Here is a 111780-nt window from a genome sequence, read left to right as displayed (position 1 = left end):
ACGCAGGCTCCGGCTCCGGCGCAGGGCAAGGCCTGCCCAACTGGACGCGGTCCTGACCTGTGCCACCGCATGGCAGTGGCCCGTGCTCCCCGGAGTGGGACTCGAGGCGGCCGGCGGCCGCGGTGGTCGTGACCGTGGCTGTGCCTGTCCCGATCCCGAGTGCGCCGTGCCCGGCGCACATCCCTTCGATCCCGGCCTCCTCGCGGCGACCACCGACGAGCGCATGGTGCGCTGGTGGTGGGCCAACCGGCCCACCGCCCCGATCGTGCTGGCCACCGGCGGCCGCGCCCCGTGCGCGCTGAGCTTGCCGGCCGTGGCCGCCGCCCGGGCGCTGGCCGAGCTGGACCGGATGGGCACGCGGCTCGGCCCCGTGGTGGCGACGCCGACCCGGTGGTCGCTGCTGGTCGCCCCCTACACCCTCGAACGGCTCGGCGAGCTGCTGCACGCCAAGGACTGGGTGCCCAGCTCGCTGCGTTTCCACGGCGAGGGCGGCTATCTCGTCCTTCCGCCGTCAGAGGTGGGGGCAGGGCAGGTGCGCTGGGAACGGGCTCCTTCCCCGAGCTCCCGGCTGCGCTCGGACAGGGGAGAGCCCGCCCCCGGATCCGCCGCGCCGTGGCTGCCGGATGTGGGGACGCTGCTCGACGCACTGGTCGAGGCGAGCAACAGCGCACCGGACGGCGGCAGTCGGCTCGCCTACTGACGAGTGGCCGGCGGGTGGTTACCGGTTGCACCGCTCCGCCCGGTTGCGAAATTCGTGGTCGGCTCACTCATTCGGACGTGAGCCGACCTGAGTTCCCGGAGTAAGAGGGCGTGCGGCACCGGGGTGTTCATATTCGGCCGACATCTTCAGCGAACCGTTACGAATTCGGGCGAAGCCGACGGGCATCGATGGACGCTGACAGGTGGGCTACTACATGCAGCGCCGGTCTCATGTCGGTCGATGCAAAGTCTGCCGCTGCAAAGTGCTTTGACGGAGGGATTTCTGATGGATCTTCAGGACTCTTGCGAGGCATTCTTCGAAGATCTATTCGAGCGGTTCCGTGGAAGGGTATCCGCAAGGGAGTGACAACTTCTGTCCGAGGTCGGTCGCTCCGGTGGAATCGGCGGTGCGTCGGCAAAGGAGGCTCCGCCGCCGATGGCGAATCGTCAATCCGGGCTCCGCAGCGCCGGGTTGGCGACGGCGCACGGGCGCCGATCTGCCAGGCCCTGACGCGGAAGCAAGGGTCGGGCCGCACCGGCGAGGGGATCGTGCGCGGGCTCGTGCGCCGCATCGCGCGCTGTGCGCCGTACCCGGGAAATGAAAACGCCCGATCGCTGGCGACGGGGGATGCACCAGCGACCGGGCTTCTAGAACGGTAACAAGAGATCTGCCATTCGCAAATTCGATCTCACGTATTAGGACAGTGATCTACCTGCGAGTACGGCGAGTTGTGACACGCGTCACCGAACGGCCCCGGGGGTCGTCACTGTCAGCTGAGCGTCACTTGGCGATTGGTGAGCCCGCCACGAGCCCGCCGCTCCTCGGCGGTGAGCGGCGCATCCGAGGCGAGCGCCGCCGCCAGCCGCTCCGCGAGCTCGGCCGCGGGCTTCTCGCACTCCGCGGCCCCCATCGCGCTCGGCAGATCCCAGACCGGGACCATCAGCCCGTGCGCCCGGAAGGAACCGACCAGCCGCGTCCCTTCGCCCAGCGAGGAGGTGCCGGCAGCGTGCAGTCGGGCGAGCGCGTCGAGAAGTTGCTCCTCGGGGTGCGGCATGACCCAGCGCAGGTGGTTCTTCTCCGGGGTCTCGCACCAGTACGCGGCGTCCACGCCGGAGAGCAGCACCGTCGGGATCGCCGCCTCGTTCGCGCGCTCCAGGGATGCGGACACCTCGGGCGTGGCGTTCTCCGCGTCCGGAACCCAGAACTCGAAACCGGAGTGGACAACCGGCTCGAACGCCGCCTCGGGGTCGAGTACGTCCTGCAGCCGCGGACCGTCGGCCGGTGCGCGCCGGGCGGCCACGGGCGAACCGGGCTCGGCGTCCAGCGCCCGCTGCAGCGTGTCCGCGAGGTCACGGCTGAGGTCACCGGACGGGGTGTCGTTCTGCAGGGCGAGCAGTACCGAGCCGTCGTCGCGGCGGAGCGCCGGCCAAGCCATCGGCAGGACCGTCGCGAGCGTCACGGAGGGCACGCCCTCGGGCAGCCCGTCCTTCAGTGTCAGCTCGACCGTGGCAGCGGGCACCAGCTCGCGCAGAGCCACCCAGTCGCACTCGCCGGCCAGGCCCTCGAAGGGGCGGTGGACGAGCTCGGTCACCGCCTGGGCGGCGGCGCGGCCGTGACACGCCTTGTAGCGGCGGCCCGAACCGCACGGGCAGGGCTCGCGAGCCCCTACCACCGGGATCTCACCGTCCTTGAGCTGCTGCTTCCCGGCCTTGGTCTGAGGGCGCTTCTTGGCCATGGTGGGCTTTCTCCCGGTTGCGACAGTGCGGTCTGGGCCGTGAGCCTAGCGGCCCGTGTCGCGTCCGGAACGCATCCGCCTGAGCGCCGGGCGGTACAGGAGTGCGAACCGCGCGCGTATGCCTCTCCGTCGACACGCGTGCGGGCGCTCGTACCGCCGCTGCCTGCGCAGGCATCCGTACCCGTACGGGAACGTCAGCCCGCGTCGTCGAAGGTGTCGGCGAAGCCCAGCCCGTCGAGCCCTGACACGCCAGGCACGCCTTGTGCTCCGGACGCCCGCCTGTGCCCCTCGCTGACGAGGACCCAGACGGTGACCTCGCCCGACGAGCTGTCGCGTACGCCCCACTCCTCGGCGAGCGCGCTGATGATGTTGAGCCCGCGGCCGCCGCGCGCCGTCACCGACGGTGTGGCCGGAATCGGTCGGGTCGGACCGCCTCCGTCCGTCACTTCGACGGTCAGGCCGCCCGTTCTGTCCACGCGCCATGCAGCGCGGACGTCGCCGTCACCCACATCTGTGTGCCGCCCCAGCGGCCTGCCGTGCCGACAGGCATTGCTGAGTAGTTCGGAAAGGATCAATTCAGCATCGTCGACGACCGAGTCCGGCACCCCGTAGCTGCGCAGTTGCTCGCGCATCCGGTGCCGCGCCTGCCCCACGCCCGCAGGACCATGGGGTACGGCCATGCTCGACGACGTCAGCACTTCCTGTGCCACCACCAACGCCACCCCCGAGACCTCCTTTGCCCCACGCCACGGAGTGGATGCCCTCCTGAACTGGACCGGAAACCGGACAATCGCCCGGCAATGACGCACTCGTAACGATCGAATACGGTTCGAATGCGCCGGTGCACTCCGTGTAACTGATGTTAAGAGCGTCCCAGTTGTGACAGAACCTGCTTCGGGCGGTTCGTGATGATTGCCTCGACGCCGAGATCGATGCAGAGCTCGACGTCCTCGGGTTCGTTGACCGTCCAGACGTGCGCGCGATGTCCCGCACGGTGCAGCCGCTCGATGTAGCCGGGGTGGCTGCGTACGATCCGCATCCCCGGACCGGCGATCCGAGCCCCGGCCGGCAGTCGCCCGTCACGCAGGCGCGGCGAGACGAACTGCATCAGGTAGACGGTGGGCAGGGTGGGGGACGCGGCCTGGATGCGGTACAGGGAGCGTGCCGAGAAGCTCATGATCCGTACCGGTGAAGGGCCGTCGGCCGGCGGGACGTCGAGTTCGAAGAGCTTCAGCAGATGCAGCAGCCGTTCTTCGACCTGGCCCGCCCAGCGGGTGGGGTGCTTGGTCTCGATGGCCAGTTGGAGCGGGCGCCCGGCGGCCCGTGTCTCGGCGACCAGTTCGAGCAGTCGCTCCAGAGTGAGTACGGAGGTGAGTTCTCCCGGCACCGGATCCCAGTCCGGGGACTCCGACTCCTCGCGGTCCTTCCAGGAGCCGAAGTCGAGGGCCGCGAGCTCGGAGAGCTCCAGCGTGGAGACGGCGCCTCGGCCGTTGGAGGTGCGATTCACCCGGCGGTCGTGTACACAGACGAGGTGGCCGTCAGCGGTGAGCCGTACATCGCACTCCAGTGCGTCGGCGCCGTCCTCGATCGCCTTCCGGTATGCCGCCAGGGTGTGCTCGGGGGCGTCGTCGGACGCGCCTCGGTGGGCGATGACCTGGATGGAATGGTGCATGGATTGCTGCCGTGCGTGGGTCACTGAGTCATGGTGTCACCGAGCGGCGTCCGCTGCGTACAGCTTGCGCCACGGGTATCCGCACCTTGCGTCGCGGCTGTGCACACCTCGGGCCGAGAGACCGTTTTGCCGGATGTAAAGATGGGAGGTGCGGATGCACAGGTCCTGTTTACAGTGGCCTGACGTGCCTTGGGAAAAGCTGTCCCTGACACGTACGCAGCGGATCTCTTGCCGAAAATGATGTGGAACCGAGGAGTTAAAGAGCTGTGAGCACAGAGAACGAGGGCAACGAGGGCACCGCGGCCAATGCCGTTCCGTCCGTACCTCCAGTGCCGGCCGATGCTCCTCAGGGGTCACCTGAGAGCACGCCCGCGTCCACGCCCGACGCCTCGGCGTACATGAAGACGCAGGACGCGGCAGCCGCACAGCAGTCGCCCCGGACGCAGCAGCCGTTCTCTCCGACGGAGGAACCGGCCGCCGCGACCACCCCCATGGCTTCCATGCCGGGTACGCCTCCCCCCGGGCTCCAGTCGGCCGCCGAAGCCAACTGGCCCCCGCCGCCCCCGCCCGCCGTCCCCGTGTACGCGCACCACGGCGCGGACGGCGGCGGTGCCGGTCCGGTCTGGGGCGCCTCGGCCCAGCTCCACTCCCCCGAAGGCCCGCGCAAGCGGCGCAGGGGCGGCTTGATGGCCGCAGTGGTAGTGGCGGCGCTGATCGCGGGCAGTGCCGGCGGCGCCCTCGGCTACTGGGCGGCCGACCGGAACGGCAACGGTTCGACCACGGTCGCGGCGTCGGACAACCCGCAGGACCTCAAGCGCGATCCCGACACGGTCGCGGGCGTGGCCGCAAAGGCGCTGCCGAGCGTGGTCACCATTGATGCGCAGGGCGGTGACGGCGAGGGCGGTACGGGCACCGGCTTCGTGTACGACAAGCAGGGCCACATTCTTACGAACAACCACGTGGTGGCCTCCGCTGCGGACAACGGCCAGCTCACGGCGACGTTCTCCAACGGCAAGAAGTACAACGCCGAGGTGGTCGGCCGGGCACAGGGCTACGACGTCGCCGTGCTGAAGCTGAAGAACCCGCCGTCGGGGCTCGCCCCCCTGCCCCTCGGCGACTCGGACCAGGTCGCGGTCGGTGATTCGACGATCGCGATCGGCGCCCCGTTCGGTCTGTCCAACACAGTGACCACGGGCATCATCAGCGCCAAGAACCGCCCGGTCGCCTCCGGCGACGGTTCCGGTGGCAGCAACTCGTACATGAGCGCCCTGCAGACCGACGCCTCGATCAACCCGGGCAACTCCGGTGGCCCGCTGCTCGATGCGCGCGGAGCGGTCATCGGCATCAACTCGGCCATCCAGTCGACCGGCAGCGGTATGGGTCAGACCCAGGCGGGCTCCATCGGCCTCGGCTTCGCAATCCCGATCAACCAGGCGACGAACGTTGCACAGCAACTGATCAAGACCGGTCAGCCGGTCTACCCGGTGATCGGTGCCACGGTCACGATGGACGAGAGGACCGGCGGCGCTGCCATTGCCGAGCAGGGCGCGGGTGGTACGGCGGCCGTGGCGAAGGGCGGTCCTGCGGACAAGGCCGGCCTCAAGCCGGGCGATGTCATCACGAAATTCGACGACACCGTGATCGACAGCGGCCCGACCCTGATCGGTGAGATCTGGACCCACAAGCCCGGCGACCGGGTGACACTGACCTACAAGCGCGACGGCAGGACGGCAACGGCCGAAGTCACCCTGGGGGAGCGCAAGGGCGACAGCTGACCGGCTAGGCTGTCCTCGCATCAACCTCGGTCCATCGACCGAGGCGCGGGGTGGGTTGCCCGAGCGGCCTAAGGGAACGGTCTTGAAAACCGTCGTGGCGCGAGTCACCGTGGGTTCAAATCCCACACCCACCGCCAGGTCAGAGAAGTAGCAGGTCAGAGGGCGGGTCTCCGGTCTGGAGGCCCGCCCTCTGCGTTCACCCTGTCTCACCCCGTACCGCATGTTTCCCGAGGCTGACCAGTGCGTGTGGCCAACCTGTGGCCAAGTTGGCCGCGGTGGTCAGGCGTCCCGGCGGGTCTCCAGGGCGGCATCGATCATGCGGTTCGACGCGTCCTGATGGCCTCGGAGCAGCTTTGCGTAGAACTTCCACAGGACGTCCGGACTGTGGCCGGCACGACGGGCGACCTCCACCGGGTCCACCCCGGCCTTGATCCAGAGCGACACGCAGGCGTGCCGCAGGGAGTACGGCACCTCCGCGAGGGGCGTTTCCACCTCCTCAGGGGACAGGCTTTTCGCTCGGGCCGCCTGCCACACCTCGGTGTATTCCGTGGACCGGACCCGCCTGCCCCTCACCGCGCGGAACAAGCGTCCGTCCGGGGCTGTCCCATGCGAGCGCGGAAGGGCTCCACCGTCTCGTTCCTGGCGCGGCGCCTCATGCGGATGATGACGGGGGCATAGCCTGCCCGAGTTGCCGGGCCAGCGTACGGCCCCCTGAACATGCCCGACCCCAACCCGAACAGGACACCGGCCAAAGCCGCTCCGGCCGGCCGCGTGGAAACCCGCGCCTGCATGAGCGAACGGCCAGAGCATGGGCGGTGGTTGGCGCGTGAAGACTCCGACACTCAGGGTGGGCGCCGGGAGCAGGGGGAGGGGTGCGTGCGGGAGCCCGGAACTATCCGCGGGGACCGGGGGAGCCACGCTGCCTTCCGGACGCTTCCGCGACCCACGTTCGCCAGACGTGGCGCGTGTTCGGTACATCGGGGCGATCGAGAAGCCAGAGGACGTAGCCGGCGTGAAGGCGTGCCCATGGGTTGTCCGAGGCGGCGGCCGTGCCGAGCCTGTGGCGGAGATCCTCGCCGTCGACTGCTCGTGCGACGCGAACGTACTCGCGGTCCTTGCAGCGATAGGCCCGCTGGACGACGATCTCGACGAGGTCGATGAGCTTCGCCCTGGTCGGTTGATCATGGTCGGCAACGGCCATGCGGCGGATAAGCGACTGTTTCGTGCCCCATGCCTTTGCATGCTCTGTCCACTCGCGGGGGAACCGCGCTTCCCACTCCAGGAAGAGAAGCGCGTAGGGCAGGCTCGGCCCGTGGGCGCCCTCGCCCACCCACAGTCCTTCGGGCACGGAATGGCTACACATGTCTGCGTACACCTCGCGCGCCCGCCTGAAGGTCGGCTCCTGATACTGCTCCTCCGGTCCCAGCGGCCTCGTGAGATGCCACAACTCGTTCCACCGGTCGAGAGCCGCCCAGGCATTCCTCCGGGCCCCATCCAGATGAGCGAGTGCCACCTCTCGCTCAGCGGGATCGTCGGCTATGAGGCCGAACGCCCAGCCCAATCGTGTGCGCCAGGCGTCGGCCTCGTCGCTATCCGAGCCTGCCCCGGCCGCCCCGTTCGTCATGCCGGAGATCATCTCTCAGGCCGCGACGACGTACATCACGCACGCCTACAACACACGCATCGATGGTGACGAGGCGCGGTGATTCGGCGGATCACCCAAGAGGCACTGGACAGGTTGCGACCTCGCAGCGTCCCAGATCCGGCGGTTACGCCGCTGTGGTGTGGATGAAGCCGAGGGAGGTCAGTCCATCGGCCTGGCACAGCCGGTCAGAGGGGCCGCCGACCTCGGTCTGGAGGAGTTGGTAGGCGGCGCCGTGGGACTGGCCCCAGTGCATCGCCGCCCGCCACAGGATGCGTCCCAGACCCTGGCCTCGGGCCTCGGGCAGGACGGCGAAGTACTGGGGCATGAGTTGGGGGCGTTCGATGGCATCGGGGAGCACCTCCATGGGGCCGATCGCGCCCACGACGCGGTCCTCGACGGCGGCGGCGAGGACCGGGCCGCACCGGCCGGCCTGCATCTGGGTGTGGAGGAAGGCCAGGCCATCGCCCGCCATGGCCTCGGCAAACGGGGCGAAGGTGTCCTGCACAGTGGCCGGCCAGTCGGTCACGGGGCGGACCGGACCGCTGGGATCGGGGCAGGGGCCGGCAGTGAAGTCCTTCAGCTGGATGCGGGTACCGCGCGGGTGTGCGGTCCCGGGGCCGAGGGGGCGTACGACCCGGGCGTTGACCACATCGTGCGCGGCGGCGAGCTTGGCGGCCAGCTCGGCGGCCTCATCCACGACGCTGTCGCGGAGCCCGTAGGCGAAGACCTTCACAGTGCCGCGTCCGCGCTGGGTCAGGGTGGGGATGAGGGTGTGCTCGGGCTGGTGCACCACGTCCTCGCGGAGGACTTTCTCGTCCTTCTCGCCGCCCCAGCGCCGGTCCTTGTCGTAGGGCAGGAAGTCCCCGGTGTCGGCTGCTCGCAGGATGTCCTCGAAGATGCCGACGGTCAGGGCGTCGGGGTGGACGGGACTAAGAGTCGGCACGATCGGTGCGGTCAGTACGGGCCGGAGCCAGTCCCAGCGGAAGAACATGAGCGGCACCCTAGCGGTGGGCCGGTCAGGGCTCAGGCCCCGACGCGAGTACGCCGGGGCCTGAACAGAGTTGACCGGATCGTGTCGATCAGTGGGGGTTGTCGTCACCGGCGTCGCAGGAGCACTCCGCGCTTTCCACGATCACGTCGAGGTCCTGGACGGCGGTGATCGACGCGGTCGCGACGGGCGGGGCCGCGCGGCGGGCCGAGATCGGCGGGCCGGGGAGGATGGTCACCGGTACGGGCGGGGTCATGAGGCGTTCTCCTTGTCTCCGTGTTGGCAGTAGCTGTGCAGCGGCGCCTTCGCCTCCTGGTAGTGCTTGGCCAGGGGGCGGCAGACCCGGCAGGTGCCGGACAGGGCGCAGCCTTCGCACCCACCGGTGCGAAGCATGAGGCGGTCGGCGATGGCGCCGAGCCGGGTGAGGCCGTCGATGCCTTCGGCCATGAGGTCGATCTGGTCGTCGCGGCCGACCTTGCAGATCGAGACCTTGGCGTGGGGGTCGGCGTGGAAGAAGGTGTGTCCCGCGTTGCAGCCGGCGAACGGCTTGCGCTGCCGCAGATGGGCGGCGGACTGGGCAAGCAGAGGCTCTCCGCCGCCGTAGATCGTGGGCGTCATGTTCGTGTATGCGTGGTTCTCGACGTTCCACTCGTCGGCGAGGGCGGCCATCTCGTCGGCCTCGGAGGCGTTGTCCTCGGTCACGACGACGTTGATGCGCAGCGGCAGGCACGCCTCGCGTGCGGCGTCGATGCCGCGCCGGAACGCCTTCCACGCCCCGCGGCGCTGGGTGAGCGTGTCGAAGGACTCTTCGCTCGCCCCGTACATGCTGACGACCAGCCGATAGGGCGGGCAGTCCCGGAAGAGCTTGAGGAGGTCCGGCCGCCAGAGCAGCGAGCCGTTGGTGGAGATGGTGAGCATCATCCCGGCCTGCCAGGCGTACCGGTAGGCGCCCTGGAAGTGGGGGTCCATGGTGGGTTCGCCGCCGGTGATCTGGAACCAGAGGACACCGGCCTCGCGCATGATGTCCAGCAGCCGCACCTTGTCGTCCCAGGCGAGGCCGGAGAAGGGGCGCTCGCCGAGGTAGCAGTGCTTGCAGCTGAAGTTGCAGCCGAGGTTGATCTCCCAGGAGGCCCGGCAGTAGGCGTACGGGGACGGCTCGCGCACCAGTACGGTGCCCTGCGCAGGTCGGCCGCCCAGGTCCAGGCCCCACACGTCGGAGGCGGTCTGCACCGTCCAGGTGGGAAGCGACTCACCGTCGGCAGCGGCCTGGCGCAGGTCCTCGAAGTGGTCGGCGGAGATGCGGGCGCCGGCCCGTGCTCCCGGCTTGAGGAGAAGGTGTCCGTCGAGGAACGGGGAGGCGATCAGAGCGTGGGCCATCGGTGGCCCTCCTTTCGGATCACGGAGCGGGACAGCACACGGGGCTCCTGGCGGCCGACGCAACAGTGGATCTCGCCCAGCCCGTTGCAGGTGCCGCAGGTTTTGCCGGACGAGTTGGCGCCGCTGCCACCGCAGTCCCCGCACTGTTCGTTGCGAGGCGAGTGAGGGCGCCGGGTCTTGTGCGGGCTCGCGATCAGTTGGGGCACGAGACCTCCTCCAGGGCGTCTTCCCAGGTGTGCTGCTTGGCGTGGTCGGCGAACAGACAGCAGCCCTCACCGTCAGGACCCGGGGCAGCCACCGGACAGTCCGGCAGTACGACAAGTTCCGCCTGGTCCGCCCCGTGCCAGCGGAGCCACAGCGCGGTCCCGTATGCGCCGGCGTCGGTGAGGAGACCGAAGTGCTCACCTTCGTCGTGCGCGGACAGCTGGCACTGCACTGCCCTGTCGACGTACTGGGCGGCTGACGTCTCCCGCGCTTCCCGTGCCAGGTCGAGGGGCACCCCGCGCCAGTGCACGCACCGCATCACGACACTCTCCGGAAGGATGAGACGGCCTTTCGGGCCTGCTGCGAGCACCGGGGGCAGACGCACGGCGGGTAGCGGCCCGGGTTCTCCGGGACCACCGGGTCCTCGCCCACGCGTACCTCCGTGAGAGGCCCCCACGTCTGGCCGGAGTCGCGGGAGACCCGCAACGTCATCCGTACGTCGTCCTGTCCGTTCGCCATGGCCAGGAGCATCGCGATCCGCAGGCCCGGCCAGAAAGGCCAAGCGGATTACCCAACTTGGGTAACATCACCCTCGGTTGACCAAGTGCAGCGATCCGTAGTCCTCATGCCGGAGCGTGCCCGATGCCCGAGCCATCTCGCTCGAAGGAACTCCCGGTCAGCCTGCTCACGGACCCAGTGATGATCGAGGCATGCCAGGCCAGAGACTTCGGCCGCATCTTTCAGCTGGTCAAGGCACGAGCAGGCATCTATCCGTCGATGATCGCGCGCCGCTGCGATCTGACCCCGAGCCGCGTGGGCGAAGTAATCTCCGGGCGGCGGCAGTTGCTGCACATGGACGTGATCGAACGGATCTCGGACGGACTACGCATCCCCGGACACATGCTCGGCCTTGCCCGACGCTCCTGGGAGACGCCACCCAGCCTGACGGTCACGCCCCGCGAACCGGCCGAGGTACCGGCCTCAGCCGTCGAGCCGCTTGTCGCCGGACTACCGGGGGCGGACGTCGACAGCATCCTCGCCCTGGCGGCCGAGCGGGACCTCAGCCCGTCGACGCTGGACGCGCTGCACTCGTCGATCGCGGACTACTGGCGCCGGGACGACGAGCACGGCGGCGAGACCTTACGGCCGGCGGTCGTCGGCCAGCTCCGCTACGTCGTCGATCTCCTCAAAGAGCAGAGGCCGGCTCCTCTGCGGGACGGCCTGCACAGCATCGCGGCCGAACTGTCCCGGCTCACCGGATGGACCTACTTCGACGCTCGCCAGTACAACCAGGCACGCGCCTACTTCACCGAATCCCTCGGCCTGGCCAAGGCCATCGACGACCGCCAGTTCATGGCCAACGTTCTCGCCTGCATGAGCCTCCAGGCCACCTACCAGGACAAGCCCGGCGACGCCCTCGCACTCGTTACGGCCGCCCAGGACCAGGCCCGAGCGGCCGCAGGGACGACACCGCGCGTGCTGGCCATGCTCGCGATGCGCGAAGCCTTCGCCCACGCCACCCTCGGCAACCACGGTGCGACCCACACCGCGATCTCGGAAGCCCACACCCACTTCGGACGGATCAGCACCGGTGATCCGGACCCGGCCTGGGTTGCCTACTTCGATGAGCCGAAGCTGATCGTGGACACCGGCATCGCGCACGGCCGTTTGGGCGAAGCAGCCCTCGCCGAGCCCCTCATCGCGGACGCCCTCCGCCGGGAACACGCATCGAACCACCGAGGCCGAGCCTTCCACGCCTTCTGGCTCGCCCGCACCCAGCTCCAGCGCGGCAAACTCGACGAGGCGTGCCACACCGCCATGGACGCCCTGGCCCCGGCGGCGGCCGTCAGCTCACAACGAGTCGCCGGCCACCTTCGGGAGTTCTACGAGCAGCTGGAGCCCTTCCGCCGGGAACCGGCCGCAGTGGCGTTCGAGTCCCGGCTCCGGGAAGTGCTGCCCCGTCAGGTCAGCGGATCGCCTCGTCCATGAGCACATAGAGCAGCCCGACCAGAGAGCCACTGCTGACGATCTCGCGCCGGTCGATCATGCCCCGCACGTCGGCCAGCGGGATCCACTCGATCCGGTCCGACTCGTTCTTCTCGGTCGGCGGACCCTCGTACGTTGCCCCGTCGGCCCGGAAGATGTGGTGCTGGGAGTCGGTGATGCCGTTGGCCGGCTCGGCGTAGATCAGCGGCTTGATCGGGCCGGGCCGCCAGCCGGTCTCCTCCAGTACCTCACGGGCTGCTGCGTCTGCAGGTGTCTCGCCCTCCTCGACCAGCCCCATGGGCAGCTCCCACGCCCACGCGTCCGTGATGAAGCGGTGCCGCCACATCATCAGCACCTCGCGGCGCTCGTTGACGACGGCGGCCACGGCCAGGTGCCGGAGCTTGACGACGTGGTGCTCCCAGCGGTTCCCGTCCGGCGTCTCGACGTCGGTGAGCCACAGGTTCACCCAGCTGTTCTCGTAGATCGGACGTTCCCCGTGGATCTTCCACTGCATCGCTGCGGCCCCTCTCGATCGACCTCCAGCATCGCAGAGGGGGAGGTGGCCAGGGCAGGGTTCGGCCAGGACTCGCGTCAGGCTGACGAATAGCGGGATGTCAGCCACCGCTGTGAGCGCCAGGCCGTTCCGGCAGAGCTGCGTGTGGCAGGGGCCGACCTACGGGCGTGTCGAAGTGGGACATCTCGGTCCCTGCCAGCGGGGCGTTCGATGCGCGACGGCGGAAGGGCTTTGAGGATCAGGGCTACTACTGGGATTTGAGCGCAGACAGGCAACCTGTGGAAGAACGCCCCTGGCCGGAGGCCGTCGAGGCACTGTCGGCTGACGAGGTCGTCCAGGAGGCCGGCAGCGCACTCGATCCTCGACACCTTCTTTCCCTCAGGCCACCGCCACACACACGCAGAAAAGGCACACGCCGTAGAGAGCGATGGCCAGGTGCAGCACCACCCAAAGGCGGTGCAGTCGGACTCGGTGCAGCCGAGGAAACCTGCGGTTGTGCTCCCCACGCGCTTGCTCGAGTCCTTCTTTGGACCCCAACACCCCTCGCGTCACCAGGTCTGCGGTCAATGCCCGCGCCTGAGAGAGGTGGTAGGAGGCACGTTCGTAGTACTTGGATACGGCAACAGCCCCGTACGCGCCCGTCAGCGCGACGAAGATGCAGAGGGGCACGACATTGATCGTGAACTTCTGCTGAACGATCAGAGCGCTCAGAGCCGCCGTAACGACGATGAGGAGGTTCGTCAGTATGGAGCGTTGGGTTTCGCACTGCCGCAGCTGCTCACGGTGCTCTTTCCAGTAAGCGCGTATTGCCTCGTCTGAAGCGTCGGACATGGGGCAACTCCTTCCCAGGGTCGGCACACTAGACACATGAGCCAACCGCTTCGTCGTGAAGGCGAACCCGGAGCAGTGGAGGCACCGCAGCGTGAAGATCTTCATCAGCAGCGCCCGCAAAGGTCTTGAGGAAGAGCGCGACGCCTTGAACGGGCTGATTCGCTCACTGGGTCACACGCCTGTGCGATTCGAGGACTTCTCCGCCCAGACCACCCCCAGCCGGGAGGCGTGCCTGAAGGCTCTGGAAACCGCCGATGTATGTCTCTTCCTCCTTGGCCCGTTCTACGGCCATGTCTTCTCCGAGACTGGGCAATCGGCCACGCATGACGAGTGGGTGGCTGCACAGGCAGCAGGCATGCCCAGGATCGTCTACCGCAAGCAAGGCGTTGTGTTCGAACCGGATCAACACGAGTTCGTACGCGTCGTGGAAGCCTGTGCCACTGGAGTGTTCCGCGACTCCTTCCATACTTCCGTGGAGTTGATGACTAAAGTCGTACAGAAGGTCAAGGAGCTGGAGTCAGCTGCGTCTCCTTTGGCCTTCGCCAAGCTTGTGCAGCAACCGACCATGCACTGGACCTCGGACGGTGCGGCTACCCAGCGTGTCAGCAACTACGATTCCGTGCTGGAACTGCACGTCGTGCCAATGGACTTCCCCGGCTACTCGGCCCGCGAGCTGGACCAGCTGAGTGCGTCGCTGATGGACCGAATCCGGGCTACTCGGATGATCGGGGGCGACGTCGCGCTGAACCCCATCACGGCTGATGAGTACGTAGCCGTCGGCATTCCCGCCAGTCGGCCACCGTCGTGGGGCACGCCTCAGCGGGGCAAGCTCGTGGAATGCCGTCTGTACAAGACCGGGCAGCTCTCCACGCTGGCTACGTTGCCCCGAGACGGCCTTGGCGCAATCTTGGATCCTGACGCTTTGCCTCAGCAGGTCGCCGACCTACTGAGGTTTTCCGGGGCGCTGAATATCGTCCAGACGGACCGCATCGTGGTGGCGGCCGGCGTGTCGACCGAGGCACTCATGAGTGTCGACACCTTTGACCCACGGCAGTCCCGACAGTCTGCGCACCCGATGGGCTTCGGGCGTGCGAGGCGCCCGCTGCGGACCGAACCTGATGAGTCCGTCACTCTTGCCGCCCTCGGGGCGGGCGCTGCGGAGGTTGCTCCCCACCTCGCTCAAGTGCTGATCTCGCAGGCCGGCAGGTAGCACCGAACCGACCCAGTGGACCAGGTGTGGACCGCCCGAGTCGGCGAAGGGCGCGAGGAGCGGGTAAGGACCAGGTCAGCCGCGGTGAAGGCGAGTCCTGCAGCGCTCTCTTGAAAACCGTCGTGGCAGCGATGTCACCGTGGGTTCAAATCCCACACCCACCGCCCAGCTGAATGGCCCCTGACCAGGCATGACGGTCGGGGGCCGTTGTGCTGTTCGCTGGCCGCCGGCCACCGCGTCTCCCCGTGGTTTCCCGCCCGATCGGGCACGGTCGGGCACGGGAGGGGCACGGCCTGAACATGGCTTGAGGAGATCCACGGGGCGGCGGACGCCTGCCAGTTACCGCGGTTACCGGTTGATCGGGGTCTCGTAGACGATCTCGCAGTGAGCGACGGGCACCACGATGTCGGCCGGCGCCACGGGCCACCTCTGGTCGCTGTAGTACGTCCGGCGGATGTGCGTGACGAAGGCGGCCTTCTGGATGCCCAGAAGCGATGCCTCCTCAGTCAGCATCTGCCCAGCGTCTCAGAGGGGGCGGCGCGTCTATGTCTGCTCGAATCACCGCCAACCGCGAGGGCGGCACGCTCATCCGCCGGCGCAAGGTTAACCCGGCCACGCCGACCACCAGGTCGTCCACGACCACATCGAGGGGTACGGCAAGCACTCGGCAGATCCGCCGCGGACGGCGGAGCCGGCCAGGGACTGCTGGTTCGACCGACGGGGCGGAGCGGGGTGTTGGCCGCCTCAAATCGATCTTCGCGAAGATTTCATCTTCGTGCACAACCTTTCACGTTCGCCCTAGGTCTGGCCTGTCGGGTCAGCAGACCCACAGACCAGACTTGGGGAACAAATGCGTATTCGTGCCACTGTTGCCGCTGTCTCCGGCGCCCTGACCCTGTCCGCCCTCGCCGTGCCGGTCTCTCAGGCGAGCAGCCCTTCGTTCGCGCTGACGCGGGCGGACGCCACCCCGGTGATCAGCAAGGTCGTTGTCAACAGTGGAAAGCCGATCGTGCTCGGTACCACTGCCACCAAGAAGGTGACGGTCTCCGTCACCGCGTCCCACTCCTCGGGCATCGAGGACGCTCTCTCTTACATCTGGAGGGGCCGCGACAGCAACCCGAACCTGTACGGCTTCGGGTTCCACCCGGACGGGGAAAGGGCGAAGTGCAAGGCGGCGAACGCCACAACTTCGACCTGCACCCTCACCATCACGGTCGATCCCGGATACCTGTGGAACACCAACGCCACGACCTGGCGGGTCTACGCCGGCGCATGGGGCAAGGACGGGAACTTCACCGAGAAGGACACGTTCTCCTCGGTCAGGTTCCAGCGGCTGTCGCGGCTGACGGTCAACGCCTCCCCGGAGCCGGTGAAGAAGGGCAGCACCATCACGGTCACGGGCAAGCTGGACCGGGCCAACTGGGACACCCGTAAGTACGCGGGCTACGCGTCCCAGTTGGTCAAACTCCAGTTCCGGAAGAAGAACAGCAGCGCATACACCACCGTCAAAACGGTGAAGGGCTCCAGCACCGGCACGCTGAAGACCACGGTCAAGGCGGTGGAGGACGGCTACTGGCGCTGGAGCTTCGCCGGTACGACCTCGACTCCCGCAGTCAACGCCGCCGGTGACTTCGTCGACGTGAAGTAGTCCCGCAGCGCGCGGCAGCGAGAGAACCGAAGGGCCTGGCAGGCCGGGACCTTCGTCGTTTCCGCGAGGGGGCGTTTCCGCCGAATAAGCGCCGGCGCGCTCGGGATCCTGGAGCACCAGTTTGGAAGACCAGGTACGTGCCAGGCGGTTGCGTCGGAGGTTCCGATGACCAGCGGGTTTCTTGGTCTTCCGCCGTGAGGCCCCGTGTTTCCCCTTGCTTCCCCTCTTGCCGGGCACTCAACGGGCACGGGGCTCTCGGTCCTAGACCTTGATCAGAATCACGGCGAGCAGGCTCGCCAGTGCCGTGATCACGGCAGCGATGGCCTGGATGAGGGAAGCTCGGGAATCTTCTCTGCTTGCGTTCGAGGCAAGCTCGGGGCTAACCTCCGTACCCGCTAACCTATTGCACGTGCAATAGGTTGTGGGGTGGTTCCGGTCCTTGGACATGGTTCCTCCTGTTTGACCGAAGGCGCTTGTCATCTCTTGGAGGGGAAGCAAGCGTCCTATCGGCATGTTCTTTTGTCGCGTGTAGCCGGTGACCGTGCACCGCGGTCCGACGTAACCGCCTTTGCCTGAAGGATGGTTGCCGTGTGAGGCGTACGCCTGCCTGGTTCGGTCGAACCGATTCGCTGCCACCTTCTTGCTGTCGGCGCGCGAACGCTCCAAGCCTGTTCGCCAACTCGGTGCGAACTGGGGCGGGTTGATTCTTGCCGACCGACCCCCTTGAGCGCAACTTCGTAGGTAGGTCTGGCTTTGAACCGAGGTTTTTAAAATCCTTAGGCGCGAATTGCTAGGGGAACCTTGGAAAGCAAGGGTGGCATCCTTCGTTTCTGCACCGGCCGCCCGGCCGCCCGGCCGGGCGTCTGTTGGTCACTGAACCGCAAACCTGCGCCGCTTCGGATCACTGGGCGCGGAGCCGGGGGCTCGATGCCGGAACGCTTCTTCCCTTGGGGGTGCGGGATGGTGCGGCTCGGAGAGGATGGAAGGGGTGTCGGAGGGCGTGAGCTGGGAGGCGTGGGGGCGCGAGAGGGTTTATCGGGTGATCCTCATACGTGCGGGGGAATTGGATCACATGGGTGATTCGCTGGGGATTCGGTGGGCAACTCTGGTCTCGCGACGTCGTGACCAACACCGGGGCGGTCGGCCAACTGCCTCGGGAAAAGCCGTACTTTCGGTTCCTGGAGGAATTGACATGGCAAGCATCCGTACCGCTCGTGCCCTCGCCGCCGTTGCGGCGCTGCCCCTCGCCGCCGTGCTCTTCAATGGCGTGGCCCAGGCCGACAACGGCTCGTTCGCGAGCGACGGATCGAACGCGGCCGTTGCGACGGTCGCCGGCAGCGGCGTCGGCGGCATCAACTCCGGTAATTCGTCCACGTCGCAGCAGCAGGCCGTCGGCTCCGGAGCGTCGAATCGGAGCAACTTGGCGCAGGTGAACGGATCGTCGTTCACGGCGATCGACCAGCACTGCGAGACCGTCGTGGTGAACTTCTCCAGTCTCTGGTGATCCAGGGTCGGCCATGGGCCCGGTCGGGGGGGTCGGGCCAGGGCTGGTTGAACAGCGGGCTGCGCAAGGGTACTTCGGTGACCTTGCGCAGCCCGCTTCTCTTGTCCGGCGGCCGCTCGGGAGCGTCGTCGACCTTGACAGCGAGTGCAGATCTGACGGACAGTCAGAAACCCTGATCCGTACGCCCGTGTCCGGGAGGCCGCCGCCGTGCACCTCGCCCAGACGGAGCGTCAGCGACAGCTGCGCGCCGAACTCCGTACGTATTTCCGCAAGGTCATGCCAGGGAGGGATGCGACGACGAGGCCCGGGAGCGAGGACCCGGCCGAGCAACGCCGACTGCTGCGCCGGATCGGCGCGGACGGCATGCTCGGACTCGGCTGGCCCGTCGAGTACGGCGGCCAGGGCCGCGGCTCCGACGAGCAGTTCGTCTTCTTCGACGAGGCCTACCGGGCAGGGGCGCCCGTTTCGATGGTCACCCTCAACACCGTCGGGCCGACGCTGATGAAATACGGGACCGAGGAGCAGAAGGCGTACTTCCTGCCCAGGATCCTCAGCGGCGACCTCGTCTTCGCCATCGGCTACAGCGAGCCGGAGGCCGGTACGGACCTCGCCGCGCTGCGCACCAGGGCTGTGCGGGACGGCGACTCCTGGGTGATCGACGGGCAGAAGATCTTCACCAGCAATGCGCAGAACGCCGACTGGATCTGGCTCGCCTGCCGCACGGACCCGGACGCGCCCAAGCACCAGGGCATCTCGATCATTCTGGTCCCGACGGACGCTCCTGGGTTCGCCTGGACTCCGATCGAGACCGTGGGCGGGCTGATCACGACGTCCACCTACTACGACGGGATACGGGTGCCCGCCACCCATCTGGTCGGGGAGGAGAACGGCGGCTGGGGGCTGATCACCAACCAGCTGAACCATGAACGCGTGGCTCTCGCCGCCATTGGAATGCAGGCCGAGGACTTCTACGAGGCGGCACTCGCCTTCGCTCGCGTTCCCGACCCGGTGACGGGCCGGCGTCCGGTGGACGAGCCATGGGTGCGGACCCGGCTGGCCGAGGCGTACGCCCGGCTGGCGGCGACGCGCCTGCTCAACTGGCGGCTGGTGGGGGATGTCGGCGCGGGTTCGCTGGCCCCGGGCGAGGCGAGCGGCGTGAAGTTCGTCGGAACCGAGAGCGCTGTCGAGGTGTATCGGATCTGCCAGGAAATCACGGGCGAGGCCGGGATGATCCGGGGCGGTTCTCCCGGCTCCTTCAGGGACGGGGAGCTGGAGCGGATGAACAGGGCGGCGCAGATCAACACCTTTGGGGGCGGAGTGAGCGAGGTGCAGCGGGAGATCGTCGCGACCATGCGGCTCGGCATGAAGAGGGGCAAGCGGTGACGGGCACGCGGGAAGAGCCGGAGGGGCGCGAGGAGCGGGACGAGTTGTACGGGCGGCTCAAGGAGTTCGAGGGGCGCGCCGCCGCGACCGCGGGCGTCGGCAAGGACCTCGTCAACGAGCCCATGATCAGGCACTGGTGCGAGGCGATGGGGGACACCAACCCCGCCTGCACGGGGCCGGAGGCGATCGCCCCGCCGACGATGCTGCAGGCGTGGACGATGGGCGGCCTGTCGGGTCACACCGACCGCTCCCGGGCGTACGAGGAGCTGTTCGGACTGCTCGACGGCGCGGGGTACACCTCGGTGGTCGCGACCGACTGCGAGCAGGAATATCTGCGGCCGCTGCGTCCCGGCGACCGGATCACGTTCGACGCGCTGATCGAGTCGGTCTCGGAGCGGAAGACGACCAAGCTGGGGACGGGCTACTTCGTGACGACGCGCATGGACGTCCGCGCGGAAGGGGAGCCCGCCGGGACGCACCGCTTCCGGATCCTCAAGTACACACCGGCACCGGTGAAGACACCGGCATCCGTGAAGACACCGGCATCGGTGAAGCGTGCGTCGTCCCGCGGCGGCCGGAGCCTGCGCCCGAGGCCGGTGATCAACCGGGACAATGCCGGCTTCTGGCAGGGCGTCGCCGAGCACAGGCTGCTGATCCAGAGGTGCGGCGAGTGCGCGACACTGCGTTTCCCCTGGCTGCCCGGCTGTAACGGGTGCGGCTGCCAGGAATGGGACACGGTCGAGGCGGGTGGCGAGGGCACCGTCTTCAGTCACGTCGTGATGCACCACCCGCCCTTCCCCGCCTTCAGCACCTCCGAGGAGGGCGGGCCGTACGCGGTGGCACTGATAGAGCTGGCGGAGGGGGTGCGGATGGTCGGCAATGTGGTCGGCGTGCCGTACGACAAGGTGCGGACGGGAATGCCGGTACGACTGGAATTCCTCCGTACCGACCCGGATTTGGAGATTCCGGTCTTCCGTGGAGGTGAGGGCTGACATGGACTTCGCACCCACCGAGGAGCAGACCGCGGCGCAGGGGCTGGCGGCGCAGATCTTCGGGGATCTGTCGACGCACGAGCGCCTGGCCGGGGCCGGCACGGGGACGGACGCCGAGCTGTGGAAGGAGCTCTGCGCGGCCGGACTGACCGCAGCCGTCGAGGAGCTCGGGCTGCTGGGCCTGGTGCTCCTGCTGGAGGAGCAGGGCCGGGCGACGGCGCAGGTGCCGTTCGCGGCGAGCTGTGTGTACGGGCTGCTCGCCGTCGCCGGGCACGGCACGGACGAACAGCGGGAGCGACTGCTGCCTCCGCTGCGGGACGGCACGGCTGTCGCCACCGGGGCGTTCCCGGCTCGCGGTGGGATACGGGCGGACGGCGAGGGACGGCTCAGCGGCAGCGTGCCGTACGTGCCGTGGTTGCGGGACGCGGACCTCGTCCTCGTCGCGGAATCGGACCGGGGGCTGTGGATCGTGCGGACCGCTGACCAGGGTGTGGTGACGGAGCAGGTGGAGACCACGGCGCCGTGGTCGGCGGCGCGGCTCGTCCTGGACCGGGCGCCCGGGGAGCGGCTCGGGGGCGCCGGGGCGTACGAGGCGGTGCTGGCCGCGAGCCGGACTGCGTTCGCCGGGTTGCAGGCCGGGGTATGCGCCGGGTCGCTGGCCCGGGCCGTCGCCCACACGAACACCCGGGAGCAGTTCGGGCGCCCGCTCTCCACCAAGCAGGCGGTGCTGCTGCGCGCCGCCGACGCCCATATGGACACCGAGGCGATACGGGTCACCGCGTACGAGGCTGCCTGGCGGCACGACACAGGACTGCCGTACGGACCGCAGGCGCTGACCGCCGCCTGGTGGGCGTCGGAGGCAGGAAAGCGGGTGGTGCACGCCGGACAGCATCTGCACGGCGGAACAGGCGCGGACCTCGACCATCCCGTACACCGCCATTTCCTGTGGGGCCGTCAGCTCGACGCCTATCTGGGATGCGGCAGCGAAGTACTGCAGGAGCTCGGCCAGTCGCTGGTGAAGGAGGGACCGGAGTGAAGGTCGGCGAGGAACTGGCGCCATTGGAGATCGCGGTGACCCGCACCCTGATCGTGGCAGGCGCCATCGCCTCCCGCGACTACCAGGACGTGCACCATGACGCGGAACTCGCCCGGGAGAAGGGCTCCCCGGACATCTTCATGAACATCCTGACGACCAACGGCCTGGTCGGCAGGTACGTCACCGACCGCTTCGGCCCGTCGGCAGTGCTCCGCAAGGTCGCCATCAGACTGGGCGTGCCCAACTATCCGGGGGACACCATGGTCCTGAGCGGCACGGTCACCGCCATCGGGGACGACGGGACGGCCGAGGTGTCGGTCGTCGGAACCAACGGTCTCGGCAGGCATGTCACCGGCACGGTGACCATCGGCGTTTCGGAGAGGGCGGCATGAGCGTGCGCAGGGCCGACTCGCTCGGCGGCAAGGCGGCGGTCGTGGGGATCGGTGCGACCGAGTTCTCCAAGGATTCCGGACGCAGCGAACTCAAACTGGCCGTCGAGGCGGTGCGGGCCGCCCTGGACGACGCCGGGCTGACCCCCGCCGATGTCGACGGCCTGGTCACCTTCACCATGGACACCAGCCCCGAGATCACCGTCGCTCACGCGGCCGGGATCGGTGAGCTGTCGTTCTTCTCCCGCATCCACTACGGAGGCGGCGCGGCCTGCGCCACCGTGCAGCAGGCGGCTCTGGCCGTGGCGAGCGGGGTGGCCGACGTCGTCGTCTGCTACCGCGCGTTCAACGAGCGCTCCGAGCGCAGGTTCGGCTCCGGGGTGCAGCAGCGGGAGCCCACCGCGGAGGGCACCGCACTCGGCTGGAACCTTCCCTTCGGACTGCTCACGCCGGCCTCCTGGGTCGCCATGGCCTCCCAGCGCTACCTGCACACCTACGGGCTGACGCCGGACGTGTTCGGCCATGTCGCGGTCACCGACCGGCGCCATGCCGCCCGGAACCCCGCGGCGTACTTCTACGGGAAGCCGATCACCCTGGCCGACCATGCCGCATCGCGGTGGATCGTCGAACCTCTGCGGCTGCTCGACTGCTGTCAGGAGACCGACGGTGGCCAGGCGATCGTCGTCACCAGTGCGGAGCGGGCCCGGGATCTGCCGCAGCCGCCCGCTGTGATCGTCGCCGCCGCTCAGGGGGCCGGGCGGGCGCAGGAGCAGATGACCAGCTTCTACCGCGACGATCTGACCGGCCTGCCGGAGATGGGGGTGGTCGCCCGGCAGCTCTGGCGGAATTCCGGTCTCTCACCCTCCGACATCGATGTGGGCATTCTCTACGACCACTTCACACCGTTCGTCCTGATGCAGCTGGAGGAGTTCGGCTTCTGCGCCCCTGGCGAGGCCGCCGACTTCGTCGCGGCCGACGCGCTGCCCCTGAACACGCATGGCGGCCAGCTGGGCGAGGCATATCTGCACGGGATGAACGGCATCGCGGAGGCGGTCCGGCAGATCCGGGGCTCGTCGGTGAACCAGCTGCCCGGGGCGGCCAGGGTCCTGGTCACGGCAGGCACCGGCGTGCCCACCTCGGGAATGATCCTGGGGGCGGACGACTGAGAGCCTGTCGGGTGACCTTCGATCGGAGAGCGAACGCGGCCTGGTGCGTGCGATTCCAAGGCGACGGGAATGGCCTTGTAGCGGAGCTACTAGGGCATTTCGGCAACGCCGGAAGCGTGCGTGCCAGGCCGTGGCCGCCCGATCAGAGGTCGCCCGGCAGGCTCTGTGAGCCCGCCGGGTGCGGTCTCCGTCCCGGCAGGGCATCGGGGGGCGACCCTGAGCCCCGATGACGACGGCTCCACCTACAGGAGGTGGGACAGGCCGCACCCGTACACCCTGAGGCGGACGCGGTTTCGGGACCTGGGGCCGATCCCCGGGACGGCGCCCGCTCCTAGCGTGGAGCCATGACCACGCCAGTCTGCACGGGCACCTCCGGGGGAGTTGCCACCATCGGACACGTCCCGCACGGCGCGTACGCCGCGCGCACTCCGTATGCCTCGCGGGCTCCGCACGCTCCGTATCCGTCGTTCTCCTCGTTCGTACGGGCGCGGGGGCCCGTACTGCTGCGTGCCGCGCGCTCGCTCACCGCGAACCCGAGCGATGCCGAGGATCTGCTGCAGACCGCGCTCACCAAGACGTATGTGGCCTGGGAGCGGATCGAGGACCACCGGGCGCTCGACGGCTATGTCCGCCGGGCACTGCTGAACACCCGGACCTCGCAGTGGCGCAAGCGCAAGGTCGACGAGTTCGCCTGCGACGAACTGCCCGAACAGGAGGCCCCCGGGGCTCCCGACCCGGCCGAGACCCAGACGTTGCACGACGCCATGTGGCGTGCCGTGCTGAAACTTCCGGACCGGCAACGGGCGATGGTGGTCCTGCGGTACTACGAGGATCTGAGCGAGGCCCAGACGGCCGAGGTGCTCGGGGTGTCCATCGGCACCGTGAAGAGCGCGGTGTCGCGGGCGCTCGGCAAGCTCAGGGAGGACCCGGAGCTGGCTCCGGTGCGGTGAACCCCGGGTGGCGGCAGCGCGCTGGGCAGGCCTTTTCGCCGAATGAGACGGATTCGTACTCGCGGAACCAGTGACATACCGCAAGGTGTCTGAGCAGAATCAGCGGAACTCTACTGCCGCGTAGCGCCCACCAGGAGGACGCCGTGCTGAGCACGATGCAGGACGTACCGCTGACTGTCACCCGCATCCTCGAACACGGGATGACCATTCACGGGAAGTCCCAGGTCACGACCTGGACCGGCGAGCCCCAGCCACAGCGGCGCAGCTTTGCCGAGATCGGGAGGCGGGCCGCGCAGCTCGCCAACGCGCTGCGCGACGAGCTCGGCGTCGACGGCGACCAGCGAATAAGCACCCTCATGTGGAACAACGCCGAGCACGTCGAGGCGTATCTCGCGATCCCGTCGATGGGCGCGGTCCTCCACACGCTCAACCTCCGCCTCCCCGCCGAGCAGCTGATCTGGATCATCGAGCACGCCGACGACAAGGTCGTCATCGTCAACGGCTCCCTGCTGCCGTTGCTCGCGCCGCTCCTCCCCCATCTGACGTCGGTCGAGCATGTGATCGTCACGGGACCCGGCGACCGTTCCGCCCTCGACGGCGCGGCGCCCCGGGTGCACGAGTACGAGGAGCTGATCGCCGGCCGTCCGACCAGCTACGACTGGCCCGAGCTCGACGAACGCCAGGCCGCCGCCATGTGCTACACCTCCGGCACCACGGGTGACCCCAAGGGCGTCGCCTACTCCCACCGCTCCCTCTACCTGCACTCCATGCAGGTCAACATGGCCGAGTCGATGGGCCTGACCGACAAGGACACCACGCTGGTGGTCGTCCCCCAGTTCCATGTGAACGCATGGGGTCTGCCGCACGCCGCGTTCATGTCCGGCGTCAGCATGCTCATGCCGGACCGGTTCCTGCAGCCCGCCCCGCTCGCCGACATGATCGAGCGCGAGAAGCCGACCCATGCCGCCGCCGTCCCCACCATCTGGCAGGGGCTGCTCGCCGAGGTCACCGCCAACCCGCGCGATCTCACCTCGATGGCCCGCGTCACCATCGGCGGCGCCGCCTGTCCCCCCTCCCTCATGAAGGCGTACGACAAGCTCGGCGTCCGCCTCTGCCACGCCTGGGGCATGACAGAGACCTCGCCGCTCGGCACCATGGCCCACCCGCCTGCCGGGCTGACCCAGGAGCAGGAGTGGCCCTACCGCGTCACCCAGGGCCGCTTCCCGGCCGGCGTCGAGGCACGCCTGGTCGGCCCCCGTGGCGAGCATCTGCCGTGGGACAACGAATCGGCCGGTGAGCTGGAGGTGCGCGGCCCCTGGATCGCCGCTGCCTATTACGGGGGCGCGGACGGCGAGGCCCTGCGCCCCGAGGACAAATTCAGCGAGGACGGCTGGCTGAAGACCGGTGACGTCGGCGTGATCAGCGAGGACGGTTTCCTCACCCTCACCGACCGCGCCAAGGACGTCATCAAGTCCGGCGGCGAATGGATCTCCAGCGTCGACCTGGAGAACGCGCTCATGGCGCACCCGGATGTGGCCGAGGCGGCGGTCGTCGCCGTCCCGGACGACAAGTGGGGCGAGCGCCCGCTCGCGACCGTCGTCCTCAAGGACGGTGCCACCACCGAGTACGAAGTGCTGAAGAACTTCCTCGCCGAGTCCGGCATCGCCAAGTGGCAGCTGCCGGAGCGCTGGACGATCATTCCCGCGGTGCCGAAGACGAGCGTCGGCAAGTTCGACAAGAAGAAAATTCGTGAAGAACATAGGCTGGGTCGGCTTGACGTGACCCGGCTCTGACCCGAACCGGTCGGGGAGTACGGCGAGGGCGGTACGGGATCTCCCGCACCGCCCTCGCCGTCATCTGTGGCTCTCCGCGGGTCAGTTCGTGCCGATCTTCGCGAGCAGGTCGACGATGCGCGACTGCACCTCGTCGCTGGTGGAGCGCTCGGCCAGGAAGAGAACGGTCTCGCCCGAACTGAGCTTCGGCAGTTCCGACCCGGTCATGTCGGCGGAGGTGTAGACGACCAGCGGGGTCCGGTTCAACTGGCCGTTGGCGCGCAGCCAGTCGACGATCCCGGCCCGGCGGAGGCGTACCTGCAGCAGGTCCATCACCACCAGATTGGGCCGCATCCGGGTGGCGAGCGCCACCGCCTCGTTGTCGGTGGATGCCCGTGCGACCTGCATGCCGCGGCGTTCCAACGTCTCCGTCAGCGCCAGCGCGATCTCCTCGCGCTCCTCGATCAGCAGCACCCGCGGCGGATGCTGCTCGCTGTCGCGCGGGGCGAGCGCCTTGAGGAGCACGGCGGGGTCGGCACCGTACGCGGCCTCACGCGTAGCCTGACCCAGACCAGCCGTCACCAGCACCGGGACCTCGGCAGCCACCGCCGCCTGACGCAGCGACTGCAGCGCCTTGCGGGTGATGGGACCGGTGAGCGGGTCGACGAAGAGCGCGGCGGGGAAAGCCGCGATCTGGGCGTCGACCTCCTCGCGCGAGTGCACGATCACCGGCCGGTAGCCGCGGTCGCTCAGCGCCTGCTGGGTGGAGACATCGGGCGCGGGCCAGACGAGCAGCCGACGCGGGTTGTCCAGCGGCTCCGGGGGCAACTCGTCGTCGACCGGCTGCGGCGAGGGACGGTTGGCGACCTCCACCGCGCCACCCGGACCGTCCAGCGGCTCCGGCCCCTCGGCGCCCTCGTCGGGTGCCCCTATCGCGTACGCGCGTCCTTCGGCCTCCGGAGCGGAGAGCAACTGTCCCGAACCCGGGCCCTGGCCTTGCGCGGCGCCGGACTGGGACGGCGCGGACTGCGGGGTGCGCTCGTCCTCCGGCGGGGCGGCGAGCTTACGGCGCCGTCCGGCACCGCCGAGCGTCTGGTTCTGCTGGTGCCCGATGTGCTGGGCGAACGGCACACCCTGCCCGAGCGTCCGCACGCTGAACGCACGTCCCTGGGTCGAGTCCGGCGAGCCGCCGGGCATCGGAGCCTCCGCGGGCAGCGGCTGCTTGTGCGCGTCCGCCACGGGCGCGATGTTCTGCGGACGGCGCTCCGCGCTGCCGGTGGCGTCGGCGGTGCCTGCGGCGGCTGTGGTGCCGGTGGTGTGCGTGGTGTGGTCGGCCGCGGGCCATTCCGGATCGCCGGCGGACCGGCTGCCGGGCTGATCGACGGTCTGCTTGCCGGGGTGGTTGCCGACCCGCTCGTCGGCATGATCGCCCGGCATGGCCGGCGCGGCCGGACCCTGCCCCGAGGCGCCGTTCTCCGCCCAGCCGCCGGACTGCACGGGCTGCTGCTCCGCAGGCTGCCCGACGGCCCGTCCGGCCTGCTGGGGAGCGTCGGCGTGACGTGCCCGGCGCCGCCCGGTCGGTACGGGCTGCGCCTGGGGCGGCGTGCGGTCGTCGTCGGACGCGATGCGTACGGCGTCGTGGCGTCCGGGCAGCGAGGCGTCCGCGCCGGCGGCCGTGGACGGGGCCCGGTCGGCATCCGCGGGCGGGAGCGCGAACGCGCTACGAGGCCCGGCCGGCTCGGCCCGAGCGGAACGCTCCTGCGTGGCCGCCAACGCCCGCCGCGCCCGCCGCCCGGTCGGCTGAGGCGCCGACGCCGGACCGTCACCGACCTGCGGGAGACCCTCCGAAGCGGAAGCGGAAGCCGGCAGGGCCAGCTGGTTCTCGCCGCCATGGCGCGCCCGGTGTCCACCCGCAGGCACCGGAACCGGCGCCTCGGCCGGAACGCCCTGCGGCGGAACGGTCTGCCCACGCTGCGGACGGGCACCGCCGCTCTGCGCGCCCTCGGCCGCCGTCACCACCGCCGCCTCGGACGGCTCCGAGGCCGCAGGCAGTGCCAATGCCTGCCCCGGCCCCTGCTGCTCGACAGCAGGCTGCCCAGGCCTCTGCCCCTGATCCTGCTCGGGCAACTGGGACAGCTGAGCCGGAAATGAATGCCGAGCACCGGTCTCGGCCGGACTCGGCCGACCACGCCTGCGCCCCGACCCCTCGCTCTGCTGGGCCGGAATGATCTCGTGCGGGCTGTGCGCCGTGCCCTGCCCACCCTGCGTCTCCTGCGAGCCCGGCACCGCGGGCTCACGACGCGCCCGTCGCCGGCCCGTCGGCTCGGCTGCCGCGGTGTCTCCGTTCCCGGACCCGGCCCCTGCCCCGGAATCATCCACGGGGCTCTCCAGGAACGCATCCGTGGACGCCCGCCGTGCCCGCCGCCGTCCCCCGCCCGGCGCGCTCTGACCGGCCGGCGTCGGCTCCGGCTCGGGTTCGGGCTCGGACATCGGCGGCATCACCGTTCCCGAGCCCGCGCCCAGCGGCACTTCGAGCACGTACGCGCTGCCGCTCATTCCCGGCACCTCGTGCGTCTGGAGCACGCCGCCGTGCGCCCGTACGATCCCGCGCACGATCGGCTCGTGCACCGCGTCTCCCCCGGCGTACGGCCCGCGCACCTCGATCCGTACGACCTCACCGCGCTGCGCCGCCGCGACGACGACCGTCGAGTCGACATAGCCACTGCCCGGCACCACGCGGGCCTTGCCGGTCGAGTCGACCCCGGCGACATCCGCGACCAGATGAGCGAGCGCGGTCACCAGCCGGGCCGCGTCCACCTCGGCCTCGATCGGCGGCGCGTGCACCGCGAACTGGGCGCGCCCGGGACCGATCAGCTCGACGGCCGCGTCGATACCGGCCGTCACGACCGAGTCGAGCAGCACGTTCGCCTTGACCAGCTCCTCCGAGCCGGCGTCCAGGCGCTGGTAGCCGAGCACATTGTCGACGAGTGTCGTCATCCGGGCGTAGCCCGCGGCCAGGTGGTGAAGGATCTGGTTGGCCTCCGGCCACAGCTGGCCGGCCGGGTCGGCGGCGAGCGTGGAGAGTTCGCCGCGCAGCTCCTCCAGCGGCCCGCGCAGCGACTCGCCGAGTACGGCGGTGAGCTGGCTGTGCCGGGCGGTCAGCGCCGCCAGCTCTTCGGCCTGCGCTTCCAGTTCGGCCGTGTACCGCTCGGCCCGGTCGGCCAGCTCCGTGCTGTGCTGTTCCGTCAGTCCGGTGACCTGCGCGGTGTGGTCCGCGGTCAGTTCGGCGACCTCGGCCTTGTGCTGCTTGCTGAGCTCCTCGTACGGCCTGCGGTCGGTGAACGTCATGACCGCACCGACCAGCTGGTCCCCGTCCCGGACCGGCGCGGTGGTCAGGTCGACCGGCACCTGCGCACCGCTCTTGGACCACAGGACCTGCCCGCGCACCCGGTGCTTGCGGCCGGACCTGAGGGTGTCGGCGAGAGGCGACTCCTCGTACGGGAACGGCTCGCCCTCCGCCCGGGAGTGCAGGATCAGCGGATGCAGCTCCTGGCCGCCCAGATCGCTGGCGCGGAAGCCGAGGATCTGCGCGGCGGCGGGGTTGACCAGGACGACCCGGCCGTCCGTGTCCGTGCCGACGACGCCCTCGGCCGCGGCCCGCAGGATCATCTCGGTCTGCCGCTGCGAACGGGCCAGTTCGGCCTCGGTGTCGACGGTGCCCGACAGATCCCGTACGACGAGCATCAGAAGCTCGTCACCCGTGTAGCTGCCGCTGTAACTGCTCTGGAAGTCGTTGTACGCGGCCTGCCCGTCCTCCAGGCTGGCGCTGGTGACCTCGACCGGGTACTCGTTGCCGTCGGTCCGTCGTGCGGTCATCCGTGTCGGCTTCGTACGGCCGCGGCCGTCGGCGGAATCGGGCCGACGCATCGACCCCGGAATCAGCTTGGAGTCGAACTCCGGCAGCAGGTCGAGGAGCCCGCGCCCGACGAGTGCGGTGCCCGGCGTCTCGAACATTTCCAGCGCAATGGTGTTGGCGTTGACGACCGTGCCGTTGCAATTGACGAGCAGCAGCCCGTCGGGGAGAGCATCGAGTATGGCTGCGAGGCGAGCAGTGCCTCGGGATGGCCTGCTGCTCACGACGACGCTTCCTCCCTGATTACCGCACCTTGCCGACAGCGGGCCCCATCTTGCCCCTCGGGCCGCGGACTGTCACGGAAGGAGTCTAAAGGCAGGGGAGGGGCATGGGGCGGCGGATGGGAGGGAGCTCTCACCAAGGTTCTGTGCATACGGTGTACGACTCCAGCCCGTCATGCCTCGCTCGACATGCCCCGGGCAGGGTTGTGGACTCCTGCTCATCGGACGTTGGGGAGCACCGGCCGCAGAGCGTTCCAGCGCGAGATCGCGCAGCCGTCGGCCCGGTCGAAGGCCGTATCGATGCTCCTTCCCCGCCAGGTCCCGGTGACCCGTGCGGTGGCCGGACCCCCGAACTGCTGGGTGCACATCGCGTCCCCGGGCACCGGAGCGAACGGGTCCGTGCCCTCGCCCGCCAGCTCCTCCAGCCGGTCACAGGCCTGCTGCGCCGCCGGATGGCTGCCACCCGTCGGTCCGCACTCCAGCTCGAAGACGCCCTCGGCCGCGGGATACCCCGTGCCCGAGACCGTCACCGTCAGCCGGGTATCGGTGTCGTCGCCGTGCAGCACGGACAGCGGCAGCGACGTCGGCAGCGGCAGCGGAAGGGGGGCGGTGGCCGCGGTCGCGGCAGGCGTGGCGGCGGACAGCGCGGCGAAAGACGCGACGGCGGTGAGGGCGAGGCGACGCAACATGCGGACTCCTGTGCTCGTGCACTTCGGCGGGAGGGTCAAGGCAGCGGATGGAGCGGACGGAAGAACGGGGAGGCGGCGCCTCCCTCACCACTAACGCTCCGCACGCCACGGCGTTGCGCAACCGCATGCGCTTTGCCCTCGTGCCCGACTGCCTAGTACCGTAGGCAGCGATTGGTGACGCAGCACTCAGCTGTGTCATCATCTGCACACACCACTCGCGCTCGCGTGAGGTGTGCTGGAGGCGTCGCCTAGTCCGGTCTATGGCGCCGCACTGCTAATGCGGTTTGGGTCTTAAAGCCCATCGAGGGTTCAAATCCCTCCGCCTCCGCTTCATCACCGAAGCCCCGTGTCACTGACACGGGGCTTCGGTCGTATCCGGGCCCGGGCGGCCCGGATGCGACCCCGCGGTGGCGCACGGCTTGCTCGGGCTTCCGGTCGGACAGTTACCCGCGGCGCCGCCAAACGGGGCGTTTTCGCAGGTCAGAGGTGGTGCGGCTAATGGATTTCGCGCTACGGCGCAGGTCATGTAATGTTGTTCCCGCAACGCCGACCAGGCAGAAAAGCCCGGGAGGTAAAGCAAGCGGCCAACACCGCGAGCAAGCACTCGTAGCTTAACGGATAGAGCATCTGACTACGGATCAGAAGGTTGCAGGTTCGAATCCTGCCGAGTGCACACAGCTCAAAGGCCCCCTGGACATCGTCCAGGGGGCCTTTGGCATCAGCGGGTGGCATCAACGCGTCCGGAATCCACGCTTAGCTAGTCGGAGCATCAGCATCTCTCGGGCAATCAGCGCAGACGAGACGGAGAGGGTGCCCTGGGCCTGGAGCAGCGTGGGCGACGTCCCACAGCAGGCCGTGCCCGATCTCGGCAGCGCGTCGCAGCTCGTACCGGCGGCCGCCCGGTGCCGCTGACGGTGTGAGCACCGGTTCTCCCTGTTGGAGAGCTGTCCTACAGCTGTCCCAGAGCGTACGTACAACCATTCGGCCGCCGCGTACGTCGTAGAGCGCAGTCGATCAGATCAACAGGCCGCTCACAGCACGTTCTCGACAATGGAGACCCATGCACGCCAGACGTACCGTCCTCGCTGCTGCCGTGGCCCTCGCGGCAGCGGTCTGCACACCGCTCCTGACGGCCCCTGGGGCGTCGGCGGCCCCCGCCAAGCTGTCCGACGACTTCAACGGCGATGGCTACCGCGACTTCGTCATGCTGGGCGGCTCGCACGGCAAGGACGGCCGGGTCACCGTCGTCTACGGCACGTCGTCCGGTCCGGGCACTCGCGTCCAGATCATCCACCAGGACTCGCCGGGCATCCCGGGCGCGGTGGAGGCGGAGGACGGGTGGGGAACCGCCGCCACCACGGCCGACCTCGACCGCGACGGCTACGCCGACCTGGTTGTCTCCTCGCCCGGCGAGGACGTTGGCGACGTGCAGATGCGCGGCGGGCTGACCGTCGTCTGGGGCAGCGCGAAGGGCCTCGGCTCGGGCACGGGCTTCAACTCGCCGGTCCCGCAGGAGTACGAGCACTCGGGTGACGTGTTCGGCGAGGATGTGGTGTCCGGCGACTTCGACGGCGACGGGGACCAGGACCTGGCCGTTACCAGCAACAGCCGGGCGGGCGTGGTCCTTTTGAAGGGCCCCTTCACACGCACCGGCGGTAAGAGCGGCTGGGACTCTCTGGGCGGCTCCTACGGCTACCTGTGGGCCCCCAACCTGGTCGCCGGCCGGGTCACCGCCGATGCCGCCACCGACCTGTACATCCTCGGCTCCGACCTCCAGGGCGGCACCAGCGACCTGGACCTGCGGGCCTACTTCCACCGCGGTGGCAGCACCTTCACCCAGCGCGCGGGCGAGCTGCGGGTGCCCGACGACGGGGGCCACCAGGGCGGCGACATCCTCTCCATCGGCGACTTCGACAAGGACGGTTACGGCGACCTCGCCATCGGCCGCGGTTACGAGCGGGGAGATGGCGAACGCGGTTACGTCACCGTCCAGTACGGCGGCTCGAACGGTCCCAACACCGCCCGCAAGCCGGTCAAGTTCACCCAGAACACCACCGGCGTGCCCGGCTCCTCCGAGAACGAGGACTACTTCGGCTCCGCCATTGCCGCCGGCGACGTCAACGGCGACGGCTACGCGGACCTCGCCGTCGGCGCCCGCGGCGAGGACCTCGGCACCAAGCGCAACGCCGGCGCGGTCACCGTCCTCCTCGGCCGCGCGGGCGGCCTGTCCGGCACTGGCGCCAAGTCCTACACCCAGGACACCTCCGGCATCACCGGCACCGCCGAGACCGAGGATCAGTTCGGCGCCCACCTCAAGCTCACCGACTACACCCGCGACGGCCGCGCCGACCTCATGATCGACACTAACGAACAGCTGGGCTACCAGGACCGCTGGGGCCTCGTCCACCTGCTGAAGGGCTCCGGCTCGGGCATCACGACGACGGGCTCGAAGTCGTACTCCGTGACGTCGCTGAAGCTGTCGTATATGCGACTGGGCGGGCCGTTCGCACGCTGAGCCCGCTGACCGCTGAGGAGCGCTCCACAGCCAGCCCCCTGCAACGGGCCAATGAAGTTGTGACAGACCACATGATCCGCGTGCGCACCCGCCTACGGATCAGAAAGTTGCAGGTTCGAATCCTGCCGAGTGCACAGCAGACCGGAGGCCCCCAGGAGAAATCCCGGGGGCCTCCGGCTTATGCCTTGACGGCAGTGGTTGACGGCAACCGCTTCGAAGGACCGCCGCCGGACCGATCAGACGACTACGAGGACACCGGCCGCGCTGTCGTCATCGTCCGACCCGTTGCCGTCACCCCTCAGCGCGTCCCCGACGCGGTCGAAGGCGGACCGCTGGGAGTCCAGCCGCACGAAGGTGTAGATGTTCGTGGTCACGCGGATCGAGCTGTGGCCCAGGACCTCCGTGATCATGCGGGCGTCGGCGTTCTGTTCGTAGAGCAGGGACGCGCACGTGTGGCAGGCCGTGGAGGTGGACCTTGCGGACGCCGGAGCGGGCGCACAGGGCCTCGCCGGAGGCCGATGCGGAGCGGGCGCAGCCCTGAGACGGGAGAGAACCGCGCACAACCCTGAGGGCTTCTCGTGTGTCCAGTAGGGCGGCTGAGCTTCAGGTGCTGTCGCTCCAGTCGCTTCGCGGTCCCTGCAGTCCCCGTCCTTCCGCCAAGGAGTCTCCTTGCACAGAGCAGCCACGGCCGCCGCCGTGCTCGCCCCCCTCCTCGCCGTCGCCCTCCTCCCGACGACGGCTTCCGCGACCAGCCCTTACAAGGGGGCCAATACCGCAGCCGTCCAGGACGATTTCAACGGTGACGGCTACCGGGATCTGGCTGTCGGCGCGCCCTACGCAGCCAATGGCAGCGTGGAGGAAGCCGGCGCGGTCGTCGTCCTGTACGGGTCGGCCTCATCAGTGGGCACCACGCGCCGGACGGTCATCACGCAGGCGACCTCCGGGATCCCCGGCGACCCCGAGGACAGGGACGCCTTCGGCACGACGGTCGCCAGCGCCGATCTGGATCGGGACGGGTACGCGGACCTGCTTGTCGGCACCCCGAGAGAGCAGGTCGGCGACAAGAAGCTCCGGGGCTCTGCGACCGTCGTATGGGGTGGGCCCGGCGGGCTGACGGGCGGTGCGGCCATCTCTCCTCCAGCCGGATACGGAGACGGCAGGACGTACTGTGGCTTCGGGAAGTCCCTCGCCACAGGCGACATGAACGGGGACGGCGCCCCGGAGGTGAGTATCGGCTCGCGCTGCAACGGCGCCTCCTATACCGGCCCCTTCACCCGTACCGGCAAGGCCGCCTCCAACTACCAGGAATGGCGCGTCGGCGATGCCCGTGGCGTGGTGATGGGCGATGTCAACGGCGACGGCAGAGCGGAGCGTTTCTGGCTGCCTGGGCCCTCGGACGACGACCTTCGCGGACCTGTGTACGTCGACAACGGTCCCCCGAGCGGCGGCGAGTTTGTCAATTGGCCCACCAAACTTCCCTACGCCGACGGCCACGCCGGCCAGATCGGTGACATCAACGGTGACGGCTACGGAGACCTCGTCACTGGTATCGCGCGTGACGATTCCCTTATGAACGCGACCGGCGCGGCGCACCGCGGTGGCGAGATCCAGGTCCTCTACGGCAGCGCGCAGGGCATCACTGCCGACCAGCGGCCAAAGGTCTTCCACCAGAACACGGCCGGAGTCCCGGGAACGGCTGAGGACGGCGACCAGTTCGGACAGTCGCTCAGCGTCGGCGACGTCAACGCCGACGGGTATGCCGACGTCCTCGTCGGCTCTCCCGGCGAGGCGGTCGGCACGCTCAAGCTTGCAGGCACGACCGTTTTGCTGCGCGGCTCCGCCTCCGGCCTGACCACAACCAAAGCGGTCGGATACACCCAGAACACGGCCGGCGTGCCCGGCACTGCAGAGTCCGGCGACCAGTTCGGCGCGACCGTCCACCTCACCGACCTCAACAAGGACGGCAAGGCAGAGACGATCGTCGGCATACCCACCGAGAACAGCGACGGTTGCCTGTGGACCGCCCGTGGCTCGGCGTCCGGTCCGGTCCTGAGCAATTCGGTCAACCTGTGCGGCAAGAACGCCGGAATCACCGTCCGCAGTACCAAGGGATATTTCGGGGCCGCCCTGACGAGCCCTCACATATCCGACTAGGGCGTACGGCCAGTTGCGGGTTCGAATCCTGCCGAGTGCACAATGGCAGGAGGCCCCGGATTCGTCCGGGCGCCTCTTGGTATTCCCTCCGCCTGAAACGGAATCCGGGAGTTCGCGCATGGGGTGGCAGTGCACCGGGCTGCGATGGCCCGACGCGCAGGGGGCGCCCGTGCTCGGGTGGCGGCGGGGCGGGGCCGTTCGGGTGAGTGCGCCGGCCTACGGGACGGAACTCGGGTTCCGGGCCGTGGGGGAGCGATGCTGCGTCGGGGCGCGCGGGAATGTGTGTCCGGTGGGGGCCGCGGTGTCGGGGCGGAGCACGGGGGCGCGTTGTCCTGAGTGCGCGCGGCTGGACCGGGCGCACTCGGTTGCCGCTGACACGATCGCCGATGACCCCCGGACGTACCGCGTGTATCTCGCCTGGTTCGGGCCGGGGATGGTGAAGGTCGGGATCACCGCCGAGGAGCGGGAGGCGGCGCGGCTGCGGGAGCAGGGGGCCGTGGTGTTCAGCTGGCTGGGGAGGGGGCCGTTGATGGCGGCGCGGCGGACCGAGGAGCTGCTGCGGTCGGCGCTCGGGGTGCCGGACCGGATTCCGTACGCCAGGAAACGGGCCGTGCGCGCGGTGCTGCCGGGGGCGGCGGAGCGGCGTGCCGAGGTGGCGGAACTGTACGGGCGGGCCGCGGCGCTGGAGGGGGCCGGGTGGCCCCAGTCGCTGGAGCGGTTGCCGTTCGATGCGGTCGATCACGCCGGGCTGTTCGGGCTGGACGGAGAAGTCGAAGTGGGGTGGGCGGTCACCGAGTTGGTGGACGGGGGCGTGGTCGCGGGGCGGCTGGTGGCGGCGGCCGGGCCCGATCTGCATCTGGAGACGGTGGCGGACGGGGTCGTGGTGCTGGATACCCGGCTGATGACCGGGTGGGAGCTGGCGGGCGCCGATGCGCAGGCACGGGTGGGGGTGCCGGTGGCCGACATCGGGGCCGGTGGCCTGCAGGGCGGGCTGTTCTGAGATCGTCGGTCCCGCAGGGCCGGAGAGACCGGACGGGAGAGGGGTGCGGGATGAGTGGTGACTGCGACGACGTCATGCGGTTCTGGCAACGGCTGGGGCTGCCTGGGATCATCGATGTCCATACACACTTCATGCCGGAGCGGGTGCTCCGCAAGGTCTGGGCGTACTTCGACTCCGCGGGGCCGCTGACCGGAATGGAGTGGCCGATCGAGTACCGGCACGACGAGGACGAACGCCTCGCCCTGCTGCGCTCGTTCGGCGTGCTCCGGTTCACCTCGATGCTCTATCCGCACAAGGCCGGCATGGCGGCCTGGCTGAACGGCTGGGCGGCCGACTTCGCGCGCCGGGTGCCGGACTGCCTGCACACGGCGACGTTCTTCCCGGAAGAGGGCGTGGAACGGTACGTACGAGAGGCCGTGGAGGCGGGGGCGCGGGTCTTCAAGTCGCACCTTCAGGTCGGCGCGTACGACGCCAACGACCCGCTGTTGGAGCCGGTGTGGGGGCTGCTCGCGGAGGCCGGGGTTCCGGTGGTGATGCACTGCGGCTCCGGGCCGGCGCCCGGCAAGTACACGGGGCCCGAACCGGTCGGCCGGCTGCTTGCCCGGCATCCGCGGCTGCGGCTGATCGTGGCGCACATGGGGATGCCGGAGTACACGGAGTTCCTGTCGCTGGCCCAGACGTACCCGGAGGTACGGCTCGATACGACGATGGCGTTCACGGATTTCACCGAGGACTTCACGCCGTTCCCGGTGGCCGAGCGGGGGCGGCTCGCGGCGCTCGGGGACCGGATTCTGCTGGGGACGGACTTCCCGAACATCCCGTATGCGTACGCGCATCAGCTGCACGCGCTGGAACGGCTGGAGTTGGGGGACGACTGGCTGCGCGCGGTCTGTCACGGGAACGCGAGCGCGTTGTTCGCCGTGGACTGACGGTCCACGAAGGGCAGCTTTTCTCAGAGAAATCACAGAATCGGGAAAGGGCTCTCTCAGAGGAGCCTCACAGGGTTGAGGCATGACGACGACGACCTCGCCCCAGGGGCGTACCGAACTGCTGAGGGCGGATCGCAGCCCCGTCCGTGTGCTGGTGGTGGACGACGAGGCTCCGCTTGCCGAGCTGCTCTCCATGGCCCTGCGTTACGAGGGCTGGGAGGTGCGCAGCGTCGGGGACGGGGCCGGCGCCATACGGATGGCACGCGACTTCCGGCCCGATGCGGTGATCCTCGATGTGATGCTGCCCGACACGGACGGGTTCGCCGTGCTCGGCAGACTGCGGCGGGAGCTCTCCGAGGTCCCCGTGCTGTTCCTGACCGCGCGCGACGCGATGGAGGGCCGGATCGCCGGGCTCACGGCGGGCGGCGACGACTACGTCACCAAGCCGTTCAGCCTGGAGGAGGTAGTGGCGCGGCTGCGCGGTCTGATCCGGCGGTCGGGTACGGCGGCCGTACGCAGCGAGTCGACCCTCGTCGTCGGCGATCTGATGCTCGACGAGGACAGCCACGAGGTGAGCCGGGGCGAAACGTCCATCCACCTCACGGCGACCGAGTTCGAGCTGTTGCGCTTCCTGATGCGCAATCCGCGGCGGGTGCTGAGCAAGGCACAGATCCTGGACCGGGTGTGGAACTACGACTTCGGCGGGCAGGCGAACGTCGTCGAGCTGTACATCTCGTATCTGCGCAAGAAGATCGACGCCGGGCGGTCGCCGATGATCCACACCAGGCGCGGGGCGGGATATCTCATCAAGCCGGGTGAGTAGGCGCGCGGATCGAAGCGATCGAAGCGGGGGTACGGGACAGTCCTTGGCCCGGCGCCGCAGCAGCAGCGGCGGCCGATGCGGTGGGCGCGAGGGCGGCCCCCGGCGGGCCCGTTGCGATGAGCACTTCCGCCCTACGACGACGCGGTGACATGCCACTCCAGTCCTTGCCGGATCAGCGGCGAGCACGGTAACGCGCGGAAATGAGCTGTACACCGTATGGGGCGAGCTATACGGTGTACAACTCATGCTCGTGCACCGTATAAGGCATCAGGAGTCCGCATGACGGCGATCGCCGCCGAGCAGAACCACCTCTCGCCGCCCAGCCACCCGCAACGCTGGCTGATCCTTGGCGTCATCTGCCTCGCCCAGCTCACCGTGCTGCTCGACAACACCGTTCTCAACGTCGCGATCCCCTCCCTCACCCGGGAGCTGGACGCCTCCACCGCCGATGTGCAGTGGATGATCAACGCCTATTCGCTGGTCCAGTCGGGACTGCTGCTCACGGCCGGCAGCTCCGCCGACCGCTACGGACGCAAGAAGATGCTGGTCGCGGGGCTCGCCCTGTTCGGCATCGGTTCGCTGGTGGCCGGACTGGCCCAGACGTCCGCGCAGCTGATCGCCGCGCGCGCGGGCATGGGCATCGGTGGTGCGCTGCTGATGACGACGACCCTGGCCGTCGTCGTGCAGATCTTCGACGACTCCGAGCGGGTCAAGGCGATCGGCATCTGGTCGACCGTCAGCTCACTCGGCTTCGCCGTCGGCCCGCTGGTCGGCGGAGTGATGCTCGACCACTTCTGGTGGGGCGCGATCTTCCTGATCAACATTCCCGTCGCGCTCATCGGTCTGGCCGCCGTCGTCCGGCTCGTTCCCGAGTCCAAGAACCCCAGTGGCGAGCGCCCCGACCTGCTCGGCGCGCTGCTCTCCACCATCGGCATGGCATCCGTCGTGTACGCGATCATCTCCGGCCCGGAACACGGCTGGACGTCGGGCCGGGTGCTGCTGACCGCCTTCGTCGGGGTCGCCGTCCTCACCGGGTTCGTGCTGTGGGAGCTGCACATCCCGTACCCGATGCTGGACATGCACTTCTTCCGGAACCAGAAGTTCATCGGGGCGGTCGCGGGCGCGATCCTGGTCGCGTTCGGGATGGGCGGCTCGCTGTTCCTGCTCACCCAGCAGCTTCAGTTCGTCCTCGGTTACGGGCCACTGGAGGCCGGTCTGCGTACGGCTCCGCTGGCGCTGAGCGTCGTCGCGCTCAACCTGACCGGACTGGGGGCCAGGCTGGTGCCCAAGCTGGGGACACCCGTCACCATCGCGGCCGGGATGAGCCTGCTGGCCGCCGGCCTCGCCGCGATCGCGCTGCTCGGCGGCAACGGTTACGGCGGCATGCTGCTCGGCCTGGTCGTGATGGGCGCGGGCATCGCGCTCGCCGGGCCCGCCATGGCCAACGCGATCATGAGCGCCATTCCGCCGGAGAAGGCCGGCGTGGGCGCCGGGGTCAACGGCACGCTCGCCGAGTTCGGCAACGGTCTGGGGGTCGCCGTCCTGGGCGCGGTGCTCAACTCCCGGTTCGCGGCTCTCGTGCCGGCGGCCGTCGGGGCCGCCTCACTGCCCGCCGCGCTCGCCTCGGCCACCGACGACGGCGAACGGGCACGGATCACGGACGCCTTCGCCTCGGGACTGGAGACCAGCCAGCTGGTCGGAGCGGCGGCGGTACTGGCGGGCGGCCTGCTGGCCGCGGCACTCCTGCGCCGCGCGGAGCGGGCAGAATCTGCTCGGGCGGACTCGGCCGAGCAGGTGGCAGCGGCATAGCATCGAGGCGGGGTGCATCGGACCGTACGAATCCGCTTCGTGCGCACGGGTACGTATCCGGTGCATTCCGCCGAGCAAGACGAGGAGAGTGCGCCATGGTGTCCGCGGCCGACCGTGTGAAGAACCCTGCCAGGACCAGTGTGTGGCTGGAGCAGAGGGCACCGTCGCGCACCCGTAAATCGGATCAGCCGACCGGTCTCGACCGCGACAGGATAACCGCGGCCACGGTCCGGCTGCTGGACGCGGAGGGCCTCGCCAAATTCTCCATGCGACGGCTTGCCGCCGAGCTGGACGTCACCGCGATGTCCCTCTACTGGTACGTGGACACCAAGGACGATCTGCTGGAGCTGGCCCTCGACTCGGTCTACAGCGAGATCGCGTCCCCTCGCGAGGACGCGCACTGGCACGACCGGCTGCGCGAACTGGCCACCTCCTACCGGGAATTGCTGGTCCGGCATGTCTGGGTGTCGCCGCTCGCCGGTCACTTCCTCAATATGGGCCCGTACTCGATGCTGTTCTCGCACGCCATCCAGGACGTGATCCGGGCGACGGGGCTGCCGCTGCACCAGCAGACGGGCGCGCTCTCCGCGGTCTTCCAGTTCGTGTACGGATTCGGCACCATCGAGGCCCACTTCGTGCAGCGCAGCGCGGAGACGGGGGTCAGCCAGGACGAGTTCTTCCAAGAGGCGCTGGGCGCCATCCGGAGCCAGCCGCAGCTCAGCCGGATCGTCGAGTCCTCGCAGGACCTGATGGACGCCCGCGGCGGCGACACGGTCGAGGAGATGCGCGACCGGGACTTCACCTTCGCCCTGGACCTGCTGATCGCGGGCATCGAGGCGATGCGGGACCGCTGAGACCATGTTCGTCCCTCAGTACCCGCGCCCCACATCCACGGCCGTCCCCGGCACCCGCGCCTCCGCCATCGGCGGTGCGTCGCAGTGCCGGGTGCCATGTCCGCAAACCTTGCCGGTCACGCCCTAGGACGGCAGGGATTCACCCTGTACGGCCTGGATGTCGAGCTGCACCCGCAGCGTCGTACCGATCGCCGAGATGCCCGCCTGCACCACCTGGTTGTAGTTCATGGCGAAGTCCTGGCGGCGCAGCTCCGCCGTTGCGCTGAAGGCCGCACGCACCCCGCCCCACGGGTCCGGACCCGTCCCGAGGTAGCTCAGGTTCAGGTCGATCGGGCGCACGACGCCGTGCATCGACAGCTCGCCGTGGACCAGCCAGCGGTCGGGTCCTGCCGGGGTCAGCCCGTTCGAACGGTACGTGATCTCCGGGAACCGGTCCGAGTCCAGGAAGTCCGGCGAACGCAGGTGCTTGTCGCGCATGCCGTTGCCGGTGTCGATGCTGGCCGCACTGATGACGGCGTCGACCCGGGACTGCTCGACGTCCTTCGCGATCTCGATCCGGCCGTCGAACTCGGTGAACCGGCCGTGCACGCTGGAGATCCCCAGGTGCTGCGCGACCGCGCCCACCGAGGAGTGCGCCGGGTCCAGCGACCAGACGCCCGGCGGCGGCAGCTCCACGCCGCCCTGGCGGGCCAGCACCACCGTGCCGGCCTCGACCCGTCCGCTCGCGGTGACGAGGGCGGTGGAGGCGGCGGGGGCGTACCCGACCGCCGTGACGATCACCGTGTACGCACCGGCCTGCAAGGCCGTGTCGGTCCGTACCGCCCCGTCCTCGTCGGCAGTGGCCCGCAGTACCTGTGCGCCGGTCATGTCGGTGACCGTCACGACCGCGTGCTGGACCGCCCAGCCGTCCGGCGTCCGTACCTGTGCGCGAAGTCCCATCCCGTTATCTCTCCTTGCTCAATGACTCAATGAGTCGGACCCCGGGGCGGGGGCGACAGACCGTCCCCTGCCTGCCGTCCCCGCCACCGGGGCCCATTTCCACCGGCCGGTACAGCATCTCCGCTCGAAACGCCGCCCCGCCGGGGGTTTGTGGTTGTACGACCTCGCCCACGATTGTCAGCGACGTCGCCGCCAATCGTGGGCGAGGCCGTCACTCGCCGGGGTGGGCGAGCTCGATGTCGTGGCCCTCGATCCCGCGACCGGCCACGGTCAGCGCGCCGGCCACCGGCGGGTAGCCGGTCGCGACGACCGAGTACTCGCCCGCGTCCAGGTCGGTGAAGGCGTACGCCCCGTCGTCCCCGGTCGTCGAGGTGGCGACCACATTGCCCGCCGCGTCGACCAGCGTGACCCGGGCGTCCGGCAGCGGCCGGCGGCCGGAACCGGCCCGCACGACGCCCTGCACCAGCGCACCGGACTGCAGTGCGGCCTCGACACGGGTGACGCCCTGGCCGCCGATCTCCACCGGCAGCGCCAGTGGACGGAACCCTGCGGCGTTCACCGCGACGGTCACCGAACCGGGGACCAGCTCACCGAAGGTGAACTCGCCCGTCTCACCGGACGTGCCGGTGGCCAGCACATCGCCGCGCACATCGGTCACGACGACCATGGCACCTGCGACCGGCGCAGCGGTCTCGGCGGTCCGCACGGTTCCGGCCAGGCCGCTCGTACCGGAGAGCAGGATGTCGTACGAGAGCGGCTCGTCACCGACGACCACGGTGGACGCATGCGGCTGGAAGCCGTCGGCGGACGCGATCAGGACGTAGCTGCCGGAGCCCGGCGCGTCCAGAGCGTAGCTGCCGTCGGTCCGGGCGACGGAGCGTCCCAGCTGCCGGCCGTCAAGCGAGATCAGTGTGACGGCGGACTGTGCGACGGGTGCGCCCTCGGCGCCGCGCACCACACCGTGCACGGCCGAGCCCTGCAGAGTGGCGACCGGGGCTTTCGGCGTGTCGGCCGAGGAGGCCGGGGTGGCCTGGGCCGTTGCCCGGGAGACCGGCGCGGCAGCGACGGCCGGAACCTCGACCGCCTCCGCGACGGGGACCGCGGCTGTGGCCGGGACCTCGCTCACGGCGTTCGTCTTCAGCGCGACCTCCTTGATGAAGATCGTGACCAGGAAGGCGATCAGCGCGGCCGGAGCGGCGATCAGGAAGACATCGCCGACACCGTGCCCGTAGGCGCTCTCCACGATCGTCCGGAACGGTGCGGGCAGCGTGTCCAGGTCGGGGATGCCTCCGCCACCGGTGCCGCCGTGGCCCAGGGCCTCGCCCTTGGGGCCGAGCGCCGCGAGACCTTCCTCGACGTAGTGGGTGACGCGGTTCGCCATGACAGCGCCCAACGCCGAGACGCCGATCGCACCACCGAGCGAACGGAAGAAGTTGACGACCGAGCTGACCGAGCCGAGGTCGGACGGATCGACCTGGTTCTGCGCGGCGAGCACCAGGTTCTGCATCATCATGCCGATGCCGAGACCCGTCACGGCCATGAAGACCGCGATGTGCCAGTACTCGGTGTCGTACCGGATGGTGCCCAGCATCCCGAGCCCGGCGGTGACCAGGAAGCCACCCGTGACCAGCCAGGCCTTCCAGCGGCCCGTCCTGGTGATGATCCGGCCGGAGACCGTCGAGGAGATGAACAGACCCGCGATCATCGGGATCGTCATGATGCCGGACATCGTCGGCGACTTGCCGCGCGCCAGCTGGAAGTACTGGCTGAAGAAGACGGTGCCCGCGAACATCGCGATGCCGATGAACAGTGAGGCCAGCGAAGCCAGCGTGATGGTGCGGTTACGGAAGAGGCGCAGCGGGATGATCGGCTCGCCGGCCCTGGACTCGACGACGAGGAAGAGCGCGGTGAGCGCGGCTGAGCCGGCGAGCATCGCGGCGGTCTGCCAGGAGAGCCAGTCGTACTTGTTGCCCGCGAAGGTCACCCAGATGAGCAGCAGCGACGCGGCGGCGCTGATGAAGAACGCGCCCCACCAGTCGACCTTGACCTGACGCTTCACGACCGGGAGCTTCAGCGTCTTCTGGAGCACGATGAGCGCGGCGACCGCGAACGGCACACCGACGTAGAAGCACCAGCGCCAGCCCATCCAGCTGGTGTCCGTGATGACACCGCCGAGCAGCGGACCACCGACGGTGCCGACGGCGTACACCGCACCGATGTATCCGCTGTAGCGACCACGTTCGCGCGGGGCGATCATCGCCGCCATCACGATCTGCGCGAGGGCGGAGAGACCGCCGATACCGATGCCCTGGATGACACGACAGGCAATCAGCATGCCGCTGCTGGTCGACATACCGGCGACGACCGAGCCCGCGACATAGATGATGAGCGCTATCTGGACCAGCAGCTTCTTGCTGAACAGGTCGGAGAGCTTGCCCCACAGGGGGGTGGTGGCGGTCATGGCCAGCAGCGAGGCCGTGACGACCCAGGTGTAGGCGCTCTGCCCGCCGCCGAGGTCGGAGATGATCTCCGGAAGAGCGTTGGAGACGACCGTGGACGACAGGATCGCGACGAACATGCCGAGCATCAGCCCGGCCAGTGCTTCCATGATCTGCCGGTGTGTCATCGGCGTGCCGGACGAGGCATCGGACGATCCCCCGTGCTTGGCGTGGCCGCCCCGCACACCGGTTGGTGTGGTCGTAGCCATTGAGTTCCTTGTCTTTGCTTCTGTTACACAGGTGTACGGGTGTGCGAGTCGTTGTCGCTGTCGGCAGGCCGGGAACGGCAGTCGCCGGTGTGCTTCCCGGGGGTGCACCCTCCTGGGCCGCGGCAGGCGAAACTGTCACGCAGCCGGGCCAGCAGCGTGTTGAGCTGACCGACGTCTTCGTCGGACCAGTCGGACAGGTTGTGGATGAACATGTCGGTGGTCCGCCGGTTCAGATCGTTGAGCACGTCGTGTCCGGCGGGGGTCAGCCGCAGGATGCGGGACCGCTTGTCCGTCGGGTCCAAGGACCGTTCGATCCAGCCACGCTCTGCCACATGGGCGACATGACGGCTGGTCACCGACATGTCGACGGCCAGCAGCTCGGCCAGTCTGCTGATTCGCATTTCGCCGTGCTCACGGAGAAGCGCCAGCACGGCGGCGGAGCCGCCAGGGCATTCGGCGGGCAGCATGCGGGCGAGACCCCGTTTGACGGCCCCGATGGCGCTGAGCTGCCGGGCCAGTTCTTCGTACTGACTCCGTACGGCCACGGGCCCCCCAGGCATCTCACGGTTCATCTTGTTGCTTAGGGCAACCATAGAATCTGTTGGTTGTCACAGGCAAACGAAATGAGGCTTGCATAAGTAAAGGAAAGCAAAAGGCTGGGTAGGGCCTGGGCCAAGCGCCCGGCGTGTGCGGGGCGCGGCGGGTGTGTCTCGTGCCACACCGGCGGTGTGGACGGCGGCCCCGGAACGGCAGTAGGTCCCGAGCGATAGTCGGGGCCCGGCCGTCGCCCCGCAGGGGCGTGGGGTGCCGCCGGACCGCTAGGGTCCTGCCCCATGGCATACAACCGTTTCTTGGCACCCGGCGCGAGGTGCTGTGCGTCTGGCGGGCCATCCCGAACGGTCTTGGATGACCTGGTTCTCCGCTTTCGCACCCCGGTGGCGGCACGTGTCACGCGCGTGATCCAGTCCGTGGCGGGCAGAGTCCCTGGCGCGAGAGGCGTCGAGCGTTGGCCGCAGGACCCTCTCCCACGTGACGACGTTACAGTTCCACAGACTTCATATCGCAGTATCCGACGAGCACTTAACCCGATCGAGTGGGAATGCATTCATGCGTAATCAGCCGCCGGTAAATGGCAACCCCCAGGGCCCCGAGGGCAATTACGACCCCGCGGGCAGCACTCAGATGTTCCGCGCCTTCGTCGACGAGGGCGAGCCGCAGCGTCGGCAGCAGCCGGCCGCCTCGTCCGGACCGAAGACCGGGGTGATCGTCACCGTCGTCGCGGTGCTCGTCGTCCTCGCAGCGGTCGCCTGGCTCGCGCTCGGCTGACCGGCGCACGGGTTCCTCCGTACCACCTGCCTCCACCCGTCACTTCGATACGGCGGTGACGTCCCGGGTCTCGACATGCATCCCCAGGGGCACCCGCCAGGCGTCCACGCAGACGGTGTACGTCTTCGTCCGCGCCGCTCCCGCGTCGATCGGCGCGGGCAGCGGCGCGGTCGACTCGATGGTCGCCCAGTCGACCCCCAGCCCGCCGATGATGTGCGTGGCGAAGGTGACGGTTCCCGAACGCGCCGGTGATCCCCCGGTGTTGCGGAACTTCAGGGTCACCTTCTCGCACCAGCGCTCATCCGCGGCTGCCCGCTCGGGGGCGCCCACCACCAGCACGGCGGGCCCCGCGGGCGTGGTGGGGCCGGGCGCCGACGGGGTGGCGGGGTCCGTGGAGCCGCCACCGGCGCCACCGGAGCCGTTCGTACCACCCGTACCGCCGGTCGTACCACCTGTACCGCCGACCGCACTGCCGGCGCCGCCGGCCGTACCGCCGGTGCCGGGCCCGGATGTGTCAGGCGTACCGGACGGCCGGATGGCCCCGTCGCCCGCAGCGCTCGTGCCCCCGGAGCCGTCGTCACCGGCCCGGGCGCCCGGCGAAGGCCCGCCGCCGTCGGCCCGGGCTCCGGCACTCCCACCGTCCTTGCCGCCCCTGTCCAGCGGCACCAGCGTCACCTTCCCCGACGGCGCTCTCCCGGGGCCCGCGCCCGCCGCGCCGACCGCCACATAGCCGTCGTCCGCCGCCCCGCCGCCGCAGGCAGCCAGGGCGCCGCCCAGACACAGCACGGCCGCCGAGGCGGCGATCACGGTGCCCCGGCGGCCGGTCGAGTCGAGTATCTGACGTCGCATCGCGCCAGTGTGGCTGACGGTCCGTCAATGCGGAACCCTTGTGCCATGTTGCGGCAGTCCACGGCGGTCAGTCGGCGATGAGTCCTTCCCTGAGCTGCGTGAGCGTACGGGTCAGCAGGCGCGAGACGTGCATCTGCGAGATGCCGACCTCCTCGCCGATCTGGGACTGCGTCATGTTGGCGAAGAACCGCAGCATGATGATCTGGCGTTCGCGCGGCGGGAGCTTGGCCAGCAGCGGCTTGAGAGATTCGCGGTACTCGACGCCCTCCAGCGCCGAGTCCTCGTATCCGAGACGGTCCGCGAGGGAGCCCTCACCGCCGTCGTCCTCGGGCGAGGGCGAGTCCAGCGAGGAGGCGGTGTACGCGTTGCCGACGGCCAGTCCGTCGACCACGTCCTCCTCGGAGACGCCGAGCGCCTTGGCCAGCTCGGGCACGGTCGGCGAGCGGTCGAGCTTCTGAGCGAGGTCGTCGCTGGTCTTGGTCAGCGCGAGCCGCAGCTCCTGGAGGCGGCGCGGGACGCGCACCGACCACGAGGTGTCGCGGAAGAAGCGTTTGATCTCCCCGACGACGGTCGGCATCGCGAACGTCGGGAATTCCACGCCCCGCTCGCAGTCGAACCGGTCGATTGCCTTGATCAGGCCGATCGTGCCGACCTGGACGATGTCCTCCATCGGCTCGTTGCGGCTACGGAACCGCGCCGCGGCGTAACGCACCAGCGGGAGGTTGAGTTCGATGAGTGTGTCCCGTACGTAGGCACGCTCCGGGCTGTCCGTTCCATCGGGGTCCGGTGCGGGCCCCAGTGCGGCGAGCCGCAGGAACAGGGAGCGGGACAGAGTGCGGGTGTCGATGGCTTCCGACGAGCTGGTGAGCACAACTGGTGCGGGTGCGCTCTTCGTGAGCGTGAGCACCTTCGAGCTGCCCTGTTCTGCGGACATGCCACCCCCTTGAGGTCGCGGACGGTCGCGTTGAGCCGCGACCATCGGAGGAACGCAGCCTCCACCTGAATACCGGAGGCGGCGCCACGGCAAACGCGGTTTCCGCAGAATGTCACATGTCGGCAACACGCTGTAGCGACATGTCGACAAGTTCCTGTGTCGTATGCGCAGTTAACAGGGGGTGTGCGGCATTTCGGTCGCCCGAACCGGACTTCGAGTGCTCTACCCGTTCCGGTTACGCCTCGATCCTGTTTGCGGATCGAAGTCGGGCGAAGCTACGGGCCAGCAGCCTTGACACATGCATCTGGGAGACACCCAGTTCGGCGCTGATCTGCGACTGCGTCAGATTGCTGTAGTAGCGCAGCAGCAGGATGCGCTGTTCGCGCTCGGGCAGTTGTACGAGCAGATGCCGGACCAGGTCGCGGTGCTCGACCCCCGCGAGGGCCGGGTCCTCGTAGCCGAGCCGGTCCAGGAGGCCGGGCAGTCCGTCGCCCTCCTGCGCGGCCTCCAGCGAGGTCGCGTGGTAGGAGCGGCCGGCCTCGATGCAGGCCAGCACCTCGTCCTCGGAGATTCTCAGCCGCTCGGCGATCTCGGCAGTGGTGGGCGAGCGGCCGTGAGCGGTCGTCAGGTCCTCGGTGGCGCCGGTGACCTGGACCCAGAGCTCGTGCAGCCGGCGCGGGACGTGAACGGTCCGTACGTTGTCCCGGAAGTACCGCTTGATCTCGCCGACGACGGTCGGCATCGCGAAGGTCGGGAATTGGACACCGCGTTCGGGGTCGAACCGGTCGATGGCGTTGATCAGGCCGATCGTGCCGACCTGGACGACGTCCTCCATCGGCTCGTTACGGCTCCGGAAGCGCGCCGCGGCGTACCGCACCAGAGGGAGGTTCGCCTCGATCAGTGCCGCCCGTACGCGGCCGTGCTCCGAGGTACCCGGCTCCAGGTTCTTGAGCTGTCCGAAAAGGACCTGAGTGAGCGCCCTGGTGTCCGCACCCCTGGTCCTGGCGGGCGGCGTCGTGCCGTCGGGCATCTCGGTCCGGACCGTCTCGACAGTCTCGTCGGTTTCGGGAGTCTGGGTGGTCTGGACGGTCTGGGGAGGCACTTGAGGCGCTGTACTGGCCGGCACGGTGACGCCACCCCTTTGCGGTCAACTTCGATCAACTCATCCGTCAAAAGCGGTCATAGCATCACAAGACATGTCCACTGTGTGCAAGCACCGTATAGCGTCGTGTTGGGTTCAACTTGGTTTAAACACTAAGAAAGCCCCTCGCCGTGGTGGCGGGGGGCTCAGGGGCCGGCGGGATCAGCCGGTGGGTCTGAATCAGAACGGATAGTCGGCGATCACCCAGGTCGCGAACGCGCGCCACTGCCCGGCGGCGGCCTGATGGGCGGGGTTCTCGATATAGCGCTTCAGAGCGTCCTCGTCGGCGACCGCGGAGTTGATGGCGAAGTCGTACGCGATCGGGCGGTCGGTGATGTTCCAGGCACACTCCCAGAACTCCAGCTCGGGAACCTTCCCTGCCAGCTCCTGGAAGGCCTTCGCCCCGGCGACGACCCGCGGGTCGTCCCGTTCGACGCCGTCGTTCAGCTTGAACAGGACCAGATGGCGGATCATGGGGTACTCCTACTTCACGAGCTCGGTCATGAAGTCCCCGACGCTCTGTGCGGCACTCGAAACGCCCTCGAATCCTATCTGGACAAGATCCGCCGCCCGGGCCGGGGACGTGATGATCGTGTACAGCACGAAGATGACTATCACGTAGAGAGCTATCTTCTTCGCTTGCACCATCAGCCCCTGCCTCCCCTTCGATCCCCTGTGCAGTCGGGCGATTCTATCCGCACGAATGGTCGTATCCGGCTGGTGATTCCGACCGTTCACACGGCCTTTAAGGACCAAGGACCTGGTGATCGGGGCCCTTCGTCCGCTCGTAGGGCTTCGGCGAGGCCGCAGGATGGACGGTGCGCCCGGCGGACCTGGCAGGAATCCGAAGGGCGAGGAACAGGACCTCGCTGTGGGGTTCTCACCGCGAGCCTTCCCCCTGGCTGCGGTGAGGGCTTGAGGAGCCTGTTCTCATCGGGGGAAGCGGCTTGTCCCCCCGATGCCGCTTCCCCCGACCGGACTTCGCGACCGTGGTCCCGGGTGCGACGACCGTCGCGCCCGGGACCACAGTCGTATCCGTATCCGTATCCCGCTCGCGAGGCGCGATCGTCGGCATGGCCGAGGATCTGAGGGGGCTGGAGTTGCACGAACGGCAGCAAAAAACCGCCCCCAACCTGTCTTTACAGGTCAGAGGCGGTTTTGCTGGCGGTAGCGGAGGGATTTGAACCCTCGGTGAGTTTCCCCACACTCGCTTTCGAGGCGAGCTCCTTCGGCCGCTCGGACACGCTACCGAGAGAGAGCTTAGACCATTCCGGCCGTCCGCCGAAATCCGATTCGCCGCAGCAGGCCGCGGATGCGGAAAAGCCTGGTCAGAGGTCGCGGAAGAAGGCCGTGAGCCGGTCGGCGCAGACGTCCTCCAGCACTCCCTGGATCACCTCGGGGCGGTGGTTGAGCCGCCGGTCGCGCATGACGTCCCAGAGCGAGCCCGCCGCCCCCGCCTTCTCGTCCCGTGCCCCGTAGACCACCCGGTCCACCCGGGACTGCACCAGCGCGCCTGCGCACATCGTGCAGGGCTCCAGGGTGACCACCAGGGTGCATCCGGACAGCCGCCATTGTCCGAGCGCCGCTGCGGCCCGGCGGACGGCGAGGATCTCGGCGTGCGCGGTCGGGTCGCCGGTCGCCTCGCGTTCGTTGTGTCCCGTGGCGAGCAGGGAGCCGTCCGGGCCGAGCACGACGGCGCCGACCGGCACATCGCCGGCCCGCGCCGCCAGGTCGGCCTCGGCCAGGGCGCGGCGCATATGCGCCCGCCACGGGTCTCTCACGGGATCGTGCGGGTCCCTTACGGGTTCGTGCGCTTCCGGCGGTCCTTGCGGGTGCGGTGCTTCGCTCACCCGCGGACCCTAACGGACGGTCTCCAGGACCTCGGCCGCACCCAGCGCGTCCGCGATCTCCACCAGCGCGTCCGTGCGCAGCATCAGCAGCTCCGCCTCGGGGAGCCCGAGGTCGGCCAGGATCCCGGTGTCACCGAGCGGGCCCGTCGGTACCGCGTCGGCATCGAGTTCGTTGTCGTTGTCGTTGTCGGGGGTGATGTCCGGCTCGCCGTCCTCCGTACCGTCGAGGCCGACGAGCTCTTCGAGGGCGGCAATCGTGTCCTCGGCCCCTGGTTCGCGGCCGAGCAGTTCATCGGTGAGCAGGATCTCGCCGTACGAGGAGCGAGCGGCGGCGGTGGCGTCCGAGATGAAGATCCGGGGGTCCTCCTCACCGTCCACCCGGACGACGCCGAACCAGGCGTCCTCCTGCTCGATGAAGACGAGCACCGTGTCCTCGTCCACCGAGGCCTCACGGGCCAGATCCGTCAGGTCGGACAGGGTCTCCACATCGTCGAGTTCCGTGTCGCTCGCTTCCCACCCGTCTTCGGTGCGCGCGAGCAGTGCGGCGAAGTACACCGTGACTCTCCCACTGGTCATAGGGGTGTCGGTCCGGCGGGAGGGCAGTCGGTGGCCCGGCTGCCCTGCGTCCCGCCCATCGGAATCGTGGCAGAAACATAGGCTTTGCGAGAGGAGTTCGGCCGTTGCGTCGGCCATCAGTTCTCCTGGACGCCGCCACCAGGGGGACACCGTGCCGCCGTCCGACCTACCAGCGGAAGGTCCGCATCCGCATGGCCTGGCGCATCCGGGCCGCCCTGGCCCGGCGCGGCTGGACCCGGTCGCGGAGCGCCTTCGCCTCATGCAGCTCGCGCAGAAACTGGGCGCGCCGCCTGCGGCGCGCCGCGTCGGCCTCCTCCGCGTTCTGCGGGGCCGGCGTGTCCGGCTGCTCCCGCTTTGGCTGTTGCCCGTCCGGCATCGGCTCATCACCCCAAGGCTGGCTCCGTGTGCCCCCACCTTCCCTCCGAACGTGTGGTTGATGCCAGCGCACGGGTGCGGGAGGCCCGGTTACTGTTGAGCCCATGCGGATCCACGTCGTCGACCACCCACTGGTCGCGCATAAACTCACCACCCTGCGCGACAGGCGCACCGACTCCCCGACCTTCCGGCGGCTCGCCGACGAGTTGGTCACCCTGCTCGCCTACGAGGCCACCCGGGATGTGCGCACCGAGCAGGTCGATATCGAGACCCCGGTCACACCGACGACCGGTGTGAAGCTGTCGCACCCTCGCCCCCTGGTCGTACCGATCCTGCGGGCCGGTCTCGGCATGCTCGACGGCATGGTGCGGCTCCTGCCGACCGCTGAGGTGGGCTTCCTGGGCATGATCCGTGACGAGGAGACGCTGCAGGCGTCCACCTACGCGACGCGGATGCCGGAGGACCTCTCGGGCCGCCAGGTGTACGTCCTGGACCCGATGCTGGCCACTGGAGGCACGCTGGTCGCGGCCATTCAGGAACTGATCAAGCGCGGTGCGGACGATGTCACCGCGGTCGTGCTGCTCGCGGCGCCCGAGGGCGTCGAGGTGATGGAGCGCGAGCTGGCGGGTACGCCGGTCACCGTGGTCACCGCCTCGGTCGACGAGCGGCTCAACGAGAACGGCTACATCGTCCCGGGCCTCGGCGATGCGGGCGACCGGATGTACGGCACGGCCGGCTAAGGGCTGGGCTGCCGGGGTCGACCCGGCAGCCGTCAGCAGGACGGTGCGGGGGCCGGCTTCGCCAGGGCGGCGAGCGCCGCGGCGGCCGCCTGGGGTGTGCTGAACGACTTGAACTTCGTACCGAGAATCAGATCGACGTCCGCCGTCTTGCGGGCGTCGGTCTTCGAAACGGTCCCCTGCAACTGCGTACCGAGGACCGGGAACGAGCCGTTCGTGGCCGACGGGGCGCCCAGCAGCACCCCCGGACCGGAGACCTTCTTGTCGTACGCGGCCGAGGCGTTCCCCACCTTGCCGATGGTGAAGCCGCGCTTCTTCAGCTCGTCGGCGGCCTTCTTGGCGAGCCCGCTGCGCGTTGTCGCGTTGTAGACGTTGACGGTGATCTTCGCGGGTTTCGGCAGCGCCTTCGCGGGCGCCGACGGCTTGGCTGACGGGCAGCCCGTCGTGTTGTCGGCGGCGCTGGCCTTCCCGGCGCCGCCCGTGAAGACATCGATGAGCTGCAGCGTGCCCCACCCGGCCAGCCCGAGTGCAACCACGGAAGTGGTGACAACGAGGATCAGTCTGCCCCGACGCCGGGGACGGCGCATGCGCGGGTACTTGTCGCCCGTGATGCGGTAGTTTCCGCCCATGCCGGGGGGAGTGAGCATGCTCATGGGCGCAGCGTAGTGCGACCCGGCGATGATGCCTACTAAATGATCAATGGATCGCGCCCGCCCGGGTGCGAAAGCACCCGAACGAACCCGGAGCGGCCCGCAGGGCTTGCGGGTCCGTGGAAGGAACCCGCCGGGCTCCGTCAGCCGAGTTCGAGTACCCGGGCGTGCAGTACTTGGCGCTGCTGGAGTGCGGCGCGGACCGCGCGGTGCAGTCCGTCCTCCAGGTAGAGGTCGCCCTGCCACTTCACGACGTGCGCGAACAGGTCGCCGTAGAACGTCGAGTCCTCGGCGAGGAGGGTCTCCAGGTCCAGATTGCCCTTGGTGGTCACCAGCTGATCGAGGCGGACCGGGCGCGGCGCGACATCCGCCCACTGCCGGGTGCTTTCCCGGCCGTGGTCGGGATATGGCCGCCCATTTCCGATGCGCTTGAAGATCACACGGAAAGCCTACCGGGCAAGAGCCTCCGGGCGCAGCCATGGGGTGGGACTGCGACGCTGGCGAGAACGCCACAAAAATGGACATTTTGGAACATGGGCCGTGATGAGTGACCGCGACAGCACGGGCAGAGACGCGGATTCGGGCGCCGACGGCGGTTCCGGCACCGGCGCGTCGGACACGGGCGTGGCGTCGGGTGCTGTCTGTTCGTCGGCTACTGTCCGGCTGCGCGTTTGGCCGCCCTGGCCGCGTGTTTGGCCTGCTGCTTGAAAGCGCGGACCTCGGCGAGTGATTCCGGGCCGGTGATGTCGGCGACCGACCGGCGCGAGCCCGCCTCACCGTACGGTCCGGCAGCCTCCCGCCAGCCCGCCGGCCGGACCCCGAACTGCTTGCCCAGCAGCGCCAGGAAGATCTGCGCCTTCTGGGTGCCGAATCCCGGCAGGGCGTTCAGTCGTTTTCGCAGCTCGGCCCCGCTGGAGACATCGCTCCACACCGCGCCCGCGTCGCCGTCGTACTCCGCCACCAGGTACTGGCACAACTGCTGGACCCGCTTGGCCATGGAGCCCGGGTAGCGGTGCAGGGCAGGTTTGGCGGTGAAGAGTTCAGCGAAGGCCTCCGGGTCGTACGCGGCGATCTCATGGGCGTCCAGGTCGTCTTTGCCCATCCGCCCGGCCAGGGTGTACGGGCCGGAGAAGGCCCATTCCATCGGCACCTGCTGATCCAGCAGCATGCCGACCAGAGCGGCGAGCGGGCTGCGCGCGAGGAGTTCGTCCGCCCCCGGCTGCTGGGCGATCCGCAGGGTGATGTCCTGGTCCTTGTTGCTCTCGGTCATGCCTTCGATCATCTCGACGGCGGAGCGGCCCGGCCACCCCACTGCCCGCCGATGCAGCCGTTTGCCGCCGGATCCGGTTCGAGGCTGCACGACAGCCGGCCGGCAGCCGTGGGCGTGGGCCCGCCGGGTTTCGCGGGACCGTACGAACGGTTCGGATGCCCGAAGGGGCAGCGTCGGCTGCCCCTGGCCGGCGGGGTCCGGGCTGGACGAGGCAGTGGCACGTCGTGAAGGTGGAGTGGTGGGGCCATCACGACGCGCCTTCGACCGGGGTGCGGTCAGGGGAGATGACGATGTACGCACAGGAACGGGACCAGGAACACGACCACGAGCGGGACCACGGGCACGGGCAGGAGCACGACGAAGCCCCGCACGCGTCGAGCACCACCGAGGGCCGGGAGGCGGCGGACACCCCGCACCTCTACCGCGCGGCGGCCGCAGGGCGGGCCGATGTGGTCGGGGCCGGCGGCATGAGCGTGCTCCAACGGGCGGTCGGCAACAGCGCAGTGGGGTCGATGTTCCGGAGGCAGGAGGAGGAAGAGCGCTCCCCCGTGCACGACGTGATCTCGTCCGGCGGAGGGCAGCCCCTGGACACCGATACCCGCACCGATCTGGAGGGGCGGATGGGCGCGGACTTCTCCGACGTACGCATACACACCGGCTCCGCCGCACACGAGTCGGCGAAGGGTGTGGGCGCCCATGCGTACACGGTCGGCAACAACGTGGTCTTCCAGCGGGACGCGTACGATCCGTCCTCGCCACAGGGCCGCACCACACTGGCTCATGAGCTCACCCACGTGATCCAGCAGCGCAACGGCCCGGTGGAGGGTACGGAGGCGCCGGGCGGTATCCGGGTGAGCGATCCGTCCGACCGGTTCGAGCGGGAGGCCGTTGCGAACGCCGACCGGGTGCTGGCGGACCCGGCCCCGGCCCCGGCTTCGGCGGCTGCGACGGGGACGGCCGGTCATGACTCGTCCCCCGTCGCGACGCCCGCTGTGCAAAGGGCGGCGACGGAGGACGAGGACGAGCAACCTGCCGATGTGCAGGGCGCCTTCGTCCAACGGGCGGAGGAAGGGGCCGAGGAGGAGGAAGAGGCTCCGCCTGCTTGACGGGCCCGCTGACCGGCCGGCCTGATCCGCGGTGTCCGTCCCCGGTGTCCGTCCGTGGTGTCAGCCCGCGGTCTCCGTCCGCATTGTGCCGCCCAGGAACAGCGACTCCGCACACCGCGAAGGCGTCGGCGCGTTCACCGGCTTGCCCACCTTCCGGCAGTCGACGGTCATCGTGACCTTGCCTCCCGCGGGCACCTGGATCGGCGTGACGAAGTGGTAGTCGGAGTCCCGGAAGTTCTCCAGTGCCAGCCTGAGCACGGGCGCGTCCCGGCCGGAGGAGACCACGAGCGTTCCCGCGTCGCCCTGCGGGTTCTGGACCACGATGTCCGTCAGTTGGAAGGTTTTTCCGCTGGGCACCTGAAGGGCCGTCGAGGTGTTCGACCCGCCGCCCACCGAGTCCCTGACCTGCACCTGCGCACTGGTCGGGGCGGCGGCCGCGGAGCCGTCGGAGGTGCCGTCCGAGGTGCCGTCGGAGGCGCCGGGGCTCGGTGAGGGGCTCGGCTTCGGTGAGCCGTCGTTCGCACCCGAGGCGTCGCCTCCGCCCGAACCCGCTCCGGCCGCCGAGCCGGGGTCCGGAGTCTTGCTCTCGTCGGCCGCGGCGGCGGCGGACCGGACCGCGTCCGGCGTGATTGCCTCCCGGGCCGCCGACTTCACGGCCGGTCGCAGCAGCGCGTACCAGAGCCCGACGAGCGCGATCAGCAGAACAGCCGCGGTGATGAGCGCCCTGGGAAGCCAGCGCGGCAGGATCGGCTCCTGTTGGTACGAGCCGTCCAGGACCACCGGCGCGACCGGGGCCTGGCCCTCCGCTACGTCCGGTGTGGCGACCACCTGGAAGGGATGGGTGACCGGCGTGCCGCGCCACACGCGCTTCGCCGGCCGGATCCGCAGCTTTCCGAACTCGGCTTTGCCGGGCGCGATCTGCAGGGTGTCCGCCGCGAACGTGACCCGGGCCCGCTCCGTCCCCGACTGAGCCCCCAGCCGCACGGTCGCCGGAGTGTTTCCCCGGTTGTCGACGGCGAGTTGGTGCCTGCCGCGCCAGGCGCCGTGCGAGCTGCGCGGTACCAGCTCGGCGGTCGTCTCGGTGAAGGGGAGTACGGTCACCCGCCCTTCGGGCACCACCGTGTCGCCCTGTTCGCTGGTGGGCACCACCCGGATCCCGAAGGGCGTCTCCCCTGCTAGTACGGTCGAGTCGCGGGGCGGACGCAGCACGAGGGAGACCGTCTGCGAGTCGCCCGGATACAGAGACAGGGTCGCCGGCTCCACCGTCGACCAGGCGGCACACTCACCGACCACCTCGAAGCGGTATTCCTCGACGGTGCTGCCGGAGTTGAGGATCCGCAGGGGGAGAGCCGTCTCCTCGCCCGGTGCGGCAGTGACGGACGAATCGTCGAGGCTTGCCGTGAGACTCATAGGGCGCACCGTAGGGTCCGCGCCGAATGCCGACATCGGCCGTGAAGGAACACTTCTGGGCAGAGTCTGTGCCCGGATCGGCTTTTCTGTTTCCCTGTAGGTGTACGTGGGAATCGTTTGACCGCCTCAGGACGAATGAGGCACACGAAAGCAGCCGTGATGGTTGTGTTCAGTGTGATGCCATCGGCTGCTACCCAGGGGGAGCATTGCCATGGAGCGCATCACTGTCGCATTACGGGCCCAGGATCCGATCTCGCAGGCGGGCGTGGCCAGTCAGCTGCGTACCCGGCCCGAAGTCAGCGTGACGGAGTGGGGGGAGGGCGACGCCTCACCTCAGATCGTGGTCGTCGTCGTGGACACGGTCGACGATGAGGTCCTGATGATGATGCGCCACATTCAGCGCACCAGCACCTCGCGCACCGTCCTCGTCACCACGGACATCGACGAGCAGAAACTGGTGAGCGCCGCGGAGTGCGGTGTCGCCGGTGTGGTCAGACGCTCCGAGTCGACCCCGGAGCACCTGGTGCAGGTCATAGGGACGGTGGCGCGGGGCGAAGGACATCTGCCCTCCGACCTGCTGGGAAGGCTGCTCGAGCAGGTGGGCCGCCTTCAGGGGCAGGTGCTCGGCCCTCGTGGCCTGCACTTCACCGGTCTGGCAGCGCGTGAGGTGGATGTGCTCCGCCTGGTCGCGGAGGGGTACGACACCGCGGACATCGCGACGAAGCTGGCCTATTCCGAGCGCACGATCAAGAACGTGCTGCATTCGGTGATGACCCGGCTGCAACTGCGGAACCGGTCGCATGCGGTGGCGTACGCGATGCGGCAGGGGTTGATCTGAGCCTGCGTGGCGGCAGGGGCTGATCCGAGCGGTCCGGCACGTGCGTCCGGCGGGTGCGGTGCCTGCCCGAAAGGGCAGTGACGGCTTCCCGGGGGTGTGACTCCCGCACCACTGCGCATCGGCCGCGGGTACGGGACCGTGGGGCCCGGTACGCCGATCGGCCGAGGGTGGGGGAGGACTTCCGTGCGCTGGTTCCAGCTGCTTCAGCGGGCTTCGCGGTCGCGGTCGGCCCGGCCGGCCCGGCCCCGGCCCTCCGCCTCGCGCAGGACCCTCGCCGTGCTCCGTATCCCTGTGCTGGCCGTTCTCCTCTTGGCCACCGGCATCGCCCCCGGCTCGGCCGTGACCTCCGGGGCGCCGACGGTGGACATGCCCGAGCCATGGGTTACGCCTGCCGAGTTCACGGACGCGGTCGACCCCGGCGGGTCCACGGGCGTGGCCAAGCAGGTTCGTACGCCGGCCATACCGCCGAGGCCTGATGTGGTGCTGCTGGTGGATGGCACCGGGAGCATGAGGGCCCCGATCGGCGATGTACAGGCGGGTTTGAACGACATCACGACGAAGGTCCGTGCACAGCAGCCGGATTCCCGCTTCGCGGTGGCCACCTACGGCGACGAGAAGGACGATCCGACGGCTGAGTTCGCTGTCCTCCAAGGACTGACGACGAACCTGGACGACGTACAGAAGGAGGGTGTCGACAAGCTGACCATCACCCGTGGCGGCAGGAGCAAGGGCCCGTCCGAGGACTGGATCTACGCGCTGTGGAAGGTGGCCAACGGCGCGGACGGCGAAACCGTCTTCCGGGACGGCGCCAGCCCGGTGGTCGTCCTGGTCGGTGACGCGTCGAGCCACAACCCCAGCAACAAGATCCCTTACGAGGAAGCGGTGTTCGCGCTCCAGGACAAGGGCGTACGCGTCATCGCTGTCGACGTGGAGACCGAGAACGGCGACGGGCTCAACGGCTACGGATACACAAGCCCCACCTACCAGGACCCGTACCACGAGCCCGACCAGGCCAAGCGGATCACCGCAGCCACCAACGGCCGCATGCTCGACGGAATTCCCGGGGACGGAGTGACCGAAGCCATCATCGAGGGCTTCGACAATCTCCCCACCTCCGTCGGCTACCGTCTCGACAACTGCGACCCTCACCTGTCCGTCAGCCTCGACCCGCCCACTCAGCAGGTCACCAGCGGGGACACCGCGCACTTCGCGGAGAACATCGACGTCTCCGCGGACGCGCCCCAGGGCACCCGACTGACCTGCACCGTCCAGTTCCTGATGGGCACCCAGGTACCCGGCACGGACACCATCGGACCGGCCGCGGCTGCCGATCCCGACTTTCAGGAGCAGATCAATATCGATGTGAACGACATCGACGCGCCTGTCGTCACCGTGGACGATCTGACCGTCCGGGCCAAGGACAAGAAGGGCGCGCGCGTGACGTACGGCGCCACCGCCCAGGACGCCACTGACGGCACCCTCCCCGTCACTTGCACCCCGCCCTCCGGCTCGCTCTTCCCGGTCGGCAGCACCACGGTGACCTGCTCGGCCACCGACTCGGCCGGCAATACGGGGACGGACACAGCGCAGATCGAGATACTGGAGGCCCCCGTGCCGCCCTCGGCGGACGTGGCGATGGAGGTCGATGTCAGCCCGGACCGTACGTACACAGGGCGTCCTGCCCGAGCCCGTTTCACGGTCACCAACGCAGGCCCGGACGCGGCGACCGGGGTGGTCATCGGTTCGTCCTGGCCGAAACCCTCCAAGGCGAAGGACCGCAGCCTGGCCGCCCTGACCCGCTGCACGGCGGCGAAACCCTGCACCATTCCGGCGGGTGGCCGCATCGAGGTGACCCAGACGGCGACGTACCGCGCGGCGGTCACCGAGGACGTACGGGCCACCGTGCGCGGCACGCTGCCCGACCGTCGGAAGGGCAACAACCAGGACACCGAACGGCTGCGCGTCCTGAAGCCCTCGCTGACCGTTACCCCGCAGGTCGTCAAGCCGGGGCAAGTGGTGCTGGCGCGGGGCAAGGACTATCCGCCGGGGCAGACCGTACGTTTCACGTGGAACATCGGGATCACTGCGGAGATGTCCGGTGTGACCGTGAGCCGCGACGGCACCTTTGAGGTCCAGGTCCCGGTTCTGCGCAAGGACAAGCTCGGCCCGCGCATGCTGCGGGCGGGCTCGCGCGACCTCGACCGACTGCAGAAACCGGTCCTGGTGGTCCAGCGGAATCTCCAGCCACCGGACTTCGCGGGCCGCGCGTGAGCGCCGGCGACCATACGGGAGTGATCGGGTGATCCACGAGGTCGACGACGTACTGCGGGCTCTGATCAGGGCGGAGGTGCTCGAAGGCGGCCAGATCGCGGTCGTCTTCGACGCCCCGACCCGGGAGTGGGCGGCGAAGGTCAACGCCCCTGTGGTCAACCTCTACCTCTACGACATACGCGAGGACATGCGCAGGCGCGAGCGAGGCCTGCACAACGAGTACGACGAGCGCGGCACGATCATCGCCCGCCGCCGCCCGCCCCGCTTCTTCAAGCTGTCATACCTGATCACGGCATGGACGAAGCGCCCGGAGGACGAGCACCGGCTGCTCTCGTCGCTGCTCGGCTGCTTGCTGCGCTACGAGGCGCTGCCTCCGGAGCGGCTGACGGGTTCCTTGGCCGAGATCGGGGCGTCCGTACCGATGTCGATCGCGCTGCCGCCGCCGGAGGACCGCTCGTTCGCCGACGTATGGAGCGCGCTGGGGGGCGAGTTGAAGCCCTCGCTGGACCTGGTGATCAGTGTGCCGGTGACGGCGTCGCCGAGCTATGTGGTCGGGCCGCCGGTGGGGGACGAGGGCTTGCAGGCCCGCTTCGGGGATGTGCCCGAGGGGGCCGAGCCGTTGTCGGAACCGATGCCGGGGCGCGGGGGGCTCCCGGTGTACGGAGGGCGGCCCGGCCGACCGGGGGGTCCGGGTGGGGCCGTCCCCGGTACCCCTGTCCCCGGTATCCCCGTCACGGAACGGCGCCGAGGCCTCTCCTTCCGTATCACCGAGAACCGCAAGGCCGCTGCGGCGGACGGCACACGGGGCAGCGGGGCGGACCACGCGGCGGACGCAACGCCGGGCAGCGGAGCCGACCACGCGGCGTACAGCACGGAGGACGGCACCGAATGACAACCGCGGGCGACCCGAACCTGCGTCATCTGCTCGCCCGCGCGGTAGCGGTGGAGCAACGCATCCGACGAGCGGTCGAGGCCCGGCAGCTCACCGATCCGGACCCGGACGACGCCTTCCGCGGTCTCTACCTCACGGACGAGAACATCGCCCGTCTGCTGGACACGGACGAGGCCCGCGCCTTCCCGTCCCCCGTCCCGGACCACGTAGAGACACCGGCCGAACCATCCCGACTGAACGCCCTGGCCACCGAGTTCGACCTCACCGCCCTCGATATCGAGATCCTCCTCATCACGCTCGTACCGGATCTCGACGACCGCTTCGAGGCGTTCTACGGCTACCTGAACGACGACGTCACCCGCCGCCGCCCGTCCATCGGCCTGGCTCTGGGTCTGTGCGGTCTGTCCCCCGCCGACCAGGCGGCGCGCGGCCGGCTGTCGGCCCTCGCACCACTCCGTGAGGGCCGCCTTCTCCTGGCAGAGGACCTGGACCGCCCGTTCCTGAGCCGGGCACTGCGCGTCCCCGACCGGGTCACCGCGCACCTCCTGGGCGACGACACACCCGACCCGCGGCTGGCCGACCTCCTCGCACCCTGGCACGCCGTACCGGGCGTCGGCGACCCGGCCCCGCTGGCCGCGGCGCTCGCCCGAGGCGCCTCGCTGGCCTATCTCCGCGAGGACCAGGGCGGTGCGGGCACGGCTCTCGCGGCCTCGGCGCTGACCCTCGCGGGCCACCGGGCGCTGGGCCTGGACCTGGCACGACTGGCCGAGGACCCGTCCCCCGCCGAGGCGGCCCGTTCCCTGGTCCGCGAGGCCCGGCTGACCGGCGCCGGTCTGGTCTGCGCCCCGCTCGACGCGGTCTCCCGCGAACACCCGGAACTCCTCCGGCTGCTCACCGGCACCCCGGTCCCCACGATCCTGGTGGGCCGGACCCCCTGGGACGCCGCCTGGTCAGCCGCCCCGCCCCTCCTCCTGCACGCCCCACGCGTGGAGCCCTCGACCAGGGCCGCCCTCTGGACCGACGCGTACGAGGCTCCCGTCCCCGAGACCATTGACGTGGACCGCCTGCTCTCGCCGTTCCTCCTCACCCCGGAACAGATCACCCGCGCCGCCCGGGGCGCTGCCCAGACCATCCACCTGGACGGCGGCACCCTCACCCCCGACCACGTCCGCCAGGGCGCCCGCGCCCAGAACGCGGCGGGCCTGGACCGTCTGGCCCGCCGCATCGAACCCACCGTCACCTGGAACGACCTCGTTCTCCCCCCGGACACCCACGCCCAGCTCCGCGAACTGACCGCCCGCGCGCGCCATCGCGACCGGGTCCTGGGGGAGTGGGGCATGCGCCCCGGCGGCGGCAGGGGACGGGGCGTCTCCGCCCTCTTCGCGGGCGACTCAGGCACCGGCAAGACGATGTCGGCGGAGGTCATCGCCGCGGACCTGGGCCTGGACCTCTACACGGTCGATCTGGCGACGGTGATCGACAAGTACGTGGGCGAGACGGAGAAGAACCTGGAACGGATCTTCTCCGAAGCGGCGGGCGTGAACGGGGTCCTGCTCTTCGACGAGGCGGACGCGATCTTCGGTAAACGCTCGGACGTGAAGGACGCCCACGACCGCTACGCGAACGTCGAGAGCGCGTACCTCCTCCAGCGCATGGAGTCCTTCGACGGCCTGGCCATCCTCGCCACCAACCTCCGGGCCAACTTGGACGACGCCTTCACCCGCCGCTTGGACCTGGTCATCGACTTCCCGGTCCCGGACCCCGAACAACGCCTCGTCCTCTGGGAGCGCTGTCTGGGCCCGGTACTCCCCCGGGGCAAGGACCTGGACCTCGCCTTCTGCGCGGAGAACTTCGAGCTGGCGGGCGGCAACATCCGCTCGATCGCGGTGACCTCCGCGTACCTGGCGGCGGACACGGGCGAGCCGGTGACGATGCCGACACTGATCCACGCGATCCAGCGCGAGTACCAGAAACTGGGCCGGCTGACGCTGGCGTCGGAATTCGGCCCGTATCTGGGACTGCTGGCGTGAGGCCGCCGGCCGGACACCGGCCGCCTGTGCGCGGGCCCTTGCGCGGGCCGGTGGTTGCCGCCACCGTGGTCGGGGTCGGCCGGTGACCGACCGGTCTTCTCCGTACGTGACGGGAGTCAGCGTGAACGCATTGTCTGTCCTGCCCCATGAACTGCACGGCGACGGCCCGCACAAGGTGATCGCGGTGCACGGCTGGCTCGCAGACCGCTCCGCATACGCCCCCGTGCTGCCGGATCTCGACCTCGGTTCGTTCCAGTACGCGGTGGTGGACCTGCGCGGCTACGGCGAGGCCCGGGACACGGACGGCTCGTACACCACGGCCGAGGGGGCGAAGGACGTGCTCGCGCTGGCCGACCGGCTCGGCTGGGAGCGGTTCTCGCTGATCGGCCACTCGATGGGCGGCTCCGTCATCCAGCGGACGCTGGCCGCCGCGCCGGAGCGGGTGCGCAGAATCGTCGGGGTCTCGCCCGTCCCCGCGTCCGGCCTGCCCCTCCCGCCCGAGCAGTGGGAACTCTTCGCCGCGGCGGCACACACCCCGCAGAACCGCCGGGTCATCCTCGACACCACCACCGGGGGTCGGCGCCCGGCGGGCTGGCTTGACCGGATGGTGCGCCGCTCGGTCGACTGCAGTGACGTCAAGGCGTTCCGGGCCTGGCTGGACTCCTGGGCGGGCGAGGACTTCCACGACCAGATCGAGGGTTCGCCCGTGCCCGCTCTCGCCGTCGTGGGCGCGCTGGACCCGGCCCTCTCCGCCGAGTTGCAGCGCGCCACCTGGATGCGCTGGTTCCCCCGGGCCGAACTGGTGGAGCTGCCGTCGTGCGGCCACTACGCGATGGACGAGACCCCGCTCGACCTGATCCGCGTGATGGAGGACTTCCTGCGGGCGGACGCGGAGGCATGAGCGGTCCCGCCCCTGCCGAAATGCCCGTACCAGATGTCTTCGATCCGAGGCTGTACGGGCAGGGCATCCCCCACGACCGCTACCGCTACCTGCGCGACCACCACCCCGTGGCGTGGCAGGAGGAGCCGGAGGTGCTCGGCTGGTCGGCGGGCCCCGGCTTCTGGGCGGTCACCCGGCACGAGGACGTGGTCCGGGTCCTGAAGGACTCCTCGACGTACTCCTCGTACCTGGGCGCCACCCAGATCCGCGACCCTGACCCCGCCGACCTGCCGTTCATCCGCCGCATGATGCTCAACCAGGACCCGCCGCACCACCGACGCCTGCGCGTCCTCGTCAGCCGCGCCTTCACCCCGAAGCGCATCGACCGCTTCGAGACCGTCGCCCGTGAACGCGCCCGCGCCCTGCTCACCCGCGCGGTGGCCGAGGCGCGGGCCGGCGACGGCACCTGCGACCTCGTCACCCAGGTCACCGACGACTACGCCCTGCTCAACCTCACCGACCTGCTCGGCGTACCGGACACCGACCGCGCGCTTCTCCTCCACTGGACGCAGCGCGTCATCGGCTACCAGGACCCCGACGAGGCCGGTACCCGGGAAATCGGCCCGGACGGCAGACCAGTCAACCCCCGCTCCCCATCCGCCCTGCGCGACATGTTCGACTACGCGCACGCCCTGGCCGCCCACAAGCGCCGCCATCCCACCGACGACGTCATGACGTCCCTGGCCATGGACCCCGAACTGACCGCCCCCGAAATGGAGATGTTCTTCTTCCTGCTGGTGGTGGCCGGCAACGACACCGTACGCAGCGCGGCCCCCGGCGGCCTGCACCTCCTGGCGGAGCACCCCGACGCGTACCGCCGCCTGCGCGACGGCGAGGTCGGGTTCGCGGGCGCCGTCGACGAACTCCTCCGCCGCCACCCCCCGGTCCTGACCTTCCGCCGCACGGCCACCCGGGACACGGAGCTGGCCGGCACCCGTATCCGTACCGGCGACAAGGTGGTCGTCTTCCACGCCTCCGCCAACCACGACGAACGCGTCTTCCCCGACCCCTTCACCCTGGACGTCGCCCGAACCCCCAACCCCCACGTCTCCTTCGGCGACGGCCCGCACGTCTGCCTGGGCGCGCACTTCGCGCGCTTGCAGTTGCGCGCTCTGTACGCAGAGGCGTGCCGAGCCCTGCCACCCGGCCCGCTCCAACTCGCGGCCCCGTCAAGCCGTTTGGTGTCGAACTTCATCAACGGGCTGAAGTCGCTGCCGGTGCGGGTGGCCGGCTCCTGACAATTGGTCTGTCAGGTGGAGGTTGCTGTGGGCCGTGCTTAATGAGGCCGCGCTGCGCCGAGTCGTCGGGCAGCCGGGCAATCACGAAGGAGCAAGCCCGGACGAGTCGGTCAGAATGGTGCGGGAGAAGGCGGAGAAATACGCATGAGTGGCGCTGAACGGACTCTCCCTCAAGGGGTTGATCCGGCAGAAACCATCCCGAGGTGTCCGGAGCGACAGCAGGTCTCTGGCGCCGCGTGTGGATGGCATGGGGTGAGCTGCTCGATGTGAGGCCCATCCGCAGCCTTATCCTGCAGTCGGCGATACAGCGGGCGATCTCGGCGCGCCAGTAGGATTTATGAGTCGCTGGCCCAAGAGGGGGGCTCGTTTTCGTTGAGGAAACGTTGCTCCATTTCCTCTGCGTACTCGGAATCCTTCTCGACGTCCGCATCGGATGGCACTCGCCATTCCCCTGCGCCCAGGATGGTGAGTGTGTTGGCAACTGCCTCACTGATGCAGATGCTCTCGAGGCCCTCACCCAGGGATACGTTGAGAAACGCCTGATCTGCGATCCTGCTCTCCAGAAGATAGTCGCCACCCCAGTAGAAAAGTCCGATCTGCATACCCAGTGTGTGGGTGGTGAAGGCTGGGATTCTTTCGTACTCGCCTTCGGTGAACTTGCAGCCGAAAGCGCCTTCAAGTAATTCGCGCACTTCTTCCATCGGTGCCGAACTGCTTGTTCTGACGGAGAACTCCAGTACCTTCTTCGGCATCGACACTCCCCGTTGGCATGGTTAGATTCCATCCCGAGCATCAAAGATGTTAGCAACTCATGTAAACGCCGTCTAGATGCCGTGCCGGTGCATGCGGTAGTTCTGATCGAATGATCTTGTGCTCTATCCGCCGGGTTGTTTCTCTCGGAGGACGATTGTCGACTCCCCGATGCCCTTGACGTCAGGGAATTCTGCTGCCAATGCGGCGCCGATCATCTGGCCTAGATGTACTAACTTGGGGGTGTATTGCATGTCGGGGAAGATGGCCTTGTCCCACTTGCGGCGTCTGCCCTTCTTTTCCACAACGCGTTGGAATTCCTCCGGATCCACCACGAACATGTCGATGTCGAACTCTTGTGGGTTGAAGTGTGTCTTGCCCTTCTGCTCCCCGCGCCATCCAGTGGACATGCTTCCGCGGTATTGGATCGGGTTGCCGTTGTAATCGAATTTTTCGATAATGGCGTCGATTCTTCTCTTCTTCCTCTCGTACTCCTCGCGCCATATCTGGCCTCCTTTTTCGTCGATTGTCTTGTCGATGGCATCAGGAGCGAGATCTGGGATGCCGGTCTTGGCTGCCCACTTCTTCAGGCTCTGTAGTTCGCGCTGGGCTTCGTCGATCACTTGGGAAATCAGATGTCTTTCAGCCTCGTTACTGCGTTCGTGCTTGCCGGCCCAACGCCTCCTGTATATGGCCTTGAAAGTGGTGACATGGGTTTCGTTGATGGATTCGATCCTGGGAAGGATGTGTTTTTGGAATCGTTCCTTCACTGCTTTGTCCTCGATGGTCTCCATATAGTGCTTAAAATTATCGATAGCGACATGGACTCTACTGAACTTGTCAATGAATAAATCCTCGTTCGCTGACGCCATGAGGACGTCGACGTCGCGCCCTTTGGGGGAAAAGGTCAGCGTGTGGGCCTCGCCCACCATGTTGAACGGAACGAGGATCTTGGGTGAGGGTTTATCGTCGAGCTTCTTGTTTTGTTGCTTATCTTCCTTCTTCTTGTTTTTATTCTTGAATTTGCTCCAGATTTTCCTTGCGGCCTTGGCGATGAAGCCCACGATCTTGTCGATGGCCCTGTTCACGGGCCTGGCGACCGCGTGGAAGACGGACTTCACCTTGTTGGCCAGGCCGCCGATGCCCAGGAGGGAGGCGAGGAAGCCGATGAGGAGCGGGACGCTGGCCGCCAGGGCGGCCTCGACCATCTTCGGGACGCCCGCCGATCCGCCGTTGGCTATGGCGACGACCGCGTCCAGGACCGCGTTGACGAACTCCACTATCTGGGCGCCCTGGTTCACGATGAACGTGACGATGTCGATGATTCCCTTGACCGCGCGGACGAAGGCGGAGGCGGGGTTGAGGAGGGAGATGATCCAGGTGATCCCGGCGATGATGACGGTGGGGATCAGGTAGCTGGTGAGTTTTTCGAGGATGGTGGCCTTGAGGTCGCCGGCCTCGGCCTCGATTTCCTTGACGGCGCCCGCGGGGCCCTCGGTGGCGAGTTTCTTCGCGACGGGGACGGAGGCTTCGACGGCGGTCAGGGCCTGGTCGGGGATGCCCTTGCGGGTGATGCGGGCGCGGATGTTGTCCCAGGTCAGGCCGAGAAGGGAGGCGATGAGCTGGATGATGCCCTTGAGGTCGAACTTCTGGGGGAGTTCGAGGCCCGCCTTGACCGCGGTGCCCAGGAGCCAGGAGACGACGCCTGTCTTGAGGTGTTCGGCGACGTTGGTGATGAAAAGGTTGAGGCCGGCACCGACCGCGCGTACGAGGTTGCCGAGGAACCCGATGGGGTCCTTGATGATCTTCATGATGGCGGAGGCGGCCTTGGCGAGGATGCCGAGGAGGAGGTTCTTCAGCTCGTTGATCGTTTTGACGGTGCCGACGATCAGGTCCTTCGCCTTCTGAACGAGGCCCTGGTTGGCTTCCTGGAGCTTCTTGATCTCCTCGTCGACCTTGTTCAGGGCGGCGGTGTATTTGTTGGCGAGGTCCTGGACGAGTTGTTCGGACTTCTCGTTGACTGTGGCTTCGAGGTCGTCGAATTTGCCTGCGAAGTCGTTGGCGGCTTCCTGGCCGAACTGGCGGAGGTCTGCGGGGAGTTTGTCGACCTCGGCCTTCAGTTCTGCCCGGCCCTTGGCGATGCGGGCCTTTGCCTTGCCGAGTTCGGCGCCGATGATGTCGGCGACGGAGGAGATGACGGTCTGCATCTTCGCGACGTAGAGCTTGCGGGCTTCCTGGAAGAGGTCGTTGGCCTCCTCCGGCATGCCCATCAGCTTGTCCTTGGCCCACTTCGCCGGGCCGAACATCCCTGAGTAGCGTTTGTCCTTGTACTTCTTCATGCGGCGCTTGTGGTCGGCGGTGAACGCGTCCCGGGCCGCTTTCTCTCCTTGGGTGAACGCGGTGTCGACCTTTTTGTCCAGGTCGGAGAGGGTTCCTTCGACGTCCCTCTTCGTGCTGTCGTAGACCGTCTGGAGCTTGGCCGTTACCTCGGCGCGTTTCTTCTCGTCCTTCGACTTTGTCTCGCCCTTGCCGCCGTCGACCTGTTTGCCCGCCGAAGTGCGGGTCGCGGTCAGGGCGTTCATGGCCTGGGCGCCGGAGGCTGCGGCTCCGGCCTTGGCGGTCGAGAGTTGTTGGGCTTCGGCTGCTTTGCCCTTGGCGGGGGCCTTCGCGGAGTCCGTCTCGGCGGTCTTCTTCGCGGTCAGGGCCTGGTCGAACTCGGGCTCGTTGCCCTTGGCGAGCTGCTCCTCGGTGACCTCCGCGTCCGCCATTGCCTTGTCGTTGGCGGCGGGGCCCTTGGAGAAGTCCGTTACGGCGGGAGGTTGTTGAGCGGGGACGGCGTCTGCTGCGGATGGGGCGCCGGGGTTGGCGGGCGGCTGGTCGGGGGTCATCGGGGTGACGGGTTTGTCCTTGGCCGCCGAGGTGTCCGGTGGGGCCTTGGTGGCCGTGTCGATGTCCTTGGCCGAGGACTCCTTGCCGTCCTTGACCTTTCCGTCGACCTCGCCCTTGATCTGGTCGGCCTTGCCGGACTTGGAGAACTTGTCGGCCTGGTCGAGGTTCTTCGGGGCCTGGGCGTCGATGGCCTTGTTCACCGCGTCGATGAACGCCTGCTTGTTGAACTCGCCGGGCTTCGCGGCGTTCATCTTCTCGGCGTTGGCCGCCTTGCCCTGGGCCTCCTTGTCGTCGGGGGGCGCGACCGCCGCGTCCTGTGCTGATTTGGACTCGGTGGTGGCGGGGGCGTGGTGGGCCAGGCGGAGTTTCTTCGCCGCCACGTCCGCCTTGACCTTGCGGAAGCCGGGGGCCTGGGCGGGGGAGGGTTTCACCGGGGCCGTGTAGCGCTGGGCGACCAGGCGGGAGACGGCCGCGTTGCCCGCTGCGCGCTGAAGACGTTGCAGGCTGCGGGGGTCGGGGGCGGGGCGGTCGCCGGGCGGGCGTTCCGGTGCCGTCGTCGTACGGGAGACGTCCGGATGAGCGGGAGAGGAACGAGCAGTAGAGGGGTCCTTCTCCGGAACCGCCTTCATCCGCCCTCCCGGCCGCACATGTGCCCTGTCGCCGTCCCAGGGTGTGCGCAGTGCCTGCGCAGTACGCAGGGCATGCGCACCGCGGTCGGGGCAGCTCCCGGCGGTACGTACAGCACATGGGCATTGCCTGATCGGGCAGCGGCCGGTGCACGGGTGGGCGGCCGAGTGTCCGTTCCCGGTGATCGCGGGTGTCACGAGAATTGCGGGCGTTCCCGGCCAAGGAGAGACTCATATGCCGTCGTACCTGTCCCCGGGCGTCTACGTCGAAGAGATCGAGTCCGGGTCCCGGCCGATCGAAGGGGTGGGCACCTCGGTCGCCGCCTTCGTCGGCTTCGCCCAGAAGGGCCCGTTCGACGAGCCGACGCTGATCACCAACTGGAGCCAGTTCGCCGGCACGTTCGGTGACTTCGTCGACGGTACGTATCTGGCGTCGGCCGTGTACGGGTTCTTCGCCAATGGTGGTGGCGTCTGTTACGTGGTGCGCATCGGTGACGGCACCGAGCCGCCGGCCGAGGACGAAAGCAATGAGGCCGCCGGACAGTTGCCCGCAGGGTCGGAGACTCAGCTCGGGCCGTACGCGGTGAAGCCCCGCCCCGGCGTGGCCGGAGAGATCACCGTCGACGTGACCGAGGTGGAGGGGGACGATCCGCCCTCCGACGTCTTCCAGCTGATCGTGAAGCGGGACGGGCAGGTCGCCGAGACGTACCCGAGCGTCACGACCAAGCGCAGCAAGGAGAACGTCGCCACCCGGGTCAATGCGAAGTCGGAGCTCATCGAGATACGCGAGACGGCCCGCGGCGCCGCCCCGGCCAAACCCGAGCCGCAGAGCGTGACCCTGGCCCCTGCCGCGCCCGCCTCACCCGCAGCCGGGGCGCTGACCCCCGAGCTGTACGTCGGCGATCCCGACCGCCGGACCGGTCTCGGCGGGCTCGAAGCGGTCGAAGAGGTCACGACCGTCGCCGTACCGGACCTGATGAGTGCGTACGAACGCGGGCTTCTGGACCTGGAATCGGTCATCGCTGTGCAGCAAGGGATCGTCACCCACTGCGAGTTGATGGGTGACCGCGTCGCCGTTCTCGACCCGCCGCCCGGACTGAGCCCGCAGCAGATCCGTGCCTGGCGCACCGGCCGCGCCAACTTCGACTCCAAGTACGCCACGCTCTACTACCCCTGGATCCGGGTCGCCGATCCCTCGTCCGGGCGTGCCCGGCTCGTTCCGCCGAGCGGCCACATCGCCGGGATCTGGGCGCGCAACGACGAGTCGCGCGGTGTGCACAAGGCCCCGGCCAACGAGGTCGTCCGCGGGGCGGTCGCCCTCCAGACCCAGCTGACCAAGGGCGAACACGATCTGCTCAACCCGATCGGGCTGAACTGCATCCGGTCCTTCCCCGGACGCGGCATCCGGGTCTGGGGGGCGCGCACACTGGCCTCGGACCCGGCCTGGCGCTATCTGAACGTCCGGCGCCTCTTCAACTACCTGGAGGAGTCGATCCTCGCCGGTACGCAGTGGGTCGTCTTCGAGCCGAACGACGACGCCCTGTGGGCCCGTATCCGGCGCACGGTCTCGGCGTTCCTGGTCAACGAGTGGCGCAAGGGGGCGCTGTTCGGGCTCACCCCGGAAGAGGCGTTCTACGTCAAGTGCGACCGCGAGACCAACCCGCCGGAAAGCATCGATGCGGGTCAGGTCATCTGCGAGATCGGGGTGGCACCGGTCAGGCCGGCCGAGTTCGTCGTCTTCCGCCTCTCCCAGCTGACCGGGGGCACCGGAGGCGTCGACGAGTAGCGCCGCCGGGCCGTAGCAGCGCGGCGTCCTGAGGTCCACCAAGCGGTAAAAGCGGTAAAGGAGCCTGTTGTGCCACTTCCCGATCTCGACAGCACCGTCGGGGCCTCCTTCGGCCTCGAATTCGACAGCGTCGTCATCAAGCAGATCACCGAGGTCAGCGGTCTGAAGATGGAGCAGGACGTCATCGAGCTGAAGCAGAACACCGCCGACGGCCGCTACGCCATCAAGAAGCTCCCCGGCAGGCCGAAGGCCGGTGAGGTGACCGTGACCCGCGGTCTCACCGAGGACAACAGCTTCGAACGGTGGATCAAGGACTCCCGGTTCGGCCGGATGACCGCGGCCCGCCGCAACGGTGCGGTGATCGTGTACGACCACGAGGGCATTGCCATCAAGCGCTACAAGCTCATCAACGCCTGGCCGAAGTCCTTGGAGATCGGCACCCTCAAGGCCGGTGACACCTCGGTCCTGACGGAGAAGCTTGCGATCACCTACGAGAGCATGGAACTCGACTGATGCGACGTACGGCTCCGGCGGAGGCCCTTGAACGGCCGGACGCGCACCTTGCGGCCGACGGCAGCGGACGGTCGGGCCAACGCGACACGCTCCGGACCGAGTTCACCTTCGAGCTGCCGCGCGGGTACGTGGACGAGGCGGGCGTCGTGCACCGCACGGGCGTCATGCGCCTCGCGACCGCACGCGACGAACTCGTCCCGCTGCGGGACGACCGGGTGCGGGAGAACTCCGCGTACCTCTCGGTCGTGCTCATCGCCAGGGTCGTCACCCGGATCGGCACGATCGACGACATCCACCCCGGCATCGTCGAGGACCTCTTCGCCTCCGACCTGGCCTTTCTCCAGGACTTCTATCGGCGGATCAACGCCGAGGGACACACGCGCGCCGCCGTCACCTGTCCGTCCTGCCAGGAGGAGTTCGCGGTGAATCTCGCCGGTGGCCGCCTGGGGGAATCGTGACGTACGCGGCCGACCTGCTCTACGAGGAGGTCGCGTACCTCGCCTACCACTTCCACTGGCCGCTCGATGAGCTGCTGGACCTGGAGCACCCGGAACGACTGAGGTTCGTCGCACAGATCGCTCGCCTCAACGGGCAGTAGCGCACAGCGCAGGGAGGGCGGGAGAATTCATGGGCCTGATGTCCTGGCTGCGCGTTGGCGGGCGCACGGGTACGGGTACGGGGAAGGCTGCGGGTGCGGAGTCCGGCAGCGGGAGTGCTGCTCCGGCGGCTGAGCCGCGCGAGCGGGTCGATGTGGCCGAACTGCCGCCCATTCAGCGGAGCGTGGGTACCCCGGATCTGGTCATCGACCCTTCCGGGTTCGAGGGATCGCTCTCCACCCGGCAGGATGCCTCGCTCGGGACGCCCCTCGGGCATCTGGTCAGCCCGGACGCGCCCACCGGGCTGGTGCACGGGATCACCGCCCCGGCCGTACCGGTCACCGTGGACCGTCCGTCGCCGGTGCAGCGGACCGTGAAACGTTCGGTGGAGCGGCCGGTCGGGGCCAGGTCCGTCCCCCTGCCGGTCTCCCTGTCCGTCCCTCTACCCGTGCCTCTGTCCGTCCCTCTGGCCGTGCCCATGCAGCGCGTTGTTTCGGGTGATGCGCCCGCGATGACGTCGGCCGGGGAGCCGGCCGTGGCGGAGTTGCCGGTACGCCGACTGGTGGGCGAGCAGCCCTTTGCGCCGGCCTCGGCACCGGAGCCGACATCCGAATCGGCCGCGCCCGGACCCCCACCCCCGACCCCGTCCCCGCCTGTACAGCGTTCGGTGCTGCCTCCGGCAGCGGACCGGACCCGTCGTGTGCCCGGTCTCGGTGCGCCCATGCCCGCACTGCCGCCGACGGCGCAGCGACTGCCTGCCGCCGATGGTCCGGATGGTCAGGATGCGGCGGAGTCCGGGGTGATGCCGGTTGCCCGGAGTGTGGCGGACGGCGGGACCGGTGAGTCCCCCGAGGCCGCTCGGGTGCCCGCGGCTCCGGAGCCGGCCCCGGACTCCGACGGGCCCACCGCGCCGCTGCTCGGCGACTCTCCCCTGGTCCCCGCCGCGTCGGAGTCCACATCGGCGGCTCCCACATCGGCGGCTCCCACGCAGGCGGTGCAGCGGACCCCCACCGTGCCCGCGCAGGCGCCCCTGGCGCCGCCCCCGGCCAGCGAGCCGGTCGCGCCGTTGCTCGCCGGCCGGCCCTTGACGCTCCAGTCAGGGCAGAGCGGTGCGGCGGGCGCCGTACAGCGTTCCGCCGTGGACGGTGCGGCAGCGGCTGCGTCCGCCGGTACGGGGTCTGTGCCCGGACCCGTGCCGCCGTCCCTGCCCGATGCCGTTCCCGTGCGGTGGACGTCTGCCGGGTCGGGGGCGCCGTCGGCGGCGGTGACCCCATCCGTATCCGTACCGGCTGTTCTGCAGCGTGTCGCCACGTCGCCGGGGCAAGCGGCGGGTACGCCTTCCCCGTCGCTCCCCGCCTTGCAGCGTCAGGCAGTCGGGGGGCCGCCGGTGCCTCGATCATTTCCGGGTTCCGGTAGCAGCACCGCACCGGCCTCACCGTCCGCACCGCCCTCAATGTCCACATCGGCCTCACCGTCCGTACCGTCAGCGCCGTCCGGACCCGCTGCCCCCTCCTTCACCTCGGCCGGTTCGGTCGCCGTGGCCTCCGGAGTGGCGCAACGGATGGCCGACGGCAGCGTCGTCTTCGGGGCGCCGCCACCGTCGTACGCGCCGCCCGTCGTCCAGCGCGAGACCGAGACCGAGGAGCCACCGCCACCGGATCCGCCCCAGGAGGCCGCGCCCGAACCCGACCCGGAGCCGCAACCGGAACCCCGACCTGCGGCCGAGGGTCGCGGCGCGCCCGGCGCTCCCGGACACGGCGCCGCGCCAGGAGGTGCGCCCGTCGTCACCGACGAGCTGGTCCGCGCCCTGTACCCGCCGCTCAGCAGGCTCTTCAAGGCGGATCTGCGGCTGGAGCGCGAACGAGCGGGGTTTCTCATCAACACCCGGCACTGAGGAACAGCGATGAACAGCAGCGACACCACAGGGAATTGAGAGGTACCTGCCATGGCCACCGCCCAGGACAACGATCCCGCAGTCAGCGTCTGCTTCGTCGTCACGATCGACGACATCGAGCTCGGGTCGTTCAACACATGTGACGGGCTGGGTTGTGAAGTGGTGCTCGAAACACGGGAGGAGGGCGGCAACAACGGACATCTGTGGCAGCTGCCGACCCGCCTGAAGTACTCGAACGTGAAGCTGTCCAGGCCGCTGACCAAGGAGACCGAGAAGGTGGCCCGCTGGTTCGCCACCATGACGACCGGGTTCAGCCGCAAGACGGCACACATCGAGGCGCGGACCGGGGACGGGCAGAAGGTGGCCCAGTGGGGGCTGCTGGAGGTCGTGCCCGTCCGCTGGACCGGCCCCTCATTCACCCCCGAATCGCCCAAGGTCGCGATGGAGACGATCGAGATCGCCCATCACGGCTATGTGATGGAGGGCTGACCGAAGTGAGTGGCGCAGGTCCCATCGCCTTCAGCGCCGCCGGTACGTCCGGGGCGTCGGCGGCCGCGAAGGCGGGCCGGGGGGCTTCGGCCCGGCCCAAGCTGGAGCATGCCTATCTGGAACTGCGGACGCCGCCGACCGGCGGTGGTCTCACGCCCGGCGGTCCGTGCGGACGGATCGACTTCCAGTTCAACCCCAAGGAGCTGAGCCTCACCAAGGCCGCCTCCTGGAAGCGGAGTCCGGCCAAGGGCGCCAAGAGTTCAGGCCCGCCGGAATATCAGGGCTCGCAGCCCAGCAAGCTCACTGTGGAGATGTTCTTCGACGCCAGTGACACCCAGGACACCCGCGTGGTGACCTCGGTGGAGCAGCTCTTCGCGTGCTGTGTGCCGACGAGCGAGACCCGTCAGCAGCAGCGTTCGTCTCCGCCGTGGGTGGTCTTCCACTGGGGCGGGCTGACCGGGTTCCCCGGCTACGTAAGCCAAGTACAGGCGAAATACACCCTGTTCACCACGTCGGGTGTGCCGATCCGGGCCGTTTGCCAGGTGACGATGGAGGAGATCAGCGGCGACACACCGGGGCAGAACCCGACGTCGGGCGCCCTCGCGGCCCGCCGGGTTCACCGGCTGGACGCCGGGGATTCGCTGCCGTCGCTCGCCCAGCGGGAGTACGGCGATCCGGCGGCCTGGCGGGTGATCGCGGAGGCGAACGGGATCGATGACCCGATGCGCCTGGCCCCCGGACAGCAGCTGCTGCTCCCCGCGCTCGACGAGCTGAACCGGCTCGACGAGGAACGGGACGGGGGACGGTCCTGATGGCCCAGCCGGGCGTCGCGACGGCGCTGGTGGTGGAGTTCGGCGGCCGGCCGCTGCCGCCCAAGTTCGTGAACACACTGGTCGAGGGGTACGTCGACGACAGCCGGACGCTCCCCGACCTGTTTCTCCTGCGCTTCCGCGACCCGGACCGGGTGCTGCTGGAGCAGACCGGGCTGAAGATCGGCAGCGAGGCCCGGCTGCTGGCCCGCGCGGGCGGTGACACGGCGCCGAAGCCGCTGCTGAAAGGGGTGGTCACCGCCCTGGAGGTGGAGCTCGACGAGACCGGCACCTTCACCGTCGTACGCGGGCTCGACGAGTCGCACCGGCTGTTCCGGGGCCGTCGGGTGGCCAGCTACCAGAACATGACGCTCGCCGACATCTGCGCCCGGGTGGCGCAGCGCGCCGGGCTGAAGCCGGGGACGGTGGACGTGGCCGGCCCCGTACTCGAACACATCGCCCAGCCCAACGTCACGGACTGGGAGTTCGTGCGCGATCTCGCGGAGGAGGCGGGTGCGCAGGCGTACGTACTCGACGGACAGCTGCACATCACCAGACCCGCGGAGGCGAGCGGCGCTCCCGACGGATCGGCTCGGGCCGACCGGAACCCGCTGGTCCTGGAGATGGGCAGCAATCTGCTGCGCTGCCGGGCCGGAGTGTCCTGTGCGGAACAGGTCTCCGAGGTCGAGGTCCGTGGCTGGGATGTCACGACCAAGCAGCCGCTCGTCGGGCGGGCGCCCGCGGGGAAGTCGGCCACGCTGGAGCTGGGGGTGAGCGCGGCCGAGGTGTCCGCGCCCTTCGGCGAGGCGCGTTTCGTGGTCACGGACACGGCGTACGGGGCGCAGGCGCAGGTGGACCAGGCGGCGAAGGCCCTGGCGGAGCGGATCGCCGGATCGTTCGCCGAGCTGGAGGCGGTGATCCGGGGGAACCCGGAGGTGCGGGCGGGCAGCGCGGTGGCGCTCAACGCGGTGGGGGCGCCCTTCGAAGGGCGGTACACGGTCACGTCGTCGCGTCATGTCTTCGACCCGGTGCGCGGGTACGAGACCTGGCTCACGGTCTCCGGGCAGCAGGAGCGTTCGCTGTTCGGGCTGACCGGCGGAGGGCCGGGGGCGGGCGGGTCCGGAGCAGGGCCCAGTGGCGGGTCGCGCTGCGTGGGGCTGGTCAGCGGGACGGTGACGGACACCCACGATCCGGAGGGCTCGGGGCGGGTCAAGGTGCGGTTCCCATGGCTGTCGGACGAGTACGCGAGCGACTGGGCGCGCACGGCGCAGTCGGGCGGGACGAGCGGCGGCGAGGCGTTCATCCCCGAGGTCGGGGACGAGGTCCTGGTGGGATTCGAGCACGGGCATCTGGACCGTCCGTACGTCCTCGCCGGTCTGTACAACGGGAAGGACCGGCCGTCGCAGGGCAGCGGCGGCGGAAGTGGCAACGGTGGCAATGGCAACGGCGGCAGTGGCAACGGCGGAAGTGGCGGTGGCGGTGCCGGGGCAGGAGGAGCAGCCGGTGCGGAGGCCGGTGCCGTGACCGGCGTTCCGGCCCCTTCCACCTCCGCATCCGCCCCGGGAGGCGGGCTGGTCGACCCGACCACCGGGGCCGTCAACCGGCGTTCGGTCGCCTCCAGGGGCGGAAACCAGCTGGAACTCCTGGACGGCGCAGGCGGACCGCAGGGCGTACGCCTGCTCACCGGCGACGGAAAACTGAAGATCGATCTCGACAGCAGGGGCACCGTGATCGTGATCAACAGCGACGGCAGCGTGAACATCGAGGCCAAGCAGCAGGTGTCCATCAAAGCGGCGCACGGGGTCGCGCTGGACGGCGGGCAGGGAGCGCTCGAACTGAGCGGTGAAAGCGTCACATTGACGTCCCGCGGCGGAGTGCGGGTCGACGGCGGAAACGGCGAGGTCAAGCTCTCCACCGGCGGCACGGTGGACGTCCGGGGCGCCCAGGTCGCGGTCAACGGAACACAGCGGACGGACATCAAGGGTGGCAGCTCCCTGGCCATCAACGCGCCCCTGGTGAGGATCAATTGACGGCGCGGACGCGCCGAGCGGGCTGAGCGAGAGGAGCGGACTTCCATGTCAGCAGCCGCGGCGGCAGCCGCACGGGTCGGCGACCCCACCGGACACCCCGGCACGGTCGGGCCGCCAGGTGCCCCGTCCGTGCTCATCGGCGGCCTCCCCGCTGCCACGGTCGGCACCCCGCACCTGTGCGCGTCGCCGCCGCCCGCGGTGCATCCGCCGTCCGCGATCGCGCCGCCCGGCAGCGCCACGGTGCTGATCTGCGGGCAGCCCGCCGCACGCGTCGGGGACCTGGCCGCCTGCGGCTCCCCCGTCGTGTCCGGCTGCCCGACGGTGCTGATCGGAGGCTGAGCGTCCATGGGGCAGCAGTTCATCGGCGCGGGCTGGGCCTTCCCGCCGCGTACGGACGCCACCGGCTCCATCGCCCTGGTGCGCGGCGAGCACGAGCTGGAGGAGTCCATCCGGCTGATCCTGGCGACGTCGCCGGGCGAGCGTCCCATGCGCCCGGAGTTCGGCTGCGCGATCAACGACTACGTGTTCGCCCCGGCGGACGCGGGCACGGCCGGGCAGCTGGCGTACGAGGTACGTCTGGCGCTGGACCGGTGGGAGCCCCGGATCGAGGTCACCGAGGTCGTCGTCCGGTTCGACGAGGTCGACAACGGGGTCCTGTACATCGACATCGGCTACACCGTCCGGGGCGCCAACGACCCCCGGAACCTGGTCTTTCCGTTCTATGTGATCCCGCAGCACGAGGAGGGGGACGGCGCGTGACGCTGCCCAGTCCGCATCTGGACGACCGCCGCTTCCAGGGCCTGGTCGACGAGGCGAAACGCCTCGTCCAGCAGCGCTGCCCCGAGTGGACCGACCACAATGTGTCGGACCCCGGCGTGACCCTCATCGAAGCCTTCGCGACCATGGTCGACCAGCTCGTCTACCGGGTGAACCGGGTTCCGGAGAAGAGCTATCTGACCTTCCTCGACCTGATCGGTGTCCGGCTCCACCCGCCCACGGCCGCCCGCACCGATGTGACGTTCCGGCTCTCCGCGCCGCAGCCCGAACCGGTACGGGTGAGGGCCGGTACGGAGGTGGCAACCGTCCGTACGGAGACCGAGGAAGCGGTCGTCTTCACGACCGGCCGCGAACTGTCCATCGTGCCGTGCGAGTTCGCCCATCTCGCCACCTGGCCGACGTCCGGCGACGCCGTCGACCGTACCGAGGAACTCACGCTCGGCCGGGCCGTCCCCTGCTTCGACACCACGCCCGCGCCCGGCGACGCCCTCTATGTGGGCCTGTCGGCCGCCGTTCCGTCGGGCGTCGTCGTGCTGCGGCTGGACTGCGCGGTCGAGGGCGTCGGCGTGGACCCGCTGCGACCGCCGCTGCTCTGGGAGGCCTGGGACGGCAGCGCCTGGACGGTCTGCGAGGTCGAGAAGGACGACACCGGCGGCTTCAACCGGTCCGGGGAGCTGATCCTGCACCTTCCGGAGGGACACACTCCGGCCGTTGTCGTGCGCCGGACCGGCGGCTGGCTGCGCTGCCGCCTGGTGGAGGCCGCCCCCGGGCAGCCCACCTACATGGCGCCCCCGGTGGTGCGCCGGATCACGGCGTTCACGATCGGTGCGACCGTCGGCGCGGTGCACGCCGAGACCGTCACCGACGAGGTACTCGGACCGGCCGAAGGCGTACCCGGACAGACGTTCACGGTGAGCCGCCCGCCGGTCGTCCCCGGGGAATTCGTCGTCGAGGTCGCAGACCCGGCGGGGGGCCCGCAGGGCACGGAGTGGACCCGCGTCGACGACTTCGCGCACTCCGGACCCGACGACCGGCACATCACGCTCGACCCCAACTCGGGGCGGGTCGAATTCGGTCCGGCGGTACGGGAACGGGACGGCTCCATCCGCTACTACGGCGCGGTGCCGCCGAAGGGCGCCACCGTACGGGTGCGTTCGTACCGTACGGGCGGTGGCCTGCGCGGCAATGTCGCCCGCTCCACGCTCCGGGTGCTGCGCAGCGCCGTCCCGTACGTGGCCCGGGTGGAGAACCGGCGGCCCGCCCTCGGCGGAGTCGACGGCGAGACGGTGGACAGCGCACGGGTACGCGGGCCGATGACCCTGCGGACCCTGCACCGGGCCGTCGTACCGCACGACTACGAACTGCTGGCCCGCGAGGTCGCGCCCGACGCGTCCAGGGTGCAGTGCATCCCGGCCGGCGGGGACTCGGACGTCGAGGCGGGCGGGGTGCGGCTGCTCGTCGTACCGGCCGGAGGCAGCGACGAGCAGGGCCGGATCCGGTTCAACGACCTCATCCCGCCGCAGCACACTCTCGCCCTGATCGCGGGGCATCTGGACGAACGAAGGCCCATCGGCGCCCGGTTGGTGGTCGAACCGCCCTACTACCAGGGGGTCACCGTGGTCGCCTCGATCCAGGCCCGCAGGGGCGTCGTGCTGGAGCGGGTACGCGAGGAGGCGCTTGCGGCCCTGTACGGCTACTTCAATCCGCTGAGCGGCGGACCGGGCGGCGAGGGCTGGCCGTTCGGCCGGCCGATCCAGTCGGGCGAGGCGTTCGCCGTACTGCAACAGGTACCGGGCGTGGACCTGGTGGAGGACGTACGGCTCTTCCCCGCGGACCCGGTGACCGGGCAGCGCGGCGAACCCACCACCAAGATCGCACTGGACCGGCACGCACTGGTCTTCAGCTACGAGCACCAGCTCCGGGTACAGGAGGCCTGACCACCATGCGTACAGCCGTGACCGGCCTGCCGACACCCCACCCGCTGGTCGAACAGCTCCCGGCGGTCTACCTGGAGCAGGACTTCCTGCAACGGTTCCTCGCGGCGCTCGACGACGTACTCGCCCCGGTCCTGCTCTCCATCGACAATCTGCCCGCCCACCTCGACCCCCGCAGCGCGCCGGAGGACTTCCTGGCCTGGCTGGCCCAGTGGGTGGCCGTCGACACCCGTGCGGACCACCCGGTCGAGCAGCGGCGCGCGGCGGTACGGGGCGCGGTCGAGCGGCACAGCAGGCGCGGCACCGGACGTGGGCTGGCGGAGGCGGTGTTCCTGGAGACCGGGATCGAACCGGACATCGTCGAGAGCGGCGGCACGGCGTGGTCGTCGACGCCGCACACGCAGTTCCCGGGCGGCCCGCGGCCGTGGGTGACGGTCCGGGTGCGGGCGGCACAGCCGTACCAGGTCGACCGGGTGCGGCTGGAGGAGCTGATCCGTACGGAGATTCCGGCACATGTGGGCTTCGACCTGGAGGTCTCGTGATCTGTGAGGCGTGCGGACAGAGCAATGCGCCGGGGACACAGTTCTGCACGTCGTGCCGGGCGTTCCTGGAGTGGGAGGGGGCGCGGCGGGCTGGTGGCGGTTCTCCCGCTCCCCCTGCTACTCCCGCTTCTCCTGTTCCCGCACCGCAGCCGCCGCCCCGGCCTGAGCCGTCCCCACCGCCGTCTCCCGCGCCCCGGCCTCAGCCGTCCCCGCAACCGCAGCCGCACCCCCACCCCCAACCCCACCCCCAACCCACTGTCGCTCCGGCCGCCCCGCGTCGTCCCGGAGACGAGCCGGACGAGTCGGTGCCCGGGCCCGAGGCGCTGCCCGACGCACCTCCGGGCCCCCCGCACACACCCCAGGGACCGCCTCCCGCCACCCCCGTCCGCTGCCCCAACTGCCATACGGAGAACGCCCCGGACCGCACCCTTTGCATCCGCTGCGCGCTGCTCCTCGACCCGGGCCCGCCGCCCGAGGCCCGGCCTCCGTGGTGGCGCCGGATCCTCCGCGGACGACCGCGCCAGGCGCCCGTCGCCGGCACCCGGCCGCGGCGCAGGCTGTGGCGCCGCCCCGGCCTGACGCTTCCGATCGTGCTGACCGTGGTGGCGTGCGGCGTCTGGTTCGCTCTTCCGCATCTGTCCGGCTGGTTCGGCTTCGCCAAGGACGAGACCGGGACGCCGGAGGCGCTGCCGCCGACCCGGTTCCGGGCCTCCAGCACGGCTCCGGGCCACCCTGCGGGCGCGGCGTTCGACGGTTTCAACAACCGTTACTGGGCGCCGTCGGACGCGGCCCCCGAAACGGGGGTGGGCCAGTACCTGGAGTGCGACTTCGAGCAGCCGGTACGGGTGCTGAAGCTGGTGGTCTTCTCCGGTACGTCGACCAAGATGGACGAGTTCCTCACCCAGGCCCGCCCGGCCAGGATCACCGTCCAGCTCACCTCCGCCGATGGAACCCGGGTCAGCAGGAAGCTGCGAGTCAAGGACCAGCCCGGCCAGCAGACCTTCGACCTGCGCGGTTCGGAGATCGTCCGGGCCCGGCTCACCACCGAAAACACCTACGGAGCGGGCCGTGGCCGCCAACTCGCCGTCGCCGAGGTCGAGTTCTTCGGCCGCAGGCCGTGAGCCCGGAACGCTGAGTCCGTAACCCGTGACCCGTAACCCGTAACCCTGACCCCTGAACACGGAATCCGGTGAAGTTCTCCTCCCGTCCTCCTAGAATGCGTACGCCTCTGCCCTCGCGGGTACGGGCGTACGGCTCGCTCGGCGGCGTTACCCGGTGATCGGAGTCCTTCATGACCGCAGGTTCAGATACGTCCGTGTCCCGGATCGACACCAGCAGGCCGCATCCGGCACGGGTGTACGACTACCTCCTGGGCGGCAAGGACAACTACCTCGTCGACCAGGAGGTCGGCGAGAAGCTCCCCGAAGTGGCCGGGCGGGCCTGCCGGTTGAACCGGGCGTTCATGCACCGCGCATCGGCCTGGGTGGCCGGGACGGGCGTCGACCAGTTCCTCGACATAGGCACCGGCATCCCCACCGAGCCGAACCTGCACCAAGTCGTCCAGGCGGTCAACCCGGCGGCCAGGGTCGTGTACACCGACAACGACCCGATCGTCCTGCGTCACGCCGAGGCCCTGCTGACCAGCACACCGGAGGGCGCCACCTCGTACATCGAGGCGGATGTACACAACCCGGAGACGATCCTCGGACATGCCCGCGAGTTCCTGGACTTCAGCAGGCCCGTCGCGCTGTCACTCATCGCGCTCATGCACTTCATGGCGGACGAGGACGACCCGTACGGCATCACCCGGACCCTGGTCGACGCCCTGCCGTCCGGCAGCTACCTGATGCTCTCGCACGGTACCGCGGATTTCCTGCCGGCCGAGCTGACGGACCGGATCAGCGGTACGTACCGGGACGTCGGGATGACGATGCTCCCCCGTAACCGCGCCCAGGTCGAGCGGTTCTTCGAGGGGCTCGAATTCGTGGCCCCCGGACTGGTGTCGGGCCCCGAGTGGTACAAGGACACGGAGGCTCCGGAGTACGAGCCCAATGGGGTGTACGTCGGGGTGGCGCGGGTCCGCTGACCCGGGCGGTGCCGCTGACCCGGGCGGTACCACGGGGCCGGGCAGCGCCACGGGACCCGGCCCCGCACCGGGACCCGGCCCCGCGCCACGGTTCCGGCGTCAGTCCGTGCCCAGGCCCACCAGCGCGTCCGCGTGCGCGAGACCGCTCTCCTCGACGACCTCACGCACACTCTGCGGCTCTCGCACCAGCGCGAACCGCACCCGCCCGTCGGTGCCGGTCCGGTAGCCGTAAACAGCGGGCCGCGGCAGCGAGTTGTACGAGAAGTGCGACGAGAAGTAGTACGCCCCGGTGTCGTACAGCGCCACCACGTCGCCGGGCTCGATGACCGGAAGCTCGCGCCCGGCCGCGGTGAGGTCCCCGGCGAAGCAGCAGGGACCCGCGATGTCGACGATCTCCCTCGGGCCCTGCTTGGGGCGGCCGGCGGCGTCGAACGCCCCGACGCGCAATGGCCAGGCACCGGGCATGAACACCGTGCGGGTGGCCACCTGGGCCCCCGCGTGAGTGACCGCGATCTGCCGCCCCCCGGCCGACTTGGTGTACTCGACGAGGGTTGCGACCGTTCCGCTCTTGGCCAGCAGGGAGCGCCCGAACTCCGTGATCAGGGTGTAGCGCCCCTCGAAGAGGCCGGGCACGGCGTCACGGAGTTCTGCGACGTAATCGGCGTACGTCGGACGGTCGTCCTCGCTGTCGAAGTTGACGGGCAGGCCGCCGCCGATGTCGAGCCCGGTGATCTGTGCGCGGCCCAGCTGCGCGTTGATGCGCTCGGCCAGTTCGTACGCGACGCGGATGCCCTGGGCGATGAGCGGCAGTGGGCAGCCCTGGGAACCGACGTGTGCGTGCAGGCGGCTGAGCCACGGCCGACGCGCGAAGGCGTCGATCACCGCGTCGACGGCCCCCGGATCGCGCAGCGCGACGCCGAACTTCGAGGTCGCCGTCGCGGTGCTCATCGCATCGATGGCACCAGCCCCCACCTGGGGATTCACCCGCAGCCCGATCGGCCCGGCGGCCGCTCGCCCGGCCAGCAGACGGTCGACGCGGGCCATCTCCTGGAAGTTGTCCAGGTTGATCGCGATGCCATGAGTGAGGGCGAACTCCAGCTCCTCGACCGTCTTCGCGGGGCTGTCGAAGACCAGCCGGTCGTACGTGAACCCGGCCGCCAGCGCCTGTTCCAGCTCACCGGGCGAGGCCACCTCGCAGCCCATCCCGGCCTCGGCGAGCAGCCGCAGCACGGGCACCAGGCCGCACGCCTTGGCCGCGAACGTGTGCCGTACCGGGGCGGGCCCTTGGAACGCCTCGTTCAGCGCGTCGACGGCGGCGAGCACACCGTCCACGTCGAGGAGACCGACCACGGGCGAGTGCGGACCGAGCAGCCCGTCCTCGACGGCACCCGCCAGCGCCGCCGCACGCCGGGTACCGCGCTGCTGGGCTGCCGAGCCTTCTGCCGAGCCGGAAGTCATGTGAACCACAACAACAACCCTCCATCTGTCACGTCGGCTGTACGGACAGCTTCGACGCGCAGAGCAAGGCGTGTCTTCGACCGATACGACGATGCCTGCCCGGTTTCTTTGTCGCACCGAACAGCTCAGGGATCAACGGCTGCTCGACCCGTGCGCTCCGCGCGCCGGGATCCGCAGCCCGATGTCCGCCAGTAGCCGCACGGCCGGGTCGGCCAGATCGACGCCGAACAGGTTCCGGGCCCGGCTCAGCCGGTACCGCAAGGTGTTGGGGTGCACATTCAGGCGCTGCGCGGCCGTGCCCGTATCGCCGAACGCGTCGAGGTAGGCGGCGACCGAATCGCCGTACTGCGAACCGTGCGCGCGGTCGTGCTCCACCATCTTGTGCACGGGCCCCGACAGCGAATTCCACAACGGCTCGACCAGGTCGAGCACCCGGAGCACCGACGTGTCGGCGACCACCTCGCCGAACGCCGCCACCGCCGACACCACCTCCGCGACCGGCAGCCCCGACGCCCGGTCCCGCAGCACCCGCACCACCAGCTCCGCGGCCTCCCGCGACGCGGGCAGCCCCGACAGGCCCGCCGCCACGGGCCCGACGCCCGCGAACACCACGCTGCGCGGTACCGAGCGAGCCGTCGCCAGCAGGGTGCGCGCCGGCTCGGCCTCACCGTCCCCCGCAGGGACCAGGACGTACAGCCGCCGCCCGGACCGCGCGGTCACGCACCCCGGCCGGTACGCGGCGGCCTGCAGGGCGAGCACATCCAGAACCCGCTGCTCGGCGGCGCCCGGGGCCGCGGAGCCGACCGCCCGGCTGTCGTACGCCTCAGCGACCATCACCGCGTACCGCCGGTGCGCCGCGATCCCTGCATCGTGCGCGGCCTGCGACGTGTGCGCGGCCCCGTCCAGGACCGCGTGCACCGCACCCTCCCGCGCCCTGGCCGCCGCCAGGCCCCACGTCCGATGGTGGGAAAGATGCGGCACGGCGGCCCGGGCCGCCGTGCGCAGCGCCGCCGCCGCGCTCTCGGCGAGCGGCCGGCCGTCGGCGGCGGCCCAGATGGACCCGAGCACCTCGGACCCGTGGCGCACGGCGATGGCCAGCCGCTCGGCGGACCGGTCGTCGGCGGCCCGGCGCACCACGTCGTCGGTGCTCCACAGTGCTTGGAAGAAGCCACTCTCGCGCAGTTCGTCGACCCGCCAGCGAGGAACCTCCTGCCCGAGGATCGTCAGCCGGCGCATCGGATCGGGTTCGTGGTCCATCCGCGAGTACGCCAGCACTCGCGACTGCGGATCCTCGATCGTGATGGCACCGCCGACCAGGTAGGCCACCGTATTGGCCAGCCCCGACAGATCGCCCAGCCGCAACCCGCCCACCCCGTCGGGGCCGGCCGATCCGATGGCGGAACAGGACGGGGAGCTGTGCACCAGAGCGGTCCGCAACCGACCGAGCACCTCCGTCCACCCCTGCCCCGGCTGCCGGGTCAGCAACGCCGTACGCCCCTGACCGGCCGCCTCCACCAGTGCCGCCCGCGGCCCGCGACGGCCCCGCCGCATGACCACGGCCGCGGCCCCGGCCCGGTCGGCGTCGCGCAGCACGTCGATCGCCTCGGGCGAGGCGACCTCCACACCGACGGCGAGCAGGATCAGCCCGGACGCAGCCGGGGCATCGTCGTCCCGTTCCTCACCGGGATCGTGCAGCACCACATCGGCCACCGGCACGCCGGTACCGCGCGGTGCCACGACGACATCGAGTATTCCGGGGGCGATCAGCCCGAGGATCTGCTCCAGCGAGGGCCATGCGTCGTGCCGGTCCGGTTCATGCGCGGGCATCCACCCATCATGGTTGGCGGTCCCTGACGTGAGCCACCACCAGGGCGCGGAATCCGTCGAACTCGATGTTCCCGTGGCGCGGGCCGCGTAGCACGGCGTTCTGGTCCCTGCGCATCGGCACCAGAAGTTTTTTCCGGAAAAGTACGAAAACCCTTGACGTGGGCGAAATGGGGAGGAGAATCTTCAATACACCAGAAAACCAGAGCGAGCCGCACCGTCGGCGAAGACGTTCACCGATACGCGTGACCCTCTCGTTGGCTCTGGCCAGGCCCCCGGCGGATCCTCTTGACCCCGGAACTTTCAGCGACGGTTGAAAGCTCATGGAATCAAGAAGGACTACCGGGGACTGCATATGTGCGCCCACGAATGGAATGCAGATGGGCCCCACCGCTCGCGGTGGGGCCCATCTCTGTGTCACCGGCATCTTCGCCCGGTCCGTCCTTGGCGTACGCCGTGGACTTCACCGTCGGGTCGCCGGCGCTCGACCGCCTGCGATCCGCTGCTCGCCGACGTGTAGGGCAACCCGGACTCGACAAGGGCCCCGCTCCAAGCAGCGGGGTCCTTCGACGTGCTGCCCAGTGAGACCGACCTTCGCACCACCCGTGACCCAGCGAACCCACGTGCACTGCTCCGCTAGCATGTTCGAACTCACGAGGAGTGCCGTCAGAAAACCATGCTATCCGGCACGAAGAGTGACCTATTCGACTGACGTCTAACAAATCGGCCAAACAATTGATACCTATAGCGTCGCGGGTGTTTTCACGAAGAAACTGCCGAACTATGTTCGCCGCGTGGCGTCAACCACGGGCAATGCTGTGGGTCACGGCGGGGGTGGTGGGCCTCGGATTCCTCATAGCCTTGGAGATCGCCGCGCGTCGCTACGGCGTACCGGGGCCGATCACCACCCAGGCACGAGAGGTGGTGTTCGCCCCCAAATCGGGTTTCCTGTTGTACGCCAGTATGGCGTTGACGATGGTGGTGCTCACCTGGCGGCAACGGTTCATCGCGGCTGGTGCCGCGATCGGCATCGACGTCGTCTTCCTACTGGTGCGGTGGGCGGCCGACATCAAAGTGACCGAAGGTCATCCCTTCGGCAACGGCGCGTTGTTGGTGATGTTGGGCTGTGCGGTCATCGCGATCACGCGCCGCACAGGCCGGGAACGTGTCCTGCTGCTGAAGGGCGTCGGGCTGGGCCTGCTGCTGGTGACCGGCCGCAAGACCGGCGATGCCTGGCTACTCATCACGTCGAAGACCCGCCCGGAGGTGCTCGACCAGTACGTGGCGACCGCCGATCACGCGCTGGGCGACCCGTCGTGGCTGGTAGGCCGGATCGTCAGGGCCACCGGTCCGATCGGCGCCCATGTTCTCGACTACGTCTACGTTCAACTCGCGGTGGCAGCAGTCATCTTCACGCTGTACCAGCTGCGTAACGTGGCGGTCGAGCGCCGATTCCCGCGCCATCATCTGGTGCGCACCTTTCTGGTGATCGGCCTCCTCGGGCCGGGCATCTACATGATCTTCCCGGTGGTCGGACCGATCTTCGCCTACGGCGCAGACGGCGGGCACTGGGCGGTGGCCAACCTGTGGCCGGACACGCCGCCGCCGGTCGATACCCCGCACCACATGCCATTCGACGAGATCACCCCACGGAACTGCATGCCCAGCCTGCACACAGCGTGGGCCACCGCGATCTTCATCCATTCCCGCAAGGGCCCACGGATTCTGCGATTCGCAGGCGCGTTCTGGCTGATCGCCACCCTCGGCGCAACACTGGGCTTCGGCTACCACTATGGCGCGGATATCGTTGCCGGCGTGGTGTTCACGTTTACGATCGAGGCAGCGCTGCGCTCGCTCGAACGTGGCTGGGACCGGTCAGGAGTCCAGCTGGTCGCCTACGGCGCAACGGTCTTCGCCGCACTCCTGGTGTCGTATCGCTATCTGTCGATGGAGATGGCCACATATCCGTGGGTGTTTGGACCACTTCTCATTCTGGCGATGACCTCAGTGGTTTACGGCTACGTGCGGACCACCAAACTGTGGGAACAGAAGGCCGCACCGGCACGGCAACCGGAACCGCAACCCGAACTGGTGTGATTGATGGTGCATCAGAAGGGGTGCGCGCTCCACGAGTTCCAGATGCGACCCGTGGATCACCTGACTTTGCGTCGTCGCCGCCCAGTAGGTCCCCGAGTAGTGCTTCTGACCTCTGTACCGGCGGAACGTCCGCCACCAGTGGCCACGGAACCTGAGATCTCAGCCGTGCCAGGATGGCGTCGGGAAGCGAGGTCCTGTGGACGAGTTGAGGCGATTCTGCTCGGCGCTGGTCGCGTGGGCGGCCGGCGGACCGGAAGCGGGTGCGGCCGCCTCGGTGGCGAGGGAGCTGGCCGGCGGCGGTGTGCGGACGATCGTGCTCGTCGAGGGGAGCAGTGATCAGGTTGCGCTCGAAGCGCTGGCCACGCGCTACGGCCGCGACCTCGGTGCAGAGGGCGTCGCGGTAGTACCGCTCGGAGGCGCGACGAGCATCGGGCGTTTCCTGGACGTGTGCGGTCCTCCAGGGCTCGGCCTCCCGCTGGCCGGTCTCTGTGACATCGGCGAGGAGCGGCATTTCCGGCGTCATCTTGAGCGGGTCGGGCTCGGATCCGGTCTCATGCACGCCGAACTGGAGACAATCGGGTTCCATGTGTGCGACGCCGACCTGGAGGACGAGCTGATCCGCGCTGTCGGCGCCGAGGGCGTGCAGCAGGTGATCGAGGCCCAGGGCGAGACGCGCCGCTTCCACACCTTCCAGGGCCAGTCGGCACAGCGGGAACGGCCCGTGGAACACCAGCTGCGGCGCTTCATGGGCACGCACAGCGGCCGCAAGGCGCTCTACGCGCAGGCGTTGGTCGCGCACGTGGACATCGAGCGCGTTCCCCGGCCGTTGGAGCGTCTCCTCAGCCACGTCTGACACGCCGACGTCTCAGACGTTCTCGCAGCGCCTGCCGCTTCCTGTGGATCTTGCGCTTCTCTGCCTCGGCTTCCTTTTCCCTGCGTTGCACGACCCCGTAGGCCGACGAGAGACCTTGGTGCTTCGCGCAGCGAGAGGTGCCGATTACTCCTTTGGATCAGGCCGGACCGGGCCCCGCCGTCGCGGCTCGGCTGCCGCGGCGCAGGCCGATGAGATCGGCGACCGTGTCCAGCCAGCGTGCGGCGCGCGCCTCGTCATCCGGTGTGTCGGCGGCCTGCGCGGCGGTCTCCAGCCAGTCCCGCAGGCATGCGGACGCGGCGCCCGACGGCAGGGGCTCGGCCAGCCCGGCCGCGTACGCGAGGCCGCCGACCCGGACGATCTTCGCGACGTACTTCACCGAGCGCGGCAGCACACCGAGCCGGTCGAGGGTGACAGCGGCGGCGATCGCACCGTCGCCGAAGAGCGCGGTGCGGAAGGCATCGCGGCTGAGGCCGTGGCGCAGCAGCGCCTCGATGTCGGTGGCGGCGAGTACCTCGTCGTCGGTGTGTGGGGAGCGGTCGTGGACCATCGTCGTTCCGTTCCGGTCCGGCTCAGCGGACGGTGATCGTATAGAGGTAGTAGGCGGCTTCCTGGTCCGAGTCCTTCGGGGCACCCGTGGCCGTCGGGACCGGCTTCGACGCGGCCTCCTCGGCGCTGTGGCACCGGCCGTAGGGGCAGAACAGCAGCTTCACCGTCGTCTTCCCGGGCGAAAGCGCCGTGAAGTCGAAGAACTGGGTTCCGTCACCCTCGCCGGTGTCCTCGCGGTCGCCCCGGTACTTCAGGACGTCCGCGTCCTCGCGCGGGCTCGCCAGGTACCAGTTCTGGCCGAGCTCGGGGTTGGCGGGGGCCTTCAGCGTGAACTTCTCGCCGTGGTCGACGGTGATGGTTCGGTCATCGGTGCCGTACGCGGCGGGCCCGGAGCCGCCGCAACCGGTGAGGACAAGGAGCAGGGCGGCCAGGGCGGACGCCGTACGCAGGGCGGATCGCATGGACACCATCAGTTCTGCTCGATGTAGACGCGGCTGACATTGCCCTCATGGGCCTTGGAGTAGCGGTCGTCGGTGGCCGCGCTGAGGTCGCCGTTGATGAAGTCGTTCTCGCTCACCCACGCGGTGGTGCCCCACGGGTTGTAGATCTGCAGCATCCCGTCCTCCTGCCCGATGATCATCAGGCTGTGGCCGTGCATGTTGCCGTCCTCGTCCTTGCGGGAGATGTTGAAGGGGACCGGCTTGCCGTCGGCGACGGACTTCTCGATGTCGGGCAGGACGCCGCGCCGGTCGTCGGCGCCGTCCATCTCCTGTGCGTCGTACTTGTCGCCGGTGCGCGGGCCGAGCTCCTTGTCGGAGATCTTCTCCTGCCCGTCGGAGTCCATGCCGGCCGCGTGGCGGTCCCACCACCAGCCGTCGTACTCGCCGTCGCCCTCGTCGTTCATCCGGAACTGCTCGTCATGCAGGCGCTTGCGGAAGTGGTCGGGGTCATTGCCCTGGCCGTCGGGGCCTCCGGTGAGTTCGAGGGCGTAGACCGGGTCGACCAGGGCGCGCGCGGTGACCGTCGAGGACGGGACGCAGGTCTCGTCGTCCTGGGACCAGTGCTCGTCACCGAACTTCTGCTCCTCCTGTCCCGTGCCCGAGCCGGTGGTGACCGGGGTCAGGTGCTCCTGGAGCCACGTCGAGTCCTTGCCGTGGATCTTCCCTCCGAACTTCTCGACCTCGCCGATGTCGTAGCCCGAGGCGAGGGCCTTCACGAGGTACGCCTTCTCCTGCGGGCTCGACGCGTTCGCCAGGAGTCGTTCCATACGGGCCCGTTCGGCGGGCGAGAGGTTCTCCATGGCGCGGCCCGAGCGTTCGAGGTCGTTGGCGCTGAGGATCTCGTTCAGTTCGGCGTCGCCGCCGACGTTGCTGGTGTCGGCGAGGGCGAGGCGGTCGGCGGCGGTCAGTTCGTCGGTGTCCATCTGGCCTGCGCGGGCCTCGGCGGCGAACTTGTTGAGGTCGCGGGCCGCGACGCGGGCGGCGTCGTCGGCGTCGGCGGCAGCCGCGTGCAGGTCGTCGACGCCGTGGGAAGCCAGCGAGCGGGCCCGCAGCCGGAGGGCCTCCTCGTCGTCGTCCTCGTGCCAGTCGTCGAAGAAGCCGTCCTTGCCGCCGAGCATGGCACGGGCCTCGCGCAGCTTGCCGCGGCCGGTGCCGTCCTTGGTTTGCGCGGCCTCCAGCGCGTCGGACAGCGCGATCAGTGCCTTGCCGCCGCCCTGGAACGCCTCGATCATCTGCTGGGCGTCGCGGGAGGCGGCGCCCACCACGTCGGAGGCGAGGACGCTCGTGTCGCCGACCCAGACCTGCGGAAGACCCTTGCGGGCGATCTTGTCGATCCGGTCGCTCACCGCGTCGGCCTCGTCGGTCTGGCCGGTGTAGCGCTTGCCCAGGGCCTCGATCACCTTCGGGTCGCCGACTGGTGCCGAGACGCCGAGGGCGTCCTCGATCGCGTCGATCAGGTCGTTCTTGCTGCCGGCCGAGGAGATGCGCCCGCGCAGGCCGTCGAGCTTCTGCCTGCGGTCGTTCGCGGATTCCGTCATGGACGCGTGTCCCGTCAGTAGGTGGTCAGCGCGGACGGGCGCTGGGCGTGGGCCGGCATCGTGCTGACGCCCGCGTCGGCCGCCGAGCCGACGGAGACGGCGTGGACTCCCGTACGGACGTCGATGTCGGAACCGCGGTACGCGTGGCTGGAGAGGCGGACCTTGTCCGCGAGTTCGTGCAGAGCCGCTTCGAGGACCTTGGTCTCGGCCTCCCAGGCGGCCGCGAACGCGTTGAACGCGGGCCCGGTGTCGGAGCCGCCGAGGGCGTCCTGCGGGTAGCACATCGTGCCGGCGACGGCCTTGCGGATCTTGCCCACGTCGTCGCCGGAACCGTCTAGTTCGCCGGCCTGGCCCGACATGCCCTTGTGCCCGACCTGGTAGCCCTCCGCAGAGGTCATGGCCCTTCCCCCGTTTCCCGCGTCCCCGACCCCGACACGCCTTCCGGACAGGGAAGTTGGGCCAGGCCACAACCGTCAGGAAATTAGCAGAAGACTGCCATGGACACGCCCGGCACCACAGGTTCCCCACAGAGCTCCCGCGCATGTGCCACCCGGCGACGAGCGTCGCGCCCACGACTGAAAGACCAGGACAACGAAGGCTGGGCACACGTCGAAGGGCCCCACCGCGAACGGTGGGGCCCTTCGACAACGTGCCCGGTGAGGCACTGGCGGAGGATACGAGATTCGAACTCGTGAGGGGTTGCCCCCAACACGCTTTCCAAATGTTCGTCCGGCGATTCAGGGTCGTCCGCCATCGTCCTGACCTGCGGCCGGTCGCTGCGATTGCCAGGGAGCGGACGGTGCTGAATGGGGGTGACTGCAACCGGAACTGCAACCCTGTCGATCCCTGATCGAGCTGGCCGACGAAGCGGAGTCCGAAGGCACTGAGCGGTCGGTCTCCGTCTCTTCCTTGCAAAAACGCAACCTGGCAGTAGTCACACGAATACCATGTTGTTATGAGTCGTTGTACAGCCCCAGCTCAGGGTCATCGGACCGCCAGCGGACGTGCGGCGTGCCCCGCGTGCGGCAGCGGAGGCTACGGGTACTCTTCGTCCCGGCCCTACTACCCGCCGCCGGTCTACACACCGCGGAGCGGTGGCGGGGGCGGTGCGACCAGTAGCGGCAAAATGCGGGCGCCTTGGTCACCGAGCACCTCCTCCATGATCTACACGCCTGGCGAGGTGAAGGGTCTGGCTCCTGTTCGCGACGCCGCCGTGTTGCGCGCGCGTGAACAGCCTGACCTTCGCGATGTCTTTCTCTGCCACGCGTGGGATGACCGGCGCGGTGCTGCCACAGAGCTGTGCGACCGGCTGGAAGCAGAGGGCGTGTCGGTCTGGTTCAGCGAGAAGGACATCGCCCTCGGCCTACCGTTCATGCGGGAAATCGACAAGGGGCTGGCGAGGTCGCGTACGGGGCTCGTTCTGGTCACCCCTGCGCTGCTGACACGCCTCAAGCACGGTGGCGTCTCTGACAAGGAACTCTCGGAGCTCCTTGTCCGTGACCTGCTGCTCCCTGTCATGCACGAGACGACCTACGGCGAACTCCGGGATGTCAGCCCTCTACTTGCGTCCCGAAACGGGTTGGACACGGCTCAGGATTCGATGGCAGTAGTTGCCACCAAGATCGCAGAGCTGGTGGCCGTTGAGGACGACCAGCTCGCGGCGAACTAGGGGCCGGAAGGTCGCCGCGGGCATCCGTCCTTGGTCAGGACGACGTTAGCGGCTGAGGAAGAGCACCGACGGTTGGCATGGTTGCAGTACTTCTCTGTGTACCGCAGTCAGTTTGCAGGGGCCCTGGGGTCGGCTCGCTGACTGCCGCACTGGTGAGCCGACTGCACGACGAGCGCCCTGGCCTGGACGTTCACGTGGTCGCCGGCCGCGTACGGGACGGCAAACTCAGCGTGTCGACCCGCACCCCTATCAGAGTGAGCCGTCGCGCCGCCTCTGTGTGAAACATCCGGCGCTGCCACCGCTGGTAGCGATAAGTGCACTCCATGGTCGTCCAGGCCAGCCAGAACCCCACAACCCCAGCGGCCACGGGCGCTGCGTGCAGCCGCGCCCCACCGCCGCCTTCGACTCCGAGGGGCAAAGTCCAGGCGAGCGTGAGGGCGACGGTGAGCGCCAACCACAGGAAGTACCCGCTGAAGATCCAGGGCTGTGCCTCACATAGCCATCGCAACCGTCCACGTTCCGCCGCCCGTCGCTGAGCCGCCACTGCCCCGGCCAGCTCTTCGAGCGCGAACCGTGCTCGGTCCCGCTGCTCCCGCCGGATCGGTGCGCCCCACTCCTGCGTACGCACGTCAAGTCGAGCGATCTCCCGTCGTATCACCGCGATCGGGGCCGCCAAGGGCATCGCCTCCGGCCACTGCACCCACCGTTCGCGGTCGTCCTTGAGGGAGCGCACGAAGCGGGCCGCCATCGGGCCGACGGCGACACACATGCCCAGTATCAGTACGACGGCGAAGCCAGGACTCCGCCCCCACACTTGAATCACAAGCACTACCGTGAACAACAGGAGAAAGGCTGGCACTGGATAGGTTGCCCGGAGGTAGATCTCTTGCGTCGCCTCCTGCAGTTCACGTTCCCATGCCTGAACTGGGCGGCGCATGAGGCCGCAGGACAGCAGTACAGCGATTAGAACGAAGCCCATCAGCCCAAGGGACGCCAGGACCAGCAGCAGAGCGACCGGGGCATCGCCCGGTTCTGGGGGCGGCCCGGTTGCTGTAGTTGCCCACGGCACGACAACGCAGAGTGCGGCGGCGAGGAGGCCGGTGGCCCAGCCGAGCAGCCGGCCGGGCCGTCGTGGCGGCCGCACTTCGGATAGGACTGCTGGCACCCACTCCGGTGCCACCAGGGTCTCTAGCGTGGTGATCAGCTCCTCAACGGCCGCCGCCCAGCCATCCGCGGGGACCCGATGTGCCTGTCGCAGGGACAGATCGCGGATCGACGCGGGAAGCAACTCGGGCGACGGTGGCTCTACGGCGTCAAGGAGCAGAGGAATCACGGTCTTCCCAGAGGCAAGCGCCAGTTCGATCTCGTGCCGCACCCAGTCGCCCTCGCGGTCGAGGGATCGCGCGCCCGACGGGTCCCGCGCCTCCAGCCAGCCATCCGAAATGGTGACGAGTAGAACCTCGCAGTCATGCACTCGGCCTCTGAGGTCGTCTGGGTAGCGGTTACCCGGCAGCATCGACGACGTGTCGAGGAAGACTTGTGCTTCACCGAAGTGATGGCTGAGCTGATCACGCAGCCGGTGCACCGCATCTGTGGCACGCGGGCTCCTGCGGTAGTTGATGAAGACGCCCCCCATGGCGGTGTAGCTCCTCTCGTCCGTTCCCTCTGTCAGGGTGGTGGCTGGGGCTTGCTTCCGAGCACTCAGAATCGCGAAAGCCAGGACACCAATGCACGCGGTGGGCTGCGGCCAGGGCGGATGATCTCAGAGGGAGATCACACTGTGACGCTCTGCCCGCTGTGGTCGGCGCCCCTTGGCCACGCGCTTGCGGGCGCCCCGGATCCATGTGTTGGGCCTCTGGGTCATGGCGCTGACGGACGCAGAGCGGCTACTCGCGGTTGCGGTCCGCGTCAGAGCTGCCGTGTGTGACCACCTTGCCTACAAGGTCATGACTTCTTGCGTTCTCGTACAAGTTGTCGGAGGTCGCAGCTAGAGTCGCAGTCGTCCGCATCGGCACTCTCGATTGGCGCTTCCATGGCCAAGACAGTCTTCTACAGCTTCCACTACGAACAAGATGTCCACCGCGTCCAGTTGGTTCGCAATATTAACGCTCTTGAAGCGCAGCCACTGTTGAACTCGCAGGACTGGGAGCAGGTGCGTAGGCGTGGAGACGAGGCAATCAAGAAGTGGATTCACGAACAGATGGCGTACAAGAAGGCCGTCATCGTCTTGATCGGCAAGTACACGGCAAGTCGACCCTGGGTCATGCACGAGATTAAAAAGGCATGGGCCGACAAGAAGCCGCTGCTGGGGATCCGAATCCATGGACTCTCGGCTCTGGGGAGCGTTGATAGTGCGGGTTCCGACCCCTTTGTCAAGGCTATAGGTGCGGGGGTAGTGCCAGTATTTGATCCCACGACGCAGGATTGGTCGGGAAAGACTGACAATAAGGCGACTTATAATAAACTGCGTGACAACTTGGAGTCTTGGTCGGGTCAAGGGGTGATTAGGCGGTCATGGTAAATCAATCCGCATGCCCGTTTTGCGTGATTGTCGCAGGAGGTGACTCCAGTGCGAGGGTGGTGTATCGCACTCAAGGGGTCACCGCATTTTTTCCATTGGAACAAGCCACTCGCGGTCACACCTTGGTAGTGCCGAATCGCCACGTTTCAGACCTGACCGATCTCAATGCTGTTGAGGCCCGTGATTTGGGTGAAGCGCTCCTGAGGGCAGCGCGTGCGATCCGTTCGGCCCTAGCTCCGGATGGTTTGAACGTGATTCAGTCGACCGGGGTAGCCGCCACTCAAACCGTACCTCACGTGCATTTCCACCTCGTGCCCCGATGGTCGGGGGATCGCATGGTGCTTAGATGGCCTACGGGTGCGGCCGAAGGTAGTCAAGCTCAAAGCCAGACTCTCGCTGCGATCCAGTCTGCGCTTTTTAGTGAAGCAAGCGCGGTTGGGGCGGAGGACCGCCGGCAGCACTTGTCGTTCATCCAAGCGATAATTACGCGCATGTCGCAGGCGTCGTCATCCTCGAAGGCGTGGCTGCTTCCAATTGTAACCGCGACTTACGGATATGCAATCACGAAGAGTTCGATCTTCGTGGCGCTTCTCGGCCTCTTGGCGGTGCTTGTCTTCGGTATTCTTGATGCTAATTATCTAAAGCAGGAGCGCGCCTTTCGTAAGCTCTATGACGAGGTAGCGGCCGGTCGTTCAATTCCTGCATTCTCCTTGAATCCTGCCCTGGCGTCGCCTGCGGGTTCTCGCGTCAACTACTGGCCGGATTGGCCCGATATTAGGTCGTGGGCGGTTGCTCCTGTTTATGGGCCCTTGCTGCTTGCGGGGATGGGTATAGGGGCCTGGCTGCTCCACCGTTGAGGCCCCAAAATGATCGCTTCGGCGAACCTGGAAAAAGTATTGTCGCCATGGGTGTTAGCCCATCTTGTGCCCATCGCCGTGCAGGATCGCTGCCCTGGCTGCCCAAGCCAGCAGAGTCTCGGCGAGCCAGCGGACGTGCCTGCCGACCTGTGCCTTGGCCGGTCCGAGGTGCATGGGCGTGCCGCTCAGCAGCAGACGCAGGGTGGGTTCGGCCTTGATTCGGCTGGGGCACGTAATGAGCATGAACCGATCGATGGCGAAGTGGGCATGTTCGGTGGCCGAGGTAGAGCTGCGTGAGTCCCTTCCTCGTCGATGGATGCACTCGCAAGGGGTCGCGCGGCGCGCGGCCGAGCTGACTGAACTCCTGGGTGGTGACGCGGACCTGCTGGCTTCTGCCGCCGTGCTTCACGACGTGGGCTACGCACCGCGGCTGGCAGTGACAGGCTTTCATCCGCTGGATGGTGCCCGGTTTCTTCGTGACGACCATGCCGCAGATGAGCGGCTGGTGCGGCTGGTGGCGAACCACTCGTTGGCCTTGCTAGAGGCCGAGGAGCGCGGGCTGCAGGGCGAGCTGGAAGCCGAATTTCCGCTGCTCGACGACCACCGGCTCGTGGATGCCTTGGTGTATTGCGACATGACGACGACGCCTGACGGGAAGGGCACGTCTGCCGAGGATCGGCTGGAGGAGATCATGGAGCGTTACGGGGCAGACAGCCTGGTGGGGCGGTTCATCCGTCGCGCGTCGCCGGGTATCCTCGCGGCCGTGGGTCGCGTGGAGGCGGCGCTTGCGGCTCACCCCAGGTAGGGGTACGTGCCGGCGAGGTAATCGCCGATCTGTTGGCGCATGCTGGGGTGGATGTCGTACTGGTCCAGGTCGTTCGGTTGGACGTAGCGGACGCCGTCGGCCTCGTCGTTGATCGTGGGCTCACCGCCCACCGGCCGGCCGATGTAGGTGTTCTCGTACTGCTGGCGGATCTCGCCGTCGGTGTAGGCCACGATGTGGTTGGGGTTCGTGTAGACCCCTAGGAAGCCTGTGATCTCGGCGATGATGCCGGTTTCTTCCAGGCATTCACGCACGGCGCACTGGGCCGCGGTCTCGCCGATGTCCTGGGCTCCTCCGGGCAGGGCCCATTGGCCGGTGTCCCGGCGGCGCTGGAGGAGTATGGCGCCACTGTCGTCGACGACGAGCAGGTTGTTGGCGGGGATGAGCGTGTTCGCCTTGGGGGCCTTGGGGTCGTTGTAGTACTCAGTCCTGCCCATGCGGCGAGGGCCCCTCCTGGTCTGGTGTCCAGGGCCGTGCGGTGGCCCAGACAGCTTCGAAACTCTGAGCGTAGTTGTCGAACCAGCCCGCCGTGTCTGCTCTGCGGAGATGCAGGAGGGGGTTGGCGCTGGCCGGCTGGCCCCAGACATGCGGGTTGATCAGAAGGTCATCGTCGTATCGGAACATGGATGTGTAGAGCGTGGTGTCGTGCAGGCGCAACTCACAGCCGGGCTCGGACAACAGGGGCCGGTAGTAGGTGAGGGAGGCGCGGATCTTGGCGGCGAGTGTGTCGCCGATTCCTTCCTCGTGGCCCCGGATTGCTGCGGCCCGGCCCTTCGAGTCGCCGAAGCAGAGCCGCACTCGCACCCCGCTCGATGCGCGCTCGGTGAGCATCCTGGCGACGTGCGGGTTGGACTGGGCGAAGAAGGTGCCGGAGAAGACGAGGATGCTGATCTGCTCCTGGGCGCCGTTGAGCAGCGACAGCCATGTGTCGCGTGGGACGCTCGCCCGGTTCTGGTAGGTCCCGACCAGCTCCTGCCCTGAACCGGTGAGTTGCTGCGGCGTGCTCGGCGACGGTGTGGGCCAGAGGAACAGTTCCTCCACCCGTAAGTGCTTGGCAACGCGAAACCGGTGGCGAGGATGGGGAACGCGCCCGCCGAGCCACCGGCCAACGGTCTTGGGGTCCACCTCGCAGACTTCGGCGAGTGATTCAGGTGGGATGCCGCGCTGGGCGAGCACGGAGTGCAATCGCTCGTTCACAGGCGCCATACAAGCCGAGACCGGTCAGGAGCGGCAAGGACGTTTCGGGACGTTCCACGGAAGGAGGGGCCATGACCGCTGTATTTACGCTGGATGCATGGAGCTCATCGTCCTGTGGGACATCGACCACACCCTGATCGAGAACGCCGGGGTCAGCAAGGAGATCTACGCCGCCGCCTTCACGGCCCTGGCGGGAAGGGCGCCCGCGGGGCCGGCGCGGACAGAAGGGCGTACTGACCGGCTGATCATGCGCGACATGTTCCAGCGGAACGGCCTGGCCGAGCCGGACTGGACCGCTATCGAGGTGGCACTGTCCGGCGCAGGTGAGGTGCGTCTCCAGGACCTCAGCCGCCGGGGGACAGCCCTGCCCGGCGTGCGAGAAGTCCTGAAGGAGGTTTCCGTGCGCAGCAGTTGGGTGTCGTCGGTACTCACAGGCAATATCGCGGACAACGCCCGCGTGAAGGTAGCGGCCTTCGGCCTTGATCCCCTCCTCGACCTGCCGGTCGGCGCCTATGGGGCCGATGCCCTTCAGCGCCCCGACCTGGTCGCTGTAGCCCGGGAGCGAGCCCAGCGGCTGCGGGGCGCCCCGGATGGCGTGCCCGTCGTCCTCGTCGGAGACACCCCGAGGGACGTGGAGGCCGCACTCGCCACAGGCTCCGAGATCATCGCGGTCGCTTCCGGCGTCCACAGCCCCCAAGAGCTGGCAGACGCCGGTGCCCATACGGTTCTGCCCGATCTGACGGACACCGGCCGTGTACTCGGGATTCTGGAGGCCCTCTCCGCACGCTGAAAACGTCCCGGGACGTCCTCGGAGCGTCCCGATACGCGGTGACGAGGTCCGTACCTGCCCCGCCAATATCAGGTCTCCCACCAGGCAAATGCCCGAAGGAGACCCTCGTGATCAGCGAAGTCACCGGGATCCGCAGGATCCGGATGCTGTACCTGCAGCTGCTCTACCGTTGCAACTTCGAATGCCTGCACTGCTTCCACGGCAAACGCCTTCAGCATGCCGACGCCTTCACCACGGACGAGGCGGTCAACCTCCTCACGCTGATGCGCGACGAGTACGGCACCGAGGCCGTCACCCTGCTGGGCGGCGAGCCGTTCGTCTACCGAGACCTCGCCCAGGTCGTCCGGTACGCCAAGCGGGACCTGGGCATGCAGGTCGAGATCTGCACCAACGGCTACCGCATCGAGCGCCGGCTGACCGAGATCGCCCCCGACCTGGACCTGCTCCGGGTGTCACTGGAGGGCATCGGCACGACCAACGACAAGATCCGCAAGTTCGGAAGCTACAGCAGCGCCCTGAGCGCCCTCGAAATCGCCCAGCAGCTTGGCGTCCGCGCCGGCGCGACCATGACGGTCACTTCACGCAACATCGATGAGGTCCTGCCGCTCGCCCGCACACTGCAGCACTACGGGGTGGAGCAGCTGAAACTCCACTGCCTCCGGCCGGTCGGCAACGCAGCCGATCACCCCGAGCTCCTCGTCAACGACGCCACGGCCTACACCCGTCTGCGGGAGCGCCTGGCCTCGGCTGAGCTGGAGATCGAGGTGATCCTCGACGAGGACCTGTCCGAGCTCGGTGCACCGGACGCCTGCCTCCCCGCCGGAGGCCCTGTGGAGATCGAACGGATCGAAGCCGACCCGCGCGGCGCGCTCACCATGTCCTGCAAGGCCGTCGGCAAGGACTCGCACGCCTTCTGGTACGACAAGCTCGCCGACCACATCGACCACCGGCCGTCCGCCACCGACGAACTCACCCTCGCGGTACCGGACGTGGTGTACGGACGTGTCTGACCCGGCGTCGTTCGAGAGCGTCGAAGGGCTCCGCGGCACCGGCAAGTCGACGCTCGCCCCCCTGCTCGCGGCAGCCCGTGGCGCGGTACTGGTCCCGACCGTGCCGCCCGCCTACCAGGCACTGCGGCGGGAGGTCGACCGGCTAAGCAATGCAGAGGCACGCATGTGCTTCTACCTCTCGGCCCTGTTCACCGCGGCCGATCAGATCCAGCGGTACCTGTCCGCCGGCATCCCGGTCGTCGTCGAGAGCTACTTCGCACGGTGCCTGGCCAACCACCGAGCTTTCGGAGCCGACCTCTCCGTGTCCCTGCCGCCGGGCATCCCTCGTCCCGTCACCTACTACCTCGTCTGCGCGGGGGACGAGCGCCAGCGCCGACTCGCCAGGCGCGACAAGCCTGTCTCGCGTTGGGACGCGCTCGCCGAGATCACCGCAGACAAGATCACCGACGCCTACGCCTCGTTCCCGATGCACCGCGTGAACACCACCGGTCTCACCCCCGACGAGGTACTCCGAGCCGTCCTGAGCACCCACCCGCAAGGAGAGCAAGCCAGTGCAGACACCCAGCATGTGGCGGCACACCCTCACCTTCTTCCCTCAGTTCCTCGCCGCGCTGAAGGAGCGTACGGAGCCTGACTCCACCGTGACGGTCATCGGCGCGAGCGACGGCAGACTCGTCGTGCCCCTGGCCGCGGCCGGCTACCGCGTCATCGCCATCGAACGCGACCCGCTCGCCCTCCACGGCGGCGAGGTCCAACTTCCGGGTGACAGAACCGGTCACGCGATGGGAATGATCGAGCGGCTGAAGCAGGAAGGGCTTCATGACCGTGTCCAGGTCGTGGAGGAGGACTTCCTCGCCTCTGACCCCGTCCCCGCCCCCTGTGATGCCGTCTGGACGAGCTGCTCGTGGCATTACAGTGCCAACCACCACCGGCCGTTGGGCGAGTTCGTCGACCGCATGCAGCGCCTGGTCCGGCCCGGCGGTCTGTTCGGAGCGGAGTTCATGATGCCCCTCACGCAACGCCATCACGTGCTGGAGCACTACACATCCCCCGAGAAGCTGCGGCGTTACTTCATCGGGGACTGGGACGTCCTGCTCACACTGCGGACCAACGAGTTCACCGAGCAGGCGCACGTCGGACAGCTGCAGGACCACAACCACCGCATGGGCCTCCTCCTCGCCGCCCGTGCGTCCACCCCCTCCTAGAGCTACGGGAAGAAGGACATATGAAGCACGAGTACGAGGCCAAGTTCCTCGCCGTCGACGTCGACGGCCTCCAGGCCAAACTGACGGCGCTCGGAGCCGTCCAGGCATTTCCGCGCACCCTCCTCACCCGGAAGATCTTCGAGAACGACGCCCTCGAAGGCGGCGCCTGGGTCCGCCTGAGGGACGAGGCCACCCGCTCCACGCTCACGCTGAAGCAGGTCACCGACTCCACGACGATCGACGGCACCACCGAGATCGAGACCGAGGTGTCCGACCTGCACGCCATGGCCGAGATCCTCCGCAACGTCGGCCTGCGCGAAGTCCGCTACCAGGAGAACTACCGCGAGGAGTGGCGCCTGGGCGAAGTCGCCTTCGACTTCGACACCTGGCCGGACCTCCCCACCTTCGTCGAGATCGAAGGACCCGACGAGGCATCGGTCCGACAGGCAGCCGCCCTGCTCGACCTCGACTACACCGAGGCACGATTCGGCAGCGTCGACGAGATCTACAAGAGCGAGGCCGGCAGGGACATCCTGGCCGAGCCCACGCTTCTCTTCGCCGACGCCGACAAGCAGGCTTCGGCCAGGGCAGCTGTCCCGAGCGAGTGATCTTGGGGACCGAGCTGTGTTTATAGAACTGGCCGTGACGCCTCGAGTCATACCTGGCATCGCCAAGTTCGCGCGCGGCGGTCTGCCCGCTGCGGCAGACACTGACGACGGCAATACGTGGACTGACGGCTTCTGCTGGCTTTACTGCGGCCAGCGATGGACCCGTGTTCTATGGATCGGCCCGGTGAGTGTGGCGGGTGCCCAGGCGGCGATGTTCGCCTGCGGTCCGTGCATCCGCGCCTTGCAGGAGCAGGTCTGGCAGTCTCTCCTCCTTCACGATGAACCGACTCGCCGGGCGCCTGTGAGCACGGCTTCTGCGACCGAGCAGCCTGGGGGACGCCGCGTTGGAAGGCATCGCGCGCGGGGCGGCATGTTCCGTCGGGAGTGAGGCCGAGAACGGACAGTGGGCGTATCAACGGCTGGGCCGGTCACCACGCGTGGCGACCGGCCCAGCGTACGCGGCTCGCACCAGCGCAGCCAGTAATGCGGGTCCACGCCCTCCGGGGCTCACAGACGCCCTGTCGTTTCGGGCTGCTGGCGAGTCTCTGGGGACCCGGCTCTCCTGCCGGGTCAGCGTCGGTGGCGGCTCGGCTGGCTCGTGGGCGCTGCGGTTGTCCGCGGCTGGGCGGCGGGGGAAGGGGCGCCCAAAGCTGATGCGCTGATGCTTCGCAGGCGGGCTGCCTCGGCGCGGCGGTTGGGCGCGGAGTTGCGGCTGGTGTGCTGGATGCGGGTGATCAGGACGCGGGCGGGCCTGTGGGCAGTGCCGAGCTCTCGGCGGGTGGCCGCTTCCTTGAGGAGCTGGTGGGGCTTGTGGCCACCTGCTTCGGCGTCGGCGAGGACGGTGGCGAGGGCGTGCCAGCCAAGGTCGGTAAGGATCCGCTCGGCGTGCTCGGGAACGGATGCGCGTACGTCGTTGGCAAGAGTGCGGCGGGTCTCTTCACCAGGGCGCCGGGCTTCGAGTTCGGTGAGCGTGGGAGCGAGCGCGGCGTCGGCTGCCGACTGAAGGTGCTGGACGGCTTGGCGGGCAGCGTCGGCCTGGTGGGCATGGCCCTTGGCGTCGTGCCAGCGTGCAGCGAGGATGGCGGCCCAGAGAAGTGCGGCGGTCAGGGCTGCGAGGGCGCTGCCGTCGGGGCCAGTGGCGGTGTGAGCGATGTCGCGGGCCGCGGCCCGCAGGGCGTGGGCGGCACGGTCCTCGGCCCGGACCTGTGACCGCTGTGCTCGGGCGAATGCCGCACTGGCTGAGCGCAGTTGGGCACGATGGTCGGCGGGCGCTGCCTGGGCGGTGGCTTCGATCAGTTCGCCCAGAGCGCTGATGTTCGCCTGTGTCCGTGCGTCCTCGTCGGCGCTCGTGCTGGTGGTCTCTGGGTGGAGGGTGTCGAGGGCGTCGGTGGCCTGATGCCAGGGAGTGGGGGGTCGGTCGCGGCGGGCGGTGGGGTGTTCCTCCGGTGCGCTGGTTTCCAGGCGGGCCTTGAGTTTGGGCAGGGTGAGGTCGGGGGCGATCTTCCCGCCGGGGTGGTAGATCTGCTCGCCGTCCTTATTCAGGTCGCCGGGCCGGCCGACGGCGTAGCCGAGGAGGTCCCCGGAGGGGCCGCGGCGGGGCTTGACCAGGATGTCGTCGGCTTCGAGGTAGGCGAGGAGTTCCTCTGCGCTGGTGGCGTGCGGGATGGCGGCGCGGATGTGGTCCTGGAGCCACTGGCGGCTGGTCTGCTCCCAGCCGAGACGCTCGGCTTTGTGCATCTCGGCCTGGGTGGGGCGCCGGGCGGCGGTGCGGTCGCCCTTCCGTAGGCGGCGCAGCCCGTAGTCCTTCTCTATCTGACGGCACTCGTCGCCGACGCGCATGCCGCTGTCGTGCAGTTTGGGGCGGCGGCCGTCTTCGCGGACGGTGGTGGCGAGGATGTGGATGTGGTCGTCGGCGTGGCGTACGGCGATCCAGCGGCAGGCCAGATCGTCGCCGAGTGGGGCGATACCAGCGGCGGACACGATGCGCTGGGCGATCTCGCCCCACTCGGTGTCGGAGAGATGGCGGTCTTCGGGTGCGGCGCGGACGGGGCAGTGCCAGACGTGGTCGGTGACGGGCTTGCCGAACTCGCTGTTCCGAAGGTGAACGGGCCCGTCGAGGTGTCGGGCCAGATCGGTCAGGGTGGCGTTCTCATCGCGTCCGGGGTCGGGCATGCCGAGCATCGCGAAGCCGGTCACCAGGTGCGGGTCGAGGTGTTCGTCGTGCCGGCCGGGGCCGTAGAGGTAGGCGAGCAGACCGCGGGTGTTGGATCCTGCCGGTTTGATGGCGGCGATCATTCGGTCAGACCTCCGTCGAGTCAGTGGGCCGCCGCAGGGCATCCGCGATCAGGGCGAGCAGGTGGTGGAGTTCGTCGAGGCGCTGACGGATATCGGGCGGCGTGAAGTCGCTGTTGAGCGCGCGGGCGATCTGGTTGACGTTGACGCCGGTGCGATTGAGGGCGCGCAAGACCTGGGCGCGGAACATATGCGTGCGGCGTCGATCCTCGGACAGGGGAAGGTTCGCGGTGAAGCGGCCGTCGATGAAGGCCAGGACGATGTCGGCAGCGAAGCCGGATTCACCCTTGTAGCCGTGCTCGGCGGCGATCGCCTGGAGGTGGACGTGCTCGGCGCCGGTGAACCGCAAGGGACCGACGCGGACCGTTCGCTTGGTGCCGGTGAACCGGCGGATCGTCGGCTGGACGCTCCGCAGGGCGGGGTCGCCGGCGGCGGGGGCATCGGCGTGTATCGGGCGGAGGATCGCTTGCTGGGAGGCGTGGATCGCGTCCGGGTCAGAGCGGTCACCGGCACTGGCTTCCTGGTCCGGCGCCCCCTGGCGCTGGGCCGTCTCCGCCACCCTTGGGGCGGAGACCCCCGAAGACCGGCCATGAGTCGGACTCGGGGTACTACTGGCTCCGCCAGGAGCCGTCCGTCCGAACGCCCGCCGCAAACGTTCAGTCAGCGTAGGCGACTTTGTCAGTGTCGGCGGCCCATCGATGGCGTCTTCGGTGTGGTTCGGGTCGTGGGTCACGAATAGTTCTCCGGAAGGTGTGGGCGGGGTGGTGGCGTGCGGAGGCCACGGCTACGGCTGCGGGGGTGTGGATGAGTGATCGGGCGGAGGGGCGGGGACCGCTTGACCGGTGGCCGGAGGAGTTCCGGCCACCGGATGGCGGGCGATCAGCCGACTTTCCGTCCGACGCCGGGTTCCGACCGGAGGACTTCCATGACTTCGGTCAGCCTCTGGCCGCCGACCGTATGTCCCTTGTCACGTATGGCCTGTTGCACGATGCCCCGTGTGAGCTTGCGCTTCTCGGCCGCAGCGATCCGCCCGATCTCAACCAATTCCTCGACCGTCGCGCTGACCGGACGCCCACCACGCGGCTGGCCCTCCGAAATCCGGGGCGGCGGCATTCGGCTGGAATCGGTTGCCTGTGGATTGGCGATGCGTTCGGATGGCGTGGCCTGCGGTTCCGGCGCCTCGGCGGAAGTGAGTGCCGGGCGGTCGAGGGGCCGGTCGACCAGTTGGTGGATCTGCCGCATCAGCACGCCGAAGGCCAGCAGGGCTGCGGTCGGGGGAACCGCCGCGATCACGTAGTCGAGCAAGGGCACGACGCTCGCGTTGTCCGTGCCGCTGACACCGGCCACGTTGAGCGCAATGGATCCGACCGACCCAGTAGCGGTCAGGATGACCGCCCACCAGTCGGTCACCCGGCGGAGGCCGGCGCGGAGCATGAGCAGTTCGCCCGCGACGATGAAGGCGTCCAGGGTGGCGGGCCAGGCCCATTGCCGGACTGGGGAGGTTCCCAGTCCATGCTGTCCGGCGACTTGGGCGAGGTGTGCGTAGGAGAGCCAGAAGCCGCCGGCGGTGAGGGCGATGATGACGGTTCCGGCTGCGGCGAGGGCGTACCGCTCGGCGGCGTGCTGGGCCGTTGATTGTGGCTTCACGTCTTGGACGCGCTCGGCGTGGGGCGTCGCGTGGGCTTGCTGGGTGGTGTCATGAGGGGTGGCGGGTGTGGTCATGCGGGTTCTCCGGGATGGTTCTGCGGAGGCGATCACGGCGTTCACGCAGGGGGCGTACACGCGAGCCCCCTTCTAAAGGGGGGCTCACGCGTGAACGCTGGCGTGCGTGTACGGCGTGAACGATCGCGTGATCGTCTGACCTGGGGTTTTGTGCTTGGCGTGTACGCCTGCGTTGAGGCGTGGGCCGGTGCGCGGGGGAGGGGTGCGTGTACGCCCTCGTGTACGGCTCCCGCGTCCGGCGCTGTGTCAGGAGACGGCGCCGATATGGCGGACTGAGGCGCGGTAGCGGGCCTGCTGGCCGCCCCCAGTGCCGCCTGCTGCTCCTTCGGCCTTGTCCGCGAGTCCGGCCTTGACGAGCCGGTCCAGGGTTCGCCTGGCCTTCTCGGTGGCAGAGCGCTCGGGGTTGTTCTGGCCGCTCTGGATCATGGCGAGTTCGCGCACGGTCAGGCCGTCGGGACGCTGTCGCAGAATGGCGACCGGGTCGAGGGCGGGATCGAGCGTTGAGGTGCCGCGTTCGTGATCGTGGATGACCTGGAGGGGGCCGATCTCGCCGGTGGGGGTTTTGAGGTGGTGCACGGTGACGGCGAGGTCGCCCGCCTCCCCGGAGACGAAGAGGACACTGCCCGCACCGGAGGTGATCCAGGTGGAGCCGTAGACGCGGTCCAGGGTGGGCTTCTGGGCGCGTGGGGCGCCTTCGGTGGCCTTGCGCTGGTGGTGGAGTTCCATGATTTCGACGCCGTTGCGGATGGCTCGCTGGCGGGCGTTGTTGTAGGCGACGCCAAGCGCGTCGTCGACCAGGGTGCTCACCGCGTCCTTGAGGCTGTCGATCACGATGGTGTCGGCCTGGTGGGCAGCGGCGAGGTCGGCGAGGAGGTCGGGCTCCTTGTCCAGGGCGGCGGGCAGGGGCCCTTGCCAGACGGCGAGCCCGTTGCGCAAGCGCTGCTCGTGCTCGGGTCCGATGCTGCGGGCCATGGCGCGGGCGATCTGCTTGTACCGGTCCAGTGCCAGGTACAGCACCCGGCGGCTCGGTGCGACCGGCATGTCCAGGACGCTGTCCGACAGGCCCAGACGGGCGAGGATCACCTGGTGGGCCAGTGTGGTCTTCCCGACGCCAGGCGCGCCGACGATCATCAGGCTCTCGCCGGACGACCAGGCCGTCTGCTCGCGCGTTCCCCAGAGAGGTTCGGTGTCGGTGCCGGTCTCGGTGACGAAGCGCCATCCGTCGGTGATGAACCGGGAGAGTCGGCCCTGTCCCGAGGCGAGCGCCCGCTCGCGCTCCGCCTGGACCTCTGCCTCTACCTCGCTGCGAATGGCATCCGGATCGGCGCCCGGCTCCATCGCCTGCTGAGCGGTCCGGATGCCGGAGGCGCGCAGACGCCTGAGGTCGGCCATCGTGCGCACGATGCCCGCGTAGTAGGCGGCGCTGCTGGCGGAGGGCACGGCGTCGGCGAGCTGGTGGACGTACACCACACCCCCGACCCGCTCCAGATCGTCCTGGGCGCGCAGGTGGTGCGACAGGACGATGGGGTCGGTCGGCTTGTCCTCGCTGTGCAGGGCGAGGATGGCACGCCAGACCGTCTCGTGCGCGGGGCGGTAGAAATCGGCCGCGTCGAGCAGCAGGCGCACTTCGTCGATCACCGCACCCTTGTGCATGCAGGCCCCCAGCACGGCGGCCTCGGCGTCGACGTCGTGTGGCGGAACCGCGGTGAGGTCGCCCGCCGTGGGCTGGCGGCCGGTTCCCGCGAGGTGTGGCGCGGTCGGCCGGGGTTCGTCCATACTGGACATTGAGCTCCTCAACTTGCGGGCCGTACGGGACGGCGAATCCCAGGCCACGCGGGTCGATCGTTCAGGGATGGGCGGTTACGAGAGTTCGTGCTTGGCCCCCGACGTTCGTAGCGTCGGGGGCTTTTTGCGTTCACCCCCGTTCGAGGGCGGACGTCTACAGTACCTGAGTTTTTTGGAAGCGCAACGGTTGCATTCCGCTCCGGAATGGTGTTTAGTTTTCACCATCGCCCCGGCTGTCCGTCGGGCCCCAGCAAGGAGGTGCAGTGATGAGCAGTGACGAAGGCGCCTCCCGCGCGGGGCCGGACCGGCCGCCGGCCGAGGAACACGTCGCGGAGCGCATCAAGCTCGAACGCGAAGCGCGCGGATGGAGCACGGTCACGCTCGCCGAGCGGATGGCAGATGCCGGCCACCCGGTCAATCAGTCTGCGATCTGGCGCATCGAGAGCGGGAAGCCCCGTCGCCGGGTCAACCTCGATGAGGCGCTCGGCTTCTGCAAGGTCTTCGATCTGACCTTCGATGAGCTGACCAGCCCGCCCGGCCAGCTCGCCAACCCGCTGGTCCGACGTCTCGTCGGCGAGTACGTCGCGAGATGGAGGGAATGGCGGGATCTCGGCAAGGAAATGCGCCGAATCCAGGACGAACTCGCGGCCTACACGGACGCCAACCCCAACCAGGACGACATGGTCAAGGCTCTACTGACCCACGAGCTGACCATCGCCTCGAATGGCGAATTCCATCGCCACCGCGGAGCCCCGACGCAGCTCCGCAGCTACCTCGGCGAGCGCATGGACACGCCACCCGAACAGAGTTGACCCGGTCCCTCGCTGCTACGAACAGTGCGGGCTTGCCGTCGATGGCTCCTTCTCTTCACGCCCATCCCTGAACGACTTGCCGGCCTATCGGGATTCGCCGTCCCATGGCCTGCCAGGAGAGGACCCTCCCTTGCACCGAAGCGAACTTCCGCTTGCCCTGATAGCCGACCTGCTGGACGTCCCCGAGGACGACCTGCGGAATCTGCTTACCGAACGACGCCCGGCCGAAGGTGACGCCACCCTCGTCGCCCTCACCGTTGCTGAAGCCGCGCGGCGTATCGGTATCGGCCGCACGAAGCTGTACGAGTACGTCACCTCCGGCGAGATCGCCTCGGTCAAGATCGGCAGCTTGCGCCGCATTCCAGCGGAGGCGGTGAACGACTTCCTGGCCCGGCGCCTTACGGTCAGCGACTTCGGGACCGCAGCATGACGCGGGGCGCGTCGGCGAAGGGTCGGCAGCCCAACGGCGCCTCGTCGATCTTCCATGGCAAGGACGGCCGTTGGCACGGATACGTCACCGTCGGCTCCAAGGATGACGGCACACCCGACCGGCGTCACATCAGCCGCAAGACCCGCCCTGACGTCACCAAAGCCGTCCGCGAACTGGAGCGTCAACGGGACAAGGGGGCTGTCCGCAAGGCCGGCCAGAACTGGACGTTGGAGACCTGGCTCGTCCACTGGGTCGAGAACATTGCCGCGCCGAACGTCTCCGAGAACACCATCGACGGCTACCGCGTCGCGGTCTACCACCACCTCATACCCGGCCTCGGCGCCCACCGCTTGGAGAAGCTGGCGCCCGAGCACTTGGAGCGCTTCTACAAGAAGATGCAGGACAACGGAAGCGCCGCCGGCACCGCCCACCAGAGTCACCGGACCGTCCGCACCGCCCTCAACGAGGCGGTGCGTCGGGCCCACCTCACGGTCAACCCAGCCACTATCGCCAAAGGCCCTCGTGTCGAAGAGGAAGAGGTCGAGCCGTACTCGGTCGAGGAGGTCCAGCGCCTGCTCGCCGAAGCGCACAAGCATCGCAACACCGCACGCTGGGTCATCGCCCTGGCGCTCGGCTTGCGGCAGGGCGAAGTCCTCGGCATGCAGTGGAGCGACGTCGACTTCGAACTTGACGTGATCCGCGTACGCCGAGGCCGGCTGCGGCCCCGTTACCAGCACGGATGTGGCGACCGCTGCGGGCGTAAGCCGGGCTTCTGCCCCCAGAAGATCAACACTCGGCGTGAGACCAAGAGCGTGAAGTCCCGCGCCGGTCAGAGGCCCATCGGCGTCCCGGGTGAGCTGATGGAGCTACTCCGCCAGCACAAGGAGGAGCAGGACCGGGAGCGGAAGGGTGCACGCGATCTGTGGACGGAGAAGGGGTACGTCTTCACCTCGCCGACCGGTGAGCCTCTGAACCCGAACACGGACTTCCATAAGTGGAAGGACCTGCTGAAGGCGGCGGGAGTTCGTGACGGCCGCCTCCACGACGCCCGCCACACCGCAGCGACCGTCCTGCTGATCCTCGGCGTCTCTGACGCGGTGGTGGACGGAATCATGGGCTGGGAACCAGGCAAGTCCGCTCGGATGCGCCGCCGCTACCAGCATCTGACTAGCCGTGTCCTCAAGGACACTGCCGACAAGATCGGCGGTCTCCTTTGGGGCACGGACTTGCCTCAGCTCTCTGGCGGCCGGATGCCAGAGGCGAGCCAGAGCCCTGTCCCGGCCGAGCTGATGGTTCATGTCGCTCGCCTCGGCGAGCGGCGGGTGCCCTTTCTCCACCGTGATCATGCCAACGAGGTCGTCGCGCAGTGGAGCGAGGACTGGCCGGATCACACCGCCGAGGTCGAAGAATGGGACCGTTGGCGCTGGGAGCACGAGGCCCCCGGCGGTATGCGTTCCATCCGCGACGGGATGCCCGAGCGGACCGTGGTCTTCCACGCCCGAGCGGCATTCCTCCTCAGCGGCGAGCCGCAGGCGACTGGTCTCCCCGCAGAGTGGTCGGTGCCGGCCTGGGACTTCGAGACTGATGCCTACACCGACCGACCGGCGGCCTGGCGTACCGCACGCGGCATCGGGCAGGACGTTGTGGCCCAGGCTCGCGGCATCGACAAGGAGGCTGTAAAGGTCGCGTTCGCCGAGGCGTGTGCACAGGCTGTGGACCGCGCACAGAACCCGGGAAAGTACGGCGACGCCGACGGCTGGTAAGCCGCTGCTCGGCTATCGGCCCATGACATCAGCATGAGAGGGCGCCAACCAAAACTGGTTGGCGCCCTCTGTGATGGGCGGATCGCACTGGATCAGCGCTTATTCTTCCAGTTTCGGATGGCCTGGTCGAGCTGCGAGCGCAGCCGCTTAGCGGCATCGGTGCCCGGCAGTAGTTCGGGGTACGACTCGCTCGGGCGCCCAGCGATCAGGGCCCCAAGATTGGTGGAACTTTCCGACGGAAAAACGAGCGAGCACTTCTTCGCACCCATTTCCTGGGCCAGCCCGAGGAACCCCCTGCCGATGCCGAGGGGAGGTGAGGAGCTGTAGTGCTTCGCTTCGATCGCCGCAACGAGCTTGACGGTCCGTGGGTGCACCCTGGCCTGCCGGCTGCGCTCGGCTTCCTTGTAGTCGATGATGGCGACGTCGCATTCGTGTGCGACCTTAGATTTGGCGGCGACGACGTACACGCCGAGGTGGATCTCCAGTTGTTTCCGGATGCCGGGGAAGCTGACCAGGATGTAGGTGAAGGTGCCCGACCAGAGGTTTCCCGGAGACCTGCGAAAGCGCAGCGCAGCGGCTGGAGTCGTGCCGTCCTGCGTGAGCATTGTGGTCCCGCCGGCCGCTCTCGCGGCATCGAGGCAGAGCGTCAGAATCGCTGCCTCGTAGAGGTCGGACTCATCTGCGCTATTGCGGTACATGGGTTGCAGGACACCGATCGCCTTCTCGATGGCCTGGATCAGGCTTCCCCTGCTCATCGGTTGACCTCCGCGCGCGCGTCGATTCCCTCAGACAACAACTCCCGCACCAGTTCGAGCGTGGCATGCGCCCGCCTCGTTTCCTCATCCAGTTCGATTGAGGAGGGCGTTTCCAGCTCCGGGTCACCGAACTCGATGGTCAGGTCCATCCCGTGAGCCACAGCTACGTCAAGCGCGGCCTTACGCGACGCGTACATGGTCTCGGCGAGCGTCAGTAGGGCCCCACGGATGAGTTCGATGTTCTCGTCGTCCGTGTACGGGATCACCGCGATGTCGGACTCCTCAAGGCGTGGCAGTTTCCTCTCCGCCAGCCGACTGGCACGTGCCGCATACTGGCTCGCCTGCTCCTGCTTGAGCTTCTCCTCCGAGACTGCCCGACCCTGCCGGACTTCTTGATCCAGCTGACTGGCCAGATCCCCCAGCTCAGCCTCTTTGAGCTGCTCCATGATGTGTGTGTACTGATCACTTTCGAAAGACACGCGGCCCCTCCCCAAGTTCCCTTCCAGGACTGTACTCAGGG

The 111780-nt window shown here is 68.8% G+C and carries 104 protein-coding genes, 4 tRNA genes and 1 pseudogene (1 of these 109 running past the window's edge); 60 read left to right on the top strand and 49 right to left on the bottom strand.

Annotated features, from left to right (window positions below; genetic code table 11):
• Positions 1-700: the 3' portion of a bifunctional DNA primase/polymerase gene (locus tag ACH4EW_RS05580; protein WP_398251796.1), read on the top strand. Its footprint begins 23 nt before the window's first position; the window shows 700 of its 723 coding nt (coding positions 24-723); its start codon lies beyond the left edge, outside the window; the stop codon is at positions 698-700.
• 769 nt (positions 701-1469) lie between these two features.
• Here ACH4EW_RS05580 and ACH4EW_RS05575 read toward each other — a convergent pair.
• From ACH4EW_RS05575 to ACH4EW_RS05565, 3 genes are all read right to left on the bottom strand, one after another.
• Positions 1470-2435: a DUF5926 family protein gene (locus tag ACH4EW_RS05575; RefSeq protein WP_398251793.1), complete on the bottom strand. Its 966-nt coding sequence runs from the start codon at positions 2433-2435 to the stop codon at positions 1470-1472.
• A gap of 194 nt (positions 2436-2629) precedes the next feature.
• Positions 2630-3244: an ATP-binding protein gene (locus ACH4EW_RS05570; RefSeq protein ID WP_398251790.1), complete on the bottom strand. Its 615-nt coding sequence runs from the start codon at positions 3242-3244 to the stop codon at positions 2630-2632.
• Positions 3245-3297: 53 nt separating this feature from the next.
• Positions 3298-4107, bottom strand: coding sequence for a glycerophosphodiester phosphodiesterase (locus ACH4EW_RS05565; protein ID WP_398251788.1), 810 nt, complete (start codon positions 4105-4107; stop codon positions 3298-3300).
• A gap of 266 nt (positions 4108-4373) precedes the next feature.
• Between ACH4EW_RS05565 and ACH4EW_RS05560 the strand changes: the two genes are divergently transcribed.
• Positions 4374-5882 carry a trypsin-like peptidase domain-containing protein gene (locus ACH4EW_RS05560; protein WP_398251786.1) on the top strand — a complete coding sequence of 503 codons (1509 nt, stop codon included), beginning with the start codon at positions 4374-4376 and terminating at the stop codon, positions 5880-5882.
• 49 nt (positions 5883-5931) lie between these two features.
• Positions 5932-6019 (top strand) — tRNA-Ser (locus ACH4EW_RS05555).
• A gap of 142 nt (positions 6020-6161) precedes the next feature.
• Here ACH4EW_RS05555 and ACH4EW_RS05550 read toward each other — a convergent pair.
• From ACH4EW_RS05550 to ACH4EW_RS05525, 6 genes are all read right to left on the bottom strand, one after another.
• A complete protein-coding gene (locus tag ACH4EW_RS05550) occupies positions 6162-6374 on the bottom strand; it encodes a hypothetical protein (RefSeq protein ID WP_398251784.1) in 213 nt (70 codons plus the stop codon).
• Between the two features lie 400 nt (positions 6375-6774).
• Positions 6775-7506 carry a hypothetical protein gene (locus tag ACH4EW_RS05545; protein WP_398251781.1) on the bottom strand — a complete coding sequence of 244 codons (732 nt, stop codon included), beginning with the start codon at positions 7504-7506 and terminating at the stop codon, positions 6775-6777.
• Between the two features lie 145 nt (positions 7507-7651).
• Positions 7652-8518, bottom strand: coding sequence for a GNAT family N-acetyltransferase (locus tag ACH4EW_RS05540; RefSeq protein WP_398251778.1), 867 nt, complete (start codon positions 8516-8518; stop codon positions 7652-7654).
• 88 nt (positions 8519-8606) lie between these two features.
• Positions 8607-8771 (bottom strand): hypothetical protein, encoded by a 165-nt coding sequence (locus ACH4EW_RS05535; protein ID WP_398251775.1) that lies wholly within the window; start codon positions 8769-8771, stop codon positions 8607-8609.
• Complete coding sequence (locus tag ACH4EW_RS05530; protein WP_398251772.1) at positions 8768-9892, bottom strand: radical SAM protein; 1125 nt, start codon at positions 9890-9892, stop codon at positions 8768-8770. The genes ACH4EW_RS05535 and ACH4EW_RS05530 overlap by 4 nt, the downstream gene beginning before the upstream one ends.
• A gap of 193 nt (positions 9893-10085) precedes the next feature.
• A complete protein-coding gene (locus ACH4EW_RS05525; RefSeq protein WP_398253274.1) occupies positions 10086-10415 on the bottom strand; it encodes a hypothetical protein in 330 nt (109 codons plus the stop codon).
• 323 nt (positions 10416-10738) lie between these two features.
• Between ACH4EW_RS05525 and ACH4EW_RS05520 the strand changes: the two genes are divergently transcribed.
• On the top strand, positions 10739-12085 hold the full coding sequence (locus ACH4EW_RS05520) for a hypothetical protein (protein ID WP_398251769.1): 1347 nt from the start codon (positions 10739-10741) through the stop codon (positions 12083-12085).
• On the opposite strand, the gene ACH4EW_RS05515 is transcribed toward ACH4EW_RS05520, so the two are convergent.
• Together ACH4EW_RS05515 and ACH4EW_RS05510 are read right to left on the bottom strand one after the other, a co-directional pair.
• On the bottom strand, positions 12063-12596 hold the full coding sequence (locus tag ACH4EW_RS05515) for an NUDIX hydrolase (protein ID WP_398251766.1): 534 nt from the start codon (positions 12594-12596) through the stop codon (positions 12063-12065). The genes ACH4EW_RS05520 and ACH4EW_RS05515 overlap by 23 nt on opposite strands.
• A 378-nt stretch (positions 12597-12974) precedes the next feature.
• Complete coding sequence (locus ACH4EW_RS05510; RefSeq protein WP_398251763.1) at positions 12975-13427, bottom strand: hypothetical protein; 453 nt, start codon at positions 13425-13427, stop codon at positions 12975-12977.
• Between the two features lie 91 nt (positions 13428-13518).
• On the opposite strand from ACH4EW_RS05510, the gene ACH4EW_RS05505 reads away from it, so the two are divergent.
• Complete coding sequence (locus ACH4EW_RS05505; RefSeq protein ID WP_398251760.1) at positions 13519-14637, top strand: DUF4062 domain-containing protein; 1119 nt, start codon at positions 13519-13521, stop codon at positions 14635-14637.
• A gap of 348 nt (positions 14638-14985) precedes the next feature.
• On the opposite strand, the pseudogene ACH4EW_RS05500 reads toward ACH4EW_RS05505, so the two are convergent.
• A pseudogene (locus ACH4EW_RS05500) lies at positions 14986-15153 on the bottom strand (GntR family transcriptional regulator); the annotation flags it as partial.
• Positions 15154-15487: 334 nt separating this feature from the next.
• Here ACH4EW_RS05500 and ACH4EW_RS05495 point away from each other — a divergent pair.
• The 9 genes from ACH4EW_RS05495 to ACH4EW_RS05455 all read left to right on the top strand — a co-directional run bounded on the left by ACH4EW_RS05495 (position 15488) and on the right by ACH4EW_RS05455 (position 25498).
• The gene (locus ACH4EW_RS05495; protein ID WP_398251757.1) at positions 15488-16285 is read left to right on the top strand and encodes a DUF5707 domain-containing protein; all 798 of its coding nucleotides are present in this window, start codon (positions 15488-15490) and stop codon (positions 16283-16285) included.
• A gap of 1192 nt (positions 16286-17477) precedes the next feature.
• Positions 17478-17789 carry a hypothetical protein gene (locus tag ACH4EW_RS05490; RefSeq protein ID WP_398251754.1) on the top strand — a complete coding sequence of 104 codons (312 nt, stop codon included), beginning with the start codon at positions 17478-17480 and terminating at the stop codon, positions 17787-17789.
• Positions 17790-17996: 207 nt separating this feature from the next.
• Complete coding sequence (locus ACH4EW_RS05485; protein ID WP_398251751.1) at positions 17997-19172, top strand: acyl-CoA dehydrogenase family protein; 1176 nt, start codon at positions 17997-17999, stop codon at positions 19170-19172.
• Positions 19169-20164: a bifunctional MaoC family dehydratase N-terminal/OB-fold nucleic acid binding domain-containing protein gene (locus ACH4EW_RS05480; RefSeq protein WP_398251749.1), complete on the top strand. Its 996-nt coding sequence runs from the start codon at positions 19169-19171 to the stop codon at positions 20162-20164. The genes ACH4EW_RS05485 and ACH4EW_RS05480 overlap by 4 nt, the downstream gene beginning before the upstream one ends.
• A gap of 1 nt (position 20165) precedes the next feature.
• The gene (locus ACH4EW_RS05475) at positions 20166-21200 is read left to right on the top strand and encodes an acyl-CoA dehydrogenase family protein (protein WP_398251746.1); all 1035 of its coding nucleotides are present in this window, start codon (positions 20166-20168) and stop codon (positions 21198-21200) included.
• Positions 21197-21592 (top strand): MaoC family dehydratase, encoded by a 396-nt coding sequence (locus ACH4EW_RS05470; RefSeq protein ID WP_398251744.1) that lies wholly within the window; start codon positions 21197-21199, stop codon positions 21590-21592. Before ACH4EW_RS05475 ends, ACH4EW_RS05470 begins: the two co-directional genes overlap by 4 nt.
• Positions 21589-22755, top strand: a complete 1167-nt coding sequence (locus ACH4EW_RS05465; RefSeq protein WP_398251741.1) for a lipid-transfer protein — start codon at positions 21589-21591, stop codon at positions 22753-22755. The genes ACH4EW_RS05470 and ACH4EW_RS05465 overlap by 4 nt, the downstream gene beginning before the upstream one ends.
• Positions 22756-23099: 344 nt before the next feature.
• Complete coding sequence (locus ACH4EW_RS05460) at positions 23100-23705, top strand: SigE family RNA polymerase sigma factor (RefSeq protein ID WP_398251738.1); 606 nt, start codon at positions 23100-23102, stop codon at positions 23703-23705.
• A gap of 143 nt (positions 23706-23848) precedes the next feature.
• A complete protein-coding gene (locus tag ACH4EW_RS05455) occupies positions 23849-25498 on the top strand; it encodes a long-chain fatty acid--CoA ligase (RefSeq protein ID WP_398251735.1) in 1650 nt (549 codons plus the stop codon).
• A gap of 81 nt (positions 25499-25579) precedes the next feature.
• Here ACH4EW_RS05455 and ACH4EW_RS05450 read toward each other — a convergent pair whose 3' ends face one another.
• Together ACH4EW_RS05450 and ACH4EW_RS05445 are read right to left on the bottom strand one after the other, a co-directional pair.
• Complete coding sequence (locus ACH4EW_RS05450; RefSeq protein ID WP_398251732.1) at positions 25580-29614, bottom strand: PAS domain-containing protein; 4035 nt, start codon at positions 29612-29614, stop codon at positions 25580-25582.
• 215 nt (positions 29615-29829) lie between these two features.
• Positions 29830-30300 (bottom strand): SSI family serine proteinase inhibitor, encoded by a 471-nt coding sequence (locus ACH4EW_RS05445; RefSeq protein ID WP_398251730.1) that lies wholly within the window; start codon positions 30298-30300, stop codon positions 29830-29832.
• Between the two features lie 237 nt (positions 30301-30537).
• Here ACH4EW_RS05445 and ACH4EW_RS05440 point away from each other — a divergent pair.
• From ACH4EW_RS05440 to ACH4EW_RS05430, 3 genes are all read left to right on the top strand, one after another.
• A tRNA-Ser gene (locus tag ACH4EW_RS05440) sits at positions 30538-30628 on the top strand.
• A 272-nt stretch (positions 30629-30900) separates the two neighbouring features.
• Positions 30901-30973, top strand: a tRNA-Arg gene (locus tag ACH4EW_RS05435).
• A gap of 387 nt (positions 30974-31360) precedes the next feature.
• The gene (locus tag ACH4EW_RS05430) at positions 31361-32815 is read left to right on the top strand and encodes an FG-GAP and VCBS repeat-containing protein (protein ID WP_398251727.1); all 1455 of its coding nucleotides are present in this window, start codon (positions 31361-31363) and stop codon (positions 32813-32815) included.
• Positions 32816-33051: 236 nt separating this feature from the next.
• Here ACH4EW_RS05430 and ACH4EW_RS05425 read toward each other — a convergent pair whose 3' ends face one another.
• Positions 33052-33225 (bottom strand): integrase, encoded by a 174-nt coding sequence (locus ACH4EW_RS05425; protein WP_398251724.1) that lies wholly within the window; start codon positions 33223-33225, stop codon positions 33052-33054.
• A 259-nt stretch (positions 33226-33484) separates the two neighbouring features.
• Here ACH4EW_RS05425 and ACH4EW_RS05420 point away from each other — a divergent pair, with 259 nt between their 5' ends.
• The 6 genes from ACH4EW_RS05420 to ACH4EW_RS05395 all read left to right on the top strand — a co-directional run bounded on the left by ACH4EW_RS05420 (position 33485) and on the right by ACH4EW_RS05395 (position 40384).
• Positions 33485-34969 carry a hypothetical protein gene (locus tag ACH4EW_RS05420; protein ID WP_398251721.1) on the top strand — a complete coding sequence of 495 codons (1485 nt, stop codon included), beginning with the start codon at positions 33485-33487 and terminating at the stop codon, positions 34967-34969.
• Between the two features lie 118 nt (positions 34970-35087).
• The gene (locus ACH4EW_RS05415; RefSeq protein WP_398251719.1) at positions 35088-35969 is read left to right on the top strand and encodes a DUF2797 domain-containing protein; all 882 of its coding nucleotides are present in this window, start codon (positions 35088-35090) and stop codon (positions 35967-35969) included.
• 50 nt (positions 35970-36019) lie between these two features.
• Positions 36020-36898, top strand: a complete 879-nt coding sequence (locus ACH4EW_RS05410; protein WP_398251716.1) for an amidohydrolase family protein — start codon at positions 36020-36022, stop codon at positions 36896-36898.
• A gap of 82 nt (positions 36899-36980) precedes the next feature.
• Positions 36981-37721: a response regulator transcription factor gene (locus ACH4EW_RS05405; protein ID WP_398251713.1), complete on the top strand. Its 741-nt coding sequence runs from the start codon at positions 36981-36983 to the stop codon at positions 37719-37721.
• Positions 37722-38000: 279 nt separating this feature from the next.
• Entirely contained in the window at positions 38001-39530 is a 1530-nt protein-coding gene (locus ACH4EW_RS05400; RefSeq protein ID WP_398251710.1) for an MFS transporter, read from the top strand.
• A gap of 95 nt (positions 39531-39625) precedes the next feature.
• Positions 39626-40384 carry a TetR/AcrR family transcriptional regulator gene (locus ACH4EW_RS05395; RefSeq protein WP_398251707.1) on the top strand — a complete coding sequence of 253 codons (759 nt, stop codon included), beginning with the start codon at positions 39626-39628 and terminating at the stop codon, positions 40382-40384.
• Positions 40385-40507: 123 nt separating this feature from the next.
• On the opposite strand, the gene ACH4EW_RS05390 is transcribed toward ACH4EW_RS05395, so the two are convergent.
• From ACH4EW_RS05390 to ACH4EW_RS05380, 3 genes are all read right to left on the bottom strand, one after another.
• Complete coding sequence (locus tag ACH4EW_RS05390) at positions 40508-41323, bottom strand: YceI family protein (RefSeq protein WP_398251704.1); 816 nt, start codon at positions 41321-41323, stop codon at positions 40508-40510.
• 211 nt (positions 41324-41534) lie between these two features.
• Positions 41535-44030, bottom strand: a complete 2496-nt coding sequence (locus ACH4EW_RS05385) for an MFS transporter (protein WP_398251701.1) — start codon at positions 44028-44030, stop codon at positions 41535-41537.
• 23 nt (positions 44031-44053) lie between these two features.
• Positions 44054-44575 (bottom strand): MarR family winged helix-turn-helix transcriptional regulator, encoded by a 522-nt coding sequence (locus ACH4EW_RS05380; RefSeq protein ID WP_398253271.1) that lies wholly within the window; start codon positions 44573-44575, stop codon positions 44054-44056.
• A 562-nt stretch (positions 44576-45137) separates the two neighbouring features.
• On the opposite strand from ACH4EW_RS05380, the gene ACH4EW_RS05375 reads away from it, so the two are divergent.
• Positions 45138-45356 carry a hypothetical protein gene (locus ACH4EW_RS05375; protein ID WP_398251698.1) on the top strand — a complete coding sequence of 73 codons (219 nt, stop codon included), beginning with the start codon at positions 45138-45140 and terminating at the stop codon, positions 45354-45356.
• Positions 45357-45395: 39 nt separating this feature from the next.
• On the opposite strand, the gene ACH4EW_RS05370 is transcribed toward ACH4EW_RS05375, so the two are convergent.
• The 9 genes from ACH4EW_RS05370 to ACH4EW_RS05330 all read right to left on the bottom strand — a co-directional run bounded on the left by ACH4EW_RS05370 (position 45396) and on the right by ACH4EW_RS05330 (position 51082).
• Positions 45396-46205: a hypothetical protein gene (locus tag ACH4EW_RS05370; RefSeq protein ID WP_398251696.1), complete on the bottom strand. Its 810-nt coding sequence runs from the start codon at positions 46203-46205 to the stop codon at positions 45396-45398.
• A 67-nt stretch (positions 46206-46272) separates the two neighbouring features.
• Positions 46273-47139, bottom strand: coding sequence for an RNA polymerase sigma factor SigF (locus tag ACH4EW_RS05365; protein ID WP_398251694.1), 867 nt, complete (start codon positions 47137-47139; stop codon positions 46273-46275).
• A gap of 235 nt (positions 47140-47374) precedes the next feature.
• The gene (locus tag ACH4EW_RS05360) at positions 47375-48265 is read right to left on the bottom strand and encodes an RNA polymerase sigma factor SigF (RefSeq protein WP_398251691.1); all 891 of its coding nucleotides are present in this window, start codon (positions 48263-48265) and stop codon (positions 47375-47377) included.
• 195 nt (positions 48266-48460) lie between these two features.
• Positions 48461-48754 carry a Dabb family protein gene (locus tag ACH4EW_RS05355; RefSeq protein ID WP_398251688.1) on the bottom strand — a complete coding sequence of 98 codons (294 nt, stop codon included), beginning with the start codon at positions 48752-48754 and terminating at the stop codon, positions 48461-48463.
• 9 nt (positions 48755-48763) lie between these two features.
• A complete protein-coding gene (locus ACH4EW_RS05350; protein ID WP_398251685.1) occupies positions 48764-48928 on the bottom strand; it encodes a hypothetical protein in 165 nt (54 codons plus the stop codon).
• A gap of 514 nt (positions 48929-49442) precedes the next feature.
• A tRNA-Ser gene (locus ACH4EW_RS05345) sits at positions 49443-49530 on the bottom strand.
• A 78-nt stretch (positions 49531-49608) separates the two neighbouring features.
• Positions 49609-50130: a tRNA adenosine(34) deaminase TadA gene (gene tadA, locus ACH4EW_RS05340; RefSeq protein WP_398251682.1), complete on the bottom strand. Its 522-nt coding sequence runs from the start codon at positions 50128-50130 to the stop codon at positions 49609-49611.
• Between the two features lie 9 nt (positions 50131-50139).
• Positions 50140-50685: a hypothetical protein gene (locus ACH4EW_RS05335; protein ID WP_398253268.1), complete on the bottom strand. Its 546-nt coding sequence runs from the start codon at positions 50683-50685 to the stop codon at positions 50140-50142.
• Between the two features lie 187 nt (positions 50686-50872).
• The gene (locus ACH4EW_RS05330) at positions 50873-51082 is read right to left on the bottom strand and encodes a hypothetical protein (protein ID WP_398251680.1); all 210 of its coding nucleotides are present in this window, start codon (positions 51080-51082) and stop codon (positions 50873-50875) included.
• A gap of 103 nt (positions 51083-51185) precedes the next feature.
• Between ACH4EW_RS05330 and upp the strand changes: the two genes are divergently transcribed.
• The gene (upp, locus tag ACH4EW_RS05325; RefSeq protein ID WP_383759876.1) at positions 51186-51821 is read left to right on the top strand and encodes a uracil phosphoribosyltransferase; all 636 of its coding nucleotides are present in this window, start codon (positions 51186-51188) and stop codon (positions 51819-51821) included.
• A 32-nt stretch (positions 51822-51853) separates the two neighbouring features.
• Here the strand turns inward: upp and ACH4EW_RS05320 are convergent, their stop codons facing one another.
• The 3 genes from ACH4EW_RS05320 to ACH4EW_RS05310 form a co-directional block, all read right to left on the bottom strand.
• Positions 51854-52447: a LytR C-terminal domain-containing protein gene (locus ACH4EW_RS05320; RefSeq protein ID WP_398253265.1), complete on the bottom strand. Its 594-nt coding sequence runs from the start codon at positions 52445-52447 to the stop codon at positions 51854-51856.
• Between the two features lie 164 nt (positions 52448-52611).
• The gene (locus tag ACH4EW_RS05315) at positions 52612-52908 is read right to left on the bottom strand and encodes a type II toxin-antitoxin system VapB family antitoxin (RefSeq protein ID WP_072488263.1); all 297 of its coding nucleotides are present in this window, start codon (positions 52906-52908) and stop codon (positions 52612-52614) included.
• Positions 52909-53120: 212 nt separating this feature from the next.
• On the bottom strand, positions 53121-53738 hold the full coding sequence (locus tag ACH4EW_RS05310) for an HhH-GPD-type base excision DNA repair protein (protein WP_398251676.1): 618 nt from the start codon (positions 53736-53738) through the stop codon (positions 53121-53123).
• Positions 53739-54028: 290 nt separating this feature from the next.
• Between ACH4EW_RS05310 and ACH4EW_RS05305 the strand changes: the two genes are divergently transcribed.
• A complete protein-coding gene (locus ACH4EW_RS05305; protein WP_398251673.1) occupies positions 54029-54844 on the top strand; it encodes a DUF4157 domain-containing protein in 816 nt (271 codons plus the stop codon).
• Positions 54845-54904: 60 nt separating this feature from the next.
• Here the strand turns inward: ACH4EW_RS05305 and ACH4EW_RS05300 are convergent, their stop codons facing one another.
• Positions 54905-56254 carry a hypothetical protein gene (locus tag ACH4EW_RS05300; protein ID WP_398251671.1) on the bottom strand — a complete coding sequence of 450 codons (1350 nt, stop codon included), beginning with the start codon at positions 56252-56254 and terminating at the stop codon, positions 54905-54907.
• Positions 56255-56465: 211 nt separating this feature from the next.
• Here ACH4EW_RS05300 and ACH4EW_RS05295 point away from each other — a divergent pair, with 211 nt between their 5' ends.
• From ACH4EW_RS05295 to ACH4EW_RS05270, 6 genes are all read left to right on the top strand, one after another.
• Positions 56466-57092, top strand: coding sequence for a response regulator transcription factor (locus ACH4EW_RS05295; RefSeq protein ID WP_398251668.1), 627 nt, complete (start codon positions 56466-56468; stop codon positions 57090-57092).
• 276 nt (positions 57093-57368) lie between these two features.
• A complete protein-coding gene (locus tag ACH4EW_RS05290; protein WP_398251665.1) occupies positions 57369-59363 on the top strand; it encodes an HYR domain-containing protein in 1995 nt (664 codons plus the stop codon).
• Between the two features lie 28 nt (positions 59364-59391).
• Positions 59392-60255, top strand: a complete 864-nt coding sequence (locus ACH4EW_RS05285; RefSeq protein ID WP_398251662.1) for a DUF4255 domain-containing protein — start codon at positions 59392-59394, stop codon at positions 60253-60255.
• Positions 60252-62285 (top strand): ATP-binding protein, encoded by a 2034-nt coding sequence (locus tag ACH4EW_RS05280; protein ID WP_398251659.1) that lies wholly within the window; start codon positions 60252-60254, stop codon positions 62283-62285. The genes ACH4EW_RS05285 and ACH4EW_RS05280 overlap by 4 nt, the downstream gene beginning before the upstream one ends.
• Positions 62286-62406: 121 nt before the next feature.
• Positions 62407-63186, top strand: a complete 780-nt coding sequence (locus ACH4EW_RS05275; RefSeq protein WP_398251656.1) for an alpha/beta fold hydrolase — start codon at positions 62407-62409, stop codon at positions 63184-63186.
• Between the two features lie 20 nt (positions 63187-63206).
• Entirely contained in the window at positions 63207-64463 is a 1257-nt protein-coding gene (locus tag ACH4EW_RS05270) for a cytochrome P450 (RefSeq protein ID WP_398251653.1), read from the top strand.
• Positions 64464-64798: 335 nt separating this feature from the next.
• Here the strand turns inward: ACH4EW_RS05270 and ACH4EW_RS05265 are convergent, their stop codons facing one another.
• On the bottom strand, positions 64799-65215 hold the full coding sequence (locus tag ACH4EW_RS05265; RefSeq protein WP_398251650.1) for a hypothetical protein: 417 nt from the start codon (positions 65213-65215) through the stop codon (positions 64799-64801).
• Between the two features lie 123 nt (positions 65216-65338).
• Positions 65339-68731 carry a hypothetical protein gene (locus ACH4EW_RS05260; protein WP_398251648.1) on the bottom strand — a complete coding sequence of 1131 codons (3393 nt, stop codon included), beginning with the start codon at positions 68729-68731 and terminating at the stop codon, positions 65339-65341.
• Between the two features lie 232 nt (positions 68732-68963).
• On the opposite strand from ACH4EW_RS05260, the gene ACH4EW_RS05255 reads away from it, so the two are divergent.
• The 14 genes from ACH4EW_RS05255 (at position 68964) to ACH4EW_RS05190 (ending at position 82184) form a co-directional block, all read left to right on the top strand.
• Positions 68964-70514, top strand: a complete 1551-nt coding sequence (locus tag ACH4EW_RS05255) for a phage tail sheath family protein (protein WP_398251645.1) — start codon at positions 68964-68966, stop codon at positions 70512-70514.
• A 69-nt stretch (positions 70515-70583) separates the two neighbouring features.
• Positions 70584-71027 carry a phage tail protein gene (locus ACH4EW_RS05250; protein WP_072488539.1) on the top strand — a complete coding sequence of 148 codons (444 nt, stop codon included), beginning with the start codon at positions 70584-70586 and terminating at the stop codon, positions 71025-71027.
• Positions 71027-71485 carry a hypothetical protein gene (locus ACH4EW_RS05245; RefSeq protein WP_398251642.1) on the top strand — a complete coding sequence of 153 codons (459 nt, stop codon included), beginning with the start codon at positions 71027-71029 and terminating at the stop codon, positions 71483-71485. Before ACH4EW_RS05250 ends, ACH4EW_RS05245 begins: the two co-directional genes overlap by 1 nt.
• Positions 71482-71625, top strand: coding sequence for a DUF6760 family protein (locus ACH4EW_RS05240; protein ID WP_093896703.1), 144 nt, complete (start codon positions 71482-71484; stop codon positions 71623-71625). The genes ACH4EW_RS05245 and ACH4EW_RS05240 overlap by 4 nt, the downstream gene beginning before the upstream one ends.
• 29 nt (positions 71626-71654) lie before the next feature.
• Entirely contained in the window at positions 71655-73517 is a 1863-nt protein-coding gene (locus ACH4EW_RS05235; RefSeq protein ID WP_398251639.1) for a hypothetical protein, read from the top strand.
• 51 nt (positions 73518-73568) lie between these two features.
• A complete protein-coding gene (locus ACH4EW_RS05230) occupies positions 73569-74006 on the top strand; it encodes a phage tail protein (protein WP_093549687.1) in 438 nt (145 codons plus the stop codon).
• Positions 74007-74011: 5 nt separating this feature from the next.
• A complete protein-coding gene (locus ACH4EW_RS05225; protein ID WP_398251636.1) occupies positions 74012-74818 on the top strand; it encodes a LysM peptidoglycan-binding domain-containing protein in 807 nt (268 codons plus the stop codon).
• Entirely contained in the window at positions 74818-76845 is a 2028-nt protein-coding gene (locus tag ACH4EW_RS05220; protein WP_398251633.1) for a VgrG-related protein, read from the top strand. The genes ACH4EW_RS05225 and ACH4EW_RS05220 overlap by 1 nt, the downstream gene beginning before the upstream one ends.
• A 45-nt stretch (positions 76846-76890) precedes the next feature.
• A complete protein-coding gene (locus tag ACH4EW_RS05215) occupies positions 76891-77184 on the top strand; it encodes a PAAR domain-containing protein (RefSeq protein ID WP_398251630.1) in 294 nt (97 codons plus the stop codon).
• Positions 77185-77190: 6 nt separating this feature from the next.
• The gene (locus tag ACH4EW_RS05210; protein WP_266747450.1) at positions 77191-77604 is read left to right on the top strand and encodes a GPW/gp25 family protein; all 414 of its coding nucleotides are present in this window, start codon (positions 77191-77193) and stop codon (positions 77602-77604) included.
• On the top strand, positions 77601-79559 hold the full coding sequence (locus tag ACH4EW_RS05205; RefSeq protein WP_398251627.1) for a putative baseplate assembly protein: 1959 nt from the start codon (positions 77601-77603) through the stop codon (positions 79557-79559). The genes ACH4EW_RS05210 and ACH4EW_RS05205 overlap by 4 nt, the downstream gene beginning before the upstream one ends.
• 5 nt (positions 79560-79564) lie before the next feature.
• Positions 79565-80098, top strand: coding sequence for a phage tail protein (locus tag ACH4EW_RS05200; protein ID WP_398251625.1), 534 nt, complete (start codon positions 79565-79567; stop codon positions 80096-80098).
• Positions 80099-80403: 305 nt separating this feature from the next.
• Complete coding sequence (locus ACH4EW_RS05195) at positions 80404-81219, top strand: discoidin domain-containing protein (protein ID WP_398251622.1); 816 nt, start codon at positions 80404-80406, stop codon at positions 81217-81219.
• Between the two features lie 170 nt (positions 81220-81389).
• On the top strand, positions 81390-82184 hold the full coding sequence (locus ACH4EW_RS05190; protein WP_398251619.1) for an SAM-dependent methyltransferase: 795 nt from the start codon (positions 81390-81392) through the stop codon (positions 82182-82184).
• A 99-nt stretch (positions 82185-82283) separates the two neighbouring features.
• On the opposite strand, the gene ACH4EW_RS05185 is transcribed toward ACH4EW_RS05190, so the two are convergent.
• Both ACH4EW_RS05185 and ACH4EW_RS05180 read right to left on the bottom strand, forming a co-directional pair.
• Entirely contained in the window at positions 82284-83642 is a 1359-nt protein-coding gene (locus ACH4EW_RS05185) for a diaminopimelate decarboxylase (RefSeq protein ID WP_398253263.1), read from the bottom strand.
• 132 nt (positions 83643-83774) lie between these two features.
• Positions 83775-85469 carry a PucR family transcriptional regulator gene (locus tag ACH4EW_RS05180; protein WP_398251616.1) on the bottom strand — a complete coding sequence of 565 codons (1695 nt, stop codon included), beginning with the start codon at positions 85467-85469 and terminating at the stop codon, positions 83775-83777.
• A 780-nt stretch (positions 85470-86249) separates the two neighbouring features.
• Here ACH4EW_RS05180 and ACH4EW_RS05175 point away from each other — a divergent pair.
• Entirely contained in the window at positions 86250-87563 is a 1314-nt protein-coding gene (locus ACH4EW_RS05175) for a phosphatase PAP2 family protein (RefSeq protein ID WP_398251613.1), read from the top strand.
• A gap of 196 nt (positions 87564-87759) precedes the next feature.
• Positions 87760-88416 (top strand): TOPRIM nucleotidyl transferase/hydrolase domain-containing protein, encoded by a 657-nt coding sequence (locus ACH4EW_RS05170; RefSeq protein WP_398251610.1) that lies wholly within the window; start codon positions 87760-87762, stop codon positions 88414-88416.
• A 157-nt stretch (positions 88417-88573) separates the two neighbouring features.
• On the opposite strand, the gene ACH4EW_RS05165 is transcribed toward ACH4EW_RS05170, so the two are convergent.
• Genes ACH4EW_RS05165 through ACH4EW_RS05150 form a run of 4 tightly spaced genes read right to left on the bottom strand, consistent with a single transcriptional unit; the run spans position 88574 to position 91419 of the window.
• Positions 88574-88984 carry a hypothetical protein gene (locus tag ACH4EW_RS05165; RefSeq protein ID WP_398251607.1) on the bottom strand — a complete coding sequence of 137 codons (411 nt, stop codon included), beginning with the start codon at positions 88982-88984 and terminating at the stop codon, positions 88574-88576.
• Positions 88985-89006: 22 nt separating this feature from the next.
• A complete protein-coding gene (locus ACH4EW_RS05160) occupies positions 89007-89453 on the bottom strand; it encodes a protease inhibitor I42 family protein (RefSeq protein WP_398251604.1) in 447 nt (148 codons plus the stop codon).
• Positions 89453-91021: a peptidoglycan-binding protein gene (locus tag ACH4EW_RS05155; protein WP_398251601.1), complete on the bottom strand. Its 1569-nt coding sequence runs from the start codon at positions 91019-91021 to the stop codon at positions 89453-89455. Before ACH4EW_RS05155 ends, ACH4EW_RS05160 begins: the two co-directional genes overlap by 1 nt.
• 14 nt (positions 91022-91035) lie before the next feature.
• Positions 91036-91419, bottom strand: coding sequence for a hypothetical protein (locus ACH4EW_RS05150; protein ID WP_398251598.1), 384 nt, complete (start codon positions 91417-91419; stop codon positions 91036-91038).
• Between the two features lie 761 nt (positions 91420-92180).
• Between ACH4EW_RS05150 and ACH4EW_RS05145 the strand changes: the two genes are divergently transcribed.
• Positions 92181-92690 carry a toll/interleukin-1 receptor domain-containing protein gene (locus tag ACH4EW_RS05145; protein ID WP_398251595.1) on the top strand — a complete coding sequence of 170 codons (510 nt, stop codon included), beginning with the start codon at positions 92181-92183 and terminating at the stop codon, positions 92688-92690.
• Between the two features lie 190 nt (positions 92691-92880).
• On the opposite strand, the gene ACH4EW_RS05140 is transcribed toward ACH4EW_RS05145, so the two are convergent.
• Positions 92881-94326 (bottom strand): toll/interleukin-1 receptor domain-containing protein, encoded by a 1446-nt coding sequence (locus ACH4EW_RS05140; RefSeq protein ID WP_398251592.1) that lies wholly within the window; start codon positions 94324-94326, stop codon positions 92881-92883.
• 396 nt (positions 94327-94722) lie between these two features.
• On the opposite strand from ACH4EW_RS05140, the gene ACH4EW_RS05135 reads away from it, so the two are divergent.
• Together ACH4EW_RS05135 and ACH4EW_RS05130 are read left to right on the top strand one after the other, a co-directional pair.
• Positions 94723-95211: a TIR domain-containing protein gene (locus ACH4EW_RS05135; protein WP_398251589.1), complete on the top strand. Its 489-nt coding sequence runs from the start codon at positions 94723-94725 to the stop codon at positions 95209-95211.
• 56 nt (positions 95212-95267) lie between these two features.
• Positions 95268-96068: an HIT family protein gene (locus ACH4EW_RS05130; RefSeq protein WP_398251586.1), complete on the top strand. Its 801-nt coding sequence runs from the start codon at positions 95268-95270 to the stop codon at positions 96066-96068.
• 54 nt (positions 96069-96122) lie between these two features.
• On the opposite strand, the gene ACH4EW_RS05125 is transcribed toward ACH4EW_RS05130, so the two are convergent.
• Positions 96123-96311, bottom strand: a complete 189-nt coding sequence (locus ACH4EW_RS05125; RefSeq protein ID WP_398251583.1) for a hypothetical protein — start codon at positions 96309-96311, stop codon at positions 96123-96125.
• Between ACH4EW_RS05125 and ACH4EW_RS05120 the strand changes: the two genes are divergently transcribed.
• Positions 96310-96873 (top strand): HD domain-containing protein, encoded by a 564-nt coding sequence (locus ACH4EW_RS05120; protein ID WP_398251580.1) that lies wholly within the window; start codon positions 96310-96312, stop codon positions 96871-96873. The two genes, ACH4EW_RS05125 and ACH4EW_RS05120, sit on opposite strands and share 2 nt — an antisense overlap.
• On the opposite strand, the gene ACH4EW_RS05115 is transcribed toward ACH4EW_RS05120, so the two are convergent.
• Positions 96861-97328, bottom strand: a complete 468-nt coding sequence (locus ACH4EW_RS05115) for an NUDIX hydrolase (protein WP_398251577.1) — start codon at positions 97326-97328, stop codon at positions 96861-96863. The genes ACH4EW_RS05120 and ACH4EW_RS05115 overlap by 13 nt on opposite strands.
• Positions 97315-98088: an XRE family transcriptional regulator gene (locus tag ACH4EW_RS05110; protein WP_398251574.1), complete on the bottom strand. Its 774-nt coding sequence runs from the start codon at positions 98086-98088 to the stop codon at positions 97315-97317. The genes ACH4EW_RS05115 and ACH4EW_RS05110 overlap by 14 nt, the downstream gene beginning before the upstream one ends.
• Positions 98089-98185: 97 nt before the next feature.
• On the opposite strand from ACH4EW_RS05110, the gene ACH4EW_RS05105 reads away from it, so the two are divergent.
• The 5 genes from ACH4EW_RS05105 to ACH4EW_RS05085 all read left to right on the top strand — a co-directional run bounded on the left by ACH4EW_RS05105 (position 98186) and on the right by ACH4EW_RS05085 (position 101701).
• Positions 98186-98878, top strand: coding sequence for an HAD family hydrolase (locus ACH4EW_RS05105; protein WP_398251572.1), 693 nt, complete (start codon positions 98186-98188; stop codon positions 98876-98878).
• A gap of 107 nt (positions 98879-98985) precedes the next feature.
• Positions 98986-99888 (top strand): radical SAM protein, encoded by a 903-nt coding sequence (locus ACH4EW_RS05100; protein WP_398251569.1) that lies wholly within the window; start codon positions 98986-98988, stop codon positions 99886-99888.
• Entirely contained in the window at positions 99881-100522 is a 642-nt protein-coding gene (locus tag ACH4EW_RS05095; protein ID WP_398251566.1) for a hypothetical protein, read from the top strand. The genes ACH4EW_RS05100 and ACH4EW_RS05095 overlap by 8 nt, the downstream gene beginning before the upstream one ends.
• Positions 100440-101093 (top strand): class I SAM-dependent methyltransferase, encoded by a 654-nt coding sequence (locus ACH4EW_RS05090; protein WP_398251564.1) that lies wholly within the window; start codon positions 100440-100442, stop codon positions 101091-101093. Before ACH4EW_RS05095 ends, ACH4EW_RS05090 begins: the two co-directional genes overlap by 83 nt.
• Before the next feature lie 20 nt (positions 101094-101113).
• The gene (locus ACH4EW_RS05085; protein WP_353786714.1) at positions 101114-101701 is read left to right on the top strand and encodes a CYTH domain-containing protein; all 588 of its coding nucleotides are present in this window, start codon (positions 101114-101116) and stop codon (positions 101699-101701) included.
• A gap of 570 nt (positions 101702-102271) precedes the next feature.
• On the opposite strand, the gene ACH4EW_RS05080 is transcribed toward ACH4EW_RS05085, so the two are convergent.
• The 4 genes from ACH4EW_RS05080 to ACH4EW_RS05065 all read right to left on the bottom strand — a co-directional run bounded on the left by ACH4EW_RS05080 (position 102272) and on the right by ACH4EW_RS05065 (position 107491).
• On the bottom strand, positions 102272-103996 hold the full coding sequence (locus ACH4EW_RS05080) for a relaxase/mobilization nuclease domain-containing protein (protein WP_398251561.1): 1725 nt from the start codon (positions 103994-103996) through the stop codon (positions 102272-102274).
• A 4-nt stretch (positions 103997-104000) separates the two neighbouring features.
• A complete protein-coding gene (gene mobC / locus ACH4EW_RS05075) occupies positions 104001-104552 on the bottom strand; it encodes a plasmid mobilization relaxosome protein MobC (protein ID WP_398251558.1) in 552 nt (183 codons plus the stop codon).
• Positions 104553-104872: 320 nt separating this feature from the next.
• Complete coding sequence (locus tag ACH4EW_RS05070) at positions 104873-105715, bottom strand: DUF2637 domain-containing protein (protein ID WP_398251555.1); 843 nt, start codon at positions 105713-105715, stop codon at positions 104873-104875.
• Positions 105716-105961: 246 nt separating this feature from the next.
• Complete coding sequence (locus tag ACH4EW_RS05065) at positions 105962-107491, bottom strand: DnaB-like helicase N-terminal domain-containing protein (RefSeq protein ID WP_398253261.1); 1530 nt, start codon at positions 107489-107491, stop codon at positions 105962-105964.
• A 275-nt stretch (positions 107492-107766) separates the two neighbouring features.
• Between ACH4EW_RS05065 and ACH4EW_RS05060 the strand changes: the two genes are divergently transcribed.
• The 3 genes from ACH4EW_RS05060 (at position 107767) to ACH4EW_RS05050 (ending at position 110505) form a co-directional block, all read left to right on the top strand.
• A complete protein-coding gene (locus tag ACH4EW_RS05060) occupies positions 107767-108312 on the top strand; it encodes a helix-turn-helix transcriptional regulator (RefSeq protein WP_398251552.1) in 546 nt (181 codons plus the stop codon).
• A 130-nt stretch (positions 108313-108442) separates the two neighbouring features.
• Complete coding sequence (locus tag ACH4EW_RS05055) at positions 108443-108742, top strand: helix-turn-helix domain-containing protein (RefSeq protein ID WP_398251550.1); 300 nt, start codon at positions 108443-108445, stop codon at positions 108740-108742.
• On the top strand, positions 108739-110505 hold the full coding sequence (locus ACH4EW_RS05050; RefSeq protein WP_398251547.1) for a tyrosine-type recombinase/integrase: 1767 nt from the start codon (positions 108739-108741) through the stop codon (positions 110503-110505). The genes ACH4EW_RS05055 and ACH4EW_RS05050 overlap by 4 nt, the downstream gene beginning before the upstream one ends.
• Before the next feature lie 92 nt (positions 110506-110597).
• Here ACH4EW_RS05050 and ACH4EW_RS05045 read toward each other — a convergent pair whose 3' ends face one another.
• Together ACH4EW_RS05045 and ACH4EW_RS05040 are read right to left on the bottom strand one after the other, a co-directional pair.
• Positions 110598-111260, bottom strand: coding sequence for a hypothetical protein (locus ACH4EW_RS05045; RefSeq protein WP_398251545.1), 663 nt, complete (start codon positions 111258-111260; stop codon positions 110598-110600).
• The gene (locus ACH4EW_RS05040) at positions 111257-111706 is read right to left on the bottom strand and encodes a hypothetical protein (RefSeq protein ID WP_398251542.1); all 450 of its coding nucleotides are present in this window, start codon (positions 111704-111706) and stop codon (positions 111257-111259) included. Before ACH4EW_RS05040 ends, ACH4EW_RS05045 begins: the two co-directional genes overlap by 4 nt.
• Positions 111707-111780: the final 74 nt, after the last annotated feature.

The organism is Streptomyces sp. NPDC018000 (assembly GCF_044328025.1).
Taxonomy (GTDB): Bacteria; Actinomycetota; Actinomycetes; order Streptomycetales; family Streptomycetaceae; genus Streptomyces.
Note: the sequence above shows the minus strand (reverse complement) of the source record. Positions and strands in the feature narration are given on the sequence as shown.

What these genes read in the sequence shown, in the direction of transcription:
- ACH4EW_RS05575 (WP_398251793.1), bottom strand. Translation starts at nt 2,435, where the DNA reads ATGGCCAAGAAGCGCCCTCAGACCAAGGCCGGGAAGCAGCAGCTCAAG.
- ACH4EW_RS05565 (WP_398251788.1), bottom strand. Translation starts at nt 4,107, where the DNA reads ATGCACCATTCCATCCAGGTCATCGCCCACCGAGGCGCGTCCGACGAC.
- ACH4EW_RS05545 (WP_398251781.1), bottom strand. Translation starts at nt 7,506, where the DNA reads ATGACGAACGGGGCGGCCGGGGCAGGCTCGGATAGCGACGAGGCCGAC.
- ACH4EW_RS05540 (WP_398251778.1), bottom strand. Translation starts at nt 8,518, where the DNA reads ATGTTCTTCCGCTGGGACTGGCTCCGGCCCGTACTGACCGCACCGATC.
- ACH4EW_RS05535 (WP_398251775.1), bottom strand. Translation starts at nt 8,771, where the DNA reads ATGACCCCGCCCGTACCGGTGACCATCCTCCCCGGCCCGCCGATCTCG.
- ACH4EW_RS05530 (WP_398251772.1), bottom strand. Translation starts at nt 9,892, where the DNA reads ATGGCCCACGCTCTGATCGCCTCCCCGTTCCTCGACGGACACCTTCTC.
- ACH4EW_RS05525 (WP_398253274.1), bottom strand. Translation starts at nt 10,415, where the DNA reads ATGCGGTGCGTGCACTGGCGCGGGGTGCCCCTCGACCTGGCACGGGAA.
- ACH4EW_RS05520 (WP_398251769.1), top strand. Translation starts at nt 10,739, where the DNA reads ATGCCCGAGCCATCTCGCTCGAAGGAACTCCCGGTCAGCCTGCTCACG.
- ACH4EW_RS05515 (WP_398251766.1), bottom strand. Translation starts at nt 12,596, where the DNA reads ATGCAGTGGAAGATCCACGGGGAACGTCCGATCTACGAGAACAGCTGG.
- ACH4EW_RS05510 (WP_398251763.1), bottom strand. Translation starts at nt 13,427, where the DNA reads ATGTCCGACGCTTCAGACGAGGCAATACGCGCTTACTGGAAAGAGCAC.
- ACH4EW_RS05495 (WP_398251757.1), top strand. Translation starts at nt 15,488, where the DNA reads ATGCGTATTCGTGCCACTGTTGCCGCTGTCTCCGGCGCCCTGACCCTG.
- ACH4EW_RS05490 (WP_398251754.1), top strand. Translation starts at nt 17,478, where the DNA reads ATGGCAAGCATCCGTACCGCTCGTGCCCTCGCCGCCGTTGCGGCGCTG.
- ACH4EW_RS05475 (WP_398251746.1), top strand. Translation starts at nt 20,166, where the DNA reads ATGGACTTCGCACCCACCGAGGAGCAGACCGCGGCGCAGGGGCTGGCG.
- ACH4EW_RS05465 (WP_398251741.1), top strand. Translation starts at nt 21,589, where the DNA reads ATGAGCGTGCGCAGGGCCGACTCGCTCGGCGGCAAGGCGGCGGTCGTG.
- ACH4EW_RS05460 (WP_398251738.1), top strand. Translation starts at nt 23,100, where the DNA reads ATGACCACGCCAGTCTGCACGGGCACCTCCGGGGGAGTTGCCACCATC.
- ACH4EW_RS05445 (WP_398251730.1), bottom strand. Translation starts at nt 30,300, where the DNA reads ATGTTGCGTCGCCTCGCCCTCACCGCCGTCGCGTCTTTCGCCGCGCTG.
- ACH4EW_RS05430 (WP_398251727.1), top strand. Translation starts at nt 31,361, where the DNA reads ATGCACGCCAGACGTACCGTCCTCGCTGCTGCCGTGGCCCTCGCGGCA.
- ACH4EW_RS05425 (WP_398251724.1), bottom strand. Translation starts at nt 33,225, where the DNA reads ATGATCACGGAGGTCCTGGGCCACAGCTCGATCCGCGTGACCACGAAC.
- ACH4EW_RS05415 (WP_398251719.1), top strand. Translation starts at nt 35,088, where the DNA reads ATGGGGTGGCAGTGCACCGGGCTGCGATGGCCCGACGCGCAGGGGGCG.
- ACH4EW_RS05410 (WP_398251716.1), top strand. Translation starts at nt 36,020, where the DNA reads ATGAGTGGTGACTGCGACGACGTCATGCGGTTCTGGCAACGGCTGGGG.
- ACH4EW_RS05405 (WP_398251713.1), top strand. Translation starts at nt 36,981, where the DNA reads ATGACGACGACGACCTCGCCCCAGGGGCGTACCGAACTGCTGAGGGCG.
- ACH4EW_RS05400 (WP_398251710.1), top strand. Translation starts at nt 38,001, where the DNA reads ATGACGGCGATCGCCGCCGAGCAGAACCACCTCTCGCCGCCCAGCCAC.
- ACH4EW_RS05395 (WP_398251707.1), top strand. Translation starts at nt 39,626, where the DNA reads ATGGTGTCCGCGGCCGACCGTGTGAAGAACCCTGCCAGGACCAGTGTG.
- ACH4EW_RS05390 (WP_398251704.1), bottom strand. Translation starts at nt 41,323, where the DNA reads ATGGGACTTCGCGCACAGGTACGGACGCCGGACGGCTGGGCGGTCCAG.
- ACH4EW_RS05385 (WP_398251701.1), bottom strand. Translation starts at nt 44,030, where the DNA reads ATGGCTACGACCACACCAACCGGTGTGCGGGGCGGCCACGCCAAGCAC.
- ACH4EW_RS05375 (WP_398251698.1), top strand. Translation starts at nt 45,138, where the DNA reads ATGCGTAATCAGCCGCCGGTAAATGGCAACCCCCAGGGCCCCGAGGGC.
- ACH4EW_RS05370 (WP_398251696.1), bottom strand. Translation starts at nt 46,205, where the DNA reads ATGCGACGTCAGATACTCGACTCGACCGGCCGCCGGGGCACCGTGATC.
- ACH4EW_RS05365 (WP_398251694.1), bottom strand. Translation starts at nt 47,139, where the DNA reads ATGTCCGCAGAACAGGGCAGCTCGAAGGTGCTCACGCTCACGAAGAGC.
- ACH4EW_RS05355 (WP_398251688.1), bottom strand. Translation starts at nt 48,754, where the DNA reads ATGATCCGCCATCTGGTCCTGTTCAAGCTGAACGACGGCGTCGAACGG.
- ACH4EW_RS05350 (WP_398251685.1), bottom strand. Translation starts at nt 48,928, where the DNA reads ATGGTGCAAGCGAAGAAGATAGCTCTCTACGTGATAGTCATCTTCGTG.
- ACH4EW_RS05330 (WP_398251680.1), bottom strand. Translation starts at nt 51,082, where the DNA reads ATGCCGGACGGGCAACAGCCAAAGCGGGAGCAGCCGGACACGCCGGCC.
- upp (WP_383759876.1), top strand. Translation starts at nt 51,186, where the DNA reads ATGCGGATCCACGTCGTCGACCACCCACTGGTCGCGCATAAACTCACC.
- ACH4EW_RS05320 (WP_398253265.1), bottom strand. Translation starts at nt 52,447, where the DNA reads ATGGGCGGAAACTACCGCATCACGGGCGACAAGTACCCGCGCATGCGC.
- ACH4EW_RS05310 (WP_398251676.1), bottom strand. Translation starts at nt 53,738, where the DNA reads ATGACCGAGAGCAACAAGGACCAGGACATCACCCTGCGGATCGCCCAG.
- ACH4EW_RS05305 (WP_398251673.1), top strand. Translation starts at nt 54,029, where the DNA reads ATGTACGCACAGGAACGGGACCAGGAACACGACCACGAGCGGGACCAC.
- ACH4EW_RS05300 (WP_398251671.1), bottom strand. Translation starts at nt 56,254, where the DNA reads ATGAGTCTCACGGCAAGCCTCGACGATTCGTCCGTCACTGCCGCACCG.
- ACH4EW_RS05295 (WP_398251668.1), top strand. Translation starts at nt 56,466, where the DNA reads ATGGAGCGCATCACTGTCGCATTACGGGCCCAGGATCCGATCTCGCAG.
- ACH4EW_RS05280 (WP_398251659.1), top strand. Translation starts at nt 60,252, where the DNA reads ATGACAACCGCGGGCGACCCGAACCTGCGTCATCTGCTCGCCCGCGCG.
- ACH4EW_RS05270 (WP_398251653.1), top strand. Translation starts at nt 63,207, where the DNA reads ATGCCCGTACCAGATGTCTTCGATCCGAGGCTGTACGGGCAGGGCATC.
- ACH4EW_RS05265 (WP_398251650.1), bottom strand. Translation starts at nt 65,215, where the DNA reads ATGCCGAAGAAGGTACTGGAGTTCTCCGTCAGAACAAGCAGTTCGGCA.
- ACH4EW_RS05260 (WP_398251648.1), bottom strand. Translation starts at nt 68,731, where the DNA reads ATGAAGGCGGTTCCGGAGAAGGACCCCTCTACTGCTCGTTCCTCTCCC.
- ACH4EW_RS05255 (WP_398251645.1), top strand. Translation starts at nt 68,964, where the DNA reads ATGCCGTCGTACCTGTCCCCGGGCGTCTACGTCGAAGAGATCGAGTCC.
- ACH4EW_RS05245 (WP_398251642.1), top strand. Translation starts at nt 71,027, where the DNA reads ATGCGACGTACGGCTCCGGCGGAGGCCCTTGAACGGCCGGACGCGCAC.
- ACH4EW_RS05235 (WP_398251639.1), top strand. Translation starts at nt 71,655, where the DNA reads ATGGGCCTGATGTCCTGGCTGCGCGTTGGCGGGCGCACGGGTACGGGT.
- ACH4EW_RS05230 (WP_093549687.1), top strand. Translation starts at nt 73,569, where the DNA reads ATGGCCACCGCCCAGGACAACGATCCCGCAGTCAGCGTCTGCTTCGTC.
- ACH4EW_RS05220 (WP_398251633.1), top strand. Translation starts at nt 74,818, where the DNA reads ATGGCCCAGCCGGGCGTCGCGACGGCGCTGGTGGTGGAGTTCGGCGGC.
- ACH4EW_RS05215 (WP_398251630.1), top strand. Translation starts at nt 76,891, where the DNA reads ATGTCAGCAGCCGCGGCGGCAGCCGCACGGGTCGGCGACCCCACCGGA.
- ACH4EW_RS05210 (WP_266747450.1), top strand. Translation starts at nt 77,191, where the DNA reads ATGGGGCAGCAGTTCATCGGCGCGGGCTGGGCCTTCCCGCCGCGTACG.
- ACH4EW_RS05200 (WP_398251625.1), top strand. Translation starts at nt 79,565, where the DNA reads ATGCGTACAGCCGTGACCGGCCTGCCGACACCCCACCCGCTGGTCGAA.
- ACH4EW_RS05190 (WP_398251619.1), top strand. Translation starts at nt 81,390, where the DNA reads ATGACCGCAGGTTCAGATACGTCCGTGTCCCGGATCGACACCAGCAGG.
- ACH4EW_RS05185 (WP_398253263.1), bottom strand. Translation starts at nt 83,642, where the DNA reads ATGACTTCCGGCTCGGCAGAAGGCTCGGCAGCCCAGCAGCGCGGTACC.
- ACH4EW_RS05180 (WP_398251616.1), bottom strand. Translation starts at nt 85,469, where the DNA reads ATGCCCGCGCATGAACCGGACCGGCACGACGCATGGCCCTCGCTGGAG.
- ACH4EW_RS05175 (WP_398251613.1), top strand. Translation starts at nt 86,250, where the DNA reads ATGTTCGCCGCGTGGCGTCAACCACGGGCAATGCTGTGGGTCACGGCG.
- ACH4EW_RS05165 (WP_398251607.1), bottom strand. Translation starts at nt 88,984, where the DNA reads ATGGTCCACGACCGCTCCCCACACACCGACGACGAGGTACTCGCCGCC.
- ACH4EW_RS05160 (WP_398251604.1), bottom strand. Translation starts at nt 89,453, where the DNA reads ATGGTGTCCATGCGATCCGCCCTGCGTACGGCGTCCGCCCTGGCCGCC.
- ACH4EW_RS05155 (WP_398251601.1), bottom strand. Translation starts at nt 91,021, where the DNA reads ATGACGGAATCCGCGAACGACCGCAGGCAGAAGCTCGACGGCCTGCGC.
- ACH4EW_RS05150 (WP_398251598.1), bottom strand. Translation starts at nt 91,419, where the DNA reads ATGACCTCTGCGGAGGGCTACCAGGTCGGGCACAAGGGCATGTCGGGC.
- ACH4EW_RS05145 (WP_398251595.1), top strand. Translation starts at nt 92,181, where the DNA reads ATGATCTACACGCCTGGCGAGGTGAAGGGTCTGGCTCCTGTTCGCGAC.
- ACH4EW_RS05140 (WP_398251592.1), bottom strand. Translation starts at nt 94,326, where the DNA reads ATGGGGGGCGTCTTCATCAACTACCGCAGGAGCCCGCGTGCCACAGAT.
- ACH4EW_RS05135 (WP_398251589.1), top strand. Translation starts at nt 94,723, where the DNA reads ATGGCCAAGACAGTCTTCTACAGCTTCCACTACGAACAAGATGTCCAC.
- ACH4EW_RS05120 (WP_398251580.1), top strand. Translation starts at nt 96,310, where the DNA reads ATGAACCGATCGATGGCGAAGTGGGCATGTTCGGTGGCCGAGGTAGAG.
- ACH4EW_RS05125 (WP_398251583.1), bottom strand. Translation starts at nt 96,311, where the DNA reads ATGCTCATTACGTGCCCCAGCCGAATCAAGGCCGAACCCACCCTGCGT.
- ACH4EW_RS05115 (WP_398251577.1), bottom strand. Translation starts at nt 97,328, where the DNA reads ATGGGCAGGACTGAGTACTACAACGACCCCAAGGCCCCCAAGGCGAAC.
- ACH4EW_RS05105 (WP_398251572.1), top strand. Translation starts at nt 98,186, where the DNA reads ATGGAGCTCATCGTCCTGTGGGACATCGACCACACCCTGATCGAGAAC.
- ACH4EW_RS05085 (WP_353786714.1), top strand. Translation starts at nt 101,114, where the DNA reads ATGAAGCACGAGTACGAGGCCAAGTTCCTCGCCGTCGACGTCGACGGC.
- ACH4EW_RS05080 (WP_398251561.1), bottom strand. Translation starts at nt 103,996, where the DNA reads ATGATCGCCGCCATCAAACCGGCAGGATCCAACACCCGCGGTCTGCTC.
- ACH4EW_RS05070 (WP_398251555.1), bottom strand. Translation starts at nt 105,715, where the DNA reads ATGACCACACCCGCCACCCCTCATGACACCACCCAGCAAGCCCACGCG.
- ACH4EW_RS05065 (WP_398253261.1), bottom strand. Translation starts at nt 107,491, where the DNA reads ATGGACGAACCCCGGCCGACCGCGCCACACCTCGCGGGAACCGGCCGC.
- ACH4EW_RS05060 (WP_398251552.1), top strand. Translation starts at nt 107,767, where the DNA reads ATGAGCAGTGACGAAGGCGCCTCCCGCGCGGGGCCGGACCGGCCGCCG.
- ACH4EW_RS05050 (WP_398251547.1), top strand. Translation starts at nt 108,739, where the DNA reads ATGACGCGGGGCGCGTCGGCGAAGGGTCGGCAGCCCAACGGCGCCTCG.
- ACH4EW_RS05045 (WP_398251545.1), bottom strand. Translation starts at nt 111,260, where the DNA reads ATGAGCAGGGGAAGCCTGATCCAGGCCATCGAGAAGGCGATCGGTGTC.
- ACH4EW_RS05040 (WP_398251542.1), bottom strand. Translation starts at nt 111,706, where the DNA reads ATGGAGCAGCTCAAAGAGGCTGAGCTGGGGGATCTGGCCAGTCAGCTG.